Annotated in this window: 124 protein-coding genes, 1 tRNA gene and 1 pseudogene (1 of these 126 cut by a window edge); 67 read left to right on the top strand and 59 right to left on the bottom strand. The window is 68.9% G+C overall.

The annotated features are described in order from the left end of the window. The 3 genes from rplA to rplL form a co-directional block, all read left to right on the top strand. Positions 1-79, top strand: partial view of a 50S ribosomal protein L1 gene (gene rplA, locus H6G16_RS11080; RefSeq protein ID WP_190390373.1) — the 3' portion only. It extends 629 nt beyond the left edge of the window; only the last 79 of its 708 coding nucleotides appear in the window; its start codon lies beyond the left edge, outside the window; its stop codon occupies positions 77-79. A gap of 271 nt (positions 80-350) precedes the next feature. Then, on the top strand, positions 351-878 hold the full coding sequence (gene rplJ, locus H6G16_RS11075) for a 50S ribosomal protein L10 (RefSeq protein WP_190390372.1): 528 nt from the start codon (positions 351-353) through the stop codon (positions 876-878). Positions 879-947: 69 nt separating this feature from the next. Further along, positions 948-1,331: a 50S ribosomal protein L7/L12 gene (gene rplL / locus H6G16_RS11070; RefSeq protein ID WP_190390371.1), complete on the top strand. Its 384-nt coding sequence runs from the start codon at positions 948-950 to the stop codon at positions 1,329-1,331. Between the two features lie 274 nt (positions 1,332-1,605). Here the strand turns inward: rplL and H6G16_RS11065 are convergent, their stop codons facing one another. Then, entirely contained in the window at positions 1,606-2,298 is a 693-nt protein-coding gene (locus H6G16_RS11065; protein WP_190390370.1) for a DUF3747 domain-containing protein, read from the bottom strand. 58 nt (positions 2,299-2,356) lie between these two features. On the opposite strand from H6G16_RS11065, the gene H6G16_RS11060 reads away from it, so the two are divergent. The 6 genes from H6G16_RS11060 to H6G16_RS11035 all read left to right on the top strand — a co-directional run bounded on the left by H6G16_RS11060 (position 2,357) and on the right by H6G16_RS11035 (position 8,959). Continuing rightward, the gene (locus tag H6G16_RS11060; protein WP_190390369.1) at positions 2,357-3,133 is read left to right on the top strand and encodes a ribonuclease HI; all 777 of its coding nucleotides are present in this window, start codon (positions 2,357-2,359) and stop codon (positions 3,131-3,133) included. 10 nt (positions 3,134-3,143) lie between these two features. Next, the gene (locus H6G16_RS11055) at positions 3,144-4,316 is read left to right on the top strand and encodes a quinone-dependent dihydroorotate dehydrogenase (RefSeq protein ID WP_190390368.1); all 1,173 of its coding nucleotides are present in this window, start codon (positions 3,144-3,146) and stop codon (positions 4,314-4,316) included. A 161-nt stretch (positions 4,317-4,477) separates the two neighbouring features. Next, positions 4,478-5,257, top strand: a complete 780-nt coding sequence (locus tag H6G16_RS11050) for a hypothetical protein (RefSeq protein ID WP_190390367.1) — start codon at positions 4,478-4,480, stop codon at positions 5,255-5,257. Then, on the top strand, positions 5,254-5,979 hold the full coding sequence (locus tag H6G16_RS11045; protein ID WP_190390366.1) for a PilN domain-containing protein: 726 nt from the start codon (positions 5,254-5,256) through the stop codon (positions 5,977-5,979). Before H6G16_RS11050 ends, H6G16_RS11045 begins: the two co-directional genes overlap by 4 nt. Continuing rightward, positions 5,976-6,692 (top strand): hypothetical protein, encoded by a 717-nt coding sequence (locus H6G16_RS11040; protein ID WP_190390365.1) that lies wholly within the window; start codon positions 5,976-5,978, stop codon positions 6,690-6,692. The genes H6G16_RS11045 and H6G16_RS11040 overlap by 4 nt, the downstream gene beginning before the upstream one ends. A gap of 254 nt (positions 6,693-6,946) precedes the next feature. Beyond that, positions 6,947-8,959, top strand: a complete 2,013-nt coding sequence (locus H6G16_RS11035; RefSeq protein WP_347238870.1) for a hypothetical protein — start codon at positions 6,947-6,949, stop codon at positions 8,957-8,959. Positions 8,960-9,051: 92 nt separating this feature from the next. On the opposite strand, the gene H6G16_RS11030 is transcribed toward H6G16_RS11035, so the two are convergent. Next, positions 9,052-9,282 carry a hypothetical protein gene (locus tag H6G16_RS11030; protein ID WP_190390364.1) on the bottom strand — a complete coding sequence of 77 codons (231 nt, stop codon included), beginning with the start codon at positions 9,280-9,282 and terminating at the stop codon, positions 9,052-9,054. 219 nt (positions 9,283-9,501) lie between these two features. Between H6G16_RS11030 and H6G16_RS11025 the strand changes: the two genes are divergently transcribed. Then, a complete protein-coding gene (locus tag H6G16_RS11025; protein WP_190390363.1) occupies positions 9,502-9,837 on the top strand; it encodes a RodZ domain-containing protein in 336 nt (111 codons plus the stop codon). 16 nt (positions 9,838-9,853) lie between these two features. Here H6G16_RS11025 and H6G16_RS11020 read toward each other — a convergent pair whose 3' ends face one another. Genes H6G16_RS11020 through H6G16_RS11005 form a run of 4 tightly spaced genes read right to left on the bottom strand, consistent with a single transcriptional unit; the run spans position 9,854 to position 14,328 of the window. Continuing rightward, on the bottom strand, positions 9,854-10,654 hold the full coding sequence (locus H6G16_RS11020; protein WP_190390362.1) for a pentapeptide repeat-containing protein: 801 nt from the start codon (positions 10,652-10,654) through the stop codon (positions 9,854-9,856). A gap of 35 nt (positions 10,655-10,689) precedes the next feature. Further along, on the bottom strand, positions 10,690-12,513 hold the full coding sequence (locus H6G16_RS11015) for a transglutaminaseTgpA domain-containing protein (RefSeq protein WP_190390361.1): 1,824 nt from the start codon (positions 12,511-12,513) through the stop codon (positions 10,690-10,692). Continuing rightward, positions 12,510-13,484, bottom strand: a complete 975-nt coding sequence (locus tag H6G16_RS11010; RefSeq protein ID WP_190390360.1) for a hypothetical protein — start codon at positions 13,482-13,484, stop codon at positions 12,510-12,512. Before H6G16_RS11010 ends, H6G16_RS11015 begins: the two co-directional genes overlap by 4 nt. Then, positions 13,444-14,328: a MoxR family ATPase gene (locus H6G16_RS11005; protein WP_347238869.1), complete on the bottom strand. Its 885-nt coding sequence runs from the start codon at positions 14,326-14,328 to the stop codon at positions 13,444-13,446. Before H6G16_RS11005 ends, H6G16_RS11010 begins: the two co-directional genes overlap by 41 nt. Before the next feature lie 69 nt (positions 14,329-14,397). Here H6G16_RS11005 and H6G16_RS11000 point away from each other — a divergent pair, with 69 nt between their 5' ends. After that, positions 14,398-15,531 (top strand): aminotransferase class I/II-fold pyridoxal phosphate-dependent enzyme, encoded by a 1,134-nt coding sequence (locus H6G16_RS11000; RefSeq protein WP_190390358.1) that lies wholly within the window; start codon positions 14,398-14,400, stop codon positions 15,529-15,531. Here the strand turns inward: H6G16_RS11000 and H6G16_RS10995 are convergent. Further along, entirely contained in the window at positions 15,505-16,596 is a 1,092-nt protein-coding gene (locus H6G16_RS10995) for a UDP-N-acetylglucosamine--N-acetylmuramyl-(pentapeptide) pyrophosphoryl-undecaprenol N-acetylglucosamine transferase (protein WP_190390357.1), read from the bottom strand. The genes H6G16_RS11000 and H6G16_RS10995 overlap by 27 nt on opposite strands. A gap of 63 nt (positions 16,597-16,659) precedes the next feature. Here H6G16_RS10995 and H6G16_RS10990 point away from each other — a divergent pair, with 63 nt between their 5' ends. Next, complete coding sequence (locus H6G16_RS10990; RefSeq protein ID WP_242036380.1) at positions 16,660-17,436, top strand: hypothetical protein; 777 nt, start codon at positions 16,660-16,662, stop codon at positions 17,434-17,436. A gap of 14 nt (positions 17,437-17,450) precedes the next feature. Next, the gene (locus H6G16_RS10985; protein WP_190390356.1) at positions 17,451-17,912 is read left to right on the top strand and encodes a hypothetical protein; all 462 of its coding nucleotides are present in this window, start codon (positions 17,451-17,453) and stop codon (positions 17,910-17,912) included. Positions 17,913-17,962: 50 nt separating this feature from the next. Here H6G16_RS10985 and H6G16_RS10980 read toward each other — a convergent pair whose 3' ends face one another. Then, positions 17,963-19,168, bottom strand: a complete 1,206-nt coding sequence (locus H6G16_RS10980; RefSeq protein WP_190390355.1) for a phosphoglycerate kinase — start codon at positions 19,166-19,168, stop codon at positions 17,963-17,965. Between the two features lie 164 nt (positions 19,169-19,332). Here H6G16_RS10980 and H6G16_RS10975 point away from each other — a divergent pair, with 164 nt between their 5' ends. The 3 genes from H6G16_RS10975 to H6G16_RS10965 are packed head-to-tail and all read left to right on the top strand — an operon-like array spanning position 19,333 to position 21,557. Continuing rightward, the gene (locus H6G16_RS10975; protein WP_190390354.1) at positions 19,333-19,707 is read left to right on the top strand and encodes a universal stress protein; all 375 of its coding nucleotides are present in this window, start codon (positions 19,333-19,335) and stop codon (positions 19,705-19,707) included. Further along, positions 19,708-20,613, top strand: a complete 906-nt coding sequence (gene ylqF, locus H6G16_RS10970; RefSeq protein ID WP_190390353.1) for a ribosome biogenesis GTPase YlqF — start codon at positions 19,708-19,710, stop codon at positions 20,611-20,613. Further along, positions 20,610-21,557, top strand: coding sequence for an RluA family pseudouridine synthase (locus tag H6G16_RS10965; RefSeq protein WP_190390352.1), 948 nt, complete (start codon positions 20,610-20,612; stop codon positions 21,555-21,557). The genes ylqF and H6G16_RS10965 overlap by 4 nt, the downstream gene beginning before the upstream one ends. Here the strand turns inward: H6G16_RS10965 and H6G16_RS10960 are convergent. Continuing rightward, the gene (locus tag H6G16_RS10960) at positions 21,540-23,141 is read right to left on the bottom strand and encodes an ABC transporter ATP-binding protein (RefSeq protein ID WP_190390351.1); all 1,602 of its coding nucleotides are present in this window, start codon (positions 23,139-23,141) and stop codon (positions 21,540-21,542) included. The two genes, H6G16_RS10965 and H6G16_RS10960, sit on opposite strands and share 18 nt — an antisense overlap. A 52-nt stretch (positions 23,142-23,193) precedes the next feature. On the opposite strand from H6G16_RS10960, the gene H6G16_RS10955 reads away from it, so the two are divergent. Then, complete coding sequence (locus tag H6G16_RS10955) at positions 23,194-25,527, top strand: bifunctional (p)ppGpp synthetase/guanosine-3',5'-bis(diphosphate) 3'-pyrophosphohydrolase (protein WP_190390350.1); 2,334 nt, start codon at positions 23,194-23,196, stop codon at positions 25,525-25,527. Here the strand turns inward: H6G16_RS10955 and H6G16_RS10950 are convergent. After that, a complete protein-coding gene (locus tag H6G16_RS10950) occupies positions 25,524-25,673 on the bottom strand; it encodes a hypothetical protein (RefSeq protein WP_190390349.1) in 150 nt (49 codons plus the stop codon). The two genes, H6G16_RS10955 and H6G16_RS10950, sit on opposite strands and share 4 nt — an antisense overlap. Before the next feature lie 148 nt (positions 25,674-25,821). Here H6G16_RS10950 and H6G16_RS10945 point away from each other — a divergent pair, with 148 nt between their 5' ends. Further along, on the top strand, positions 25,822-26,010 hold the full coding sequence (locus H6G16_RS10945; RefSeq protein WP_190390348.1) for a hypothetical protein: 189 nt from the start codon (positions 25,822-25,824) through the stop codon (positions 26,008-26,010). Here the strand turns inward: H6G16_RS10945 and H6G16_RS10940 are convergent, their stop codons facing one another. Continuing rightward, positions 26,011-26,484, bottom strand: coding sequence for a DUF2062 domain-containing protein (locus tag H6G16_RS10940; protein ID WP_190390347.1), 474 nt, complete (start codon positions 26,482-26,484; stop codon positions 26,011-26,013). It lies immediately after the preceding gene. Between H6G16_RS10940 and mnmE the strand changes: the two genes are divergently transcribed. After that, the gene (mnmE, locus tag H6G16_RS10935) at positions 26,483-27,877 is read left to right on the top strand and encodes a tRNA uridine-5-carboxymethylaminomethyl(34) synthesis GTPase MnmE (protein WP_190390346.1); all 1,395 of its coding nucleotides are present in this window, start codon (positions 26,483-26,485) and stop codon (positions 27,875-27,877) included. The two genes, H6G16_RS10940 and mnmE, sit on opposite strands and share 2 nt — an antisense overlap. Here mnmE and H6G16_RS10930 read toward each other — a convergent pair. Further along, on the bottom strand, positions 27,810-29,438 hold the full coding sequence (locus tag H6G16_RS10930) for an NCS2 family permease (protein ID WP_242036379.1): 1,629 nt from the start codon (positions 29,436-29,438) through the stop codon (positions 27,810-27,812). The two genes, mnmE and H6G16_RS10930, sit on opposite strands and share 68 nt — an antisense overlap. 118 nt (positions 29,439-29,556) lie before the next feature. Here H6G16_RS10930 and nadC point away from each other — a divergent pair, with 118 nt between their 5' ends. The 4 genes from nadC to H6G16_RS10910 all read left to right on the top strand — a co-directional run bounded on the left by nadC (position 29,557) and on the right by H6G16_RS10910 (position 34,122). Then, positions 29,557-30,414: a carboxylating nicotinate-nucleotide diphosphorylase gene (nadC, locus tag H6G16_RS10925; RefSeq protein ID WP_190390345.1), complete on the top strand. Its 858-nt coding sequence runs from the start codon at positions 29,557-29,559 to the stop codon at positions 30,412-30,414. A gap of 65 nt (positions 30,415-30,479) precedes the next feature. Beyond that, positions 30,480-32,285 carry an arginine--tRNA ligase gene (argS, locus tag H6G16_RS10920; protein WP_190390344.1) on the top strand — a complete coding sequence of 602 codons (1,806 nt, stop codon included), beginning with the start codon at positions 30,480-30,482 and terminating at the stop codon, positions 32,283-32,285. Then, positions 32,285-33,427 (top strand): histidinol-phosphate transaminase, encoded by a 1,143-nt coding sequence (locus H6G16_RS10915; RefSeq protein WP_190390343.1) that lies wholly within the window; start codon positions 32,285-32,287, stop codon positions 33,425-33,427. The genes argS and H6G16_RS10915 overlap by 1 nt, the downstream gene beginning before the upstream one ends. Then, positions 33,424-34,122, top strand: a complete 699-nt coding sequence (locus tag H6G16_RS10910; RefSeq protein ID WP_190390342.1) for a CatA-like O-acetyltransferase — start codon at positions 33,424-33,426, stop codon at positions 34,120-34,122. The genes H6G16_RS10915 and H6G16_RS10910 overlap by 4 nt, the downstream gene beginning before the upstream one ends. A 9-nt stretch (positions 34,123-34,131) precedes the next feature. Here the strand turns inward: H6G16_RS10910 and H6G16_RS10905 are convergent, their stop codons facing one another. The 6 genes from H6G16_RS10905 to prfB all read right to left on the bottom strand — a co-directional run bounded on the left by H6G16_RS10905 (position 34,132) and on the right by prfB (position 37,892). Beyond that, the gene (locus H6G16_RS10905) at positions 34,132-34,866 is read right to left on the bottom strand and encodes an MBL fold metallo-hydrolase (protein WP_190390341.1); all 735 of its coding nucleotides are present in this window, start codon (positions 34,864-34,866) and stop codon (positions 34,132-34,134) included. 24 nt (positions 34,867-34,890) lie between these two features. After that, complete coding sequence (locus H6G16_RS10900; protein WP_190390340.1) at positions 34,891-35,499, bottom strand: aminodeoxychorismate/anthranilate synthase component II; 609 nt, start codon at positions 35,497-35,499, stop codon at positions 34,891-34,893. 23 nt (positions 35,500-35,522) lie between these two features. After that, positions 35,523-35,936, bottom strand: a complete 414-nt coding sequence (locus tag H6G16_RS10895; protein ID WP_242036396.1) for a diacylglycerol kinase family protein — start codon at positions 35,934-35,936, stop codon at positions 35,523-35,525. A gap of 32 nt (positions 35,937-35,968) precedes the next feature. Continuing rightward, entirely contained in the window at positions 35,969-36,574 is a 606-nt protein-coding gene (gene ybeY / locus H6G16_RS10890) for an rRNA maturation RNase YbeY (RefSeq protein WP_190390338.1), read from the bottom strand. Between the two features lie 5 nt (positions 36,575-36,579). Then, positions 36,580-36,774 carry a DUF3285 domain-containing protein gene (locus H6G16_RS10885; protein ID WP_190390337.1) on the bottom strand — a complete coding sequence of 65 codons (195 nt, stop codon included), beginning with the start codon at positions 36,772-36,774 and terminating at the stop codon, positions 36,580-36,582. Then, positions 36,767-37,892 (bottom strand): peptide chain release factor 2 gene (gene prfB, locus H6G16_RS10880; RefSeq protein WP_347238879.1). Its coding sequence is split into 2 segments (ribosomal slippage): positions 36,767-37,816 and positions 37,818-37,892, totalling 1,125 coding nucleotides; the frame shifts between segments, so codons are not numbered across the junction. The genes H6G16_RS10885 and prfB overlap by 8 nt, the downstream gene beginning before the upstream one ends. Positions 37,893-37,990: 98 nt before the next feature. Here prfB and H6G16_RS10875 point away from each other — a divergent pair. The 4 genes from H6G16_RS10875 to gshB are packed head-to-tail and all read left to right on the top strand — an operon-like array spanning position 37,991 to position 40,082. After that, entirely contained in the window at positions 37,991-38,440 is a 450-nt protein-coding gene (locus H6G16_RS10875; protein ID WP_190390335.1) for a YeeE/YedE thiosulfate transporter family protein, read from the top strand. Next, a complete protein-coding gene (locus H6G16_RS10870) occupies positions 38,437-38,844 on the top strand; it encodes a DUF6691 family protein (RefSeq protein WP_190390334.1) in 408 nt (135 codons plus the stop codon). The genes H6G16_RS10875 and H6G16_RS10870 overlap by 4 nt, the downstream gene beginning before the upstream one ends. A 29-nt stretch (positions 38,845-38,873) precedes the next feature. Next, a complete protein-coding gene (grxC, locus tag H6G16_RS10865; protein ID WP_190390333.1) occupies positions 38,874-39,134 on the top strand; it encodes a glutaredoxin 3 in 261 nt (86 codons plus the stop codon). A 3-nt stretch (positions 39,135-39,137) separates the two neighbouring features. Beyond that, on the top strand, positions 39,138-40,082 hold the full coding sequence (gene gshB / locus H6G16_RS10860; RefSeq protein WP_190390519.1) for a glutathione synthase: 945 nt from the start codon (positions 39,138-39,140) through the stop codon (positions 40,080-40,082). Here gshB and H6G16_RS10855 read toward each other — a convergent pair. After that, on the bottom strand, positions 40,052-41,434 hold the full coding sequence (locus tag H6G16_RS10855; protein ID WP_242036395.1) for an isochorismate synthase: 1,383 nt from the start codon (positions 41,432-41,434) through the stop codon (positions 40,052-40,054). The genes gshB and H6G16_RS10855 overlap by 31 nt on opposite strands. A gap of 239 nt (positions 41,435-41,673) precedes the next feature. Here H6G16_RS10855 and menA point away from each other — a divergent pair, with 239 nt between their 5' ends. The 5 genes from menA to H6G16_RS10830 are packed head-to-tail and all read left to right on the top strand — an operon-like array spanning position 41,674 to position 45,183. Then, a complete protein-coding gene (gene menA, locus H6G16_RS10850) occupies positions 41,674-42,555 on the top strand; it encodes a 2-carboxy-1,4-naphthoquinone phytyltransferase (protein ID WP_242036394.1) in 882 nt (293 codons plus the stop codon). Beyond that, positions 42,543-43,511 (top strand): enolase C-terminal domain-like protein, encoded by a 969-nt coding sequence (locus H6G16_RS10845; protein ID WP_347238868.1) that lies wholly within the window; start codon positions 42,543-42,545, stop codon positions 43,509-43,511. Before menA ends, H6G16_RS10845 begins: the two co-directional genes overlap by 13 nt. Beyond that, positions 43,508-44,746, top strand: coding sequence for an AMP-binding protein (locus H6G16_RS10840; protein WP_190390332.1), 1,239 nt, complete (start codon positions 43,508-43,510; stop codon positions 44,744-44,746). The genes H6G16_RS10845 and H6G16_RS10840 overlap by 4 nt, the downstream gene beginning before the upstream one ends. After that, complete coding sequence (locus H6G16_RS10835; RefSeq protein ID WP_190390331.1) at positions 44,730-45,008, top strand: TM2 domain-containing protein; 279 nt, start codon at positions 44,730-44,732, stop codon at positions 45,006-45,008. The genes H6G16_RS10840 and H6G16_RS10835 overlap by 17 nt, the downstream gene beginning before the upstream one ends. Positions 45,009-45,015: 7 nt before the next feature. After that, entirely contained in the window at positions 45,016-45,183 is a 168-nt protein-coding gene (locus H6G16_RS10830; protein ID WP_190390330.1) for a hypothetical protein, read from the top strand. Here H6G16_RS10830 and H6G16_RS10825 read toward each other — a convergent pair. Continuing rightward, positions 45,180-45,635, bottom strand: coding sequence for a thioesterase family protein (locus H6G16_RS10825; RefSeq protein WP_190390329.1), 456 nt, complete (start codon positions 45,633-45,635; stop codon positions 45,180-45,182). The two genes, H6G16_RS10830 and H6G16_RS10825, sit on opposite strands and share 4 nt — an antisense overlap. Next, positions 45,625-46,809 carry an NAD(P)H-quinone oxidoreductase subunit H gene (locus H6G16_RS10820; RefSeq protein ID WP_190390328.1) on the bottom strand — a complete coding sequence of 395 codons (1,185 nt, stop codon included), beginning with the start codon at positions 46,807-46,809 and terminating at the stop codon, positions 45,625-45,627. Before H6G16_RS10820 ends, H6G16_RS10825 begins: the two co-directional genes overlap by 11 nt. An 89-nt stretch (positions 46,810-46,898) precedes the next feature. On the opposite strand from H6G16_RS10820, the gene H6G16_RS10815 reads away from it, so the two are divergent. Together H6G16_RS10815 and rsmH are read left to right on the top strand one after the other, a co-directional pair. Further along, positions 46,899-47,498: a TerB family tellurite resistance protein gene (locus H6G16_RS10815; protein WP_190390327.1), complete on the top strand. Its 600-nt coding sequence runs from the start codon at positions 46,899-46,901 to the stop codon at positions 47,496-47,498. Between the two features lie 8 nt (positions 47,499-47,506). Then, positions 47,507-48,403 carry a 16S rRNA (cytosine(1402)-N(4))-methyltransferase RsmH gene (gene rsmH / locus H6G16_RS10810; protein WP_190390326.1) on the top strand — a complete coding sequence of 299 codons (897 nt, stop codon included), beginning with the start codon at positions 47,507-47,509 and terminating at the stop codon, positions 48,401-48,403. Between the two features lie 18 nt (positions 48,404-48,421). Here the strand turns inward: rsmH and H6G16_RS10805 are convergent, their stop codons facing one another. Continuing rightward, the gene (locus H6G16_RS10805; RefSeq protein WP_190390325.1) at positions 48,422-49,195 is read right to left on the bottom strand and encodes a hypothetical protein; all 774 of its coding nucleotides are present in this window, start codon (positions 49,193-49,195) and stop codon (positions 48,422-48,424) included. A gap of 68 nt (positions 49,196-49,263) precedes the next feature. On the opposite strand from H6G16_RS10805, the gene H6G16_RS10800 reads away from it, so the two are divergent. Beyond that, positions 49,264-49,773: a DUF456 family protein gene (locus tag H6G16_RS10800; protein WP_190390324.1), complete on the top strand. Its 510-nt coding sequence runs from the start codon at positions 49,264-49,266 to the stop codon at positions 49,771-49,773. Here H6G16_RS10800 and H6G16_RS10795 read toward each other — a convergent pair. Continuing rightward, positions 49,763-50,920 (bottom strand): cysteine desulfurase family protein, encoded by a 1,158-nt coding sequence (locus H6G16_RS10795; protein ID WP_190390323.1) that lies wholly within the window; start codon positions 50,918-50,920, stop codon positions 49,763-49,765. The genes H6G16_RS10800 and H6G16_RS10795 overlap by 11 nt on opposite strands. A gap of 23 nt (positions 50,921-50,943) precedes the next feature. Here H6G16_RS10795 and H6G16_RS10790 point away from each other — a divergent pair, with 23 nt between their 5' ends. The 4 genes from H6G16_RS10790 to H6G16_RS10775 are packed head-to-tail and all read left to right on the top strand — an operon-like array spanning position 50,944 to position 53,852. Then, a complete protein-coding gene (locus H6G16_RS10790) occupies positions 50,944-51,459 on the top strand; it encodes a hypothetical protein (RefSeq protein WP_242036377.1) in 516 nt (171 codons plus the stop codon). A 20-nt stretch (positions 51,460-51,479) separates the two neighbouring features. After that, positions 51,480-52,199: a response regulator transcription factor gene (locus tag H6G16_RS10785; protein ID WP_190390321.1), complete on the top strand. Its 720-nt coding sequence runs from the start codon at positions 51,480-51,482 to the stop codon at positions 52,197-52,199. 23 nt (positions 52,200-52,222) lie between these two features. Beyond that, positions 52,223-53,209 (top strand): pseudouridine synthase, encoded by a 987-nt coding sequence (locus H6G16_RS10780; protein WP_242036376.1) that lies wholly within the window; start codon positions 52,223-52,225, stop codon positions 53,207-53,209. Next, entirely contained in the window at positions 53,202-53,852 is a 651-nt protein-coding gene (locus H6G16_RS10775; RefSeq protein WP_190390320.1) for an alpha-ketoglutarate-dependent dioxygenase AlkB, read from the top strand. The genes H6G16_RS10780 and H6G16_RS10775 overlap by 8 nt, the downstream gene beginning before the upstream one ends. A gap of 32 nt (positions 53,853-53,884) precedes the next feature. On the opposite strand, the gene bchM is transcribed toward H6G16_RS10775, so the two are convergent. Further along, entirely contained in the window at positions 53,885-54,604 is a 720-nt protein-coding gene (bchM, locus tag H6G16_RS10770) for a magnesium protoporphyrin IX methyltransferase (RefSeq protein WP_190390319.1), read from the bottom strand. Positions 54,605-54,629: 25 nt separating this feature from the next. Then, complete coding sequence (locus H6G16_RS10765; RefSeq protein ID WP_190390516.1) at positions 54,630-55,799, bottom strand: N-acetylglucosamine-6-phosphate deacetylase; 1,170 nt, start codon at positions 55,797-55,799, stop codon at positions 54,630-54,632. Between the two features lie 101 nt (positions 55,800-55,900). Here H6G16_RS10765 and purE point away from each other — a divergent pair, with 101 nt between their 5' ends. Both purE and H6G16_RS10755 read left to right on the top strand, forming a co-directional pair. Next, positions 55,901-56,407, top strand: a complete 507-nt coding sequence (purE, locus tag H6G16_RS10760) for a 5-(carboxyamino)imidazole ribonucleotide mutase (protein WP_347238878.1) — start codon at positions 55,901-55,903, stop codon at positions 56,405-56,407. Further along, positions 56,407-57,519: an AI-2E family transporter gene (locus H6G16_RS10755; RefSeq protein WP_190390318.1), complete on the top strand. Its 1,113-nt coding sequence runs from the start codon at positions 56,407-56,409 to the stop codon at positions 57,517-57,519. The genes purE and H6G16_RS10755 overlap by 1 nt, the downstream gene beginning before the upstream one ends. On the opposite strand, the gene cysC is transcribed toward H6G16_RS10755, so the two are convergent. The 3 genes from cysC to H6G16_RS10740 are packed head-to-tail and all read right to left on the bottom strand — an operon-like array spanning position 57,476 to position 58,893. Then, positions 57,476-58,126 (bottom strand): adenylyl-sulfate kinase, encoded by a 651-nt coding sequence (cysC, locus tag H6G16_RS10750; RefSeq protein WP_190390317.1) that lies wholly within the window; start codon positions 58,124-58,126, stop codon positions 57,476-57,478. The two genes, H6G16_RS10755 and cysC, sit on opposite strands and share 44 nt — an antisense overlap. 55 nt (positions 58,127-58,181) lie before the next feature. Beyond that, the gene (locus H6G16_RS10745) at positions 58,182-58,556 is read right to left on the bottom strand and encodes a diacylglycerol kinase (RefSeq protein ID WP_190390316.1); all 375 of its coding nucleotides are present in this window, start codon (positions 58,554-58,556) and stop codon (positions 58,182-58,184) included. 4 nt (positions 58,557-58,560) lie between these two features. Continuing rightward, positions 58,561-58,893, bottom strand: coding sequence for a translation initiation factor (locus H6G16_RS10740; RefSeq protein ID WP_190390315.1), 333 nt, complete (start codon positions 58,891-58,893; stop codon positions 58,561-58,563). A gap of 174 nt (positions 58,894-59,067) precedes the next feature. Here H6G16_RS10740 and H6G16_RS10735 point away from each other — a divergent pair, with 174 nt between their 5' ends. Continuing rightward, a complete protein-coding gene (locus H6G16_RS10735; RefSeq protein ID WP_190390314.1) occupies positions 59,068-59,235 on the top strand; it encodes a hypothetical protein in 168 nt (55 codons plus the stop codon). Here H6G16_RS10735 and H6G16_RS10730 read toward each other — a convergent pair. From H6G16_RS10730 to H6G16_RS13145, 3 genes are read right to left on the bottom strand one after another with little or no spacing between them, the layout of a single operon-like run. Next, on the bottom strand, positions 59,207-59,665 hold the full coding sequence (locus tag H6G16_RS10730) for a TA system VapC family ribonuclease toxin (RefSeq protein WP_190390313.1): 459 nt from the start codon (positions 59,663-59,665) through the stop codon (positions 59,207-59,209). The two genes, H6G16_RS10735 and H6G16_RS10730, sit on opposite strands and share 29 nt — an antisense overlap. Beyond that, positions 59,662-59,946, bottom strand: coding sequence for a CopG family transcriptional regulator (locus tag H6G16_RS10725; protein ID WP_190390312.1), 285 nt, complete (start codon positions 59,944-59,946; stop codon positions 59,662-59,664). Before H6G16_RS10725 ends, H6G16_RS10730 begins: the two co-directional genes overlap by 4 nt. Positions 59,947-59,956: 10 nt before the next feature. Then, positions 59,957-60,310, bottom strand: coding sequence for a translation initiation factor (locus tag H6G16_RS13145; RefSeq protein ID WP_242036374.1), 354 nt, complete (start codon positions 60,308-60,310; stop codon positions 59,957-59,959). A 128-nt stretch (positions 60,311-60,438) separates the two neighbouring features. Between H6G16_RS13145 and trpB the strand changes: the two genes are divergently transcribed. Next, positions 60,439-61,710 carry a tryptophan synthase subunit beta gene (gene trpB / locus H6G16_RS10715; RefSeq protein ID WP_190390311.1) on the top strand — a complete coding sequence of 424 codons (1,272 nt, stop codon included), beginning with the start codon at positions 60,439-60,441 and terminating at the stop codon, positions 61,708-61,710. 28 nt (positions 61,711-61,738) lie between these two features. On the opposite strand, the gene H6G16_RS10710 is transcribed toward trpB, so the two are convergent. Further along, entirely contained in the window at positions 61,739-62,353 is a 615-nt protein-coding gene (locus tag H6G16_RS10710) for an isochorismatase family cysteine hydrolase (RefSeq protein ID WP_242036373.1), read from the bottom strand. Between the two features lie 66 nt (positions 62,354-62,419). Here H6G16_RS10710 and H6G16_RS10705 point away from each other — a divergent pair, with 66 nt between their 5' ends. After that, positions 62,420-63,778, top strand: coding sequence for a glutamine synthetase (locus H6G16_RS10705; protein ID WP_347238867.1), 1,359 nt, complete (start codon positions 62,420-62,422; stop codon positions 63,776-63,778). Then, positions 63,778-64,320, top strand: a complete 543-nt coding sequence (locus H6G16_RS10700) for a peptide deformylase (RefSeq protein ID WP_190390310.1) — start codon at positions 63,778-63,780, stop codon at positions 64,318-64,320. The genes H6G16_RS10705 and H6G16_RS10700 overlap by 1 nt, the downstream gene beginning before the upstream one ends. Here H6G16_RS10700 and H6G16_RS10695 read toward each other — a convergent pair. From H6G16_RS10695 to H6G16_RS10680, 4 genes are all read right to left on the bottom strand, one after another. Continuing rightward, positions 64,317-65,141, bottom strand: coding sequence for a methyltransferase domain-containing protein (locus H6G16_RS10695; protein WP_190390309.1), 825 nt, complete (start codon positions 65,139-65,141; stop codon positions 64,317-64,319). The two genes, H6G16_RS10700 and H6G16_RS10695, sit on opposite strands and share 4 nt — an antisense overlap. Beyond that, positions 65,138-65,587: a TerB family tellurite resistance protein gene (locus H6G16_RS10690; protein WP_190390308.1), complete on the bottom strand. Its 450-nt coding sequence runs from the start codon at positions 65,585-65,587 to the stop codon at positions 65,138-65,140. The genes H6G16_RS10695 and H6G16_RS10690 overlap by 4 nt, the downstream gene beginning before the upstream one ends. 59 nt (positions 65,588-65,646) lie before the next feature. Beyond that, on the bottom strand, positions 65,647-66,555 hold the full coding sequence (locus tag H6G16_RS10685) for an HrcA family transcriptional regulator (protein ID WP_190390512.1): 909 nt from the start codon (positions 66,553-66,555) through the stop codon (positions 65,647-65,649). 127 nt (positions 66,556-66,682) lie between these two features. After that, complete coding sequence (locus tag H6G16_RS10680) at positions 66,683-67,021, bottom strand: rhodanese-like domain-containing protein (RefSeq protein WP_190390307.1); 339 nt, start codon at positions 67,019-67,021, stop codon at positions 66,683-66,685. A 96-nt stretch (positions 67,022-67,117) separates the two neighbouring features. Between H6G16_RS10680 and H6G16_RS10675 the strand changes: the two genes are divergently transcribed. The 10 genes from H6G16_RS10675 (at position 67,118) to H6G16_RS10630 (ending at position 75,049) form a co-directional block, all read left to right on the top strand. Continuing rightward, positions 67,118-68,731, top strand: coding sequence for a DUF3352 domain-containing protein (locus tag H6G16_RS10675; RefSeq protein WP_190390306.1), 1,614 nt, complete (start codon positions 67,118-67,120; stop codon positions 68,729-68,731). After that, the gene (locus H6G16_RS10670; RefSeq protein WP_190390305.1) at positions 68,703-69,230 is read left to right on the top strand and encodes a histidine phosphatase family protein; all 528 of its coding nucleotides are present in this window, start codon (positions 68,703-68,705) and stop codon (positions 69,228-69,230) included. Before H6G16_RS10675 ends, H6G16_RS10670 begins: the two co-directional genes overlap by 29 nt. Positions 69,231-69,275: 45 nt before the next feature. After that, on the top strand, positions 69,276-70,430 hold the full coding sequence (locus tag H6G16_RS10665; RefSeq protein WP_190390304.1) for a citrate synthase: 1,155 nt from the start codon (positions 69,276-69,278) through the stop codon (positions 70,428-70,430). A gap of 24 nt (positions 70,431-70,454) precedes the next feature. After that, positions 70,455-71,585, top strand: a complete 1,131-nt coding sequence (nuoH, locus tag H6G16_RS10660) for an NADH-quinone oxidoreductase subunit NuoH (RefSeq protein WP_190390303.1) — start codon at positions 70,455-70,457, stop codon at positions 71,583-71,585. 80 nt (positions 71,586-71,665) lie between these two features. Further along, positions 71,666-72,286, top strand: a complete 621-nt coding sequence (ndhI, locus tag H6G16_RS10655) for an NAD(P)H-quinone oxidoreductase subunit I (RefSeq protein ID WP_190390302.1) — start codon at positions 71,666-71,668, stop codon at positions 72,284-72,286. Beyond that, the gene (locus tag H6G16_RS10650; RefSeq protein ID WP_190390301.1) at positions 72,286-72,888 is read left to right on the top strand and encodes an NADH-quinone oxidoreductase subunit J; all 603 of its coding nucleotides are present in this window, start codon (positions 72,286-72,288) and stop codon (positions 72,886-72,888) included. The genes ndhI and H6G16_RS10650 overlap by 1 nt, the downstream gene beginning before the upstream one ends. A 72-nt stretch (positions 72,889-72,960) precedes the next feature. Continuing rightward, positions 72,961-73,290 (top strand): NADH-quinone oxidoreductase subunit NuoK, encoded by a 330-nt coding sequence (gene nuoK, locus H6G16_RS10645; protein ID WP_190390300.1) that lies wholly within the window; start codon positions 72,961-72,963, stop codon positions 73,288-73,290. 15 nt (positions 73,291-73,305) lie between these two features. After that, complete coding sequence (locus H6G16_RS10640) at positions 73,306-74,241, top strand: NAD(+) kinase (protein ID WP_190390299.1); 936 nt, start codon at positions 73,306-73,308, stop codon at positions 74,239-74,241. Between the two features lie 41 nt (positions 74,242-74,282). After that, complete coding sequence (locus H6G16_RS10635) at positions 74,283-74,852, top strand: CYTH domain-containing protein (RefSeq protein ID WP_190390298.1); 570 nt, start codon at positions 74,283-74,285, stop codon at positions 74,850-74,852. Positions 74,853-74,881: 29 nt separating this feature from the next. After that, positions 74,882-75,049: a hypothetical protein gene (locus H6G16_RS10630; RefSeq protein ID WP_190390297.1), complete on the top strand. Its 168-nt coding sequence runs from the start codon at positions 74,882-74,884 to the stop codon at positions 75,047-75,049. On the opposite strand, the gene H6G16_RS10625 is transcribed toward H6G16_RS10630, so the two are convergent. Beyond that, positions 75,046-75,354, bottom strand: a complete 309-nt coding sequence (locus H6G16_RS10625) for a response regulator transcription factor (protein WP_242036372.1) — start codon at positions 75,352-75,354, stop codon at positions 75,046-75,048. The two genes, H6G16_RS10630 and H6G16_RS10625, sit on opposite strands and share 4 nt — an antisense overlap. Before the next feature lie 75 nt (positions 75,355-75,429). On the opposite strand from H6G16_RS10625, the gene H6G16_RS10620 reads away from it, so the two are divergent. Continuing rightward, complete coding sequence (locus H6G16_RS10620; protein WP_190390296.1) at positions 75,430-76,323, top strand: methylenetetrahydrofolate reductase; 894 nt, start codon at positions 75,430-75,432, stop codon at positions 76,321-76,323. Here H6G16_RS10620 and H6G16_RS10615 read toward each other — a convergent pair. The 6 genes from H6G16_RS10615 to H6G16_RS10590 all read right to left on the bottom strand — a co-directional run bounded on the left by H6G16_RS10615 (position 76,320) and on the right by H6G16_RS10590 (position 83,735). Beyond that, complete coding sequence (locus H6G16_RS10615) at positions 76,320-77,501, bottom strand: NDP-sugar synthase (protein WP_190390295.1); 1,182 nt, start codon at positions 77,499-77,501, stop codon at positions 76,320-76,322. The genes H6G16_RS10620 and H6G16_RS10615 overlap by 4 nt on opposite strands. A 46-nt stretch (positions 77,502-77,547) precedes the next feature. Then, positions 77,548-78,438 (bottom strand): segregation/condensation protein A, encoded by an 891-nt coding sequence (locus H6G16_RS10610; RefSeq protein WP_190390294.1) that lies wholly within the window; start codon positions 78,436-78,438, stop codon positions 77,548-77,550. A 99-nt stretch (positions 78,439-78,537) separates the two neighbouring features. Then, complete coding sequence (locus H6G16_RS10605) at positions 78,538-78,909, bottom strand: lipopolysaccharide assembly protein LapA domain-containing protein (RefSeq protein ID WP_190390293.1); 372 nt, start codon at positions 78,907-78,909, stop codon at positions 78,538-78,540. A gap of 128 nt (positions 78,910-79,037) precedes the next feature. Then, the gene (locus H6G16_RS10600) at positions 79,038-80,618 is read right to left on the bottom strand and encodes an NAD(P)H-quinone oxidoreductase subunit 4 (RefSeq protein ID WP_190390292.1); all 1,581 of its coding nucleotides are present in this window, start codon (positions 80,616-80,618) and stop codon (positions 79,038-79,040) included. Between the two features lie 297 nt (positions 80,619-80,915). Beyond that, positions 80,916-82,928, bottom strand: coding sequence for an NAD(P)H-quinone oxidoreductase subunit 5 (locus H6G16_RS10595; RefSeq protein ID WP_190390291.1), 2,013 nt, complete (start codon positions 82,926-82,928; stop codon positions 80,916-80,918). 105 nt (positions 82,929-83,033) lie between these two features. Beyond that, on the bottom strand, positions 83,034-83,735 hold the full coding sequence (locus tag H6G16_RS10590; RefSeq protein ID WP_190390510.1) for an NnrU family protein: 702 nt from the start codon (positions 83,733-83,735) through the stop codon (positions 83,034-83,036). Positions 83,736-83,875: 140 nt separating this feature from the next. Here H6G16_RS10590 and H6G16_RS10585 point away from each other — a divergent pair, with 140 nt between their 5' ends. After that, positions 83,876-84,856 carry a LysR family transcriptional regulator gene (locus H6G16_RS10585; RefSeq protein WP_190390290.1) on the top strand — a complete coding sequence of 327 codons (981 nt, stop codon included), beginning with the start codon at positions 83,876-83,878 and terminating at the stop codon, positions 84,854-84,856. Between the two features lie 31 nt (positions 84,857-84,887). On the opposite strand, the gene H6G16_RS10580 is transcribed toward H6G16_RS10585, so the two are convergent. Beyond that, positions 84,888-85,526 carry a DUF3172 domain-containing protein gene (locus H6G16_RS10580; protein WP_190390289.1) on the bottom strand — a complete coding sequence of 213 codons (639 nt, stop codon included), beginning with the start codon at positions 85,524-85,526 and terminating at the stop codon, positions 84,888-84,890. Then, on the bottom strand, positions 85,523-85,900 hold the full coding sequence (locus H6G16_RS10575) for an NAD(P)H-quinone oxidoreductase subunit M (protein ID WP_190390288.1): 378 nt from the start codon (positions 85,898-85,900) through the stop codon (positions 85,523-85,525). The genes H6G16_RS10580 and H6G16_RS10575 overlap by 4 nt, the downstream gene beginning before the upstream one ends. Positions 85,901-86,004: 104 nt before the next feature. On the opposite strand from H6G16_RS10575, the gene pds reads away from it, so the two are divergent. Both pds and H6G16_RS10565 read left to right on the top strand, forming a co-directional pair. Beyond that, positions 86,005-87,414 carry a 15-cis-phytoene desaturase gene (pds, locus tag H6G16_RS10570; RefSeq protein WP_190390287.1) on the top strand — a complete coding sequence of 470 codons (1,410 nt, stop codon included), beginning with the start codon at positions 86,005-86,007 and terminating at the stop codon, positions 87,412-87,414. A 5-nt stretch (positions 87,415-87,419) separates the two neighbouring features. Then, complete coding sequence (locus H6G16_RS10565) at positions 87,420-88,328, top strand: squalene/phytoene synthase family protein (RefSeq protein ID WP_190390286.1); 909 nt, start codon at positions 87,420-87,422, stop codon at positions 88,326-88,328. Here H6G16_RS10565 and H6G16_RS10560 read toward each other — a convergent pair. The 3 genes from H6G16_RS10560 to H6G16_RS13245 all read right to left on the bottom strand — a co-directional run bounded on the left by H6G16_RS10560 (position 88,270) and on the right by H6G16_RS13245 (position 91,080). After that, complete coding sequence (locus H6G16_RS10560) at positions 88,270-89,277, bottom strand: alpha/beta fold hydrolase (RefSeq protein ID WP_242036371.1); 1,008 nt, start codon at positions 89,275-89,277, stop codon at positions 88,270-88,272. The two genes, H6G16_RS10565 and H6G16_RS10560, sit on opposite strands and share 59 nt — an antisense overlap. Before the next feature lie 8 nt (positions 89,278-89,285). Beyond that, a complete protein-coding gene (locus H6G16_RS10555; protein WP_190390285.1) occupies positions 89,286-89,711 on the bottom strand; it encodes an RNA-binding protein in 426 nt (141 codons plus the stop codon). 67 nt (positions 89,712-89,778) lie between these two features. Further along, on the bottom strand, positions 89,779-91,080 hold the full coding sequence (locus H6G16_RS13245) for a CCA tRNA nucleotidyltransferase (RefSeq protein ID WP_190390284.1): 1,302 nt from the start codon (positions 91,078-91,080) through the stop codon (positions 89,779-89,781). On the opposite strand from H6G16_RS13245, the gene H6G16_RS10545 reads away from it, so the two are divergent. The 3 genes from H6G16_RS10545 to H6G16_RS10535 all read left to right on the top strand — a co-directional run bounded on the left by H6G16_RS10545 (position 91,079) and on the right by H6G16_RS10535 (position 92,614). Beyond that, positions 91,079-91,330, top strand: a complete 252-nt coding sequence (locus H6G16_RS10545; protein WP_190390283.1) for a Ycf34 family protein — start codon at positions 91,079-91,081, stop codon at positions 91,328-91,330. The two genes, H6G16_RS13245 and H6G16_RS10545, sit on opposite strands and share 2 nt — an antisense overlap. Positions 91,331-91,346: 16 nt before the next feature. Next, positions 91,347-91,961 carry a tRNA (adenosine(37)-N6)-threonylcarbamoyltransferase complex dimerization subunit type 1 TsaB gene (gene tsaB / locus H6G16_RS10540; protein WP_190390508.1) on the top strand — a complete coding sequence of 205 codons (615 nt, stop codon included), beginning with the start codon at positions 91,347-91,349 and terminating at the stop codon, positions 91,959-91,961. A 167-nt stretch (positions 91,962-92,128) separates the two neighbouring features. Then, complete coding sequence (locus tag H6G16_RS10535) at positions 92,129-92,614, top strand: YdcF family protein (RefSeq protein WP_242036389.1); 486 nt, start codon at positions 92,129-92,131, stop codon at positions 92,612-92,614. Here the strand turns inward: H6G16_RS10535 and H6G16_RS10530 are convergent. From H6G16_RS10530 to rpaB, 5 genes are all read right to left on the bottom strand, one after another. Continuing rightward, complete coding sequence (locus tag H6G16_RS10530; protein ID WP_347238866.1) at positions 92,556-93,287, bottom strand: lysophospholipid acyltransferase family protein; 732 nt, start codon at positions 93,285-93,287, stop codon at positions 92,556-92,558. The genes H6G16_RS10535 and H6G16_RS10530 overlap by 59 nt on opposite strands. Next, positions 93,284-94,198 carry an ACP S-malonyltransferase gene (fabD, locus tag H6G16_RS10525; RefSeq protein WP_190390281.1) on the bottom strand — a complete coding sequence of 305 codons (915 nt, stop codon included), beginning with the start codon at positions 94,196-94,198 and terminating at the stop codon, positions 93,284-93,286. Before fabD ends, H6G16_RS10530 begins: the two co-directional genes overlap by 4 nt. A gap of 36 nt (positions 94,199-94,234) precedes the next feature. After that, positions 94,235-95,230, bottom strand: coding sequence for a beta-ketoacyl-ACP synthase III (locus H6G16_RS10520; RefSeq protein ID WP_190390506.1), 996 nt, complete (start codon positions 95,228-95,230; stop codon positions 94,235-94,237). Between the two features lie 63 nt (positions 95,231-95,293). Beyond that, positions 95,294-96,604 (bottom strand): phosphate acyltransferase PlsX, encoded by a 1,311-nt coding sequence (plsX, locus tag H6G16_RS10515; protein WP_190390505.1) that lies wholly within the window; start codon positions 96,602-96,604, stop codon positions 95,294-95,296. Next, complete coding sequence (rpaB, locus tag H6G16_RS10510; RefSeq protein WP_190390280.1) at positions 96,585-97,355, bottom strand: response regulator transcription factor RpaB; 771 nt, start codon at positions 97,353-97,355, stop codon at positions 96,585-96,587. Before rpaB ends, plsX begins: the two co-directional genes overlap by 20 nt. Positions 97,356-97,478: 123 nt before the next feature. Between rpaB and radA the strand changes: the two genes are divergently transcribed. After that, positions 97,479-98,918 carry a DNA repair protein RadA gene (radA, locus tag H6G16_RS10505; RefSeq protein ID WP_190390279.1) on the top strand — a complete coding sequence of 480 codons (1,440 nt, stop codon included), beginning with the start codon at positions 97,479-97,481 and terminating at the stop codon, positions 98,916-98,918. Between the two features lie 17 nt (positions 98,919-98,935). Here radA and H6G16_RS10500 read toward each other — a convergent pair whose 3' ends face one another. Both H6G16_RS10500 and H6G16_RS10495 read right to left on the bottom strand, forming a co-directional pair. Next, on the bottom strand, positions 98,936-99,433 hold the full coding sequence (locus tag H6G16_RS10500) for a hypothetical protein (RefSeq protein ID WP_190390278.1): 498 nt from the start codon (positions 99,431-99,433) through the stop codon (positions 98,936-98,938). Between the two features lie 21 nt (positions 99,434-99,454). Beyond that, positions 99,455-99,976 carry a photosystem I assembly protein Ycf3 gene (locus H6G16_RS10495; RefSeq protein ID WP_190390504.1) on the bottom strand — a complete coding sequence of 174 codons (522 nt, stop codon included), beginning with the start codon at positions 99,974-99,976 and terminating at the stop codon, positions 99,455-99,457. Positions 99,977-100,051: 75 nt separating this feature from the next. On the opposite strand from H6G16_RS10495, the gene H6G16_RS10490 reads away from it, so the two are divergent. The 3 genes from H6G16_RS10490 to H6G16_RS10480 are packed head-to-tail and all read left to right on the top strand — an operon-like array spanning position 100,052 to position 103,966. Then, positions 100,052-102,355, top strand: coding sequence for a heavy metal translocating P-type ATPase (locus H6G16_RS10490; RefSeq protein WP_277874997.1), 2,304 nt, complete (start codon positions 100,052-100,054; stop codon positions 102,353-102,355). Positions 102,356-102,377: 22 nt separating this feature from the next. After that, positions 102,378-103,019, top strand: coding sequence for a dTMP kinase (gene tmk, locus H6G16_RS10485; protein ID WP_190390502.1), 642 nt, complete (start codon positions 102,378-102,380; stop codon positions 103,017-103,019). Further along, positions 103,016-103,966, top strand: coding sequence for a DNA polymerase III subunit delta' (locus H6G16_RS10480; protein ID WP_190390277.1), 951 nt, complete (start codon positions 103,016-103,018; stop codon positions 103,964-103,966). Before tmk ends, H6G16_RS10480 begins: the two co-directional genes overlap by 4 nt. A 9-nt stretch (positions 103,967-103,975) precedes the next feature. Here H6G16_RS10480 and H6G16_RS10475 read toward each other — a convergent pair whose 3' ends face one another. The 4 genes from H6G16_RS10475 to H6G16_RS10460 all read right to left on the bottom strand — a co-directional run bounded on the left by H6G16_RS10475 (position 103,976) and on the right by H6G16_RS10460 (position 106,193). Then, positions 103,976-104,740, bottom strand: a complete 765-nt coding sequence (locus tag H6G16_RS10475; protein ID WP_190390276.1) for a response regulator transcription factor — start codon at positions 104,738-104,740, stop codon at positions 103,976-103,978. Between the two features lie 360 nt (positions 104,741-105,100). After that, positions 105,101-105,172 (bottom strand) — tRNA-Asn (locus tag H6G16_RS10470). Positions 105,173-105,201: 29 nt separating this feature from the next. Further along, positions 105,202-105,885 (bottom strand): ABC transporter ATP-binding protein, encoded by a 684-nt coding sequence (locus tag H6G16_RS10465; protein WP_190390275.1) that lies wholly within the window; start codon positions 105,883-105,885, stop codon positions 105,202-105,204. Between the two features lie 44 nt (positions 105,886-105,929). Beyond that, positions 105,930-106,193, bottom strand: a complete 264-nt coding sequence (locus H6G16_RS10460) for a hypothetical protein (protein WP_190390274.1) — start codon at positions 106,191-106,193, stop codon at positions 105,930-105,932. 145 nt (positions 106,194-106,338) lie between these two features. Between H6G16_RS10460 and H6G16_RS10455 the strand changes: the two are divergent. Continuing rightward, positions 106,339-106,450 (top strand): annotated as a pseudogene (locus H6G16_RS10455) (photosystem II D2 protein (photosystem q(a) protein)); the annotation flags it as partial.

The raw sequence follows: 106,450 nt of genomic DNA, 5'->3' as shown, positions 1-106,450 counted from the left end.
CCTGTACGTGACCTCCACGATGGGCCCTTCGGTGGAAGTCGACTTTTCCGCCCTGCAGGACATCAAGCAGGAGGGCTGAGCCGGCGCTTCAAGATGTAAGGTATTGGACTGGCTTTTGCCAGAAGGGCACGCGCCCAACCCCAGACAGCAGGTTGCCTGTGTGGTCCGGTTCTCCGGCCCACCTTGTGTAAGTCCTGCCGAGGTGATCGCGACAGGTTTGGCTCCAGATCGGATTCGTCCGGACGGGTGACAGAACAGGCAGCGGCCTCGAGCTGACGTTTTCCCATCCGGGAAAGCCTCGGCGTCCCGGGCCGCGTTCCCCGCTTGTTCCCCTGATCCGTTCCTTCCCTATGGGCCGCACTCTGGAGAACAAGCAACAGATCGTCGAAGAGCTCAAGGGGCTCCTCGGCGAGGCCGAAATGGCGCTGGTCCTCGATTTCAAGGGCCTGACCATCAAGGAGATGTCTGATCTGCGGACCCGTCTGCAGGCCAGCAACGGTGTGTGCAAGGTGACCAAAAACACCTTGATGCGCCGAGCCATTGATGGCGATAGCGCCTGGTCGAATCTCGATTCCCTGCTCACCGGCACCAACGCCTTCGTGCTCGTCAAGGGCGACGTGGGTGGTGCGGTGAAGGCCGTGCAGTCCTTCCAGAAGGACACGAAGAAGTCGGAAGTGAAAGGAGGCCTTTTCGAAGGTCAGCTCCTCTCCCAATCCGACATCAAGGCCATCGGGGATCTGCCCTCCAAGGAGGTGCTCATGGCCCAGATCGCCGGTGCGATCAATGCCGTGGCCACCAAGCTGGCTGTGGGCATCAACGAGGTTCCATCCGGTCTTGCCCGGGCGCTCAACCAGCACGCCGAATCTGGCGAAGGCTGATCGCATTCCGCGCGTTCGAGCTCCCTCGATCCGACTGTTCACAAACAGATCTGTTGCTGATTCCCAACCATGTCCGCTACTACCGACAAGATTCTCGAATCGCTGAAAACCCTTTCGCTGCTTGAGGCTTCCGAGCTCGTCAAGCAGATCGAAGAGGCTTTCGGCGTGTCCGCCGCCGCTTCCGCCGGCGTGGTGATGGCCGCCGCTCCCGCAGCTGCTGCCGAAGCCGTTGAAGAGAAGACCGAATTCGACGTCATGCTCGACAGCTTTGACGCCGCCGCCAAGATCAAGGTGCTGAAGGCCGTCCGCGAGGCCACCGGCCTCGGCCTGGGTGAAGCCAAGGCCCTGGTGGAAGGCGCTCCCTGCGCCATCAAGGAAGGCATCGCCAAAGGCGAAGCCGAAACCATCAAGAAGGCTGTGGAAGAAGCCGGCGGCAAGGTCACCATCAAGTGATCCCTGGGCCCCTTGGGCCCTTGCTTGTCCAAAACTCAGCCGGCCCTTTGGGGCCGGCTTTTTGCTGCCCCCCCGCGCCAATAAAAAAGCCCCGCCGAAGGCAGGGCTCTGAGTTGGAACGATTCCGGGAGTCTGTCCTCGTTTCGACCCTGGAAGAGCGTTCCCACTCCTCACACGCTGAGACCATAACGGCCTGGGTTGGGGAGGGGGAGGTGGGATCGGCCTGTCTGGCAACTGTCCCCACCCCTGGCGCGTGATTGAGTCGCTGAATGATTCAGTCGCTGAAGGGGATCACCGGCAGTCGGATCGGCCCGCGGGCCACCAGGCTGCTGCCACTGGTCCGGGTTGGGCCCGGCAGGCTGGGCGGGGCCACCGGTGGCCGCAGGGCCAGGGGGGCGCCGCTTGCCTTGGCCAGCAGCTGGGGCAGGGGGCTGGGATTGGCGAAGTAGATGTGGCTGAGGGTCTGGCTGTTGAACACCCGCCGCTGCAGGTCCCAGCCCGGCTCGAGGGTCAAGGCCACAAAGCCGTCCCGGTCGCGCAGGGGCACGTGCGCCCTGCCCACCACCAGCACGGTGGGATTGCTGGTGGTGCTGGCCTCCAGTCGCAGCTCGGTGCCGCTCTGGCGCAGTTGCAGCCGGTAGCGGCTGGCCAGGTCCTGGCCGCCGATCCGCAGGGAATAGCCGTTGCTGTCGAGATAGCGGCTGCAGATGCCGGTGAAGTTGAAGCGATTGAGGGCCGGGTCCACCAAGCCGTCAGGCCGTTGTTGCCAGCAGAGGGGCTGGGCCTGGATCTGCTCCAGCACCAGCAGGTTCCAGTCGCTGGGGCCCACCGGCCGCGCCAGCACCGCAAAGCGACTGCTGTCCATGGGCCTGCTGTCGAACAGGCTGGCGGCGCCGGCCCAGGGGGTGAGCAGGGCCAGCCCGGCGCCCGCTAGAGCCAGGTAGGTTCGACGTACGGCCTGGTCCATGGCTCGGGCAAGCGCAACGGGCAGGTGTGTTCTCTAGCGAGCTTTGGGGAGTTGTCCAGTGGCGGCTGAGCCGGTGAGAGTGGTGGCTGCGGCCTGTGATGGTGCCTGCAGTGGCAATCCGGGGCCTGGGGGCTGGGGGGCGTTGCTGCGCTTCGAAGATGGCTCGGTCCATGAACTGGGTGGGGCCGATCGCGCCACCACCAACAACCGCATGGAGCTGACGGCGGCCCTGGCCCTGTTGGAGGCCCTCAGGGACTTGCCCCACGCCCCCGGGCTCGCGATCCGCACGGACAGCCGCTACTTGATCGACGGCTTCAGCAAGTGGATCCAGGGCTGGAAGCGCAAGGGCTGGCGCACGGCCTCGGGTGGGGCGGTGCTCAACCGGGATCTGTGGGAGCAGTTGGATCGGGCCCGCCTGCCGGGGGTGGAGTTGGTGCATGTGAAGGGCCACAGCGGCGATCCCGACAACGACCGTTGCGATGCGATCGCCGTGGCCTTCTCCCGGGGGCAGATGCCGGCGATGGCGGTCGGCGAGGTGGTGGCCACCGCCCGGATCGAGGCCGATGTGCCGCCCTTGGAGCCCGTTGAGTCGGCGCCGGATCAAGCCCCGGCTCCGTTGCAGCACCTGCTGAGCCGTCTTGAGCTGGCCGACCGGTTTGCCGTTCAGGGCTATGGCCTCAGCCTGGTGGAATTGGCCCAACTGGTGGAGCAGCCCTTGCAGCAGCTGGAGCGTCGCCGTGAACCCTGGCGCTGGCGCGACTGGCAGGTGCTGCCCCTGGAGGGGGGGCGCTGGCGTTTGGAACGGGACGCGGGAGGATTGGAGGATCGGGAGTGAGCGGCGGTTAATGGCGGAGACGGGCTCGGCAACCAGCACCGAGGCGCTCTACGGGCGGCTGGTGGGTCCGCTGCTGGGGCGGGACGACGGTGCCGATGCCGAGCAGCTCAGCCAGCTCACCCTCACGGCCCTGGCCCAGGCGTCGCTGCGCCGCCGCTGGCCCCTGGTGAGTGGGGCCCTGGCCGGCCTGGCGGCCGAGTTGCAGCGTCCCGATCCCCGGCTGGAGCAGACCCTGTTTGGCTGCCGCTTCCCCAATCCGGTGGGCCTGGCGGCTGGCTTCGACAAGAACGGTGTGGCGGCGGGAATCTGGCATTTGTTTGGCTTTGGCTTTGCCGAGCTCGGCACGGTCACCTGGCACGGCCAGCCGGGCAATCCCAAGCCGCGCCTGTTCCGCCTGGCGGCGGAGCGGGCGGCCCTCAACCGGATGGGTTTCAACAACGACGGAGCCCAGGCCCTGCGCCGCACCCTCGAGCGCCAGCAGCTGCCGGCTCCTGGCCGGCGCCCCGCCGTGCTTGGCATCAATCTCGGCAAATCGAAGATCACCTCCCTGGAGCTGGCCCCCGACGACTACGCCTCGTCCCTGGAGCTGCTGGCCCCCCTGGCCGACTACGCCGTGATCAACGTGAGCTCACCGAACACGCCCGGCCTGCGGGAGCTGCAGGAGGAAACCCTGCTGCGGCGCCTGGTGGAGCGGCTGCGGCGGTTGCCCGCCTGTCCGCCCTTGCTGGTGAAGATCGCCCCCGACCTGGAAGACGACGCGATCGATGCCATCGCCCGCATGGCCTACGAGGAGGGCCTGGCTGGGGTGATCGCTGTGAACACCAGCCTCAACCGTTTCGGCCTGGAGCAGCGACGCCTGAGTCAGACCGGCCGCACCTTGGGCGAGGAGGCCGGTGGCCTCAGTGGCGCCCCCCTGCGCTCTCGGGCCCTCGAGGTGTTGCGGCGGCTGCGGGCCACGGCCGGCCCCGCCTTGCCCCTGGTTGGGGTGGGCGGCGTCGACTCGGCGGAGAGTGCCTGGGAGCGGATCGCCGCTGGAGCCTCGCTGGTGCAGCTGTACACCGGCTGGATCTATGGAGGACCGGCCCTGGTGCCCCGCATTCTCGAGGGCCTGGGCAGCCAACTCGACCGCCATGGATTAGTCCACCTTGGTGAAGCTGTTGGTTCGGGACTGGCTTGGCGCTGAAATTTCGGTAAGTTTGCCTAAAGCAATGGATCAGACCTTTGGTACTGGCGGGAATCCAGGACAAATGGCGGCCCCTCCGTGCCCAGCTCTTCCCCACGGTGGTGATGATCGATCTGTCTGATCACCAAGTGATTGGACAGTCGGTGAAGAGGGGTAAGCCCGTGGAGCCGACGCTGCGTTACCCACGTCCGATCTGGACCGCCCCCATCCCGGCCCGGACGTGCCGCGATGGCACGCCGTACCTCCGGGATGCGGTGGGAGATTTTCTGGGCGATCTGCTGCTCGAACATGGGGGCATCGACGCCCAACTGGTGGTGTCCTTGCCGAGCTCGGCCTCCCATTGGCGTGTGGTGGATTGGCCCGACAGCCAGCAGCCAGTCGATTCGGTTGAAGAACTGCGGGATCTGAATCCGGATCTGGGCTGGCCCTTCTCCTTGGAGGCGGCCTATTTGAATATCCAGCCCCTGCCTGGCCGGCCCTCGAGTTCAATGGTGGTGGCGGCCGAGCGCTCGGTTGTTGAGGCCTGGGTGGAAGTGTTCGCCATTGCCGGTGGCACCTTGCAGCACCTGCTCCCGAACCAGGTGTGCCAAATGTTGGGGATCCAGGAGCAGTTGGAGGCCACTCCTGCCCACACCGTGGTGGCGTTGCTCCAACCCCTGGATCAGCGAACCAATCTGATTATCTGGAGGCAGGGCGTGCCTGAATTCGAGCGGATGTTGCCCGGCAACATGGCGGAGCTGATCCCCGCGTTGCAGCGGTGTCTGGAGTTTTATCGCAGTCAACTGGCGCCCCAGGCTTCCCTGCGGTTGTTGTTGGCCGAACCGCTTCAGGATCTTGAGTTGCTGGAGCAGGCCCTCGGCCTGGAAGCCGAGCTGATCGATCGGGATGGATTCGGTTCCCTCGCCCTGCAGGGGCTCTCGACCTTGGAGCTGGCCCAATGACCTCCACGCCGACCACGACTCCGTTCGACCTCCTGCGTGAAAAGCGCCAGGAGCTCAACCTTCCCGATCCCGTTGCGGTCTCCGTTCAAGGGCGCCAGCGGCTCGTTCAGGGTGTGGCGATCGGTGCCGCGTTGATCGGGGTCTCCCTTGGCGTTACCGCCTTGGTGTTCCTGCGCTCCATGATGGTGAACGCTGCGATCGAGCGTCTCAGCACGGTGGAGGCGGAGGTGCAGCTGTTTGAAACCCAGCTCACGGCAGCCAAAACCAAACTCCAGGGGATCGACAAGGCCAATGGAGACTTGGTGAAGGGCCTGATTGCGGTGCGCTCCGGTTCGGCGGTGTTGCGTGATCTCCAGACCCGTGTGCCGGAGGGGATTCAGCTCACCGCGGCCACCGAGGAGGGATCGGGCTATCGCCTCAAGGGCTCCTCTCGCGATCCCCAGGCCTTTGCCCGGATCAATGCCTTCCAGCTCCAGCTGAAGCGCTCACCCCTCGTTGATCCCAACGGAGTGACGATGGTCAAAGCGTCCCGCGGGGCCGATGTGGCCAGTTCGGGTCCGGCAACACAGGGACCGGTCGTGGGACCGGTTGATTTTGAAATCGTTGTGAATTTCCGCCCCCCGATCAGCCCTGCGGCTGAGAAACAAATTCTCAGTCAGCTCGGGGCTGAGGGCCTTGTTCGCCGCTTGGATCTCTTGCAGAAGGAGGGACTGCTCCAATGACCAATCTTCAGGACGCTGCGAACCCAAAGGCATCCCGACTGCAGCAGCGCTTGCTGTTCGGCGTTCCCATTGGCATTGGCGTTGTGGTGACGGGTTTGATTGTCGGTTTTGCCGCCGTTCCCCAGTGGATGCGGCTCCAAGCCGCTAGCGAACGGCTGGCCCAGTTGGAGGAACTTCAGGCCCGCATTCCCATGCTCCGGGCCCAAATCGCCAAGACTGCTCAAGCCCAGAGCAAGGCTGAACGCAATCAGGCCCAGCTCCTGCAAATGATTCAGGGCAGTGGCGAGCTGGCCACCTTCCTGGCCCAACTCGATCGGGAGGCCTCCCGTCTGGGCGTCCAGTTGGACCTGTATGAGCCGGTGGTGGCCCCGCCGCCGACGCCCGATGCGGCCAAGAAAGGGGAGGATGCCCCTCCTCCCCCTCCCAAAACTCCCCTGGAAGCAGCCGGTCTCCAGGCCCAGAAGGTGCTGATCACGGCCAAGGGCCCCTATCCCAATCTGCTGGCGTTCCTGCGGGCGACCGAGAAGCTCACGGTTTTGGTGACCCAGAGCAACTTGGCCCTTGCGGCAGTTGCCCTGCCCAGCGCCCCCCAGCCTGCGGCTGGTCAGCCTGCAGTGGCGCCGGCCGTCGCCAAGACGGAGTTGAAGTTGCAGTTCACTTACTATCGATCTGCTGCGGGTGTGACAGCTCCTCCATCGGCACCGAAGAACTAACAAACTCCAGACCAGCTCTGGCCTTGGAGAAACTCTTTCGGTAAGATCCGCCCAAAGTTGTGGCATTGACGTTGGGCAGGCATCTTTGGCAGCGATTTGCTACAGCCGCGGTGGCCACGGCCCTTCCGGCGTTTGCTCTGCTTGAGGCATCCAGCCAGGCGGCACCGCGTCAACCGGCTGCGGGCTCAGCTCCTGTCTCCAGCTCAACTGCGGGCTCGCCGTCCGTGGCAACCACTGGGCCCCTGCAGCTCCAGGTGCGCCGCCTCGGCAATGCTGTGGAGCTAGTGGTGGAAGGGGCCGGCCCGGCACCGGAGTTGCAGCAGTCCTCCAGGGCCAATGGTTGGCAGGGCCAACTCACCACGGCGAGGCCTTCAGGGCTGCGCTCTGGTCCCCAGCGGCTTTCCCTGCCGGAGCTCGGCTTCCAGTCCGTCAGCCTGGATGGTTCCGGGAGCACCTACAACCTGTCGGTGACCCCGATGCCAGGTGTGTCCATGGCTCGCCCGGTGGTGAGTGCCGACGGGGTGAATCTGATCCTCACCTTCCCCTCCTCTCCCCAGGCTTCGCTGCAGACCAACCGCTTGAATCTCAGCCAACCCGGAGCTGTTCCCCTGCCCACCTACGCCCCGCCACTCCAGGCCCGGGCGGTGGCCCCGCCGCTGGGGGACATGGCGGTGGGCACCATGACGCTGCGGAATCCTGGTTACGTCAACGTGAGTGGCCCGCCGGTCACCATGACCCTTAAGAATGCGCCGGCCAAAGATGCCCTGATGGCCCTAGCCCAGCTGGGCGGTTATGGATTTGTGTTTGTCGATGATGGAAACGCGACTGGCCAGGGGGCCGTTTCTTCTGCCCGAACTGTTTCGATTTCTTTTCGTGGAGAAACCTATTCACGAGCATTAAATTCCACCTTGCTGGCTGCAGGTTTGCAGGGCAAAAAAGAAGGCAATATGATTATTGCTGGTCCCAATGCTCTAACCAAGAGTTTTGGCGCTCAAATGTCAAAGGTTTATCGACTTAACCAGGTTGGGCCTAATGCAGCCGCTGACTATCTTGCCAACCTGGGCGCATCAGTTACGAAGACTAATACGATTACTACTTCAGTGACCCAAGGGGTATCCCAGGGTGAGGCTGTATCTTCTGGCGCCAACTCTCAAACGACCCAATCGCAAACTCAAACTACAGTTGAGGCCTATGGCGCATCAACTGGCCCTTTGGTAGGGCTCAGGGCGACTACAGATACTCGGCTGGGAACGATCACCTTGGTGGGTGACCCGGGAATTGTTCTTGTCGCAGAAGGGTACCTTAGGCAGCTTGATTTACGACAGCGCCAAGTGGCCCTTTCGGTCAAAATCCTGGATGTGAATCTAGATAATGATTCCACTATGGAAAATAGTTTTGCGATCCGTTGGGGCAATAACTTCATCGTCAATGATGGTGGCGAGTTGCTTGGTGCATTTGGTAATAACTTGCCACCAACATATAATCCTCTGACCGGCTTTTCCGCACAGTCGCCCAATCCTGGATTGGCCTATCCCAAAGATCAATTTTATGATTTTTTGAGGGCTCAGATTGTATCGCAAAGTACAAAATTGTTGGCGAGTCCTACTTTGATTCTCCAGGAAAACCCTGCAGAGCTGCGTTCCGAGGGTGGAGGTGGTAGTGGCGGTTCATCCACGGGAGCTCTTGATGATTACAGCATTGACTCGCCGATTGGTCGCAGGCGTGCCAATGAAGGCGTGGTCAGGGTTGGCACGAATGTTATCACCCAATATCAAGTTAATAATGCAGCCAATGCTTCTGGGGCAAGTAATATTATTACATGCGAGCCTACGCTTTCGACAGCAGGACTTGTGTTGGGAGCTCGAGTTGAAAAAATTGACGACAATGGTTTTGTGACATTTGCTTTGTCGCCTAGTGTTTCCGCTGTCACTGATCGAGAGCCAGTGCCTGGTTGTGGAAATATTGATATCTTAAGTATTCGCCGTCTTGATACTGGTGCTCTCCGCGTGCGTGACGGTCAAACCTTGATCATGACTGGTGTAATTTCTGATTTCGACCGAGCCGAGGTGAGTAAGTGGCCCATTCTTGGCGATATTCCTTTGATTGGTTCGCTGTTCCGCTCCAGCGGTAACCGTCGTGAAAAGCGTGAGCTGGTCATCATGGTGACCCCGAAGATTATCAATGATGTTGAAGGTGGTGTTTATGGCTATGGATACCAACCTTCGACTCCCCAAGCCCGAGAATTCATGGGTTCAGCTTCCTATTAATGCTGCTTGAGTGTCATTCTGCTTGACTGGAGTGCGCTTAGTTCTCCAATGAATACTTAGGCCCCGGTGCTTTCATGGCCGATCCAGAATCTTCATTGCCCGCAGAGGATTTTCTGCAGAGCCAACAGGCGATAGAGGATCTTGAGCGTCAAGTGGCGGAAGCTCAAGCTGAGCTGGAGCAATACCAAGGCCTGCTCAACGAACTGCCTGGCATTTACGAAGACAAATTTCGCCAGAAGGTCCGCAGTGTTGCTGAGGACATCCGCCATCTGCTCGATGAGCGCAAGGCCCTGCAAGAGCAGGTCTCCCGCGCCCTGGCGCAACCCAGGGTGCCTGAGGCCTTGCCTCCCGCCGCTGCAGTGCCCCCCGCTCCGGCCCCCAGAAGTTGGGCGGATGTGCGTTTGCCCCGCTTCCAGTCCCCTCCCAGCGACTCTCCGTCCCGTCGCCGCTCGCCCCGGTCAGGGATTGTGTTTCGGTTCCGATCCCTCAAGGCTCGCCAGAGGTCCGTTGCTCTTGGCGCCGGTTTGGTTCTGGTCTTGATAGTGCTGGGCCTGCCCCCACTGCTGAGTCGTCGCTCCCTGCCTGTGGTCGACCGCTCTCCCGTACCCACCGTTGGCCAGCGTCCGTCGCGGGCCATTCCTGCCACGCTTCGGCTGGAGGCCCGGGGTGGACAGAGCTGGGTGCGGGTGGAGCGGCTTGAGGGGGAAAAGGTGCTCGACACCATTCTGGAACCGGGACAAAGTAGGGAACTGGCCCTGGGTTCGGGGCTGAAGATTCGCTCTGGTCGGCCTGATTTGCTCTACGTGGCTGTGGGTACGAGTCGGCCCCAACCTCTCGGTGGCGTCAGTGACCTCGATTGGTATGAGTTTCGGCCGTAACCGTTGCCGGGGGGCTTCATAACCCCAGCGGGATCAGCCCTTTCATGGCGAGGGGTGCCAGGAACTGGAAAGCAGACAGCAGGCCTTCGAGAGCTTTGCTGCCGGCCCCATTGCCGCCCTCGCCGTTGGAGTCGGCACCCTTGGCCAGTTTTTCGGCGGCCTGTTTCAGTTGCTCGGCCTGGGCCACTTCACCCCCCTGGCTGTAGAGGCTGGCGGCGTAGGTGAAGTCGCTGGCGGCCAGTTGGGTTTTGCCCTGTTCGCTGCGGCAGATCCCCCTGGCCACCCAGCTGATCGCGGCGTTCGGGTCCTTGCGGATCGCATCCCCAAAGAGTTGTTCGGCTTCCGGATAGCGCCCCTGCTGGGCGGCCTCGGCCCCCGCGTTGTGCAGCTCGGCGTAGGTCAGCTGCATGGCGGCGATGCCGGTGGCCCGTTGCCAGTGGCTGCGCGAGAGGGCCCCAGGGTCCAGTAGGGCCCCGCTCAGATCCGCCTGGCGCAGATCGGTCCCGTCGAGGCGGGCGCCGCGTAGGTCGGCGCCCCGCAGCGAGGCGCCCGTGAGACTGGTGAAGCTCAGGTTGGCGCCGGAGAGCTGGGCCCCATCCAGGCGGGCCTGGGCCAAATTGGCGCGCTGCAGTTGGGCCTGGCGCAGATCCGCATCGCGTAGATCGGCATGCACAAGGTCGGCGTCCTGCAGCTTGCAGCCGCGGCAGTTGCGGGTGTCCAGCAGTTGGATCAGGTCGTTGGAACCGGCCCAGGTTGCCGGCATCGGCAGGCCAAGCCCCAGGGCCAGCAGGACGGCAGGCAGGACGCGCGTGGGCATGGCACTCTCCCTGAATTCACGGCTTATAGCGCGCTTTAGGGGCTGTGTTGCAGGGTGCGCAGGGCTGTTCGCCAGGCGGCCCAGTGCCGCGCTCGCGCCGTTGGGTTGAGGCGGGCAAAGCGCAGCAGCCCGTGGCATCGGCTCAGCTCCTGCAGGGCTTCCCTGCGCCCCGGCAGGCGTTCGCGCGCACGCAGGCACAGCTGCCCAAAGGTCTCCCCCGGAGCCGGCTCGATCCCCCAGCGCCGCAGGAGGCGGAGCACGGCGTGGAGATCCCGTTCCAGCCGGTCCCCCCGCTCCGGTGTCTGGAGCCACTGCAGCCAGCCGAGGCCTAGGGCCAGCAGGCCCCCCGCGCCCCCCAACAGCACCAGACCCAGGCCCTGGCGTTGATCACCAAACAACCGTCGCAGCAGGGCTTCCTGGCTGGCTTGGTCGAACCCCAGCCACCAGCGGTTCCAGGCCAGATCCAAGCCCCACCACTGCCATTGCAGCCATTGCATGCCCAGCCGCCAGCCCTCCAGCTTTGAGGAGCCTGCTGCTGCGCTACCGACCACCCCGACGGGGTTGGATGCGCTGGAGCCCACCCAGGCGCTGGGGTCGACCCGCTGCCAGCCCCGGTTGGGAAGCCACACCTCGCTCCAGGCATGGGCGTCGCTCTGGCGCAGGTCGAGGTAGGGCGTGCCTCCCAGCGGCTGCACCCAGCGGCCGCCCAGGTAGCCGCTCACCACCCGGGCCGGTACCCCCGCCGACCGCATCAGGGCCGTGAAGGCGCTGGCGTAGTGGCCGCAGAAGCCCTCCCGCCGTTCAAACAGGAACACGTCCAGGCCTCGGCGGGCTGGCAGGGCGCCGGGGGTGCGGCTGTAGCGAAAGGTGTGGCTTGTGAACCAGGCCTGGGCGGCGGCGAGTCGTTGCTCCGGCTGGGGCAGGGTGCGCCAGCTCTCCCCCAGGCTTTCCAGTTGCGGGTTGCTGCCTGCCGGCAGGCTCAGGTCCACCAGGGTGGGTGGCCGTTGCTGCCAGGCCTGGGGCCGGTCGACATCGCGCAGCAGGTAGGCCAGCCGTTCCCTGCCGGGCAGCTGACGCCGCAGTTCCCCGTTCCGGCTCACCCGCAGTTGGCTGGAACTGCCCTGGCCAGTGCCCGCCCAGGGCAGGGCATGGACGGGGCTGGGTTCCACCAGCCACACCTGACTGGGGCCGGCTTGATCAGCGGCGCTGCTGGGGGCGTTGGCGGGGGGAACAGTGGCCTTCGCCGGCTCGTCAAGGCGACTCCAGCGTCGGCCGTCGAAGCGCTCGTGCACGATCACCCGCCAATAGCGCCCTTGTGGGTCTGGGGGCGTGGCGCTGCTGAAGCTCACCCGGGCTGCCGGAGCCTCGTCGTTGGCCAGGCTGGCGATGCTGCCTGGGTCGAGGTCGGCGCTTAGGCCGGTGACGGCGGCGCCGGGGCCCCGCAGGCTGGGTGCTGTCCACAGCGGATCCAGCCGGGGCACGAGCAGGAACAGCAGCAGGGCCATCGGCAGGGCGGCCAGCAGCACCGCCAGGCTGCGGCGCAGCACGGCCCGCCAGCTCAGGCCCTCACCCACCTCGAGGGCCAGCAGGCCCGCCAGGGCCAGTCCGGTGCCCAGCAGCTGCAGAACGCTGGGCAGCAGCTCGGGCTGCTGGGCCCCCTGGACCCCGCAGCCGATCAGGGTGAGCAGGCTCACCAGTCGCCGTTCCTGCACGCTGCGGGCTTCGGCCAGCTTTAGGGCTGCCAGCAGCAGCAGTCCGGCCGAGAGCCAGCCCAGGGGGGAGCCGTAATCCAGGCCGGGCAGGCCTGCGGCCAGCACCGCCAAACCCAGGATCTGCAGCCAGCGGGCGGAGCGGCTCATGGGGTGCCGTGGGTGGCCAGGGCCAGCAGGCAGCGATCCCGGTGGTCCGGCCCGGTGGCTGGTGCCAGGTGGGTGGCGCCCAGGTCCAGGCCGAAGGCTTCGCCGGCCTGGCTGCGGCGCCAGATCTCGGCACTGAGATGCTCCAGCGCCCGCTCCAGCGGCACCCCGGGCGCGGGGCTGAGTCGGGCCGCCGGAGGGCTGTCATTGGCGAACACTTTGGTCTGTTTCCCCCGGCCCTGGGCCAGGACGGTCCAGGCCATCCGGCCCAGGCCGTCCTCCGGGCGGTGCGGCCGCAGATCGTGCCAGGACGCACTGCCCTGTTGGTGGGGAGTGGCGGCCACTTGGCTGTCCTCGCTGCCCGACGGCCCGGGGGCTGCGGCCACGGGGCCCGGCCGTCGAGCCGGGTAGACGGGCTGGGGAAGGGGGGGCTCCCACAGGCCCCAGCAGCGGAACAGCCCCAGCGGTGCCGTGGTTTGGATCCGCAGCGGTCCCGGGGTCTGCAGGCCCCGACGCGGGCTGTGCCAGGTGACGGTCAACACCGCTTCGCCTCCGTTCAGGCGTTGCGGTGGTGGGGGCGGTTGCCGCTGCTGCCCCAGCTGCACGGCGTCGCGGCTGCCGCGGCTCTGCACCAGCAGCCGATAGGCGAGGGGCTCGCCGGCGAATCCCCCCGCGGGGGGCAGGGCCTGGAGGGTGAGCCCCTGCAGGTTGAAGTGGGTGAGGTGCAGGGCCAGCAGCCACAGGCCCAACATCAGGAAGCTCAGCAGTAGGGGGCCGTTGCGCTGGCTCTGGATCGCCACCAGTTGCAGCAGGCCACTGCCCGCCAGCCAGAGCCAGCCGAAGCGGGTGGGGAGGATGTAGAGGTTGCGCAGCCCAAGCCGCAGCCGCTCGCCCCGCTGGGGTTTAACCCACCGCTCCAGCTCCAGCTGCAGGTCAGCGAAGCCCATCCACTCCGGCCAGCAGGGCAGCGGCATCCCGCTGCAGGCGATGGTCGGCCACGGCCGGCAGCACGGCCTGCACGTCGGCCGGGGTGACATGGTCCCGTCCCTCCAGCAGCGACCAGGCCCGCGCCGCGGCCACCAACCCCTGACAGGCCCGCGGCGACAGGCCCGGACCTGGCTGGTCGGCCCGGCGGCTGAAGGCGGCCAGGTCGAGCACGTAGTCGAGTAGGGCAGTGGAGCAATGCTGGGTGGCGGCCTGCCGCTGCAGCTCCAGCAGGCCGGTGGCGTCGCAGAAGGGCTCCAGGCTGGCGGGGGGGAGGGCTGCGCCGCCTAGGAGCGCGCGCTCGGCCTCCCGGTTGGGGAAGCCCAGGCTGAGCCGCATCAGGAAGCGATCCAGCTGGGATTCCGGCAGGGGCGCCGTGCCCACCTGGTCGATGCCGTTCTGGGTGGCGATCACCAGGAAGGGCTGGGGCAGGGGGTGGCTCACCCCGTCCACGCTCACCCGCCCCGCCGCCATCGCCTCCAGCAGGGCGCTCTGGGTGCGGGGGCTGGCCCGGTTGATCTCATCGGCCAGCAGCACCTGGCTGAACAGGGGGCCGGGTTGGAAGTGGAACCGGGTGTTGGCGGCGTCGAACACATTGATGCCGGTGAGATCCGCCGGCAGCAGGTCGCTGGTGAAGCTCACCCGCTTGAAGCTGAGCCCGAATCCCCGGGCCAGGGCTTCAGCCAGGGTGGTTTTGCCCATGCCGGGCAGATCTTCGATCAGCAGGTGGCCCCGGGCCAGCAGGCAGGCCAGGGCCAGCTGCACGGCCTGCTCCTTGCCCAGCAGCACCCGGCCGATGGCGGTGATCAGCGGTTGCAGCGGTCGGCTGGCCACGGGGCCCGATCGGGGAAGCCTGATTGTGGCGGGCTCGCCCCCTGGTGTGCCGGCTCCTAGGTTGCGGCCATGACGACGGGCCCGTTCGAGCGCCATGGCGGCAACCTGGCTGCCACCGCGGCACGGCTGGGTTGTCGGCCCTCCCAGCTGCTGGATGCCAGCGCGTCCCTGGTGCCCTTCGGACCGCCCTGGGCCGTGCGCAGGGCGCTGCTGGGGGCGGCCCTGGGCGGGGCCGCCGGGTCGTTGCGGGCCTACCCCGATCGGGAGTACCGCGCCCTGCGCATGGCCCTGGCCCAGGGCCATCCGTGTGAGGGTCTGGGGCCCGACTGGTTGCTGCCGGGCAACGGGGCGGCGGAGTTGTTCACCTGGGCGGCCCGGGATGGGGCCGCGGCCGGATTGAGCGTGCTGCCCCAGCCGGGCTTTGCCGACTATCCCCGGGCCCTGGCCTGCTGGGGCGGGGCCTGGCGGCCCCAGCGCCTCCCGCTCCAGGCCGGTGGGACACCCCAGGCCTTCCCCGATCCCCCTGCCGGGGCCGTGCTCTGGCTCACCAACCCCCACAACCCCACAGGCGCCCTATGGAGCCGGGCCTCCCTGGAGCCGCTGCTGGAGCGCTTTGCCCTGGTGATCGCCGATGAGGCCTTCCTGCCGCTGGTGCCCGGTGGAGAGCGGCAGTCGTTGATCCCCCTGGTTCCCCACCACCCCAACCTGGTGGTGATCCGCAGCCTCACCAAGTTGTGGTCGATTGCCGGGCTCCGGCTGGGGTACGCCCTGGGCCATCCCGAGCGACTGGAGCGCTGGGCCCGTTGGCGGGATCCCTGGCCTGTCAATGGCCTGGCGGTGGCGGTGGCCGAGGCCCTGCTGGCCGACCCCGCCTGTTCGCGGCGCTGGACAGCCCGGGTGCAGGGCTGGGTGGCGCGGGAGGGGCCCTGGCTCACCGCCCAGTTGGCGGCCCTGCCGGGGCTCACGCCCCTGCCGTCGGCGGCCAATTACCTGTTGGTGCGTGGTGAGGCGTCCCTGCAGCCGCTGCGGGAGCGCCTGGAGCGCCGCCACCGGATCCTGCTGCGAGACTGCCGCTCCTTCGACGGGCTGGGGGAGCCCTGGCTGCGTATCGGCTACCAGGGCCGCGCTGGCAACCGGCGTCTCCTCAGGGCCCTGGGCCAGGAGTTGGCCCAGGGCTTACCCCGCTTCGGGAGCGAGGCTTGAGCCGCTGAGCAGGGCCGCCACCCGCCGATCGGCCTCCCGTACCGCCAGCGCTTCCATGGCGGCGGCCATCGCCACCAGGGGATCCCGGACCGCCCGCGCACCCCGCAGCCGCGGCCCCAGCAGGCGCCAGAGGGCCTGCTCCAGCGCCGGCTCGCCGGGCAGGTGTTGCCACACGATCACGGCGGCCCCCAGTTCCGCGGCGGCGGCGGCGTTGGCATCCTGGTGGCGGTCGGCGGCGGCCGGGTAGGGCACCAGGATGGCGGGGGTGCGGCACACGGCCAGCTCGCTGAGGGCGCCGGCACCGCTGCGGCTGATGGCCAGATCGGCGTGCTGCAGCAGGCTCGGGATCTCGTCGCTGAACGGCCGCTCCACCACCCCTTCCGGCAGGGTCTGGCCGCTCTCGGGGTCGTTGCTGCCGGTGAGGTGCACCACCCGCACGCCCGCCGCCGAGAGCCGAGCCAGCAGGGGGCGCACCATCCGGTTGAGCCCCACGGCCCCCTGGCTGCCGCCCATCACCAGCAGCAGCGGTCCCGGCCCCGCCGGCACCCAGGTGGGCAGGGGGGCAGGCCGTAGGAACGCCTGCCGCACCGGTGTGCCCGTGACCACCGGCCGGCAGCGGGGCAGGCGGGCAGCGGCCTGGGGGAGCCCCACCGCCACCCGGGTGCAGCAGCGGCCGAGCAGGCGGGTGACCTTGCCTGGCACGGCATTGCTCTCGTGCAGCACCACCGGCACGCCCGACCAGCGGGCCGCCAGGATCGCGGGAGCGGCGATGTAGCCGCCGCTGGTGAAGACGGCGTGGATCTGTTCGCGGCGGATCAGCCGCCGCACCGAGCGGGTGGCCTGCAGCAGCTGCAGCAGGTTGAGCAGCTGGCGCAGGCCCCGCCCCTGCAGGCCTCCGGCCCGCACGGTGTGGAGGGGATAGCGACTGGGCACCAGTTGGGTTTCCAGGCGGTCGGGCACCCCCAGCCACTGCACGCTCCAGCCGGAGGGCATGGCATCGGCCACAGCCAAGGCGGGGAACAGGTGGCCGCCGGTGCCGCTGGCAGCGATCAGGAGCCTGGGCATGGGCGAGGGGTTCGGCCGGATGGCTGGAGCGCGCCTAACTTAAAAGCGGTTTCCGCCGCTGCGATGCCGCGCCTTCAGCCCTTGCGTCGGGTCCTGCCCGGCTGCCGTGATCGAATCCTGGAGGTGGCGGCGGGTTTCGCCCTAGCGGCGGTTGGCTTGCCAGCGCTGGCGGCAGCCCCCACAGCAGTTCAGCTCCAGGCCCTGGAGGCAGCCCTCAACGGCACTGGTGCGCTGGCGGGGGTGTTGGAGAACGGTCCGGGCCTCGACGTCACCCTGGTGGAACTGCGCCGCCGCAGTTTGTTGCGCCAATTCCCCGATGCCCGTTGGCAGATCAGCCCCGGAGCGCCCCTGCGGGATGGCCGCAGCACGGTGCAGTTGCAGGTGAGCGGCACCCGGGACGATGGCCCCACCCGCTACCGGCTTGAGGCCCAGCAGCAACTGGTGCTCACGAGTAGTGGTGGCCTGATCAATGGCCAGACCGTGGTGCGCGAGCAGTCCTTGCTGCGCAGTGGCGAAGCCGATCTACCGGTGAGCCTGCTGATTCCGGATGCGGTGCTCACGGGCCAGCGCTACGACGTCGACGTGCTGTTCGATGAGCCCCTCGAGGGGGCCGTGGCGGCCGGGGGCCTGGTGGCTCTCACCGGCCAGCAGGTCAACGCCCTGGAGAGTCCCGATCTGCAGCTGGGCGCCCTGGGCGGGGGGGGGCTGTTCAAGTCGGTGCAGGCCCCTTACACCCCCGGGACCCAGACCTGGGCCGTGTTGCTTGTGCATCCCAAGGGCATCGTCAGTGCCACCAAGCGGGTGCTGGTGGTGGCCGATAAGGCCCAGCTCAATCCCTGATCCCCCCTCTCGCCATGGTCCCCAGTTTTTGGAGCCGTTGTCTCCCATCCAGCTCTGGTCTTCTGGCCGGTGCTCTGGTGTTGCTCTGCGGTGGGCCGCTGCTGGCCCAGACCCAGCCCCTGCAGCAGAAGCCGCTCCAGCAGCAGTGGCGCAACCCGGAGCGTCGCGAGGTGATGCAGCGCCAGCAGGCTGAAGCGATGAGTCGCCTCAGTGCCAGCCAGCGCAAACAGTATTTCGCGGCCCGCCGCGACCTGGAGCAGCGCAGCGCCCGTGAGCGGCTGGAGCAGCTCAGCCAGGCCGAACGCTGCATCGTGCCGGCCCGGGACCTGGCCGCCGTGGAGCGCTGCCAACGCACCCAGCTGCAACAGACCATGCAGCAGCGCCGTCAGCAGATGGCGGATCTGGTGGAGCTGCAGCGCCGCTTTGGCCTGCCGGGCGGGACCATGGGGCCCCGCCTGCCCCACCAGGGGGTCTGAGCCCCCTGGTGGCTCTGATCAGAGCAGGCTCCGATCAGGCTTGACCCCAATCAGGCTTCATCCAGGGCGGCCACGCCGGGCAGCACCTTGCCTTCCAGCAGCTCCAGGCTGGCGCCGCCGCCGGTGGAGATGTGGGACATCTGGTCGGCCACGCCCACCTTCTCCACGGCTGCCACGGAGTCGCCGCCGCCGATGATTGTGATGGTGCCCTTGGCGCTGAGGGCGGCCAGGGTGTGGGCGATGCCGTTGGTGCCGGCCGCAAACTTGTCGAACTCGAACACGCCCATGGGGCCGTTCCAGATCACGGTCTGACAGTCGGCCAGGGCCTCCTGGAACACCTTCAGGGAATCGGGGCCGATGTCCAGGCCCATCCAGCCGTCGGGAATGGCCTCAATCTTGGCGATCTGGCTGTTGGCGTCGGGGGCGAAGTTGTCGGCCAGCACCACGTCGGTGGGCAGCAGGAACTGCACACCTTTGGCGGCTGCCTTGGCCTCGAGTTCCTTGGCCAGCTCCAGCTTGTCCTCTTCCACCAGGCTCTTGCCCACCGAGAGGCCGCGGGCCTTGTAGAAGGTGAAGATCATGCCGCCGCCGATCAGGATCTTGTCGCACTTGTCGATCAGGGCCTCGAGCACGCCGATCTTGGAGCTCACCTTGGAGCCGCCCACGATCGCCGCCAGCGGACGCTTGGGGGCATCGATGGCGCCCTGCAGGTAGGCCAGCTCCTTCTCCATCAGGTGGCCCGCCACATTGGGGCTGAGGAACTTGGTGACCCCCTCGGTGGAGGCGTGGGCGCGGTGGGCCGCCCCAAAGGCGTCGTTCACGTACACCTCGGCCAGGGCGGCGAGCTGCTTGGCGAACTCGGCTTCGTTCTTCTCTTCTTCGGCGAAGAAACGCACGTTTTCGAGCAGCACCACACCGCCGTCTTCCAGGGCGGCCACCTTGGCCTCGGCATCGGGGCCGATGCAGCTGTCGGTCTTGGTCACGGGCACACCCAGCAGGTCGCTGAGGCGGGCGGCCACCTGGGTGAGGCGCATGCCCTCGTTCACCTGGCCCTTGGGACGACCGAAGTGGGCTGCCAGGATCACCCGGGCGCCGTTGTCGCGCAGGTGGGCGATGGTGGGCAGGGCGGCCCGGATGCGGGTGTCATCGGTGATGGCACCGGCATCGTCGAGCGGTACGTTGAAGTCAACCCGCACCAACACACGCTTGCCGCGCAGTTCGGCACTGCCGAGGCTGGCCAGGGATCGCTTCGCCATGGGAGGTATGGGAGATACGGAAATGCGGGGGGAGATTAGCCCCCGCGGCTCCGGCTGCCCCCCACCTTCGGATTTCCCCCAATCCGTCCTGCTGGCCGGATCCCGGATGGACCCCCAGACTGAACTTCCAGCCCCCCCTCGGCCCTGCCTGCGGTCCTTGCTCCATGTTTGACACCGTTCTCTTCCCCATTGACCGGAGCCGCCAGGCGATGGACACGGCGGCGGTGGCGTTGAAACTGGCCCAGCAGCACGCCAGCAGGCTGGTGCTGCTGTCAGTGGTGGAGCCCGGTGAGGACGATCCCACCGCCGTGGCGGAGCTGCTGCAGCAGGCCCGAACCCGCTTTGAAGAGGCTGGTGTGAGCTGTCAGGTGATCGAGCGGGAGGGCAAGCCCGCCTTTGTGATCGGCGATGTGGCTGACGAGATCAATGCCGATGTGATCGTGATGGGCACCCGCGGCATCGCCATCGAGAGCGACCAGCAGAGCACCGCCGCCCGCGTGATCCAGCTGGCGCCCTGTCCGGTGCTGGTGGTGCCCTAGGTGACCCAGCTCAGCGTCAATGCCCCGGCGATTCAGTGGTACCCCGGCCACATCGCCAAGGCGGAGAAGGCCCTCAACGCCAACCTGGCCAAGGTGGATCTGGTGATTGAGGTGCGGGATGCCCGCATTCCCCTGGCCACCTCCCACCCCCGCTTGCAGCGCTGGATCAGCGGTAAGCAGCACCTGCTCGTGCTCAACCGGGTGGACATGATTCCGCCGCCGGTGCGGCAGGCCTGGACGGCCTGGTTCCGGGCCCAGGAGCAGACCTGCTGGTGGTGCGATGCCAAGGCGGGCACCGGTGTGAAACAGCTGCAGCAGGCGGCCATCCGGGCCGGGGAAGCCCTCAACGCCCGGCGGGCCGGGCGGGGCATGAAGCCGCGGCCGGTGCGGGCCCTGATGCTCGGGTTTCCCAACGTGGGCAAATCCGCCCTGATCAACCGGCTGGTGCGCCAGAAGGTGGTGGACAGTGCCCGCCGTGCCGGCGTCACCCGCAGCCTGCGCTGGGTGCGCTTGGGCCAGGACCTCGACCTGCTCGACGCTCCCGGCGTGCTGCCGCCGCGCCTGGACGACCAGCAGTCCGCCCTGCGGCTGGCCCTCTGCGATGACATCGGCCAGGCGGCCTACGACAACGAGGCCGCGGCCCTGGCCTTCCTGCAGCTGCTCAGCCTGCTGGAGGCCCAGCCCGCCGCCGGGGTGGCACCCGGGCTGCTGGAGAAGCGCTACGGCATTCCCCTCGGCGCCCTGGGTGGCGGCGGCCCTGACGTGGAGGGCTGGTTGGCGGCGGCCGCCGATCGCCACACCAGCGGCGACAGCCTGCGCATGGCCACCAAGGTGCTCGACGATTTTCGCTGCGCCCGCCTGGGGGCCATTGCCCTGGAATTGCCTGCCCTCGCGCTGCCCTCATGAGTGGCTTCGGAGCAGGTGAGGGGGAGCTGCTGACGCTCACCTACCCCAAGCCGTTGCCGATGCGGCTGGACCGTTGGCTGGTGAGCCAGCGACCGGAGCAGAGCCGCGCCCGCATCCAGAAGTTCATTGATGCCGGCTACGTGCGGGTGAATGGGGCCACCGGCCGGGCCAAGACGCCCCTGCGATCGGGCGATGTGGTGGAGCTGTGGATGCCGCCGCCGGAGCCGCTGCCCTACCTGGTGGCCCAGCCGATGCCGCTGGATGTGCTCTTCGAAGACGCCCACCTGATCGTGCTCAACAAGCCGGCTGGCCTCACCGTGCATCCGGCTCCGGGCAACAGGGACGGCACCCTGGTGAATGGCCTGTTGCACCATTGCCCCGACCTGCCCGGCATCGGCGGCGAGCTGCGGCCGGGGATTGTGCACCGGCTCGACAAGGACACGACGGGGTGCATCGTCGTGGCTAAGAGCCAGGAGGCCCTGGTGAAGCTGCAGGTGCAGATTCAGAAGCGGATCGCCTCGCGCCAGTATCTGGCGGTGGTGCACGGCCAGCCGGCGGCCGACTCCGGCACGATCGTGGGCGCGATCGGTCGCCACCCGGCTGACCGCAAGAAATACGCCGTGGTGCAGGACGACAGCGGCCGCCACGCCTGCACCCACTGGCGCCTGATCGAGCGGTTGGGGGACTACGCCCTGCTGCGCTTCAAGCTCGACACCGGCCGCACCCACCAGATCCGGGTGCACTGCGCCCACATGGGCCATCCGATCGTGGGCGACCCGGTGTATTCCCGCTGCCGCAAGCTGCCGATCGAGCTGCCTGGCCAGGCCCTACATGCGGTGCAGCTGGGCCTCGATCACCCAATCAGCCGTGAGCGCCTGGTGTGCGAGGCCCCCCTGCCGGAGGTGTTTGAGCGGTTGCTGGAGGTGTTACGCCGGCGCCGGTAGCCGCGGGCAGGCCTCCACCAGCTTGCGGGTGATCGCGGCCTGGGGATCGCGCAGCAGCCGGGCGCCGGGGCCCTCCTCCACGATCGTTCCGCCCTCCAGCACGATCACCCGGTGGCAGAAGCCACTGGCCACCGAGAGGTCGTGGGTGACGAACAGGATGCCCAGCCCCAGCCGCTCCTGCAGCTGGCGCAACAGGGCCAGCACGTCGGCCTGCACCTCCGCATCCAGCATGCTGACGCTCTCGTCGCAGAGCAGCACCCTGGGCTCGAGCACCAGGGCCCGGGCGATGGCCACCCGTTGCTGCTGGCCGCCCGAGAGCTGGCGGGGCCGGCGGTTTTCGAAGGCCTCCGGGGGGGTCAGTCCCACGGCGGTTAGAAGCTCCCGCGCCCGCTGGCGGGCCTGGGGGCGGCTGGCCAGGCCGTGGACCAGCAGGGGATCGGCAATCGCTTCCCCCACGACCATCTGGGGGTTGAGGCAGGCCAGGGGGTCTTGAAACACCATCTGGATGCCGCGTCGGGCCTGCCGCAATGCCCGGCCGCGCAGGCTGAGCAGGTTGCGGCCCTCCAGGCGCACGCTGCCGCCCCGCACCGGTGCCAGGCCCATCAGGGCCCGGCAGAGGGTGCTTTTGCCGCAGCCCGAGGCCCCCACCAGGCCAATGGTTTCGCCCTGCTGAAGCCGCAGGCTGACGCCGTCCACGGCCTTCAGCCAGCGGGACTGCCAGGGCAGGGACGGCAGGGGGTGCCAGCTGCGCAGGCCCTCCAGTTCCAGCAGGGCTGGGGCCGGGGCCGGTGCGGGGCTTTCGGCTCCCTCCCGCTCCCGCGCCTTGGCCACCAGCCGCTGGGCCAGGGGGGAGGCCGGGGCGGTGAGCAGCTGTTGGGCAGGGGCCTGTTCAATCAGGTGGCCCTGGTCGAGGACGGCGATCTGGTCACACCAACGGCCCGCCATGGCCAGGTCGTGGCTGATCAGCAGCAGGGCGCTGCCCGCTTCGCGGCAGAGGTCGGTGAGTTCCGCCATCACCTGACCGGCTACCGCCACATCCAGGCTGGTGGTGGGTTCGTCGGCGATCACCAAGGGCGGCCTGAGGGCCATGGCCAAAGCGATGGCCAGGCGTTGGCGCATGCCACCGCTGAATTCGTGGGGGTAGCTGCCATAGCGCTTCGGGTTGATCCCCACCCGCTCCAGCAGCTCCGAGGCGCGCTGGCGCACCTGGCGTCGCTGCCACTGGGGCCGGTGGGCCGCCAGGGTGTCGCCCAGGTGATCGCCGATGGTGAGCAGGGGATTCAGCCGGGTCATGGGGTCCTGGAACACCAGGCCCACCGCTTCGCCGCGCAGCTGGCGCAGGGCCGACCGCCCCAGCCGGCTGGGGTCCTGCCCGGCCAGCAGCAGCCCTCCGCTGCACTGGCTGCCGGGGGGCAGCAGCTGCAGCACGGCCCGGGCCACGGTGCTCTTGCCGCAGCCGGAGGGACCCACCAGGGCCAGCCGTTCGCCCGGACTGAGCTGGACGCTCAACCCCTCCAGGGTGGGGCGCTCCGCACCGGGATAGCGCACCATCAGGTTGGTGATCGAAAGCACAGGGCTGGTCATGGCCCCCAGCTTGGCGGCTGCTGCATACGATGGAGCAACTCCGCAGGGTGGAATGCTCAGGGCGGTTCCCGATCTGGATGCAACCGCCGGGGCTGTTTCAGTCGCGGAGCCTCCAGCTGCCCCCCAGCGTCGGCCGATTCGCACCCCCGCCGATTACGGCGTGCCCCTGCCCGAGTGGCTGCAGCGCTGCATCGAGCACGTGCCACCGGGGGACGGGGAGAGTTGCCCCACCGATTCCGAGGCCCTACTGGCCTCAGCCTTCGATTTCGCCTACCAGCTCCACGAGGGCCAGTTCCGGGCCAGCGGTGAGCCTTACATCATCCATCCGGTTGCCGTCGCCGACCTGCTGCGCGACATCGGCGCCAGCGCCGGCGTGATTGCGGCCGGCTTCCTCCACGACGTGGTGGAGGACACCGAGGTCACCGCGGAGGAGATCGAGCAGCACTTCGGCGCCGAGGTGCGGGCCCTGGTGGAGGGGGTGACCAAGCTCGGCGGCATCCACTTCACCAACCACACCGAGGCCCAGGCCGAAAACCTGCGCCGCATGTTCCTGGCCATGGCCAGCGACATCCGCGTCGTGTTGGTGAAGCTGGCGGACCGCCTGCACAACATGCGCACCCTCGGCGCCCTCAAGCCCGAAAAGCAGCTGCGCATTGCCCGGGAAACCCGGGAGATCTACGCCCCCCTGGCCAACCGCCTCGGCATTGGCCGGCTCAAGTGGGAGCTGGAGGATCTGGCCTTCAAGATCCTCGAGCCCGAGGCCTACCGGGATGTGCAGCAGCAGGTGGCCACCAAGCGCAGCGAGCGTGAGGAGCGGCTGGGGGTCACGGTGCAGCTGCTGCGCGACCGGCTGGCGGCGGTGGGGCTGGACAACTGCGAGGTGAGCGGCCGGCCCAAGCACCTCTATGGCATCTGGAGCAAGATGCAGCGCCAGCAGAAGGCCTTCCACGAGATCTTCGACGTGGCCGCCCTGCGGATCCTCTGCCCCAACCTCGAGAGCTGCTACCGGGCCCTGGCGGTGGTGCACGACACCTTCCGGCCGATCCCCGGCCGCTTCAAGGACTACATCGGTCTGCCCAAGCCCAACGGCTACCAGTCGCTGCACACCGCCGTGATTGGCCGCCACAGGCCGATTGAGGTGCAGATCCGCACCACCGACATGCACCAGGTGGCGGAGTACGGCATCGCCGCCCACTGGAAGTACAAGGAGGGTGGTTCACCGGCCGCGTCCGGTGCCGATGCGGAGCGCTTCAACTGGCTGCGGCAGCTGGTCGACTGGCAGAAGGACGACGGCGGCACCGACAGCAGCGATTTCCTGCGTTCGATCAAGGAGGACCTCTTCGACGAGGAGGTGTTCGTCTTCACGCCCAACGGCGATGTGGTGGGGCTGCGCAAGGGCTCCACGGCCGTGGACTTCGCCTATCGGATCCACTCGGAGGTGGGCAACCACTGCCAGGGCGTGCGCATCAACGATCGCCTCTGTCCCCTGGCCACCCCCCTGCAGAACGGCGACTTCGTGCAGGTGATCACCGCCAAGACGGCCCACCCGAGCCTCGACTGGCTCAACTTCGTGGCCACCCCCACGGCCCGCAACCGCATCCGCCATTGGTACAAGACGAGCCACCGCGAGGAGAACATCCTGCGGGGCACCGAATTGCTGGAGCGGGAGCTGGGGCGCGATGGCTTTGATGCCCTGCTCAATGGCCAGGCCATGGCCAAGGTGGCCCGTCGCTGCAACCTCACCGGTACCGAAGACCTGCTGGCCTCCTTGGGCTTCGGCGGCGTCACCCTGCACCAGGTGCTCAACCGCCTACGGGAAGAGCTGCGCTTGGCCAGTGCGGCCGCGGCACCGGTGCTCAGCAACGAGCAGCTGGCCGCCAGTGTGTCGGCGACCCGCGGTGCCCAGGCGGAGACCCAGGCCGCTTCCGCGGCGGGGGGCAGTCCGATCCTGGGGCTCGAGGGGCTCGACTACCGGTTGGGGGGCTGTTGCAGCCCCCTGCCAGGGGAGCCGATCCTGGGGGCGGTGGCCCTGGGCAACCACGGCATCACGATCCACCGTCAGGACTGCACCAACGTGGCCCAGGTGCCGGCTGAGCGGCGCCTGCCGGTGCGCTGGAATCCGGCGGTGGAAGCCCGGCCGCGCCGCTACCCGGTGCAGCTGCGCATCGAGGTGCTGGACCGGGTGGGGGTGCTCAAGGACATCCTCACCCGCCTCTCGGATCACCGCATCAACGTCAGCGATGCCCGGGTGCGCACCAATCCCGGCAAGCCCGCCCGCATCGATCTGCGGGTGGAGCTCGAGAGTGCCGGCCAGCTCACCAGCACCATGAACCAGATCCGCTCCATGGCGGATGTGCTCGACATCGCCCGCACGGGTATTGGCTAAGGCAGGGTGAAGCCCGAGGTGTTGAGGTGCTTGAGGTCGAGCATCACCAGGGTGAGCCACACCAGCAGGGCCAAGCCGCCGATCGAGCCCAGCACCAGCAGCAGTCCGGACAGTGCCGACCGGGAGGAATCCTTGCCGTCAGCCACGGGGACCTGTTGATGGTGTCTGATCCTCTCACTCCTGGTCGCCGCTATTGCGTGAGGGTCTCACCACAGGCCCCTGCCACCGTGACGATGGCTACGGCGGCCGGCCCAGGGCCCACCTACAACCGGCCCATCTTCCGCGTGCCATGCCATGACCTCCGAGCAGGCGGCCCAGCTGGTCGATGAGACCCTCGACCTGGTCCATCAGCGCCTCCAGGCCCTCCAGGCCCAGTGCCTCCCCCGGGAGCAACATGCCCTGGCCGAGGAGTTCCGGGAGTGGCGACACCCGGAGGGCGGCCACATCGACCTGATGGTGTTCCCAGGCCTGGCGAATCCCTGATCAACCCTGGCGTTTGCCGCGCCGGTGTTCCCGCTCCAGCCAGTGCCAGTACAGCCAGCCTCCCAGCACGGCGCAGGCCACCCCCACCACGGTTGACCCCAGCAGCAGGCGGCTGACCAAGCCCCCGCCGCTGTGCCAGATGCGGCCAGCCTGCAGGTCGTCGAGGCCGGGCCAGCCCGCCCCAGGCCCGATCAGCCAGCAGCCCAGTTGGTAGTTGAACCAATACAGCGGCAGGGAAGTGAAGGGATTGCTCACCCAGGTGCCGGCCGCCGCCAGCAGGTGGTTGCCCCGCACCACCGACGCCAGGGCCACGCTGAGCAGCATCTGCAGGCCGAAGAAGGGATAGCAGCCACAGAACAGGCCGGCGGCCAGCCCCCGGGCCCGCTGGCCGTGGCTGCCCTCCTGGTGCCACAGCCAGCCCAGCAGGCGCCGCAGTCGGCGGCCCAGGGCGGTGTGGGGCTGAAATGGGGACATGCGTGTAGACGATTCCCAGACCACGGACACCATTGCGGCGATTGCCACGGCCGTGGCGCCGGGCGAAGGCAGTGTGGCGATCGTAAGGATCTCCGGCCCGGAGGCGGAGGGGATCGGCCGGCAGCTGTTTGCGGCGCCTGGCCAGCAGGTGTGGGAGACCCACCGGGTGCTCTACGGCCACGTGGTGGACCCCGCCTCTGGGGAACGGGTGGATGAGGCCCTGCTGCTGCTGATGCGGGCGCCGCGCAGCTTCACCCGCGAAACCGTGGTGGAGCTGCACTGCCACGGCGGACTGGTGGCGGTGCAGCGGGTGCTGGAGCTGGTGCTGGCGGCCGGGGCCCGCCGCGCCCTGCCGGGGGAATTCAGCCAGCGGGCCTTCCTCAACGGCCGGCTCGACCTCACCCGGGCCGAGGCGATCAGCGAGATGATCACGGCCCGCAGCCGCCGAGCGGCCCAGCTGGCCATGGCCGGCATCGACGGGGGCCTGCAGCAGCGCATCGGCACCCTGCGGGAGCGCCTGCTGGATCAGCTGGCGGAACTGGAGGCCCGGGTGGATTTCGAGGAGGATCTGCCAGCCCTCGATGCCGCGGCGGTGGTGGCGGAGCTGGACGCGGTGCGGGCGGCCCTGCAGCAGCTGGTGGCCGAGGCCCGGCAGGGGGAGCTGCTGCGCCATGGGCTGCGGGTGGCGATCGTGGGGCGCCCCAACGTGGGCAAATCAAGCCTGCTCAACCTGCTCAGCCAGCGGCAGAAGGCGATCGTGACCGACCTGCCCGGCACCACCCGCGACCTGCTCGAAAGTGAGCTGGTGCTCGATGGGGTGCCGCTCACCCTGCTGGATACGGCCGGCATCCGCCCCACCAGCGATCGGGTGGAGCAGCTGGGGATCGCCCGCTCCCGCGAGGCCCTGGCTGCGGCCGATGCGGTGCTGCTGCTGTTTGATCTCAGCGCGGGCTGGACTCCCGAGGACGCGGCCCTGCGCGCGTTGGCGCCGGAGGGTGCCGTGCTGCTGGTGGCGGGCAACAAGGCCGATGCCGCCGCGCTGCCCGTGGGCCTGGTGCCGCCCGACGATGGGGCGCGGGCGCCGGCGGATGTGAGCTTCAGCGCGGTCAGTGGCGCCGGCCGGGATGAGCTGGTGGCCGAGCTGCTGCGCCGCTGCGGCGCCGGCTCCCTGGAGGGCGTGCAGGTGGCCCTCAACGCCCGCCAGCGGGATCTGGCCGGTGCGGCGGCGGTGAGCCTGGAGGCATCGCTCGAGGCGGCGGCCCAGCAGCTGCCCTGGGATTTCTGGACGATCGACCTGCGGACCGCTGTGCGCTGTCTCGGCGAGATCACTGGCGCGGAGGTGAGCGAAGCGGTGCTGGATCGGGTGTTTTCGCGGTTTTGTATCGGCAAGTAGGCAGCTGGCCCCAGCGCGCGGCCAGGAACACCAGGGCCATCACGGCGTAGCCGAGGGCCCAGCTGCGGCCCACCCCCCAGCCCAGCTGCAGCACGGTGTCGGCACTGGTGAACTGCCAGGCGTGGATCACGCCAAACCAGGCCAGCACGGCCGCGATGCCGGCGCATGCCGCGGCCGCCAGCAAGCGGGCCTCGATCACGTACACGAGCATCCCGGCCAGCAGCATCGCCGTGATGATCTGGCCCTGTTCCAGGGCGAAGGCGCCGGCTGCCCATACATCCGCCTGGGCCAGGGGCGCCAGCAGCTGGGGGCCAAAGGGGTTGGCTGCGGTGCCGCTGCCACCAGCCCGCAGCCCTGCCTTGAGCATCAGGGCTCCCCAGCCGGCCAGCCCCGGCAGCAGGCCCAGGGCCACGGCCGGGGCATGGCGCGGGGGCGTGGCCTGGAAGGCCTGGGCGGCGATCACCAGGCCGATGTAAAGCACGATCGCCATGCCCGCTTCGATCGGCACCAGCTGGCCGATCACCCCGAACAGGCCCAGCAGGCATGCGGCGGCCATCACCACGCCGTTGAGCCAGGAGTAGCCGATGCGGGCGCCCATCGCCTTCCAGCCCGGATGGCCGATGTAGATCGTGGTGGGGAAGCAGGAGCCGAGGGTGGCGGCAGCCAGGGTGCCGATGCCATTGATCAGCATGGAGCTGCGCACCGGGTAGCGATCCCCCGCCGCCTCGGCGCTCTCCAGGTTCTGGAGGGAGCCGATCACGTTGAACAGCCCCATCGGCACGATCACCCCCAGCCAGGGCCCCAGTTGGCCCCGGGCCTGCCAGAGCTCCGCCAGCTGCAGCTGGGGCAGATGCAGCCCAATCAGGCCGGTGCTGCCCTGCCAGCTCCCCGGATCCAGGTCGATCAGGCCATTGGCCCAGGCCAGGGCCATGCCCAGCAGCACGGCCACCAGACCAGCGGGCACCGGCCAGCGCACCGGTGCGTAGTAGCCCACCAGAATCACGGCCAGCACCGCCAAACCCACCACCGGTTGGGCGTAGGTGCGCAGCAGGAACCCCAGGGCGATGTAGCCCAGGGCAATGCCCGCCAGGGTGGAGAGCAGGGCGGCCCGGGGCAGCCAGCGCTGCAAGGCGTTGCCGATGAAGGCACCGGAACACTCGATCAGGCCCGAGCCCAGGCAGGCGATCAGGCCGGCCTGCCAGGACAGGGTCACGGCCTCAGCCTCGCCCAGTCCCTGGCCCAGGGCGGTCAGCTTCACCGGCAGCATCACCAGGAACACGTAGGCGAACAGGCTCACCGTGTTGATGCCGTAGGGCAGGGCCGTGCGGTCGTCGCGCCCCTCCCGCAGGTCGAGTTGAAAGGCCTGGCGGGCATAGGCCAGGTTGCCCACCACCAGGCTGATGCCGGTGGCCGGCAGGATGGTGCCAAAGATCAGGCTGTCGGGGTAGCCGAGCACGCCCCGGCACAGGGCCACGATCAACAGGATCTGGATCAGGTTGTCGAGCCCCAGGCCGAGGAAGCCGTCGAGGTCACCGCTTGTCCACCAGCGGGGTTGGGTCATGCCGGTCGTCCGGATCAGCGGATGGCCTCAGGTTGCCACCCAAATCAGCCCGGTCGATCCCCTGTGCCACCCGAGTGGTGCTGCCTGCCCATCATGGGAAGGCCCGCACCGGAGGGTGATGCCCGCTGCCCACTTGCCCATCACGCCGGAGCTCGAGCCCCAGCTGCGCGCCTGGCTGGCGGAGGATCTCGGCCGCGGCGATCTCTCGGCGGTTGCCCTCGCCGGCTGCAGGGGCCGGGCCCACTGGCTGGCCAAGGCGCCGGGCCTGTTCTGCGGTGGCGTGTTGGTGGAGCCGTTGTTCCGGTTGCTGGATCCGGCCGTGCAGGTGCGGCTGTTGGTGGCCGATGGCGAGCCGGTGGGGGCGGGCCAGCGCCTGGTGGAGTTGGAGGGGCCTGCGGCTGCGCTGGTGGCGGGCGAGCGCACGGCCCTCAATCTGGCGATGCGGCTCTCCGGCATCGCCACGGCCACGGCGGCCCTGGTGGCCCAGCTGGAGGGAACGGGGGTGCGCCTGGCCGACACCCGCAAGACCACGCCGGGCCTGCGGCGGCTGGAGAAGTACGCCGTCCGCTGTGGCGGCGGCATCAACCACCGCCTGGGCCTCGACGATGCCGCCATGCTCAAGGAAAACCATCTGGCCTGGGCTGGCGGGGTGGCGGCCGCGCTGGCGGCGGTGCGGGCGGCGGCCCCCTGGCCGGCCGCGGTGATCGTGGAGGCTGAAACCGCCGCCGAGGCCATGGCGGCGGTGCAGGCGGGGGCCGATGGGGTGCTGCTCGATGAGATCCCGCCGGCGGAGCTGGCCGCCCTGGTGCCGCAGCTGCGGGGGCTCGCCCAGGGCCGGCGGCTGGTGCTGGAGGCCTCCGGCGTGCAGCCGGACCAGCTGCGGGCCTACGCCGCCACCGGCATCGATCTGATCTCCACCAGTGCGCCGATCACCCGCAGCGGCTGGCTCGATCTGAGCATGCGTTTTGACCCCTGACCGCTGCGGCCCCCCGGCCGATCGGGGGGGATGATCAGTCATCACCTTGCCCAGGCCCCGGCCCCATGCTCCGCATCGCCCAAACCCTGAACGGCCAGTTGCTGGCGGCCATGGAGCGGGCCTTCCCGGAGGCGGCTGAGGGGGCCCGAGCGGCGGGCCAGCCCCTCGATCCCCAACTGGCGCCGGCCACCAAGCCGGAGTTCGGGGATTTCCAGGCCAATGGGGCCCTGCCCCTGGCCAAGCCCCTGGGCCAGCCACCCCGGACCATCGCCACGGCGATCGTGGCGCAGCTGGCGGCCGATCCGGCCTTTGCCGAACTCTGCCTGGAGCCCCAGATCGCTGGCCCCGGCTTCATCAACCTCACCCTGCGCCCCGAGCGGCTGGCCGCCGAGGTGCAGCTGCGGCTGGGGGATGGGCGCCTGGGGGTGCCGAGTGTTGCGGACGACGGCGGCGCACCGGCTCCGGTGATCGTGGACTTTTCCAGCCCCAACATCGCCAAGGAGATGCACGTGGGGCACCTGCGCTCCACGATCATTGGCGACTCGTTGGCCCGGGTGCTGGAGTTTCGCGGCCATTCGGTGCTGCGGCTCAACCACGTGGGCGATTGGGGCACCCAGTTCGGGATGCTGATCACCCACCTCAAGCAGGTGGCACCCGAGGCCCTGATCACCGCCGATGCGGTGGACCTGGGCGATCTGGTGGCCTTCTACCGCCAGGCCAAGCAGCGCTTCGATGACGACGAAGCCTTCCAGACCACCTCTCGGGAGGAAGTGGTGAAGCTGCAGGGTGGCGATCCGATCAGTCGCCGGGCCTGGGGCTTGCTCTGTGATCAGAGTCGCCGGGAATTCCAGACGATCTACGACCGGCTCGACATTCGTCTGAGCGAGCGCGGCGAATCCTTCTACAACCCCTACCTGGAGGCAGTGGTGGCCGATCTGGACGCCGCTGGACTGCTGGTCACCGACGACGGGGCCCGCTGCGTGTTCCTCGAGGGGGTGAGCGGTAAGGACGGCAAGCCCCTGCCAGTGATCGTGCAGAAGAGCGATGGTGGTTTCAACTACGCCACCACCGATCTGGCGGCGATCCGCTACCGCTTTGCCCCCGCGCCGGGTGGCGATGGCGCCCGCCGGGTGATCTACGTGACCGATGCCGGCCAGGCCAACCACTTCGCCGGGGTGTTCCAGGTGGCCCGGCGCGCTGGCTGGATCCCCCCCCACGGCAGCGTGGAACACGTGCCCTTCGGCCTGGTGCAGGGGGAGGACGGCAAGAAGCTCAAAACCCGTGCCGGCGACACCGTGCGGCTGCGGGATCTGTTGGATGAGGCGGTGGAACGGGCCGAGGCCGACCTGCGCCGGCGCCTGGCGGAGGAGGAGCGCAGCGAAGACGAGGCCTTCATCCAGCACGTGGCCACCACCGTGGGCCTGGCGGCCGTGAAGTACGCCGATCTCAGCCAGAACCGCACCACCAACTACCAGTTCAGCTTTGACCGCATGCTGGCGTTGCAGGGGAATACGGCCCCCTATCTGCTCTACGCGGTGGTGCGCATTGCGGGCATCGCCCGCAAGGGCGGTGCTCTGGCGGCGGCCGCGGCGGAGCTCCACTTCACGGAACCCCAGGAGTGGGCCCTGGTGCGGGAGCTGCTCAAGCTCGATGGTGTGATCGCCGAGGTGGAGGAGGAATTGCTGCCCAATCGGCTCTGTACCTACCTGTTCGAGCTCAGCCAGGTGTTCAACCGCTTCTACGACCAGGTGCCGGTGCTCAAGGCCGAAGAGCCGGCCCGCGCCTCCCGCCTGGCCCTCTGCCGCCTCACCGCCGACACCCTCAAACTGGGGTTGGGTTTGCTGGGCATTCCCACCCTGGAGCGGATGTGATGGAGCCGCAGCAACCTGCCCCCTGGCCCTTGCCGCCAACGGCCCGTCCGGAGGTGGAAGGCCTCCAGGCCTACAGCGCTCCGCTGGAAGGCCGGCGGGGCCTGCTGCGGCTCGACTTCAACGAAAACACCGTGGGGCCGAGCCCGCGGGTGGTGGAGGCGATCCGGGCGATCCCCGCGGATCAGTACGCCGTCTATCCCGAGTACGACGGCCTGCGGGAGGCGGTGGTGGCCAACCTCATGGCCACTGGCGTGGGCCAGCCGCTCAGCCCCGAGCAGGTCGGCCTCTTCAACGGCGTCGACGCGGCGCTTCACGCCACATTTCATGCCTATGGCGACCGGGGCGAGACGTTGCTCACCACAGTGCCAACCTTCGGCTACTACACGCCCTGTGCCCAGATGCAGGGCATGGCGATCGAGGCGATTCCCTATCGCCTGCCGGATTACGGGTTCCCCTTGGAGGAGATCCGCGCTGCCCTGCAGGGCAGCGGGGGCGACGGCCAGCCCCATGGGCGCTCGCCGCGCATGTTGCTGATCTGCAACCCCAACAACCCCACCGGCACCCGCCTGGCGCCCCAGCCGATCCTGGAGCTGGCGGCGATGGCGCCCGGCACCCTGGTGGTGGTGGATGAGCTCTACGAGGCCTTCACCGGCGACAGCGTGCTTCCGGTCGCCGATTTCGCAGCGACGCCGAACCTGCTGGTGTTGCGCTCCATGGCCAAGACGGCGGGCTTGGCGGGCCTGCGCATCGGTTTTGCGATCGGTTCGGCGGCGGTGGTGGATCGGATCAGCCGGGTCACCGGGCCCTATGACATCAACAGTTTCGCCGTGACAGCGGCCCACGCGGCCCTCGCCGATCAGCCCTACGTGGACGGCTACGTGGCCGAGGTGCGGCGGGCCCGCGATTGGCTGGTGCAGCAGCTGCGGGGGGCCGGTGTGCGCCACCACGCTGAGGGAGGGAACTACCTGCTGATCTGGCCCGATCGGCCCCCCCAGGAGGTGGAGCAGCGGCTGCGCCAGAGGGGCATCCTGGTTCGCTCGATGGCCGGTAAGCCATTGATCGAGGGGTCCCTGCGGGTGAGCCTTGGCACCACCGAGCAGATGGGACGCTTCTGGGCGGCTTACAGGGCCATCACGCCATGAGCGGCGGGCTCGAGTCCTATGGCCTGCGGCCCCTGACCAGCGACGAGCGTCAGGGCTGGCTCGACTGGTCGCTGGATTTTTTCAGCGATGCCCTCACGCCCCAGAGCCCCTACCTGGACATCACCCTGGCCGTGGATGTCACCCAGGCCTGGCATCGCCACGACGCCCGTGGCCAGGAGGGTTCCTCGTTGTTTGCCTGGCTCACCTGGTCGCTGTTGCAGACCTTGGCCCGGCACCCCGGCTTTCGCATGCGCCAGCTGGATGGGGAGTGGTGGGTGGTTGAGAACCCTCCGCTGGTCGTCCCCGTGGCCGTGGGCGGTTCCCAGCGCTTTGTGGAGATGGTGCTGCCCGATGGAATCGGCAGCAGTTGGGAGAGCTATGCCAGCCGCTATGCCGAGCAGCTGGCCAGGCTGCGGTCCGGTGTCGTGCAGCGCGCCGCTTGGAATGAATTCAGCCTGGGCGTCTTGTTTGGCAACCTGCCCCATCTGGCCTTCACCGGCTTGACCCTCCATTCCCATGGGGGCGATGCGGCCGGTCGCTGCAGTTTCTACGCCGGCCAGCGCCACTGGCAGGGACATCGGCTGATCATGCCCCTTGCGGTGAAGCTCCACCATGCTTCGGCCGATCCTTGGTTGCTGGACCAGCTGTTGGCGGACTGGCGCCGTAGCTACCTCGATGCCTGGATCAACCCCTGAGGCCGCGCCCTAGCGCATCACCTCGATCACCATCCCTTCGCCCAGCTTGCCGGGCAGGCCGAGGGTGCGGCCGGTCCGCTTCACCGGGGTGCCGGCCATGGCGTCCAGGAAGGGCTGCACGCTGGTCTGGTCGCAGTCTTTCGGGGTTTTGCCGCTGACGTACTGCACCGGGATCACCCGGCGGGGCTTGAGCTCGCGCACCACCTCGGCCGCTTCGGCACCGGTGTACACCTTGGCGCCGCCGCCCACGCCGATGATCAGCACATCGGGGCGCCCCAGCATCACCTTGTCGGAGGGGCTGAGCTTGGCCGCGGTACCTCCCAGGTGGGCGATATCGAGGCCGCCCTGTTTCCAGCGCCACAGGGTCGACTGGCCGAAGCGGCGACCGCCGACGCGGTCGTGGGGGCCCGCAATGCCTTCGATCGCCAGGCCCCCCACCTTGTAGGAGCCCGGCTCCACCAGCATTTTGCCGCGGGCCACCGGTGCGCCCTCATCCAGCAGCCGGCTGCTGGCCAGCACCACGGTGGCGCCCACCCGAGGTTCCGCCAGGCCGGCGGCACAGGCCACGGCCTTGAACGGGTTGATCAGCACGCTGGCCCCGCCGCCACTGATCAGCAGGGCGCTGTGGCCGTAGCTGGTGATCGTGACGCCACCGCCGGCCAGGGCCGGGCCGGCGGCCAGCAGGGCGGTGCCCAGGCCAAGAGAGCTCAGGCTGAGAGCGCCGAGGGTGGGCAGCAGACGCATGGTGGGGCGGCAGTCGGCGTGACGCTAACCCAGCTGGGCGGGGCTGCTCGCCTGGCGCAGGAAGTTGGCCAGGAGGGCGTGACCTTCCTGGGTGAGCACGCTCTCCGGGTGGAACTGCACCCCCTGAATGTGGGGGAAGCTGCGGTGGCGCAGGCCCATGATCGTGCCGTCCTCGAGCCAGGCAGTGATCTCGAGGCAGGCGGGCAGGCTGTCGCGCTCGGCGATCAGGCTGTGGTAGCGGGTGGCGGTGAGCGGGTTGGGCAGGCCCTCGAACACGCCCTGGCCGCTGTGGTGCACCGGTGAGGTCTTGCCGTGCATCAGCTCCTTGGCCCGCACCACCTTGCCGCCGTACACCTGGGCGATCGACTGGTGGCCCAGGCACACCCCCAGGGTGGGGATGGTGGGGCTCAGTTCCCGCAGCACCTCCAGGCACACCCCCGACTGGTCGGGGTCGCCGGGGCCCGGTGAGATCAGGATGGCGGCTGGGGCCAGGGCGCGGATCTGCTCGAGGCTGAGGGCGTCGTTGCGCTCCACCCGCAGGTCGGCGGCAATGGGATGCTCCGCCGCCAGCTCCCCCAGGTACTGCACCAGGTTGAAGGTGAAGCTGTCGTAGTTGTCGAGAACGAGAAGCATCGCCGCGCCTGGCCTGCCCCCATTCAAAGGCCCAGCCGGCTCAGCAGGGGCGGCACGAGCAGCAGCAGGGCGATCATCAGCGAGGACAGGGCCGCCACCAGCACCGCCGCGGCGGCGCAGTCCTTGGCGATCCGGGCCAGGGGGTGGAACTGGCGGCCGATGGCCAGATCCACCACCGCTTCGGTGGCGGTGTTGAGCAACTCCAGCACCAGCACCGCCGCCACCGTGAGCACCAGCACCGCCAGCTGGGCCGTGGGCAGCTGCAGCCACAGCCCCAGGCCGAACACCAAAGCCCCGGTGAACACGTGGATGCGGAAGTTGCGCTGGCTGGCAAAGCCATAGGCCAGTCCCTGGGCTGCGTAGCGGAAGCTGGCGGGGAGGTCGCCGGCCACTTTCCAGGCGCCAGCCCGAAGACGCCGCCCCCGACGCTGGGACATGGGTTCGGGCTGGGGGATGGGAAGCGGGCTGGTCATGGCTCCGCAGGCACCTTAACCAGCCGTTCCTGGCGCGCCAGCATGGCCTCCAGGCTGGCGTCATCGGGGTGGTCCCAGCCCAGCAGGTGCAGCAGGCCGTGGCTGGCCAGAAACAGCAGCTCCTGCTCCAGGCTGTGGCCGTGCTCGGCGGCCTGGCGGGCCGCCGTGTCCACCGAGATCACGATGTCGCCGAGCTCCAGGGGTTCGCCCTCCCAGCTCTCTGCCTCCGAGCCGTCCTGCGGGAGCAGGGGAAATGCTGCGGCGCCGTCGAGATCGTCGTCCTGGGCGGCGAAGGCCAGCACATCAGTCGGGCCGCTCTTGCCGCGCCAGTCGGCGTTGAGGGCGGCGATCTCCGCATCGCCCACCAGGCTCAGCCCCAGGCTGTAGGCGGGGGATTGCAGCTCGCCCTGCAGCTCGGCCTGCAGGGCGCTGAGCCAGGCCGCCAGCAGCCCATGCCAGGGATCCGCCCCCTCCAGGGGATCGAGCCAGGTGCCGCCGGCTTGCTGCAGCCCCGGCTCCAGATCCGGGTCGGCTGAGAAGGCCAGGTCGAGGTCGACCGTGGCGGCCGGGCCCGGGGGCGTGGGGTTGGCGTCCGCCCTCATCCCGCTCAGCCCCCGGGAATCTGGGGCCGGCCCAGCCAGGCGATCAGCACCAGAAAACCGGTGAGGCCGAGGGCGGTGAGGCCGAAGTGAAACAGGCTCTGGCGGCCCTTGCGCACCATGTTGCGCATTGCCAGCTTCACGAAGCTGGGGTTTTCGCCGGAAGGCTCTGGAGCCGGCGGGGGACCTTGGGGATCAGTCATCGCTGCTGGCTCCCACCTCGACGCCGGCGTGCAGCAGGCTCTGGATGAAGGGGTCGAGGTCGCCGTCCATCACGCCCTGCACGTCCGTGGTTTCGTGCTGGGTGCGCAGGTCTTTGACCATCTGGTACGGGTGGAAGACGTAGTTGCGGATCTGGTTGCCCCAGGCCGCCTCCACGATGTCGCCGCGGATGTCGGCGATCTCGGCGGCGCGCTGCTCCTGGGCGATCACCAGCAGCTTGGCCATCAGCAGGGCCATCGCCTTCTCCTTGTTCTGCAGCTGGGAGCGCTCCTGGGTGCAGCGCACAAACAAACCCGTGGGGATGTGCAGGATGCGCACGGCCGTTTCCACCTTGTTGACGTTCTGGCCGCCGGCGCCGCCCGAGCGGGAGGTGGTGATCTCCAGATCCTTATCGGGGATGTCGAGCTTCACCTCCTCCTCAATCTTGGGCATCACCTCCACGCCGGCAAAGCTCGTCTGGCGCTTGTCGTTGGCGTTGAACGGCGAGATCCGCACCAGCCGGTGGGTGCCTTTCTCGTTGCGCAGGTAGCCGTAGGCGTAGCGGCCTTCGATCTCGATCGTGCAGCTCTTGATGCCCGCTTCCTCCCCCTCGCTGAGTTCGTCCACGCTCACCTTCATGCCGTGGTCTTCGGCCCAGCGCGTGTACATGCGCATCAGCATCAGGGCCCAGTCCTGGGCGTCGGTGCCGCCGGCGCCGGCGTTGATGCTGATCACGGCGCCCTCCTTGTCGTAGGGGCCGGAGAGCAGGCGCTCCAGCTCCCAGCGATCCAGATCGGCGCGCAGCTTCTGCAGGGCTGCGTTCGATTCGGCCAGCAGCTCCTCATCGGGCTCGAGGCCGTAGAGCTCCACGGTGGCCTCGGCATCGGCCACGGCCGTTTGCCACTGGGCTAATTGCTCGAGCTGGGCCTTCACCTCATCGAGCTGGCGCATCTTCGCCTGGGCCTGCTTCTGGTCATCCCAGAAATCGGGCTGGGAGGCCAGCTGCTCGAGGTCCTGTTGCCGGGCTTTCAGGGCAGGGACGTCAAAGACAGTCCTGGGCATGGCCCAGGCGGTCAGTGAGCTCGGAGAGGTCGCGTTTGAAGTCGGTGAGGTCGAGCACCGGTGTGGCGGCGGTCAAAGTTGGATCGGCTGGGCGGGGTTTGACCGTACTCAACGGCGTCGCCTCCATGACAATTGGGGTTGCCTCTGCGTCCTGCAATGGTGTCCCTGTTTCCCCATGGCATCGCCAGCTACCTCGGCGGTGGACTGGTGATGGGTGCGGGGCTGGCCCTGCTCTACCTCACCCTGGGGGTGAAAGCTGGTGCCAGCTCCTGCCTGAGCTCCACGCTCACCTACTTCACTCCCCTGACGGCCGAACGCAGCTCCCGCGACTGGCGCCTGGCCATGGCCCTGGGCACGGTGGCGGGCGCCTGGCTCTGGGCCCTGCTCCAGCAGGGCTTCTTCCACACCGCCGTGGCCCCCTGGCGGCTGGCCCTCGGCGGGGTGCTGGTGGGCTATGGCAGCCGGCTCTCCTCCGGCTGTACCTCCGGCCATGGCCTGATGGGCCTGGCCTCCGGCTCCCGGGCCTCGCTGCAGGCGGTGCTGGTGTTCATGGCGGTGGCCATCGCCACGGCCCAGGTGCTCTGGCACAGCGGGGTGCGGCCATGAACCGCCTGCTCTGGGCCGCCGTTGGCGGGGTGCTGTTTGGCTTCGGGCTGGCCTTCAGCGGCATGGCCCGCCCGGAGGTGGTGCTCAGCTTCCTGCAGCTGCGCGATCTGGGACTGCTGCTGGTGATGGCGGCGGCGCTGGCGGTGCTGGTGCCGGTGTTTCAGCTGGCGCCGCGCCTGCGGGCCCGCACCGTGCTGGGGGAACCCTTCTCCACCGAGGTGAAGCCCTTCCACCGGGGCCTGATTCCCGGGGCGGTGCTGTTTGGCCTGGGCTGGGGTCTGTCCGGGGTCTGTCCCGGGGCCGCCGTGGCCAGCCTGGGGCTCGGCAATGGGGCGATTCTGATTGCCTTGGCGGGGATGCTGCCGGGGGCCTGGCTCTTCGGTCGCCAGTCGCGCGCTGCCTAAGATCCGCCCACCTGAGGGAGAGGGCGCTGATGGCCGCCACTGTTGAGATCTACACCTGGCGAGCCTGTCCCTTCTGCATCCGTGCCAAATCCCTGCTGGACCGCAAGGGGGTGGCTTACACCGAGTTCGCCATCGATGGCGATGAGGCCGCCCGCGCTGAGATGGCCGCCAAGGCTGGCGGGCGCCGCAGCCTGCCCCAGACCTTCATCAACGGCCAGCCGGTGGGCGGTTGCGACGACCTGCACGCCCTCGAGCGCTCCGGCCAGCTCGACGTCCTGCTGGCGAGCTGAGTGGTGGCCTCCCAACTGTTCGTGATCGATCCGATCGCGCGGCTCAACCCCGCCAAGGATTCCAGCGTCGCCCTGATGCAGGCGGCCCAGCGGGCCGGGGAGCAGGTGTGGGTGTGCACCATGGCCGACCTCTCCGCGGCGGAGGCCCCTGGGGGCCACGGCGCCTGGGTGGTGGCCCAGCCCCTCGAGCTCCAGGCAGGCGATCCCTGGTATGCCCTGGGAGCCCCCCAGCGCTGCCCCCTCACCGCCTTTCCGCGGGTGTGGATGCGCAAGGATCCGCCGGTGGATGAGGCCTACCTCTACGCCACCCACCTGCTGGAGCTGGCCGAGCGCCAGGGGGTGCGGGTGCTGAATCGCCCCTCCGCCCTGCGGGCCTGGAACGAGAAGCTCAGTTCCCTGCGCTGGAGCCACCTGATGGCCCCCACCCTGGTGGCCAGCCGGGTGGAGGCGCTGGCCGCCTTCACGGCCGAGCACCGGGAGGTGGTGCTCAAACCCCTGGGCGGCCGGGCTGGCCAGGGGGTGGTGTTTGCCTCCGCAGCCACCCCCGGACTGCGGGCCCTGCTCGAGCTGGTGACCGCTCAGGAGCAACTGCCGGTGATGGTGCAGGCGTTCCTGCCGGGGGTGAGCGCCGGCGACAAGCGGATCCTGCTGGTGGACGGGGAGCCCCTGGGGGCGGTGAACCGCAAGCCCACCGGCGGAGAGTTCCGCAGCAACCTGGCGGTGGGTGGCTCTCCGGAGGCCACCGAGCTGAGTGGGGCCGAACGGGCCATCTGTGCCGAGCTGGCGCCGGCGCTGCGGGCCGAAGGCCTGTTCTTTGTGGGCATCGACGTGATCGATGGCCGGCTCAGTGAGATCAACGTCACCAGCCCCACCGGGGTGCGGGAGGTGGAGCGGTTGGCGGGGATTCCCCTGGCGGATCAGACGATGGAGCGGTTGCTGCGCAGCTGAGCCGGCAGGTTGAGCTGCTGCTGCAGTACCCCCAGCTTGAGGGCCACTTCCTGCAGCTCCCGCTCCACCGTGGAGCCCCGCACCAGGCCCGCCCCGGCCGTGAGTTCGAGCCGATCGCCCCGCAGGGTGCCGCTGCGGATGGCCACCCGCAGGTCGGCGTCGCCGGCGCTGTCGATCCAACCGATCGGCGCGGCGTAGTGGCCCCGTTCAAAGGGTTCGAGGCTGCGCAGCCAGGCCATGGCCTCGCGCCGCGGCAGCCCGGCGACGGCCGGGGTGGGATGGAGGGCCGCGGCGATGGTGAGGGGTTGCTGGGCGCCCAGGGCTGCCGTGATCGGCGTGTGCAGGTGTACCAGCTGGCCGTGGCGCGCCAGGCGCGGGTGGCGTGGCCGGCGGGGGCTGAGGCCTGCCTGGCTCAGCACCGCCGTGATGGTGTCCACCACCAACTCGTGTTCGTGGCGGTCCTTGCTGGAGTGCAGCAGGGCCGTGGCCTGGTCGCCGGCGGGGGCCGTGCCGGCCAGGGCATCGCTGCGCAGCTGGCCCTGCCGCACGGTGAGCAGCCGTTCGGGCGAGGCTCCGATCAGGGCGGCTCCCTGGCGCTGCTGCCACAGGAAGCGGCAGCTGCCGCTCTGATGGCGTCGCAGGGGGGCCAGCAGCTCCAGGGGGTCGGGGGCGGCGTCGAGGCGGAGCTCCTGGCGCACGGCCAGCACCACTTTTTCCAGTTCGCCCCGCTCGACCCGGGCCAGGGCCTCCTCCACGGCGGAGCGGTAGCGCTCCTGCCAGCTGGAGCTCCAGCGCAGGCCCACCCCCCCGGGGGCGTCCCGATCGGGCCTGCTCGGATCAGCCACCAGCCGCTCCAGGCTGCGGGCCTGTTCCCAGAGCTCCTCGGCCAGCTGCCGGGGTGTCACCCCGCCGCCGATGGGGCGCTGCAGCCGCAGCCAGCAATGCTGGCCCTGGCGGCTGAGTTGCCAGCGGGGCAGCACGGCCTGCACGCCCGGCACCCCATCCGGTTCGCTCTGCAGGGGCGCATCGAAAAAGGCGAAGGCCAGCAGCACCCGGGGGCGGGCCAGGGGCGGCCCCAGGGGGGCGGCGGCCAGGCGGCTGAGGCTGGCACTGGCAAAGCGTTGGGCCAGCTCGAAGCGTCGGGGGCCGCTCAGCTCCAGGCTGTTGGTGCGGCCGGCGGCGGCGATGCAGAGCCCCGGCGCTCCATCCCAGAGAAAGCGGAAGCCGTCGCCGGCGGTGGGTTCGAGCTGGGGCAGCAGCAGCATCGGGTCGCCGCCGGCCAGGGGCAGCGCCAGGCTCAGCACGCCGTCCTCCTCCAACTGGCGCGCCTGGGCGTTGGCGAGGGCCAGCAGGTGGGTGAACGAATCACCCGAGGGTTCGGTGAAGGAATGGGAGGCCTGCACCAGAAGGGGGCGGGGCCGCGACGAAGAGCTGCTCAAATGTATGGGCCCAGCAGTGGCTGCCGTCTGCGGCCCCCATCCCTGTGCCCAAGGTCGTCGCAAGCCGTTACGCCAGCCATCCGGATGCCCCCCCCGATGGGGCCCCTCCCTCCGACCGCCGCCGGCTGTGGAAGGCGGCGATCAAATGGCCCATGTACGCGGTGGCGGTGATGCCCGTGCTGCTCGCCGCCGGCTGGCGTTTTGGCCGGGCCGAGCCCGTGCGGGTCGAGCAGCTGCTGCTGTTTCTGTTGGCGGCGGTGCTGCTGCTGGCCTGGGAAAACCTGGCCAATGATGTGTTTGACGCCGACACCGGCGTCGACACCCACGGCAAGCCCCATTCGCTGGTGAACCTCACCGGCCGCCGCGACCGGGTGGCCTGGTGGGCCAATGGCTGTCTGCTGGTGGGCCTGGCGCTGATGGCCCTGGTGGCCTGGCGCAGCGCGCCGGTGGTGCTGGCCCTGGTGCTGGGCTGCTGCGGCCTGGGCTACCTCTACCAGGGCCCCCCGTTCCGCCTGGGCTACCAGGGCCTGGGGGAACCCCTGTGCTGGCTGGCCTTCGGCCCCCTGGCCACCGCCGCCGGTCTGCTGGCCCTGGCCCCTGCGGCGGCTGGGGCCGCGGTGCCCTGGCGCACCGCCCTGATGCTGGGCAGCGGCCCCGCCCTCGCCACCACCCTGGTGCTGTTCTGTTCCCATTTCCACCAGGTGGAGGAGGACGCCGCCAACGGCAAGCGATCGCCGGTGGTGCACCTGGGGACGGGCCCGGCGGCGGCGCTGGTCCCCTGGTTTGTGGCCGGCACCCTGGCCTTGCAGTGGGCGCCCGTGCTGGTGGGGCCGGTGGCCCAGCGTTGGCCTTTGACGGCCCTGTTGGGGATCGCCGGCCTGCCCCCGGCCCGCCGGCTGATCCGGTTGCTGCGTGAGCACCACCACGAGGCCGGGCGGATCAGCAGCAGCAAGTTTCTGGCCCTGCGCTTTCAGGCCCTCAATGGGTTGGGGTTGGCGTTGGGACTGGCCCTGGGGCGCTGGTGGCCGGCCTGATCCGCCTGGAGTGGCGGCCCTTTGGCTTTGCCCTGCCCCAGCCCCTGGCCACGGCGGCGGGCACGGTGCGCCAGCGGCGTGGCTGGCTGCTGCGGGCCCAGGGGCCCCAGGGGGAGCTGGGCTGGGGCGAGGCGGCCCCTCTGGATGGGCCGCTGGACCCGCTGGCTGCGGCGATCGCTGCTCTCGGCTCCGCCCAGCCCCGTGAGGGTCTGGAGGCCGCCCTGGCGACCGGCGGCCTGCCACCGGCCCTGGCCTTCGCCTTGGGGGGCGCCCTGGCCGAGCTGGCTGGCCTGCCGCGGCGCCGCTGGCTGGCGGCACCGGCTTCGGCCCGGTTGCTGCCGGCCGGGCCGGCGGCTCTGGAGGCCCTCGATCGCAGCGGGCCGGCAGCCGTGGTCAAGTGGAAGGTGGCTGTGGTGGCCGATTCCCTGGAGCGTGCGGTGCTCGAGCAGCTGCTGCAGCGCCTGCCGGCGGCGGCGCAGCTGCGCCTCGATGCCAATGGCGGCTGGTCCCGGGCGACGGCGACGGCCTGGGCCGAGCGGCTGGCGGATGAGCCCCGGCTGCAGTGGCTGGAGCAGCCCCTCGATCCCGCCGATCAGGCCGGGCTGGCGGCCCTGGCTGAGCGCGTGCCGGTGGCCCTCGATGAATCGCTGCAGCGGCAGCCCGCCCTGCGCCAGAGCTGGCCAGGGTGGCAGGTGCGCCGGCCCAGCCAGGAAGGGGACCCCCGGCCGCTGCTGGCGGCCCTGGAGCAGGGCGCTCCGCGGTTGATGGTCAGCACGGCCTTTGAAACCGGCATTGCCCGGCGTTGGCTGGACCATCTGGCCGCCCTGCAGGCCGAGGGCCCCACGCCCGTGGCGCCCGGCCTGGCACCCGGCTGGCAGGCGCCCGGGGGCCTGGCCAGCCGGGATCCTGAAGTGGTTTGGTCCGCCGCGCCAATCACCGGAGCCCAGGCCCCATGACGCCCGAGCAGCTCCAACAGCTCTGGGCCTCCGGCCAGATCGTGGCGCTGGCCGGCCCGGCCCGCCGCGATCAGGAGGCGCTGGCGGCGGCGGTGGGCCCTGGGGGCCTCGGTCCCCTGCTCCGGCAGTGGGGCCCCGGGGTGGTGTTGGGCAGCGGCGGCAGCAGCGGGGAGCGCCGTTGGTGCCTCCAGCCCCTGGCCCATCTGCAGGCGGCGGCGGTGGCCAGCGGCCACTGGCTGGAGGCCCGGGGGCTCGAGCCCGGGGCCTGCCTGCATCTCAACCCCTTGCCGCTGCACCACGTCAGCGGCCTGCTGCCCTGGGTGCGGGCCCAGCAGTGGGGCGCCGGCCACCGGCGCCTCGACCCGGCCTGGATGCGGGATCCCACCCAGGTCGCGGCCGCCGTGCCGTTGGATCCCGGCCGTCCGGCCCTGCTGTCGTTGGTGCCCACCCAGCTGCAGCGGTTGATGGCGGCTCCGGAGGGGGTGGCCTGGTTGCAGCAGCTGGCGGTGGTTTGGGTGGGTGGGGCGCCGTTGCCCCCCCAGCTGGCCGCGCAGGCGCGCCAGGCCGGGCTGCGGCTGGCCCCTTGCTACGGCGCCACGGAAACGGCCGCCATGGTGTGCGCCCTTCCTCCCGAGCGGTTTCTGGCGGGGGTGGCGGGCTGCGGTGCGCCCCTTGCTGATGTGGAGTTGCGGCTGGCCGCATCAGGGGCCGTGGAGGTGACCTGCGGGCGTCTCAGTCCGGGCTGGCTGGAGCACGGCACCTTGCGCCCCCTGCCCCGGACGGCGGAGGGCTGGTGGCGCAGCGGCGATGCCGGCCGGCTGGGACCGGCGGGGCTGGAGCTGTTGGGACGCCTCGACAGCGCCATTCACAGCGGCGGGGAAACCGTGTTTCCCGAGCCGTTGGAAGCCCGGTTGCGGGCGGCTGCTCAGGCAGTAGAGCTGCCCGTGGAGGCGTTGCTGCTGCTGGCGGTGGACGATCTCGACTGGGGCCAGCGGCTGGTGGCCCTGGTGCGGCCATCTCCTGGTGCGCTCCCCTGGCCGGAGCTGCACACTGCCCTGGAGGCCCTGTGTGCGAGCTGGGCCCCGGCGGAGCGTCCCTGGCGCTGGCTCCTGTGCCCGGAGCTGGCTCCGACAGCGCTGGGTAAATGGCAACGCACCCGTTGGCGGGCCTGGGTTGGCGAGCTAGAAGCGGTGCAGACCCCAACATCCGCAGCGGCCGATGTCGACCCTCTCTGACACCGAAATCAGCAACAAGAAGCTGGCGGCGGGTCTCACCGGCATCTTTTTGGGTGCCTTCGGGGTGCACAAGTTTGTGTTGGGCTACAACAAACCCGCCATCATCATGCTGGTGGTGTCGCTCGCGGGTGGTGTGGTCACCTGTGGCCTCGCCAGTTTCGTGATGGGGGTGATTGGCTTGATCGAGGGAATCATCTACCTCACCAAAACGGACGCGGAATTCCAGGCCCAGTACCTGGATGGTCAGAAAGAGTGGTTCTGAGCCAGCCATGGCCAGGGCGCGACTGACCAATCTGGTGCCCCTGCTGGCGGCGGCCGTGCTGAGCGTTCTGGCGGCAGCGGCCATGCCCCAGGAGGGCCTGCATCCCTTGGCCCTGCTGGCAGCCCTGCTGCCGCTGCAATTGGCGGCGCTGCTGTACGTGTTCCGCCGGCCCTAGAGGGGCTGAACCCCCTGGCCCAGGCTCGAGGCTTCCAGCCAGCGTTGGATGGCTGCCGGCAGGGGGCAGCGCTGGCGGGTGTCGGCGCCGATGGCCAGATGGCGGGTCAACCCCCGGGCCACCTGTTTGTCGCCACTGCGGAAGCCGTAGTGCACCTCGAAGGATCCGGGGTCGAGGCGGCGGGGTTCCAGTTGGATCGCCAGGGGATCGCCGCAGGCCAGAGGCGCCAGGAAATCGGCACTGCAATGCACGATCGGCAGCGCCACCGCCAGCCTCTCGCCCGGTCGCGGGAAGACGTCGCCAGCAGCTAGGCCGAAGCGCTCCAGGCTCTCCTCGTAGGCCTCATGGCACCAGCGCAAGAGCTGGTGAAAGTGCATCACTCCGGCCGCATCGGTGTCGCCGAAGCGCACCGTGCGGCAGAGCAACAACCAGGCGCTGGAATCAGCGGTCAACCGACCCCATGATCACGTCGATGGAGCCGAGGATGGCCATGATGTCGGCCACCTTGGCCCCCTTGAGGATGTGGGGCAGGATCTGCAGGTTGTTGGAGTCGGCGGCGCGGATCTTGAAGCGCCAGGGGGTGACGTCGTCGTTCCCCTGGATGTAGACGCCGATTTCGCCCTTGCCCGATTCCAGCCGGGTGTAGAGCTCACCGCTGGGGATTTTGAAGGTGGGCGCCACCTTCTTGGCCACGTACTGGAAGTCGAAGGCCGATGACGGGCCGCCCTTGCCCTCGGCCATGCGCTGGGCTTCGAGGTTTTCGGTGGGACCGCCGGGGATCATGGCGCAGGCCTGGCGCAGGATTTTGAGGGATTCGCGCATCTCCTGCACCCGCACCCGGTAGCGGGCGTAGCAGTCCCCTTCCTGTTCGCAGGCCACGGTCCAGTCGAAGTCGTCGTAGCACTCGTAGTGATCCACCTTGCGCAGGTCCCAGGGCACCCCGGAGGCCCGCAGCATTGGGCCGGAGAGGCTCCAGTTGATCGCCATCTCTTTGGTGATCACACCCAGGCCTTCGATGCGGCGGCGGAAGATCGGGTTGTTGGTGATCAGTTTTTCGTATTCGTCGATCTTGGGGCCAAACCAATCGCAGAAGTCGAGGCACTTCTCCAGCCAGCCGTAGGGCAGGTCGGCGGCCACGCCGCCGATGCGAAAGTAGTTGTTGTTGATCAGCCGCTGGCCCGTGGCCGCTTCCCACAGGTCGTAGATCATCTCCCGCTCGCGGAAGATATAGAAAAACGGCGTCTGGGCACCCACATCGGCCAGGAAGGGGCCCAGCCAGAGCAGGTGGTTGGCGATGCGGTTCAGCTCCAGCATCAGCACGCGGATGTAGCTGGCGCGCTTCGGCACCGGCACATCGGCCAGCCGCTCGGGGGCGTTCACCACGATCGCCTCGTAGAACATGCCGGCCGCATAGTCCATGCGGCTCACGTAGGGCACGAACATCACGTTCGTGCGGTTCTCGGCGATCTTCTCCATGCCGCGGTGCAGGTAGCCGATCACCGGCTCGCAATCCACCACGTCCTCGCCGTCGAGGGTCACCACCAGCCGCAGCACCCCGTGCATCGAGGGGTGGTGGGGGCCGAAGTTGACCACCATCGGCTCCGTGCGCGTCTCCAGCTGCGTCATGGGGCCGTGGCCTGCAAAGCTTCGACGGGATCTTAGGAAAGAGTTCCGGCTCCTAGGCTGGCTTGACGCTCTGAGCCGCGGCTGGATCCATGGGCAGGCCCCGGCTATCCCTGTTGCAACGGCTGCTGGGTCGTCCTGCCGGCGCCCTGGCCCACTGGCTGTTGGCCTCCCGTCGCCAGCGGGCCGCCCGGGTTCGCGAGCAGCTGGTGGACAGCCTGGTGGCCGCCATGCCCTCCTCCCTGGAGGACAGTGCGCTGGGCCTGGCGATCCTGGAGGGAGCGCTGGCCGTCAGCCTCGCCGATGGCCGCTTCGACCAGGAGGAATGGGAGCTCTACGCCAGTTGCCTGGCCCGGTTGAATCTCTCCGACCAGCAACGCCAGGGCATCAGTCTTCAGGGCACTCCCGATCTGGGCCGGATTGCCACCCGCCTCGCTGCCTTGGAGAATCCCGCCCAGCGGCTGGAGATTGGCCGCTGTTTCTGCCTGTTTGCGGCGGCGGATGGGGAAGGATCCGGGCAGGAGTTGGGTGCCCTCCAGACCCTCCTGCAGGCCCTGGACCATCCCGAGCTGGAACGGGACCTGCCGGATCTGTGCCGCCGCTTCCGGCGCTCCGAAACCTGGTGGCAGCGCCAGTGCGGTGCCCTGGGGGAGAGGCTGGCCCGCTGGGCTTCTCCCCATCGCCGGCGTTAGGGCGACCCATGGCCGATCTCCCTGGCTTTGACCATGTGCCGGTGTTGGCGGAGCCGGTGGTGGCTGGTTTCGCCGGGCTGGCCCCCCTGCTGGCGGCCCAGGGTGGGGGGGTGTTGGTGGATTGCACCCTCGGTGGTGGCGGCCACAGTGCCCTGCTGCTGGAGGCCCATCCCCAGCTGCACCTGGTGGGCCTGGACCAGGACCCCCTGGCCCGGGCCGCCGCCGCCGCGCGCCTCGCCCCCTTTGGACAGCGGGTCACCATCGTGGCCAGCAATTTCGCTGCGTACACGCCCCCAGGACCGGTGCTGGCGGTGCTGGCCGATCTGGGGGTGAGCAGTCCCCAGTTGGACGGGGCGGAGCGGGGCTTCAGTTTCCGCAGCGATGGCCCCCTCGACATGCGCATGAACCCCGAGGCGGGCGAGACTGCCGCCGCGTTGCTCGCCCGCCTGGAGGAGGGCGAGCTGGCCGATCTGATCTATGCCTATGGGGAGGAGCGGCTGTCCCGCCGCATTGCCCGCCGGATCAAGGACCATCTGGCCAGCGAAGGGCCCTTTCCGGGCACCGCCGCCCTGGCCTATGCGGTGGCCGGGTGCTATCCGCCAGCAGCACGGCGGGGCCGCATCCACCCGGCCACCCGCACCTTCCAGGCCCTACGCATCGCCGTGAACGATGAGCTGGCGGCGCTGGACACCCTGCTGGATCAGGCGCCGGATTGGCTGGCCCGCGGCGGCCTATTTGGGGTGATCAGTTTCCACTCCCTGGAGGATCGGCGGGTGAAAACCGCCTTCCTCGGCGATGAACGGCTGGAGCGGGTGACCCGCAAACCCCTGATCGCCTCTGCGGAGGAGCAGGAGCGCAATCCGCGTAGCCGCTCTGCCAAGTTCCGGCTGGCCCGGCGCCGCTAGGGCCCATCGCCCTGGGCCTCAGCCCTGGCCGATCAGGCCGGTGCGGTCTTCAGCGCCGAACAGCTGGCGGAAGGCCGCCGTGGAGATGCACAGCACCAGGGGCACCACCACCAGCAGGCCGCCGTAGCTGAACAGGGCGCCGATGCTGTGGATGATGCCCTCGACGATGCCGAGCCAGAGCACCATCCACCAGCTGGGGTTCACCACATTCACGCCTGAGCCGATCGTCTGGGTGGCGCGGGAGGTGCCCAGCAGCGCCACCTGGATCAGGAACTTCTGGGTCACCAGCAACCAGATGAAGAAGACGGCCACCACGATCATCGGAATCACGGCGAGGGCCTGGTTGACCATCCCCAGCCCAGCGCCGATCAGGGCCGCGATGGCACCGGCCACCGCCACCAGGATCGCCAGCAGGATCAGGGAGCCCAGCAGGCGGGCACTGGCGGGCCGATCCCAGCGGGTGAAGTCGGCGAAGCAGGGCTTGCGGCCCTCCAGGCTCAGCCAGGCGCCGCGGGTGAGCCCCACCACGGTCCAGAGGGCCACGATCACGTAGCCGATCACGCCCACAAGGAGGGCAACCCAGGCGCCGGCGGGGTGCACGGCCATCAGTTCATCCACCTCCGCCAGGCGGGCGCCGCCCACGGCGGCCAGGGCGGCAAAGGGCAGCAGGATCAGGCCGGCCAGTGCCTGGAACAGCAGGAAGGTCCAGGGGGCGCGGCAGAAGGCACCCCAGCCATCTTCCACGGCCTGGAGAACGCGCAGGCGACTGTCGCCGGAAGGGGTGAGGGCCATGATCATGGGCAGATGGACCGGACGGTAGCGATGGAGACAGCAGGGCGCATCCCGCCTGTAGGGGTTTGATGGAACCGGCTTCGCTGCTCTGGTGGCTGGCCCTCGCCATCCAACTGCTGGCGATTCCCGGCGCCCTGCTGCCGGTGTTGCCGGGTCTGGCCCTCTTGCCCCTCGGAGCCCTGGTGTGGATTGGTGCTGTGGGCTGGAGCGCTGGCTGGCCGCCGCTGCTGCTGGCGGGGGTGCTGCTGGTGCTCGGCTGGGGCACCGAGGCCCTGGCCCTGGTGCTTGGCCCTGCCCGGCTCCAGGCCAGCCGCTGGGCCGCTCTTGGGGCGGGCCTGGGTCTGGTGGTGGGGGTGCTCGGTCTGTTGCCGGCCCTGCCGGTGGGTGGGCCCTTGCTGGGGGTGCTGCTGGGCCCGTTCCTGGGGGCGAGCCTGGCCCAGGGACTGGCGGCCCGGGGCGCTCCGGGCCGCGCGCTGCTGGTGGGTTTTGCGGTGGTGGCCGGCATGTTGGTGAGCCGGCTGGCCCAGGCCCTGCTGGCGCTGGTGGGGGTGGTGGGCTTCCTCTGGCTTACGCGCTGAGACGCAGCTCTCGCACCGCCGCCGCCACCGCCGTGATCGCCAGGTCGATGTCCTCGGCGGTGGTGCTCCGTCCCAGCCCGAAGCGGATTGAGGCGGCGGCCTCGGTGCGGCTGCGGCCCAGGGCCGTCAGCACGGGCGAGGGGGATCCCTGGCTGCAGGCCGAACCGCTGCTCACGGCCAGCTGGCGGCGCAGCCGCCGGTGCAGTTGGGTGCCGTCCACGCCCTGCACGGTCACGTTCAGGTTGTGGGCCAGCCGCGGGGCCCCGGCGCCGTCGGGGGCCACCCCGTTGACCTCCACGCCGCCCAGGTCGCGCAGGCCCGTCCAGAGCTGGTCGCGCAGGGCCCCGAGCCGGGCGCTGCGCGCCTCCCGGTCGGCCTCGGCCCGCACCAGCGCCTCGCCCAACCCCACCACCAGGGGCACCGGCAGGGTGCCGGCCCGGCGCCCCTCCTGCTGGCCGCCGCCGTGGAGCTGGGGGGCCAGCCGCAGCTCCGGCCGCACCAGCAGGGCCCCCACCCCTTTGGGCCCGTAGCACTTGTGGCCGCTGAGGCTGAGCAGGTCGATGCCCAGGGCGTCCATGGCCAGGGGGATGTGACCGGCGGCCTGGGCGGCGTCCACGTGCAGCAGCACCCCCCGGTTCCGGCACAGGGCCGCGATGGCGGCGAGGGGTTGGAGCACGCCGATCTCGTTGTTGGCGGCCATCACGCTCAGCAGCAGGGTGTCGTCCCCCAGGGCCGCCTCCAGTTGGTGCAGGTCCACCAGGCCATCGGCCTGCACCGGCACCAGGCTCACCGGGAACCCATGGCGGCCCAGGTAGGCCAGGGGATCCAGCACGGCCCGGTGTTCGCTCACCAGGCTCACCAACCGCCGCCTGGGGCTGCCAGAGTCCAGGGCCGCCTCGCAGCAGCCCTTGAGGGCCAGGTTGTTGGCTTCGGTGGCGCCGCTGGTGACGATCACGGCCTCCGGGATGGTTCCCAGGGTCCGGGCGATCCGGCCCCGGGCTTGCTCCACGGCGGCGGCGGCCTCCAGGGCCGGGCGGTAGAGCCGGCTGTCCGGGTTGGCGCAGTGCTCGCTCCACCAGGGGGCCATCGCCGCCACCACCGCCGGATCGCAGGGCGTGGTGGCGTGGTGGTCGAGGTAGGCGAGCATGGACAGGCCTGCAGGACTCCATGTTGCCAACAGCCTTGCGTTGGGTGCTGCCGCTGGCCTGCGCGGCGGCCCTTGCTGCCGGAACCAATCCCGCGGCCTGGGCCGAGGGGGGCGGGGTGCGGCCCGAGGATGCCCGCCCGCCTGGCCTGATCCTGCTGGAGGAGCGCCCCGGCCTGGGGGGCAAGCAGGCCATTGGCGTGTACGGCGCCGTGGCCGATCGCGACACCCCCGGCCTGTGGCGGATCAAGTTTTGGGATGAGCAGCCCAACGACGTCAAGGTGCGCAGCGAAACGATCCGTTGCAGCCCGGCCGCGCCGATGCGGGTCACCAGCAATGGCGCCTACCTCTTCCTGCGCGAACTCAACCCCGGCGGCGCGATCACCCCCGCCAACCGCATCGACCACCTGGTGTGGTGGGCCACCTGCTTCCCCGAGCAGGCGGGCAAGGATCCGGCCGGGTTGGCGGCTCTGGCCCGCCAGCTGGGCTACAGCGGCACCCTGCGGGAATCCGAGCAGATCGTGCCTGGACGCCCCCGCTGAGAGCCTGCAGACTTGCGCCCATGACTGTTGAACCCGATCCCGCCCAGGCCACGCCCGTGCGTTTGCTGCTGGTCGACGACGAACCCGGCCTGCGTACGGCCGTGAAGGCCTACCTGGAGGATGAGGGCTTCGCTGTCACCACCGCCAACGACGGCGAAGAGGGCTGGGCCGTGGCCCAGGAGATGCTGCCGGACGTCATCCTCAGCGACGTGATGATGCCCCGCCTCGATGGCTACGGGCTGCTCCAGAAGTTGCGGGCCGATGAGCGCCTGGGCGGCACGCCGGTGATCTTCCTCACCGCCAAGGGCATGACGGCCGATCGGGTCACCGGCTTCCAGGCCGGCTGCGACGACTACATCCCCAAGCCCTTTGACCCGGATGAGTTGGTGGCGCGGGTGAACAACGTCGTCAAGCGCCAGCAGCGCCTGCTGGCGGAGGCGGCCCGCTTTGCCGACGCCGACATCGGCCAGCTGTCCAAGCAGATCACCGAAATCCGCTCCCTGCTCGCCACCGGCGGCACCAAGAAGCTCGCCACGGCGCCGGAGCACGTGTTCACGCCGCGGGAGGCCAGCGTGCTGCAGCTGGTGGCCGAGGGGATGATGAACAAGGAAATCGCCCGGCGCCTGGAAACCTCGATCCGCAACGTCGAGAAGTACGTCAGCCGCCTGTTCATCAAAACCGGCACCGCCAGCCGCACCGAGCTGGTGCGCTACGCCCTCGAGCACGGTCTTGTCGACTGATCTGTTGCGGGGACTGAACCGTCTTGTGGACTGAGCTCCCGGCGGCCTTGAACCGGGGCCATGCCTACCGCGACCGCGTGGCCCCGGCGGATGCCGGCCAGTGGGTCAGCGCCTTTTACGCCGCCCGCTATGGCCACTCCGGTGCCCAGGTGTGGCAACAACGGCTCGCCGCCGGGGAGATCGACAGGAACGGTCAGAGGCTCCAGGCCGATGTCGCCCTCGCAGCCGGGGATCAGCTGATCTGGCATCGGCCCCCCTGGCAGGAGCCCGCCGTGCCGGTGTTGCCCGGCCCCCTGTTCGACGACGGCGACCTGCTGGTGTTCGACAAGCCCAGTGGCCTGCCGGTGCTGCCGGCCGGGGGCTTCCTCGCGCACACCCTGCTGGCCCAGCTCCAGGCCCGCTGGCCCGAGGCCCGGCCCGTGCATCGCCTGGGGCGCTTCACCTCGGGCCTGCTGGTGTGCGCGCGCCGCTCCGGCAGCCGCGCCTGGCTCAGCGCCCAGCTACGCGACAGCACCGCCGCGGGCCGCGATCCAGTCGCCTCTGCCCGGCCCTGCAGCAAGACCTACCGGACCCTGATTGTGCCCCCGGCGCCCGCGTCCCCCCTGCTGGCCCTGGAGCCCGACCACCAGCTCAGCCTCACTACGCCGATTGGCCGCTGTCCCCATCGGCGCCTGGGCACCATCTGGGCCGCGGCTCCGACGGATCCCGCTGCCCTGCCGGCCTGCAGCACGCTGCGCCTGCTGGAACGGGCTGATCGCGCCTGGCTGGTGGAGGTCACGATCGCCACGGGGCGTCCCCACCAGATCCGCATCCACACCGCCGCCGCCGGGGCTCCGCTGCTGGGTGATCCGCTTTATGCCCCGGGCGGGTTGGCGCTCGATCAGGCTCTGCCGGGGGATGGTGGCTACCACCTGCATGCCCACCGGTTGCGGTTGGCCTGCCCCGATGGCGGCCTGCTGGAGCTGGAGGCGCCGTTGCCTGAGCTCCTGCGGGGTGCTGCCGATGGCTGAGCGCCTAATCGAGCGGCCCGGGCTGCGGCTGCGCCACTGGCCCGCCTGGCTGCCCCCGGCCCGGGCGGCCGAGCTCCTGGGGGCGCTGCGGGACGAGGTGCCCTGGAAGCAGGAGGCGATCACCCTCTACGGCCGCCGTCACCTGCTGCCGCGGCTCACCTGCTGGATGGCCGATCCCGGCTGCGGCTACCGCTACAGCGGCCTGGCCAACGTGATTGAGCCCTGGTCGCCGGCCGCCGCCGCGCTGCGCCAGGCGCTGCAGGAGCTCACGGGGTGGCGCTTCAATTCCCTGCTGCTCAACCGCTATCGCGATGGCCGCGACGCCATGGGTTGGCACGCCGATGACGAACCCGAGCTCGATGGCGCTGCGCCGATCGCCTCCCTCAGCCTGGGGGCCCCCCGCGACTTGCGCCTGCGGCCCCAGCCCAGCCCCCGCAGGCCTTCTGGACTGACCTCGCCGGTGGGCTACAGCATGGGCCTTGGCAGTGACGGCAGCGGCTGCACTCCGTTCAACCTCCCCTTGCGCAACGGCGATCTGCTGCTGATGGAGCCGCCCACCCAGCTGTGGTGGCAGCACGCCCTGCCCCGGCGGCTGCGGCTTCAGCAGGAGCGGCTCAACCTCACCTTTCGGGTGGTGGGTTGATCGGGGGGTGGGTTGAAGGCCCGCTCCCAGGCTCAGGCTCCCTTTCGCTCAAAGGCGATCAACCGGGAGAAGTAGAAGGGGGCCTTGTTGAGGCTGCGGCGCATCGGCTTAAAGCCCGCCTCCTCGGCCGCTTTGACGATGCCGGCCTCGCGCAGGGTGTAGGCGCGGGTGGTCTTGCTGGGGCCGGGGAACAGTTGGCCGATGCCCTTGAGCAGGGCCAGCAGCGGCGTGTAGGGGGCAAAGCTCACGATCAGATGCTGTTCCGCCATCGAGGCCAGGTGGCGCACCATCGCCTCGGCGGGCTGCTGGGGGTAGTGGATGAACACATCCAGGCAGATCACCGTGTCGTAGCGGCCGCTCAGGCTTTCGAGATCCGAGGCCAGAAAGCTGATCCGGCCCGGGGCGATGCCCGCTGCGCCAGCCCGGCGCTCCGCCTCCTGCACCATGGCGGCGGAGAGGTCGGAGGCGGCGATTGAGCCCGCCCCCAGCTGGGCCAGGGGCAGGGTCAGGCTGCCCACGCCGCAGCCGGCGTCACAGAAGCTGTGCTGCTCCAGGTTGCCCTGCTCTTCGAGCCAGGCCAGCACGTTGTCGACGGTTTTCTGGTGGCCAATGCGGATGTTGCGCTGCACCCGGTTGACGTCGTCGCTGTCGCTGTAGATGCGATTCCAGCGGTCGAAGCCGGTGGTTTCGAAGTAGCCCTTCACCTCGAGTTTCTCGGCCTGGTTGGCTTCCAGCAGTTGCTCGGGGGACATGGAACTTCCGGTCGTGGCGCGGATCCTAGGCAGTGGCCTCCAGGCCGGGTCGCCGCCAGATCAGGCCCTCTGATCCGTCGTGCCAGCGCAGGGTCTCGATCAGCGGTGTGCCCAGCAGCAGCTCGGGCAGGGTGCGGTCATCCCCCAGCACCCGCCGGGGCACCACGGTGGCGGCGGCGATGGCCCGGGCCGGATCGCCCGTCCACTGCGCCAGGCGCCGCGCCCCCTCCAGCAGGGGCAGGGTCACGCCCGCCAGGGTGCCATCCTCCAGCCGGCAGCTGCCGTCCTGCACGATCAGCAGCCGTTCATCCCAGCGGTGCTGGCCCTCCCCCAGGCCGTAGGGGGCCAGGGCATCGCTCACCAGCACCACCTGCTCCGGGGCCAGCCGCTGCAGCAGCACCGCCATGGTGGGCGCCACGTGCACGCCATCGGCGATCAGGCCGATCGCCACGTCCCCCCGCAGGGCGGCCGCCGCCACCGGTCCCGGTGCCCGCCGGTGCATGTCGGGCATGGCATTGAACGCGTGGGTGAGCATCGTCACCCCCGCCGTGAAGGCGGCGTGGGCCTGGGCTTCACTGGCGGCGCTGTGGCCCAGGCTCACCACGATGCCCCGTTCCGCCAGGGCGGCGATCACCGTGTCGGCGCCCTCGAGCTCGGGGGCGAGGGTCACCAGATCGATGTCGTCTTCGAAGCCGGTGATGCGCTCCAGCAGGGCCGCCAGGCTCGGGCTGGCCAGGTGCTGGGCGGGGTGGGCGCCGCGCCGCGTGGGCTCCAGAAACGGGCCCTCCAGATGGGCTCCCAGCAGCTGGCAGCGGCCCGGGCGGTGGGCCTCCCGGGCTGCTGCCAGCACGGCCAGGGCCTGGCGCAGCGGCCCCACAGCGCAGGTCACCAGGGTGGGGCAGATCGCCTCCACGCCATCGCGCCACAGCCGCTCCAGCAGCTCCCCCAGCCGCGGCAGGTCGGCCTCGCCGAGTTCGGGGAAGGCCAGCCCGAGGCCGCCGTTGATCTGCAGGTCCACCCCGGCTGGGCTGAGCCAGTCGCCGCCCCAGTCGTCGCCGGCGGCCCGGCTGCCGTCCGGCAGGGGCTCCACCACCGCGATCAGGTTGTCGTCGTTGAGGCCGATGCGCCAGCGCTGCTGGCCCCCGTGGCTGCAGCGCCGGGCCTGGGCCAGTCGAACGTTGCTGAGCCAGCGCATGGGCAGAAGGGCCGCCAGACGGGAGAATGCCATTCTCCGCCTGCGCCTGTGTGGTTGCCCTTCCCTCCCCAGGCTCTGCTGAACCCCACGCCATCGCCCGCGTGGCCGTGGTGATGGGCAGCGACTCCGACCTGCCCACGATGCAGCCGGCGGTGGCGCTCTTGCAGCGCTTCGGTGTGGCCGTGGAGGTGCGGGTGTTGTCGGCCCACCGCACGCCGCTGGAGATGGTGGATTTTGCCCAGCAGGCCGCCGGCCGAGGCCTGAAGGTGATCATTGCCGGCGCCGGCGGAGCGGCCCACCTGCCCGGGATGGTGGCCTCCCTCACCACCCTGCCGGTGATCGGCGTGCCGGTGCAGAGCCGGGCCCTCTCCGGCGTGGACTCGCTCCATTCGATCGTGCAGATGCCCGCCGGCATCCCCGTGGCCACCGTGGCCATCGGCAACGGCACCAACGCCGGGCTTCTGGCGGTGCAAATTCTGGCCACGGCCGATGCCCCCCTCGCCGAGGCCCTGACGGCCTACCGGAGCGAGCTGCACGCCCAGGTGACGGCCAAGGACGCCCGCCTCCAGGAGCTGGGTAGCCAGGCCTATCTCGCGCAGATGGGCTGATGCTCGAGCGGCTCGTCCTGCCCCCCTGGTTGAAGGCTGGCCTGGCCCTGCCCTTGCTGGTGCTCAATCTCTGGGTGCTGCGCCAGTTGCTGCAGCCCCTGGCCCCCTTCCCGGCCCTGTTTGTGGCGGCGGCCCTGATCGCCTTTCTGCTCGATCTGCCCAGCCGCTGGCTGATGGGCCGGGGTCTGCCGCGGGGCTTGGCCTACGCCCTGGTGGTGGGGGTGAGTGTGGGCCTGATCGGTCTGGCCGCCGTCTGGTTGGTGCCCCGGCTGATCGAGCAGCTGGGCGAGCTGATCACGGCCCTGCCCGCCTGGTTGGCCCAGGGGGAAACCCTGTTGCAGCAGCTGCAGGACTGGGCGGTGGCGCGGGGTCTGCCCACCGATTTCGGCGACCTCAGCAGCGAATTGCTCACCCGCACCAGCCAGCTCGCCCGCCAGTTCAGCCAGCAGCTGCTCAGCCTGTTGGGCACCACCGTGGGCCTCACGGTGAACACCGTGATCGTGCTGGTGCTGGCGGTGTTTCTGCTGCTCGGCGGTGAGGGGATCAGTGCCGGCCTGGCCCAGTGGCTGCCGCCGCGGGTGCGGGAGCTGGTGGTGGCCACCTTGAACCGCACCTTCCGCGGCTATTTCGCCGGCCAGGTGGTGCTGGCGTTGATTCTGAGCCTGGCCCAGATCGTGGTGTTCACCCTGCTGGGAATTCCCTATGGGGTGTTGTTTGCGGTGGCGATCGGTTTCACCACCCTGGTGCCCTACGCCAGTGCCCTCACGATCGTGGTGGTGAGTGTGCTGCTCGCCCTGGATGATCCCCGCACGGGCCTGGAAGTGCTGGCCGCGGCCATCAGCGTGGGCCAGGTGGTGGACCAGGTGATCCAGCCCCGGTTGATGGGGCGGATCGTGGGGCTGCAGCCGGCCTGGCTGTTGATCAGCCTGCCGGTGGGGGCCCGGTTGGGCAGCCTGCTGGGCCTGGGGGATCTGCTCGGCCTGGTGCTGGCGGTGCCGGTGGCCAGCTGTGCCAAGACCTTCCTCGATGCCTGGGGCGACCAGCTCCGCTCCGCTGAGGTGCCGGTGGTCAGCTCGCCTGCGGGATCACGCCCTGACCCGCCAGATAGCTGAGCACCACGGCCACCGAATCCTCCAGGCTCTGGGCGCCGGTGTCCACCCGCAGCTCGGGCTGCTCGGGGGCTTCATAGGGGCTGGAGATGCCGGTGAACTCCTTGATTTCGCCGGCCCGGGCCTTGGCATAGAGCCCCTTGGTGTCGCGCTGCTCGCACACCGCGAGATCGGCGGCGCAGTGGATTTCGATGAAGTCGCCGGCGTCCACCAGGGCGCGGGCCTTGTCGCGGTCGGCCTTGAACGGCGACACGAAGGCGGTGAGCACCACCACGCCCGCATCGAGGAACAATTTGCTCACCTCGCCGATGCGGCGGATGTTCTCCTCGCGGGCGGCGTCGGAGAAGCCCAGGTCCTTGCAGAGGCCGTGGCGGATGTTGTCGCCATCCAGCACGTAGCAGCTGAGTCCCCGCTCAAACAGGGCGGAGTTCACGGCGTTGGCTAGGGTGCTTTTGCCGGAGCCACTCAGGCCCGTGAACCAGAGGATGGCGCTGCGGTGGCCCTGCTGTTCGGCCCGGGCTGCCCGGTCCACCGTGGTGTGGTGCCAGGCGATGTTGGTGGAGGCTCCCTGGTTGGTGAGTTCGCCGTAGGGAACCGTGGGGGCGGACATCGGTTGAACTGCGCGCTGGTTGGCCCAGTATCCAACTCGGCAAAGGTTCGCTTGTTCAGCTGTGGCCTGAGATCAGCAGCCGCCAGGTCTCCAGCAGGATCACGCCCGCCCAGGCCAGCACGCACACCCCCACGCCTGCCGCGGCGATGTCCTTGGTGGCACCTATCTGTGGGGTGGCTTCGGGCTGCACATAGTCACAGAGCTCTTCGATCGCGGTGTTGATCAGTTCACTGGCTAGCACCAGCGCTGTGGCCACCAGCAGCAGCTCCAGATCGGCCCAGGCCCGCTGGGTGAAGGCAATCGCCAGAAGGATCAACGACACCACGAGGGTGTAGGCCACGCCCTTGTCGCGCAGAGCGAAGCGAAGCCCTTGCCAGGCCACCCGGCATTTGCGCAGCGGTTCATACGGCCTCGGGCTGGTGCTTGGCACTGGATCAGCCCCCCGCCTGCTTCGGCCTGTAGCCGGCCTTCTCCAGTGCCACCAAGGCGGGTGCCACCTGGTCGCCCTGCAGTTCAATCACCCCGTCTTTCACGGTGCCGCCAGTGCCGGCGGCGGCCTTGAGCTGTTTCAGCAGGGTCTTCAGCTCGCTTTCAGGCGCTTCCAGGCCGGTGATCGCCGTCACCATCTTTCCGCCCTTGCCCGCCTTGGTGCGCTGCACCCGCACCCGCTGCTGGGCCTTGGGGGTGGGCCCGCCAGGCGGGCCGCTGGCCGTGCCGCGCTCGAGGCTCTCCGGCCTGCTGAATTCCTGCCAGCCGCCTTTGGCCATGTCGAAATCTGGGTCTCTGCAGCGGAGTCTGATCTTGGACAGGCGGCCGACACGAGTAGGCATCACTAGCAAGGGCCAGGTCACGATCCCCCAGGCGATCCGTGAGCAGTGCGGGCTGTTGTCCCACGCCGAGGTGCGCTTCGAGCTGGAGGAGGGGCGGGTCCTGCACAGGAGATGGTCCAGGCTTTGAAGACCACGGTGGTTTCGCTGTTCGGTGTGGCTGTATGGCTGGTTGGCCACCAGCTCAGCCATCCCGATCGCCTGGGCCTGATGGAGGCGATCGATGAGCTGCCCGCCGACCTGCGAGCCCATGTCAGCCAGGTGGGGCGCCGGCTGGCCTGACGTCGTTGAGTGGATTGGTCCAGTGCAGGCCAGGAAAGCGACTGAAGTCGCTGTCGTTTGAGTGCACGGTGGCCTGGTTTTCGATGGCCAGGGCGGCGATGTGGGCATCGGTCATCAGGGCCGCAGTGAGCACGCCGGCTTCGCCAAAGCTCGTCAGGATGCCGAGGTGGCGCGGGCCTGGCTGGAGGAGCAGCACCGCCGGCTGATCCAGCCAGGAGCGCACATGGCCCAGGGCTGTTCCAACGCCCATGGGCCGCGGCAGCACAGCCCGGCTGGTCATGATCCGCAGAAAGCCCAGGGCCACAACCCATGGGATCGCCACGGGCTGGCGTCCGCGAACGCCCTGCTCCCACCACGTCTTGGCCTGCTGATGGTGGGGGGCGTCGGAGTTGTAGGCATACACCAGCAGATTGACATCGGGAATGATCACGATGAAGGCTGCCCCTGGGTCTTCTGGACAACTGAGAACTGCTCGACCTCGAGTTGATCCAGCAGTTGGTTGAGCCGCAACGGATCAATGCCCGGCAGCAACCCGCAGGACTGGGGCTGCACCACAAACGGCCGATCATCGGTTGCAGGGGGATGTTGCCCGGCCGACAGCCCTTGGCGGATCACCGCATTCACTACCTCTTTGAAGCTTCGCCCTGATAGGCGAGCTGTGCGATTGAGTTCTGCGGCGAGATCGTCGTCCAGGGTCAGCGTGGTGCGCACAAATCACCTTTCAGCCAGAGACATCATGATGCTTTGCAAAAGGCGCGTCAAGATGTGTGGTCTGTAAGGGCTTGGGTCTGCGTGCCCAGCCCCCCGCCTGCTTTGGCCTGTAGCCGGCCTGCTCCAAGGCTGAGATAGCCGGGGCCACCTGGTCGCCCTGCGGCTCGATCACGCCGTCTTTGACGGTGCCGCCTTTGCCAGCGACGCCATCGAGGCGGTGGATGCGCTTCTGCCGCAGCACCTCTATGCCTATCGGCCGATTCCCCGCGAGGCCTCCTTCCTCGCCGCTATGGCCCACGCTGACTACCGCCAGCGCGGTGGCCAGCGCACGATGATCCTTCCTGATTTTCTGATCGGGGCCCATGCTCTTCTGGAGTCCACGGGACTGCTCACCAGAGATGAGCGTTGCTATCGCCAGGCATTTCCCGGTCTACGGTTGATCCTTCCTTGAGAGCTGCCTCCCTAGGCTTGCCTCACTGCGCCTAGCCACCGGTGACAAGCACCGTCCCTCCCATCTCCGTAGCCAGCGGCGTCGATCCTGCCGCCCTGGAGTTGGCGGCTCGCCCCAACAGCCTCGGCCGCTACGGCCAGTTCGGAGGCCAGTACGTGCCGGAAACCCTGATCCCGGCCCTGGCGGAGCTGGAGCAGGCGGCCGCTGAGGCCTGGAAGGATCCGGCCTTCACCGACCGGCTCAACCACCTGCTGCGCACCTACGTGGGGCGCCCCAATCCGCTCTATGAAGCTGAGCGGCTCACGGAGCACTACCGCCGGCCTGAGGGCGGCCCGCGCATCTGGCTGAAGCGGGAAGACCTCAACCACACCGGTGCCCACAAGATCAACAACGCCCTCGGCCAGGCGCTGCTGGCCCTGCGCATGGGCAAGCAGCGGATCATTGCCGAAACCGGTGCCGGCCAGCACGGCGTGGCCACCGCCACCGTGTGTGCTCGCTTTGGCCTGGAGTGCGTGGTGTACATGGGCGCCGAGGACATGCGCCGCCAGGCCCTCAACGTGTTCCGCATGCGGCTGCTGGGGGCCACGGTGCAGCCCGTCACCGCCGGCACCGCCACCCTCAAAGACGCCACCAGCGAAGCCATCCGCGACTGGGTCACCAACGTGGAGACCACCCACTACATCCTGGGTTCGGTGGCCGGCCCCCATCCCTTCCCGATGCTGGTGCGCGACTTCCACGCCGTGATTGGGGAGGAAACCAAGCGCCAGTGCCACGAGGCCTTCGGCCGCAACCCCGATGTGCTGGTGGCCTGCGTGGGCGGTGGCTCCAATGCCATGGGCCTGTTCCACCCCTTCGTGCAGGACACCGCCGTGCGCCTGGTGGGGGTGGAGGCCGCTGGCGATGGTGTGGCCACCGGCCGCCATGCCGCCACCATCACCGAGGGCCGGGTGGGGGTGCTGCATGGCGCCATGAGTCTGCTGCTGCAGGACGAGGAGGGCCAGGTGCAGGAGGCCCATTCGATCAGTGCCGGTCTCGATTACCCCGGTGTGGGCCCCGAGCACAGCTACCTGAAAACCATCGGCCGGGCTGAATACGGCGCCGTGACCGATGCCGAGGCCCTGGAAGCCCTGCAGCTGCTGTGCCGCCTGGAGGGCATCATCCCCGCCTTGGAAACGGCCCACGCCTTCGCCTGGCTGGAGAAGCTCTGCCCCACCCTCGCCCCCGGCACCGAAGTGGTGCTCAACCTCTCGGGCCGCGGCGACAAGGACGTGAACACCGTGGCCGAGAAGCTCGGCGACCAGATGGGAGGCTGAGCCCCGATTGGCTCCAGGCAGGACGCCTTCAGCCAGCACGCTTCAGGAGTGCGGTGAAGGCGTCGACGCTCAGCAATGCGGCGTAGCCGCGAAAGCAATCCAGCGCCGCCCTATGCCGCTCCGGCGTCTCGGCCTGGCAGGCGTCGGTCAGGCACACCACCTGGTAGCCCCGGTCGGCGGCGTCTTTCACCGTGTGGTCGATGCACTGGTCGGTGAGCAGGCCCATCACCACCAGGGTGCGGATGCCGATGTTGCGCAGCAGGTAATCGAGCGTGGTGGAGCTGAACGGCGACGACGAGCTCTTGGCCAGCACCAGCTCATCGGCCCATGGCGCCAGTTCGGGGATCACCTGGGCGGCGCGGCTGCCGGGGGGGAAGCCCATGCCGCAGCGCTTGTAGTCAAGGCTGCGGTCACGGCCGTCGGCGGTGAGGTTGGCCATCACCGTGTGGATCACTTCCAACCCGCTCCGGCGCGCCGCCGCTAGGGCGCCTTGGGCGGCGGGCAGGGTGTGGGTGCGGAACTGGCCATCAAAGGCCGGCCGCGGCCGTGGCTGAGCATCGCCGCAGGTGCCCTGTTGTAGATCCACCAGCAGCAGGGCCATGGCGCCGGGCTGCCACCAGGTCGGCAGGGGATCCAGTTCCATGGGGGGCCTCCTCCATGCGGGCAACGCCGGCCGGGGCAATCATGGCCGCAGTGCCGCGGTTGGTCCGTGTCGAAGCCCCTGTCGCCGCCGGTTGCCGCCCTCGCCGATCAGGGCATCCGCTGGGTGGCGATCACCTGGGTCAACCATGCCGGTGCCCCCTTGGTGAAGGTGGTGCCCCTGGCCTGCTTCGATGCGGCTGCGGCCGTGGGGGTGGGCTTTTCGCCCGTCTCGGATGCCTTCCGCGCCGATGGCGCCATCGATCCGGTCCATCGCCTGGCCTGCCCCGATGGGGACCTGCGTCTGCGGGCCGATGCCGCGGCCCTGGCGTTGTTGGAGCCCGCCAGCGGCTGGGCCTGGGCGCCAGGGGAGCGCTTCGAGCGCTCCGGCGAGCCCTACGCAGGGGATCAACGGCACCGTTGTCGCCAGCAGCAGGAGCAGCTTCACCAGGCCGGCGTGGAGCTGCGGGCCGGCTTCGAACTGGAGTGGCTGGTGGCCAGCCATCGCCCCGATGCCGAGCCCCAACCGGCCTTCCCCGGTGGCCCCTACGGCGCCGATCGGCTGATGGAGGGTCTGGATTACGCCACGGCCCTGCTCGATGGGCTGGAGGCCGCCGGCATTCCCTGGCAGCAGTTCCACCCGGAATACGGGGCCGGGCAGTTCGAGCTCGCGCTCGCTCCGGGCACGCCCCTGGAGGCGGCCGACCGGCTGGTGCACGCCCGGCTCGTGATTCAGCGGGTGACGCGCCGCTTTGGCTGGCGCTGCAGTTTCAGTCCCAAGCCCAGCCTGGAGCGGGTGGGCAATGGGGGCCATCTGCACCTGAGCCTGCAGCGCGATGGCCTGCCGCTGCTGGAGGGGGGCGGCGGCCCCGGTGGGCTCAGCGATGCGGGTGGCGCCGTGCTGGCGGCCCTGCTGGAGGAGCTGCCGGCCCTGCTGGCCCTGGCCTGTCCCCTGGAGATCTCCTACCGGCGCCTGGCGCCAGGGTCGTGGTCGGCGCCCTTTCAGGTGTGGGGCATCGAGAACCGGGAGGCGGCCCTGCGCCTGATCCCCACCGCTGCCGATGGTGCCGCTGCCCACCTGGAGCTCAAGGTGGCGGATCTGGCGGCCAATCCCTACCTGCTGCTGGCGGCCGTGCAGGCCGTTGCAGGGGCGGGGCTGGATCAGGCCCGGCCCCTGCCGCCGCCGGTGAGCGGCGATCCGGCCCATTTGCCGGCTGGTGCGGCCGTGCGGTTGCCCGCGCGCTTGGCCGAGGCCTCAGCCGCCTTCGCCGCCAGTGCCGTGCTGCGCCAGGCCTTTGGGGAGGAGCTGCACGCCAGCCTGCTCGACAGCCAGGCCGCCGAGGTGCGCCGCTGCGCGGGCCTCAGCGATGCCGAGCTGGCGGCAGCCGATGGCTGGTGGCCGCTGGTGGGTGGCCTGGGCTGGGCCTGATGGCGGTACGCACCGTTCTGCGGCTGGGTGATCCCTGTCTGCGCCGATGCGCCCAGCCCGTGGTGGATGTGGCGGATCCAGCCCTACGGCAGCTGATGGTGGATCTGGAGGACACGATGGCGGCCTGCAGCGGCGCCGGCCTGGCCGCACCCCAGATCGGTGTGCCGCTGCGGGTGGTGCTGTTCGGTGGCGGAGGGCCCAATCCGCGCTACCCCGATGCCCCGGCGATCCCCCGCACCCTGTTGATCAACCCGGTGCTCACCCCCCTGGGTCCGGAGCGCGACGAGGGTTGGGAGGGCTGCCTGAGCGTGCCGGGGCTGCGGGGGCGGGTGTCCCGTTGGCGAGGGTTGCGTTACCAGGGGATCGATGCTGATGGTCAGCCCGTCGATCGTTGTGTGGAGGGCTTCCATGCCCGGGTGGTCCAGCACGAGTGCGACCATCTCGATGGCGTGCTGTTCCCCGACCGACTCAGCGATCCCACAGCCTTTGGATTCATCCCAGAGCTCGAGGCTGCCGGGCTGATTCCAGCGGTCCCCGGTTAGGGACGCCTGGCCTGGATCCACAGCTGCAGGGGGCCGACGGCATAACAGCCGGGCTGGTTCTGCGCCCGTTGCAGCGCGGCGCGGGCTGCCGTGAGGTCCTGCTCGGTCCAGATCCCTTGGCGCACCAGTTCCGGCCCCATCAGTGCGATCACGTCGGCCAGCCATTCGGTCACCGCCGCGTCCCCACCCAGTACCAGCGGTTCCAGCACTTCCAGTTGGAGCCCCGCCGCCGCCAGGAGCCCGGGCAGCCGCCTGGCCAGCACGGGATCGCCGCCGGAGGCGGCAATGGCCCGATCCACCCCGCGCCCGAAGCCAGCCACGGCAGTGGTGCCGGCATCGCTGCCATGCAGCGCCAGGGTTGTCCAGTCGATCGTTTCCAGAAAGAGCATCCGGCCGCCTTGCCCGAGCAAGGGCACGAGCCGCTCCACGAGTCGGGCGCCATCCTCGAGGTAGACGGCGACCCAGCGGCACCAGATCAGATCGAAGGGGCCAGCGGGAAGGGGGTCGCGCAGCAGATCGGCCTGCAGCACCTCGAGCTGGGCCAGGCCGCTGGCCCTGGCCCTGGTCTGGCCATGGGACACGAAGCGGCTGTTGCGCTCCACGGCCACCACCGAACCCGCCGGACCCACCAGGGCCGCCAGGTCCAGGGCCGCCGCGCCAGGCCCGGCACCCACGTCCAGGACCCGCAGCCCTGGTGCCACGCCTGCCTTCCGCCAGGCCTCCATGCAGGCTGGGCGGAACAGGGCGTGCTGGCGCAGCAGCCGTGCGAGCTCAGCCTCACTCGTGCCGACGACGTAGGACTCCTCAGCGGCGGGTTTCATCCCTGGCCTGGCCAGTCGAAACGATGCCCGAAGACGGAGTAGAGCACCTGCCAGAGATTGGGTTGCTTCTCCAGTGCTTGGGCCGCTTCGGCTTCGATGGCGCTGCGTTGCTCCGGGCTCAGTCCCAGGCCTTTAGCCAGGCGGTTCAAGATGGCGTTCTCCTCGTCGCAGATGAAGGCATCGTCCTGCGGCTGTCTGGATGCCGAAGCCACCATCACCGCGGTTTTCATGGCCAGTTCCCGTTGGTCCGGCTTCACCAGTACGGCCAGTTCCTCGATGGAGGATGGATCGGATACCTGATCTTCCCAGGTGACGAATTTGGCCTGCAGTTTGTATTGCTCACTCAGCGATTGCAGCAGATTTTCTTCTTCAAGGGAGACCCCTCCGTCGGCCAGCGCGACCAAATTGAGAAGTCTGAGGATCACGCCTGCCGATTGGAGATCCACGCGGGTGTTCCAATGGAATGGGCCATCAGGGTACTGATGGACGCTGGCTCAGGATCGGCTCAACCGAGCAGCCGCTCCAGCACCTGGGCCACCGAGCGCACGGCGGCCCGGGCGGTGGCATAGGCCATCCGCATCGGCCCCACCAGGGCCACCTGGCCGATGCCCCCATCGCCGCTGCGGTAGTTGGCCTGCACCACGGCGCACTGGTGCAGGGCCCGGTGGGGATGCTCGGCGCCGATCCAGATGCCTGGCTGGGGCAGGAGTTGTTGGGGCGCATCCTCCACCAGCTCCACCAGGGGGCGCAGGCTCAGGGTCTGGCTGAATTCCGGTTGGGCCAGCAGCCCCGCCAGGCCCGTGGTCACGGCGCCTTCCCCTTCCAGGTGGCGGGATTGCCCATGGCTGGCCAAGGCCTGGCGCAGCACCGCCCCACTGCTGCCCAGATGGGAGGGCAGGCAGCTCCAGTCGATTGCTCCCCCCTGGAGCTGGCCGCTCACCCACCGCTCCAGCGGCTCCAGTTCCGGTTCGGCCTGGGCGGGGAGTCGCAGGTTGAGGCTGCTGGCGGTGGCGCCGCCTTCCACCAAAAACACCAACAGCCGCTCGCCACTGGCCACCAGCCGCAGGGCCTGCAGCTGGGGTTGGTGGCGCTGGGGCCGGGTGATCAGGCTCAGTAGGCCGGTGAGATCGGCCAGGCGCCGGCTGAGGTGCAGCAACAGGTCGTCGAGGGCGGCCCACTGCAGGCTCAGGCCGGTGAGTTCCCGCTCCAGCTGCAGGGCCGCGGCCCCGGGGGGCGGCAGCAGCTGATCCACGTAGGTGCGATAGCCCTGCTGGCTGGGGATCCGGCCCGCCGAGGGGTGGGGCTGGGTGAGCAGGCCACGCTGCTCGAGGGCCCCCATCGCCGAGCGCACCGTCGCCGGGCTGGCCTGCAGGCCGAAGCGGCGCACCAGGGTCTGGCTGCCGACGGGCTCCATCGTGTCCACGTAGTGGCGCACCGCCAACTGCAGCACCTCCTGCTGCCTGGGGGGCAAGGGCCTGGTGGACACAGACTGCAAGCGAATGCTGCAGGGGTGGGGCGATCGTAGTCAGATCCAGCCCCTCTCAGTAGCGGGGCACGGCGGGATCCACCTCCACGCTCCAGGCGTCGATGCCCCCCTGGAGGTTCCAGACCGCGCCGTAGCCGTGCTCCTGGATGAGCCAGCAGCCCAGGTGCCAGCTGCGCACGCCGGCATGGCACACCACCGCCACGGGACGGTCGCGATCGAGCAGCTGGGGGAGGTTGGCGATCCAGTCGCTCGAGCGGCTCAGGGGCAGGTGCACCACGGGGTGCGGCAGCCGGGCCAGCTCCAGTTCGGCGTCTTCGCGCACATCCACCAGCTGGATGGCCTCGCCCCGCTCCAGCCGCGCCTGCAGGTCGCGGGCTTGGATGTTGGTTGGCATCCCCTGGCCTGGGGACTGCGGTTGGACGTCTGGGCTGCGCATCGCGGGCAGAGGGGGAGGGTTGGGGTCAAGATGGACCCATCCTGCGTGGGACGCATGAAGGCCCGCCCGTTTCTGGCGGTCGTGCTGGCGGCGGTGTTGCTGTTGCTGAGCCTGGCGGCCGGTGGCTGGTGGCTTGTGCTGCAGCGCTCCCCCCTGCAGTTGCAGCACCAGGCCCTGGTGTCGCCTCGGGCCGCCCGCTTTGTGCCCCGCCAGGCCGCCTTGAGCCTCTACTGGCTGAGTGATGGGGAGCAGCCGGTGGGCTATGCCCGGGCCGTGGCCCCCCCGCGCCAGCGGCGCCAGGCCGCCGAGGCGGTGGCCCGCCTGCGGGACGGAGGCTTTGCCGCGGCGGGTCTCGACTACCCCAGCGAGCTGGCCCCCTGGCTGGGTCGGGAACTGGGCCTGGCCCTGCTGGCGTCCGAGCCCGGGGCGGCCCCCGATGGCTGGTTGTTGGCCCTGCGCAGCCGGGATGCCGATGGGGCCCGTCGCTTCCTGCAGCGCTTCTGGCAAACCCGCAGCCTGGCCGGCACCGACCTGCAGATCAGCAGCTACCGGGGCATGGGACTGATCAGTGGCCGCGGCGCCCTGGTGGGCACCACGCCGGTGCCGATCGCCACGGCCCTGATCAACGATGACTTTGTGCTGATCGCTTCGGGCCGGGGTGTGCTGGAGCAGGCCCTCGATGTGTCCCAGATCGATGAGCTCAACCAGGCCGCCAGCCCCCGGTTTCAGCAGGCGGTGCAGCAGCTGGGTGAGGGGGCGGCGCTGCTGACGGCCCGCCCGGAGGCCCTCGGGCCCTGGCTGGGTCTGCCGGCTTCGCTCACCGCCCCTGGGGCCATCCAGGAGCTGGTGGCCAGCCTGCGTCCCGAGGGCCGCACCCTGGTGCTCGACGGCCTGCTTCAGCTCAGTCAGGAGGCTGGGGCCGCGGAGGCGTTGCCCGCCACGACGCCGGCCGCTGCCGCCACCGCTGCGGCCCTGCTGGAGAGCCTCCAGGGGCCGTCCGACAGCCTGGCCCTGGTGCAACGGCCTTCCGCCTGGCCCGCTCTCTGGCAGCCCCTGCTGGCGGCGGTGCTGCCGGCAGGAGACCAGTCTCTGCCCGCCCTGGTGGTGGCTGGGGACACCGGCCCGGTGCTCTGGAGCGAGGGCCGCCAGGGCTGGTTGCTCGGTACCGCCGTCGATCAACCGGACCCGGCCGAGCTCGATGGCCCCCTGGCCGCCCAGGGGCTGATTGCGGCTCCGCTGCCCGTGGAGGGCGATGCCAGCGTCCGCGTCTGGACCCGCCTCGAGGCTCCCCAGGCCGGCCGCCGGCCGGCCCGGACCGAACCGGCCCAGCTGCAGGCCAGCCTGGCCGGGGCCCGCTCCAGCCAGGGGCGTCTGGCCTGGTGGGGTCAAAACCTGGCGGTCCTCCAGGACCAGCGCGATGCCCGCCAGCCGCCCCGCCCGCGGCTGGAGCAGCTCGCGAGCCTGGATCTGGTTCAGGCTCCCCTTCAGTGGGCCATGGCAGACCAGCGGGCCCAGGCCCTGCTGCAGCGCTGGACCACCTGGCGACTGTTGTCCGGGCTGGCCGGCCAGCCGTTGGCTGGCGCGGTGCAGGGGCTGGGCCTGGGGGTTGAAGCTGGCCCTGATGCCGGCGCCACCGTGCATGTTCGGGCGCAACTGGGCTTTGGTTGAGCGCGAACTGCTGCTCTGGCGCCATGGCCTGGCGGAAGAGCGCCAGCCCGATGGGGGTGGCATCGGCTCCTTGGATTCGGAACGGGCCCTGACGGCCCGGGGGATCCGCCGCACGGCGGCGATGGCCGAGCAGCTGCATCGGCTCCAGCTGGACTGCGACCTCCTGCTCAGCAGTCCCCTGCGGCGGGCCCGGCAGACCGCCGAGCTTGGGGTTGCCGCCGGCCTGGCCACGGGTTTTGGGCTGGAGTCCAGCCTGGCTCCCGGGGGCGATCCGAGGCCCCTCTTGGGGGCAGGCCGCTGGCGGCGCTTGGGGCTGGTGGGCCATGAGCCCGATCTGGGCGAGCTGGCGGCCAGCCTGCTGGGGGCGCCCCCGGGCACCATCGTCCTGCGCAAGGCGGGGGCGGCCCTGATCCGCTTCGGCCCCGCTGGGGCCAGATTGGAGCTGTTGATCGGTCCCCGGTTGCTGCGGCTACGGCGCCGGTGTCCCCGGCAGCCGTAGGTTCGCCAAGATGACAGCGGCGGCTTCAACGTGACAGCGGCGGGCATGACAGCGAGTGGAGCCCAGGCTCCGAGCCCCTTTCGCCCGGGCCTGGAGGGCGTGCCGGCGACCCAGTCGTCGATCTGCGACATCGACGGCCAGCGGGGGGTGCTGACCTACCGCGGCTTCCGCGTGGATGAGCTGGCGGCCCAGAGCACCTTTCTGGAAACCGCCTACCTGCTGATCTGGGGCGAGCTGCCCACCGCTGAGGAGCTGCGGGAGTTTGAGCAGGAGGTGCAGATGCACCGGCGGGTGAGCTTCCGCATCCGCGACATGATGAAATGCTTTCCCTCCGGTGGTCATCCCATGGATGCCCTCCAGAGCAGTGCGGCGTCCTTGGGGCTCTTTTATTCCAGGCGCGCCCTGGACAACCCCGAATACATCGTGTCGGCAGTGGTGCGGCTGATCGCCAAGATCCCCACGATGGTGGCGGCGTTCCAGCTGATCCGCAAAGGCCAGGACCCGATCCAGCCCCGCGATGACCTGGCCTACGCCTCCAACTTTCTCTACATGCTGACGGAGCGGGAGCCGGATCCTTTGGCGGCCCGGATCTTTGACGCCTGTTTGATCCTGCACGCGGAGCACAGCCTCAACGCCAGCACCTTCAGCGCCCGGGTCACCGCCAGCACCCTCACGGACCCCTATGCCGTGGTGGCCTCGGCGGTGGGCACCCTGGCCGGCCCCTTGCACGGTGGCGCTAACGAAGACGTGCTGGAGATGCTGGAGAGCATCGGCAGCGAAGACCAGGTGGAGCCCTGGCTGGACCGGGCCATTGCCGAGAAGCGCAAGATCATGGGCTTCGGCCACCGGGAGTACAAGGTGAAGGACCCCCGGGCCGTAATTCTGCAGAAATTGGCCGAGCAGCTGTTCGATGCCTTCGGTCACGACCCCATGTACGACCTGGCCCGCAAGCTCGAGGCGGTGGCGGCCGAGCGGCTCGGACCCAAGGGGATCTACCCCAATGTCGACTTCTATTCCGGCTTGGTGTACCGCAAGCTCGGCATCCCGGAAGACCTGTTCACGCCGATCTTTGCCATCGCCCGTACCGCCGGCTGGCTGGCCCATTGGAAGGAACAGCTGGGTGCCAACCGCATCTACAGACCCTCCCAGATCTATACCGGTCCGGCAGGCCGCGACTGGCAGCCCATTGGGGCCCGCTAAGTTGCCCCCATCTGAGCTGCCGCCATGGTGACCAACACAGCTCCCGGTTTGGATCTAGAGGCCAGCTTTGAGCAGGCCCTCGAAGGCCTCGGCCTGAGTCCGGGGGCGGCCCACCTGCTCTGGCTGCCCCTGCCGATGGTGCTGGTGCTGGTGGCGGCGGTGGTGGGTGTGCTGGTGAACGTGTGGCTGGAGCGCAAGATCTCCGCCGCCGTGCAGCAGCGGATCGGTCCGGAATATGCCGGCGCCCTCGGAGTGCTCCAGCCCATAGCTGACGGCATGAAGCTGGTCTTCAAGGAGGACATCATTCCGGCCAAGGCCGATGGCCTGCTGTTCACCCTCGGCCCGGTGCTGGTGCTGATCCCGGTGATCCTCAGCTGGTTGGTGGTGCCCTTTGGCCAGCACCTGCTGATCAGCAACGTGGGGATCGGCATTTTTCTGTGGATCTCCCTCAGCAGCATCCAGCCGATCGGCCTGCTGATGAGCGGCTACGCCTCCAACAACAAGTACTCCCTGCTGGGTGGTCTGCGGGCGGCGGCCCAGTCGATCAGCTACGAGATTCCCCTGGCCCTGGCGGTGCTGGCGGTCGTGATGATGAGCAATTCGCTCAGCACGGTCGACATCGTCGACCAGCAGACCGGCGCCGGCATCCTCAGCTGGAACATCTGGCGCCAGCCGGTGGGCTTCGTGATCTTCTGGATCTGCGCCCTGGCTGAGTGCGAGCGCCTGCCCTTCGACCTGCCGGAGGCCGAGGAGGAGCTGGTGGCGGGCTACCAGACCGAATACTCCGGCATGAAGTTTGCCCTCTTCTATCTGGGTAGCTACATCAACCTGGTGCTCTCGGCCCTGTTGGTGTCGGTGCTCTACCTCGGCGGTTGGGGCTTCCCGATCCCGGTGGAGTGGCTGGCTGGCTGGTTGGGCCAGCCCATTGACGCCCCGCTCGTGCAGCTGATCACCGGATCGGTGGGCATCGTCATGACCGTGCTGAAGGCCTATCTCCTGGTCTTCCTGGCGATCCTGCTGCGTTGGACCACCCCCCGGGTGCGCATCGACCAGCTGCTGGATCTGGGTTGGAAATTCCTGCTTCCCATCGCCCTGGTCAACCTGCTGATCACGGCGGCCCTGAAGCTCGCCTTCCCGGTCGCCTTCGGCGGTTGACCCCGCCTTGACCCAGGCCCCCTCCAGACCAGCCATCATGGTCTGACCTGTCCAGCCCGCCTCCCCCCAGAGCCAGCTCCATGTTCGGGTTCCTCAAAAAAGTCGGCGACTACACCCGTGATGCGGTGGGTGCGGCCAATTACCTGACCCAGGGCCTGGCGGTCACCTTTGACCACCTGCGCCGTCGGCCGATCACGGTTCAGTACCCCTACGAGAAGCTGATCCCCTCGGAGCGCTACCGCGGCCGCATCCACTACGAGTTTGACAAGTGCATCGCCTGCGAGGTGTGCGTGCGGGTGTGCCCCATCAACCTGCCGGTGGTGGATTGGGTGATGAACAAGGCCACCAAGAAGAAGGAGCTGCGCAACTACTCGATCGATTTCGGGGTGTGCATCTTCTGCGGCAACTGCGTGGAGTACTGCCCCACCAACTGCCTCTCGATGACCGAGGAATACGAGCTGGCGGCCTTCGATCGCCACAGCCTCAACTACGACAACATCGCCCTGGGTCGCCTGCCCACCAGCGTCACCAGCGATCCTGCGGTGGTGCCCCTGCGGGAGCTGGCCTACCTGCCCAAAGGTGAAATGGACCCCCACGGCGTGCCCGACACCGCCCCCCGGGCCGGCAAACTGCCTGAGCAGGTGCTGGCCACCCTGCCCAAAAGCGAGCCCGCTTCGGCCCAACCCCAGGAGAAGGCCTGATGACCATCGCCTCCACCGCCCAGCTGATCTGTTTCGCGGCCCTCTCCGCCACCCTCGTGTTGGGTGCACTTGGGGTGGTCCTGCTGCCCAACATCGTCTACTCCGCCTTCCTGTTGGGTGGGGTTTTTCTCTCCGTAGCCGGCCTCTACCTGCTGCTCAATGCCAGTTTTGTGGCGGCCGCCCAGGTGCTCGTCTACGTGGGCGCCGTGAACGTGCTGATCCTCTTCGCGATCATGTTGGTCAACAAGAAGGAAACGCTTGCCGCAATCCCGGGGCTGCCCCTGCGGCGTCTGTTGTCCGGGGCCGTCTGCGGCGGGCTGTTCGTGCTGCTGATCCGGGTGGCCTTCACCACCGACTGGGCCCTGCCTGGTCCCTTGCCGGTGGGCGAGGAGGCCACGATTCGGATCGGTGAACACCTCTTCAGCGACTACCTGCTCCCCTTCGAGCTGGCCTCGGTGCTGTTGCTGATGTCGATGATCGGCGCCATCGTGCTGGCTCGCAGGGATGTGCTCAGCAGCGATGTGATCACCGGAGAGTCGGTTGATCAGGGGCTGATCGAGAAATCCCGATCCCCGTTGCTGCTCGACAAGGCACCCCGTTAGGGCCCTGCTCGCTTCGGAACGCCTCAGGTTTTTCCCACGTCACAGTTTTTCCCCGCTCCAACCCCCCGGCCCATGGACATCACCCTCCCCACCACCATCCCCCTTCAGGCCTATCTGGTGCTGGCGGCCGTGTTGTTCTGCACCGGGGTGTGGGGGTTGATCAACAGCCGCAATGCGGTGCGGGTGCTGATGAGCATTGAGCTGATGCTGAATGCGGTGAACATCAACCTGATGGCCTTCTCTGACTACCTCGATGGCCAGCTGATTCGCGGCCAGGTGTTCGCCATCTTTGTGATCACCGTGGCTGCTGCGGAGGCGGCGGTGGGCCTCGCCATCCTCTTGTCCCTCTACCGCAACCGGGAAACGGTCGATATGGAGCGCTTCAACCTGCTGCGCTGGTAGCCCGGCTGTTCTGCGATGCGGCTTGAGAGGGTCTGGCTGATTTCCAGGTCGGGCAGCCAGGCTGCCCATCGCCAGGCCAAGCGCTGTGCCGAAGACCTGGCGGCCCAGGGGGTGCATGTGGTGGTGGCCTCCAGTGGCTTGGCCCGCAACCCCTTTCCTGGCCTGTTGGCCACCGAGCCCCAGTTGCCGGATCTGGCCTTGGTGCTTGGTGGGGATGGCACCGTGCTCGGTGCTGCCCGCCACCTGGCCCCGTTGGATGTGCCGATCCTCAGCTTCAACGTGGGGGGGCATCTTGGCTTTCTCACCCACGACCGCCGGCTGCTCCGCCTCAGCGCCGAGGCCGACAAGGTGGAGGAGGAGAGCCTCTGGGATCGCCTGCGGCAGGATCGCTTTGCCCTGGAGCGCCGCATGATGCTCCAGGCCCACATCGACCGCGGCGATGGGGTGGACCAGGCCGATGGTCCCCACCTGGCCCTGAATGATTTCTATTTCCGTCCTTGCCTCGACGAGGTGTCCCCGACCTGCGTGCTCGAGCTGGAGATTGATGGTGAAGTGGTGGATCAATACCGCGGCGATGGCCTGATCATTGCCACCCCCACCGGCTCCACGGGCTATGCGATGGCGGCCGGCGGTCCGATCCTTCACCCCGGGATCGAGGCGATCGTGGTCAACCCGATCTGTCCGATGAGCCTCTCCAGTCGGGCGGTGGTGGTGCCCCCGCGGGCCCAGCTCTCGGTGTGGCCCCTGGGTGAAACCAGCCGCCGGGTGAAGCTCTGGAAGGACGGTGCCCACGCCACGGTGCTGGAGCCCGGCGATCGGGCGGTGGTGCAGCGCAGCCCCCACCCCGCCCTGCAGGTGCTGCTGGAGCAGAGTCCGTCGTACTACCGCACTCTCACCCACAAGCTTCATTGGGCGGGCAGCCTCACGGCCACCGAGCCCTCCCACAACTGACCCTCTCACAACTGATCCCGCTCCCAACTGACCCGCCCCCCATGGCCCTGGAAATCGAACGGCGTTTTCTGGTGCGAGGCAACGACTGGCGTCGCCACATCCTGTGGGAGGCCTGGCTGGAGCAGGGCTACCTCGTGGCCGCCGCCGATGGGCTCACGGTGCGGGTGCGCCGCGCCAGCGGCGCTGCGCCTGGGGCCTGGCTCACCCTCAAGGCGCGCGCCCCCCAGGCAGCAGGAGGTGCTGGGCCTGAAGGGCTGGTGCGGCAGGAATTCGAATATCCGATTCCGCCGGACGATGCGGGCGCCCTGCTGGCCCTGGCGCCCCAGCAGCTCCGTAAGTGGCGCTACGGCCTCGACCTGCCCGGGGGTGACTGGGTGCTGGATGTGTTTGAAGCAGAGAATGCCCCGCTCGTGGTGGCGGAGGTGGAGTTTGAGCCGGCCTCGCTCCAGCCTGGGGGGGTGCCTGGGGAGGGGCTGGCCCTGGAGCTGCCGCCCTGGTGCGTCCAGGAACTCACCGGGCGCCATGAGCTCAGCAATGCGGCCCTGGCCCGCTGCCCCCTGGCCCACTGGCCGGAGGCCCAACGCCAGGACCTGCTCAAGGCCCTAGGATAAAAACGAAAGAAATTCTGAAGAAGCTTGGCGTGACCGGTCTTTACGACAACCAGGGCATGCTCCGCTTCGCTGGCAGGGATCTGGCCGACTGCCTGGCCTACGCCGAGCTGTTCGGTCTCGGTGCCGAGGGTTACAGCCTCGCCTCCCTGGCCGAGGACACCAGCGTCCCCTTGGAGACCCAGCCGCTGGGCAGCTAGCTGCCAGGCCGTTTGTCGTCGGTAGCTTCGAGGGAGCAGCAGTTGAAGCCATCACGGCAGATCTTGCCGTGATCCATGGCCCAGTTGAGTAGGGCAACCCGGTTTTTGGCGCCCGTCTTGGTGAAGATGTTGCTCACGTGGTTGTCCACGGTTCGCTTGCTGATCGTGAGCGTTTCGGCGATCTCCTGGTTGGTGAGCCCCTGGGCCACCAGTTCAATGATCTCGATTTCCCGTTCCGAGAGGTCATGGCGCACCTGACCCAGGGAGCCTGCCTGTGAAACTCCCGTGGAGCGATCGGAATCCATTGGCCCAGGCCCCAGGCGTCCGCTCACTGTAGGCAGGGCGCTGTCCCATGATGGCCTTCAGAGGAATGGACTGGCTTGCTGCTGCAAAGGGCTCTGGCCAATGGAGAAGCAGCCCTCACCGCCGAGGTGATGCCCCCCCGGGGGGGCGATCCATCCCGCGCCCTGGAAGCCGCCGGGGCCCTGCGGGGCTGGGTCCATGCGGTGAATGTCACCGACGGCAGTCGGGCGGTGATGCGGATGAGCAGCCTGGCCCTGTGCCGGCTGCTCCTGGATGCGGGCATCGAGCCGGTATTGCAGCTGGCCTGCCGGGATCGCAATCGCATTGCGCTGCAGGCTGAGGTGCTAGGGGCCCATGCCCTGGGCCTGCGCAACCTGCTCTGCCTGACTGGCGATCCGGTGCGAGCCGGCGACCAGCCCGGGGCCCGGCCGGTGAATGAGCTGGAGGCCGTGCGGCTGCTGCAGCTGGTGCAGCAGTTCAATGCGGGCCAGGATCCGGTGGAGGGTTCCCTGCCCGATGGGCCGACGGCCCTGTTCGCCGGAGCGGCGGCCGATCCCCAGTCGCCCAGCTGGAGTGGCCTCAAGAGTCGCCTGGCCCGCAAGAAGGAGGCAGGCGCCCGTTTCGTCCAGACCCAGATGGTCAGTGATGCCGAGGCCTTGAAGCGCTTCGTGGGCGAGCTGGCCGGCCCCCTCGACCTGCCGGTGCTGGCGGGGGTGTTTCTGCTCAAGTCGGCCCGCAATGCGGCCTTCATCAACCGGGTGGTGCCGGGAGCCAACATTCCCCAGGCGGTGATCGACCGCTTGGCAGCGGCGGCCGACCCGGCGGCGGAGGGGGAGGCGATTGCGGCCGAACAGGTGGCCTCCTACCTGGAGATCGCCCAGGGGGTGCACCTGATGGCGATCAAGGCCGAGGAACGGATTCCGGCCATCCTGCAGCGGGCAGGCCTGGCACCCCTCAAGCCAGCGGCCTAGCTGGCGTTGCTGAGGGCCAGGTCGGTGCCGAGCAGTTCGGCCATCGCTTTCTGCTGCGGCGACGGGGAGACCACGTCCTGGCGGCGCACATCGGTGATCAGCCAGTCGAGAGCTGCCTCCTGCAGGTCGAAGTGGTCGCCGTTGCGGTCGACGCAATAGCGGCCGAACACCAGCTTTTCCACCAGCCGGACCCCGGCACCGATGCGGGAGTAGTCAAAGATGATCGAGTTGTCGATCGTGGCGCCTTCGCAGATGTGGCAGTTGGGTCCGATCATGGCTGGGCCGATGATCGTGGCTCCGTTCTCAATCCGGGTCATGCCGCCCACATAAATCGGGCCGGTCACCTTGATCTGGTCCCAGTCGGCCGCCACATTCAGGCCGGCGAAGACCCCAGGACGCACCTCCTTGCCGGGGATCTGCACCTGACGCACCTGACCCTGCAGCACGCTGCGAATGGCCTGCCAGTAGTCCGGCACCTTGCCGATGTCCACCCACTCGAATTCCATCGGCAGGGCGTAGAAGGCGGCCCCGGCTTCCACCAGCTTGGGGAACAGGTCGGAACCGATATCGAAGGGCTGGTCACTCGGCACGAAGTCGAGCACCTCCGGCTCGAAGATGTAGATGCCGGTGTTGATCATGTCGCTGGCCGCCTCGTCGACCGCCGGCTTCTCCTGGAAGGAGCGCACCCGGCCGTCGTCATCGGTGACCACCACCCCGTAGCTGCTCACCTGATCCTTGGGCACCCGTTTGGTGATCAGGCTGGCCATGGCTCCCTTGGCCTTGTGGCGGCGTACCGCCTCGCTCAGGTCGAGGTCGATCAGGGCATCGCCGCACAGCACCACGAAGGTGTCGTCGAAGAAGCGCTGGAAGTTCTGGATTTTTTTGAGGCCGCCGGCCGAGCCCAGGGCGTCCCCGATCAGTTCGCCATCCTCAATGCGGCCCTCGAAGCTGTAAGCGATCTCCACGCCGAAACGCTGGCCGTCGCGGAAGTAGTTCTCGATCTCCTCGGCTAGGTGGGAGACATTCACCATGATTTCGGTGAAGCCGTGCTCCCGCAGCAGCTCCAGCAGAAACTCCATCACGGGTTTCTGCAGGATGGGGATCATCGGCTTGGGAATCGTGTGCGTGATGGGCCGCACCCGGGTTCCTTTGCCGGCCGCCAGGATCATCGCCTTCATCGGCGTTTGCTCACGTCGGTCGGAGCCGCCAGCCTAATCGCCCTGATCAGGCGGCCAGCGGCTGGGGCGCCGCCCCGCGGGCTGGCACGAGGGGCAGCTGGCGGGTTTCACCGTCATGGAGCAGGCGCCGCAGCTGCAATGGCCCGAACAGCCCCCCCTGTTGGTCGAGTTCCACCTTGCCCTGGTGGCAGAGGAACAGCAGCGCCCAGAAGACCCCCACCCGGTCGCGGTCCAGGTCGGCGGCGGCGCCTCGGGCCTCCACGTCGGTGGCCCAGGCCTGCACCAGCTCGTTGAAGCCCGCCCAGTCATGGGCGGGATCCCAGCTGAGCAGGAACTGGCTGAGGGCGGCGGTGGTTTCCGGCAGTTTCTCGCGGTGGGCCAGGGCGGCCACCTGTTCGATCGCGGCCCGTTCGCTGTAGCGCTTGGGGCGGTGGCGTGGCCGGGTGCGGCCCTCGTCCGCCTCCAGCCGTTCGGCGATGTCTTCCAGCTGGCGAATCAGCTCGCCCAGGGTGACGGGCCGCTGTAGGGGCGGGGGAGCCACGGGGCGGCGCCAGAGGTGCCGCTCGGGGCGCTGGGGGAGTTCCAAGGCCGGATTCACCAGCCAGCCTTGCCCATCGGCGTCGAAGTCAAAGCCGAAATCCTGGTCGTCGAGGGGTTCCGGCGGGAAGGTGGCCGCCTCCAGCACCTCAGCCTTGAGGCTGACCAGCACCGAGGCCGCCAGGAAGGCCTCACTGGTCTCGGCGAGGTCCTGCTCGTAGCTGCCGCCCCGGCCTGGTCCCGTGGCGGCCACAAGGCGGGGCACCTCAATCCGCTGGCGCAGCTGGTCGAGGAAGCCATCGATCACCGCGATCACGTCCACGTCCCACGGGTCGAGATCACCGCGCTCGGCTGCGTCCTGCAGCAGGCGGATGGCCAGCCTGGCGCCCCCTTCAGCCAATCCCGTTCCGCGCCCCGCTGGATTCCTCTGGCACGCTACCGGTATTGGTCCGCCCGCACCACCTGGCCTGGGGGGGCGCTAGGGATGGGGGGTGGATGGTCAGCTCACCGAAACGGTCATCGCCTCGTCCGCCGAGGTCTGGCCGGCGGCTGGCAGCAGGCCCAGCTGGGCATCCACCGTGGCCCGGTAACGCTGCAGGTCGTTTTCCAATTCCTGGATCCGTACCTGCTGGGCGGCCACCTCGCTCTGGCTCTGCAGGGCTTCCACCTTGCGCACGACCCCGGTCCACACGGCAAACACCCAGGCGGCGGTGGCGCCGATGCCGCCCACCAGGAGCAGCAGGGCCGCCAGGGGCAGGGTGCCGCTCAGGCCTGGCAGGAAATGGACCGTTGTGGGGGCTGTGTTCTCCAGGGTGAACATCACCGTGGCCAGGCCGAAACTGAAGATCAGCAGAAAGTTCAGCTGTTTCATCGCGGGGTCATCCGGGGTCGGGGAGGGGCGGGTGCCGCGGGGCTCCAGAGCGAATCAGGAGCGTACGGAGGGCAGCCCGAGGCCAACCATCCCGCCGGGGATCTGAACAGTTTTGTTACCGCACCTGATCAGACCGGCAGGGCCGGCGCTGAGAGCAGGGGCTGGCGGATCAGGTCGCCGGGCGGCGGTTGGATCACCTTGGCCAGGGCGGTGGTTTCCCGCTGCACCAGGGCCTCGATCGAGGCCCGGTAGGTGTCGGTCATGATCCGGGGATAGAGGCCGATGCCCACGATCGGCACCAGCAGGCAGCTCACCACGTAGATCTCCCGCGGTTCGGCATCCACCAGGTGGGTGTGGGAGGCCAGTTCGGCGTTCTCCTTGCCAAAGAAGATCTCCCGCAGCATCGAGAGCAGGTAGATCGGCGTGAGGATCACGCCCACGGCCGCCAGGGCCGCCATCACGATGCGGAAGCTGAGCGAATAGGCCTCGCTGGTGACGAAGCCGGTGAACACCATCAGTTCGCTCACGAAGCCGCTCATGCCCGGCAGGGCCAGGGAGGCGAGGGAGCAGATGGTCCAGAGGGCGAACATCTTGCGCATCGTCTGCCCCACCCCGCCCATTTCATCGAGCTGCAGGGTGTGGGTGCGGTCGTAGGTGGCCCCCACCAGGAAGAACAGGCTGGCGCCGATCAGGCCATGGCTGACCATCTGCAGCATGGCCCCGCTGGTGCCGAGGGCACTGAAGCTGCCGATGCCGATCAACACGAAGCCCATGTGGCTGATCGAGCTGTAGGCGATCTTGCGCTTGAGGTTGCGCTGGGCAAACGAGGTGAGCGCGGCGTAGATGATGTTCACCACGCCCAGCACCACCAGCAGCGGCGCAAACTGGGCGTGTCCCTCGGGCAGCAGCTGCACGTTGAAGCGCAGCAGGGCGTAGCCGCCCATTTTCAGCAGGATGCCGGCCAGCAGCATGTGCACCGGGGCCGTGGCTTCGCCGTGGGCATCGGGCAACCAGGTGTGCAGCGGCACGATCGGCAGCTTCACCCCAAAGGCAATCAGCAGGCCGGCGTAGGCGAAGAGCTGGAACTTCGTTGAGAAGTCCTTGGCCATCAGGGCCGTGTACTCAAAGGTGGGCGTGCCGCCGCCGTAGAAGGCCATGGCCAGGCCCACCACCAGGATGAACAGGGAGCTCCCAGCTGTGTAGAGGATGAATTTGGTGGCCGCGTACTGGCGCTTCTTGCCGCCCCAGATGGCCAGCAGCAGATACACCGGCAGCAGCTCGAGCTCCCAGGCGAGGAAGAACAGCAGCATGTCCTGCACCGCGAACACCGCGATCTGGCCGCCATCCATGGCCAGCAGCAGGAAGTAGAAGAGCTTCGGCTTGAAGGTCACGGGCCAGGCCGCCAGGGCTGCCAGGGCCGTGATGAAGCTGGTGAGCAGGATCAGCGGCATCGAGAGGCCGTCGGCGCCCACCGACCAGGCCAGCCCCAGGCTGGGCAGCCATTGCACCTGCTCCACCAGCTGCAGCCCTTCCACGGAGGGGTCGTAGCCGTTGAGGTACCCCCCCACCGTCAGCAGGAAGGTGGTCAAGGTGATCCCCAGCGCGTACCAGCGCACCCGCTTGCCGTCGCCGGCATCGGGAATGAAGGGAATGAGTAGGGCGGCGGCGATCGGGAACAGGATCGACGCGCTCAACCAGGGGAAGGGCACGAACCAGGCCTCACCGTTTGGCCGGAGTGTAGAAATTCAGTCCGGCCAGGCACTCTGCTGGTGGGGGATGTCACACAGACCGTTGGGTTCTGGGGGTCTTGCCCTGCGCTGGAGGCCCGCTAGCCGCTCACGCCTCCAGCGCAGGGCAAGACCCCCAGAGCGGGGTGAGGGTTTTGAGGGTTGGGGCCGGGCTTTTGGAAGCTTCAGCTCCGGCTCCCCCCCCTCGCGGGGTGAGGCTCCCTGGACTGAGCGTGCGAGGCCGTGTTGGACGCGTAGCGTCCGCTACGGCCGAACCGCTCAGCCCAGGGAGCCGAACAGGACGACCAGGGCGATCACGCCGCCAAACACAATCAGGGCATAGAACTGGGCCCGGCCGGTTTCGAAGTACTTGAGGCCCTCGCCGCTGCCCAGGGTCACCAGGCCGGTGAGGTTGACCACGCCATCCACCACCTTCGAGTCGACCTCCAGCACCTGGCGGGCCAGCTTGCGGCTGCCCTGCACGAACAGCTTGTCGTTGATGGCATCCAGATACCACTTGTTGGCCAGGAAGGCGTTGAAGGCGGGGAAGCGGGCCGCCACGGCGGTGCCCAGGTCGAGCTTGTGGAGGGCGTAGGCCAGCACGGCCACGCTGATGCCGGCCACGGAGATGGCGACAGAGGCTCCCGCGAGGGGCAGAAACTCACTCCAGCTGAAGTGCTCGGCCACCTCGGCGGCTTCCTGGGGATCCAGCAGGGTGCCGAAGCGGCTGTTCCAGGGGGTGCCCAGCAGGCCCACCAGCACCGAGGGCACCGCCAGCACCACCAGGGGCATGGCCATCTGCCAGCCGGATTCATGGGGATGACTGGCGTGACTGTGGCCGTGGTCGTCGCCGTGGTCATCCGCGGTCTTACCGGCGGCGGCCATCAACTGGGCGGCCATGGCTTTGTCGCCGCCGCGGAACTCCCCTTCAAAGGTGAGGAAGTAGAGCCGGAACATGTAGAAGGCGGTCATGCCGGCGGTGATGAAACCGGCCACCCACAGGATGGGGAACTGGCCGAACGCCACCCCCAGGATTTCGTCCTTGCTCCAGAAGCCCGCCAGGGGCGGGATGCCGCTGATGGCGATGCAGCCGATGAAGAAGGTGGCGCTGGTGATCGGCATGAACTTGCGCAGGCCACCCATCAAGCGCATGTCTTGGGCAAGCACGGGTTCATGGCCCACCACCTCTTCCATGGCGTGGATCACCGACCCCGACCCCAGGAAGAGCATGGCCTTGAAGAAGGCGTGGGTCACCAGGTGGAACATGCCGGCCACTGGGGCGCCGCAGCCCATGGCCAGCATCATGTAACCGAGCTGGCTCACCGTGCTGTAGGCCAGGCCCTTTTTGAGGTCCATCTGGGTGAGGGCAATCGAGGCCCCCAGCACAAGGGTGATGGTGCCCACCACGGCGATCGTGGCCTGCACCGCCGGGAAGGGTTCGTACACCGGCTGCAGCCGGGCCACCAGAAAGACACCCGCCGCCACCATCGTGGCCGCGTGGATCAAGGCGGAGATCGGGGTGGGGCCCTCCATGGCGTCGGGCAGCCACACGTGCAGGGGGAACTGGGCCGATTTGGCCATGGGGCCCATGAACACGAGCAGGCAGAGCAGGATCGCCGCGGCGTTGGAGACGCTGCCGCCGGCCACGGCCTCCTGCAGCCGGGTGCCGATCTCCTCAAAGCCGAAGCTGCCGGTGGCCCAGAACAGCCCCAGGATCCCCAGCAGCAGGCCGAAGTCGCCCACCCGGTTCACCACAAAGGCTTTCTGGGCGGCATTGGCGGCGCCGTCGCGGTCGTACCAGAAGCCCACAAGCAGGTAGGAGCACATGCCCACCAGCTCCCAGAAGACATAGATCTCGAGCAGGTTGGGGCTGATCACCAGGCCCAACATCGAGCTGCTGAACAGGGCCAGGTAGGTGAAAAAGCGCACATAGCCCTTGTCATGGGCCATATAGCCATCGGAATACACCATCACCAGCACGGCGATGGTGGTCACCAGGGACAGCATCACCGCCCCGAGGGCATCCACCCGGAAGCCCATCTGCAGGTTGAAGCTGCCGGCGCTCGCCCAGTTGAACAGCACCTCGGTGGGGCCCGCGCCGGCGAGCTGCTGGGCCAGCACGGCGTAACTGAGCACGGCTGCAGCCCCTACGCAGCTGATCAGCAGCCAGGCGACGGGTTTGCGCAACCGGTTGATGGTGCGGTTGAAGCTGATCAGCCCCAGCCCGGTGATACAGGCTCCGACCAGGGGCAGCACCGGGATCAACCAGGCGAGTTCGGCGGCGGAAGGCATCCGGCGGGGCTCCGTTGGGGCTGGTTGGGGCGAGTTTAGGCAGGGGGGGGAGGGGGATTCCGGCTCCTGTGGTTGAACCCTGGCCGCTCCGGCAGCCTGGGCTGCTCAGCCCAGCCAGTGGCCCAGGGCGGACCGGGAGAAGCTGGTGGCCCCCAGGCCGATGAAGCGGTGGGCCCACCAGAACACCCCCACGGCGATGGCGATGCCGAGTTGGGCGGGTCGTAGGAATTCGGCGAGCACCAGCTGTTGGCGTCCATCCAGCACGGCCCGGAAGGGCAGCACCGAGGTGGTGGCCCGCAGCTCCTCGAAGGCGGCGCCGAAGCGGCGGGCCAGGCGGCGGTCGCCGTTCCACACCGCAAACAGGTGATGGGCGATCAGGCCGATGCAGGTGGCCACCATGAAGCTGCTGCCGATCCAGAGCAGGTGGGTGGCGCACCAGAGCACCTGGCCCACGGCCTGGGGATGGCGGCTGATGCGGATGATCCCGGTGGCATACAGCCGCACCTGGGGTTTGAGCACCGCCGGAATCTCCAGCAGGTTGTAGGTGGCCGGGTAGAGGAACAGGAAGCTGATGGCGGTGCCTCCCCACACCAGCGGCACGATCCAAGGCTGGTCCTGGAGGTTCCAGAGACGAACGCCGTCGTAGCGGTGGGCCAGGAAGTAGCCGATCACCACCACGGCCGAGGGAATGCTGACGGCGGCAAATAGCAGCCGCCAGGCCCGCTCGCCGATCCGCTCCACGCCCCACACCCGCAGGGAGGCGCCGCCGCTGTGGACCACGGCGAAGGCCAGCAGCAGGGCGAGCATCACCCAGCTGCTGTGGTGGGGGGAGCTGGGGGGCAAGGGCCGGATGGGGAGTTGTGAAGCTGTCGATTCTCGCTGCCAGACTTCCCCCCTAGAGTTTTGCCCTCGCCAGCCGGCAGGCCCAGGCCCATCCAGGCAACCCGATGGCAGATCTGCCTTTCACCCTCGATCAGCTGCGCATCCTGCGGGCCATCGCCTCGGAGGGCAGCTTCAAGAAGGCCGCCGACAGCCTCTATGTCACCCAACCGGCGGTGAGCCTGCAGATCCAGAACCTGGAGAAGCAGCTCAGCGTCAGCCTGTTCGATCGGGGCGGGCGCAAGGCCCAGCTCACCGAGGCGGGCCACCTGCTGCTCAGCTACTGCGACCGGATCCTGAGCCAGTGTCAGGAGGCCTGCCGGGCCCTGGAAGACCTGCACAACCTGCGCGGCGGCTCCCTGATCGTGGGCGCCAGTCAGACCACCGGCACCTACCTGATGCCGCGGATGATCGGCCTGTTCCGCCAGAAGTATCCGGAGGTGGCGGTGCAGCTGCAGGTGCACAGCACCCGGCGCACCGGCTGGAGCGTGGCCAATGGCCAGGTGGATCTGGCGATCATCGGTGGGGAGCTGCCCACGGAACTCGGGGAGTTGCTGCAGGTGGTGCCCTACGCCAGCGATGAGCTGGCCCTGGTGCTGCCGGTGAAGCATCCCCTGGCCCGCCTGCCCGAGCTCACCAAGGACGACCTCTACCGGCTGGGCTTTGTCTGCCTGGATGCCCAGTCGACCACGCGCAAGATGGTGGACCAGCTGCTGGCCCGCTCCGGCCTGGATGTGGGCCGCCTCAAGATCGAGATGGAGCTCAACTCCTTTGAGGCGATCAAAAATGCCGTGCAGAGCGGCCTGGGTGCCGCCTTTCTGCCGGTGGTGTCGATCGAGCGGGAGCTCTCGGCCGGCACGTTGCATCGCCCCCAGGTGGCCGATCTGCTGGTGCGCCGCCAGCTGAAGCTGATCACCCACCCCGCCCGCTATTGCTCCCGGGCCGCCGATGCCTTCCGCAAGGAGGTGCTGCCGGTGTTCGCCAGCCCCGACAGCCCCCTGCGTCGGCCGCTCCAGCAGGACTCAGCGGTTGCCGCCACGTCGGGCTGACTCTCCGCCCGCTGCTCAGACGGGCCGGTGCTCAGAACTGGTCGGCTTCGGGGGTGATGCCCACGGTGTCGTCAGCCACGCCTTTGGTGAGGAACTTGTTCTGGCTGATGTCGGTCTGGTAGACGCAGCGCACGATCGGTTTGTCCTTCACCGAGCCGATGTAGGCGAAGGTGTTCATGCGCTGCTTGCACTGGCGCATCTGCTCGGCGGTCACGGCCCCTTCCTTCTGCAGCACGCTCCAGTTCTCCCGTCGGATCACGCAGCCGGCCTTGAGCTCGGGCTGGGTGACGAAGCTGGAGCTGGGGTTCATGGTGGTGTACAGCTCCACGTCCATCACGAAGGCGCTGGCGCCCCACTGGCGGCAGAATTCGGGATCGGGCACGGCCATGTCGAGCTGCTGGCTGCTGGCGATGTTGCCCTGGTCGCCCTGGGTGGTGCTGGAGAGGCCGGTGCCGATGCCGATGCCCACCACCAGCACCCCGGCCAGAATCGCCAGGGTGCCCACGTTGAACTGAAAGGGCCCGCTGCCGCCCGGTCCCGGTCCCCCAGGCCCGCCCTTGCTCCCGCCGGGCCCCGGCCGCGGTTCGGGGCGCCGCCCGCTGCGCCCGTAGGCCTCCTCGGCGTAGCGGTCGTCGCCGTACCGGTCGGGGTTGTAGCGGGAGCGGCTCACAGGCTTTCGGTGCTGCGGGGCAGGCCCATCGAGTAATTGAGCACCCGGGCATCCGGGTTGTAGCGAAGCTCGCCACCCTGGAGCAGCTGGCGGATCAGGCCTTCCAGCTCGGAGCCGATGTGGCGCAGGTTGTATTCGGTCAGGTCGGCCCCGGCGTGGGCAGCCACCAGCTCCCGAAAGCGGTCCTGAACCTTGGTGAGCACTGGGGCGTCCCAGAGGAACTCGTTGTCGGGATCCACATCCATGGTGAGCTGGCTGGGATCGGCCACCAGATCACCGTTCTCGATCCGGGCGGTAAAGATCCGCACGTGACGGGTGGTGGACTTCAGCAGGGTCGCTGCAGGGCGAGGGTCGACAGGGCGAGACTCAGCCATGGTCATGGAATTGGGGGCACCCGATGGCGCAACTCTAGAAACTCCCGGGGCCGCGGAGGTCCGGGGCCCCCTTTAGGGTTGCTTCTGGTTTTCAGATCTGAAGGATGCGGGTCGTCATCGCCGGGGCAGGGCTCGCCGGATTGTCGTGTGCCAAATATCTCTGTGATGCGGGCCACACCCCAGTGGTGGTGGAAGCCCGCGACGTGCTGGGCGGCAAGGTGGCGGCCTGGCAGGACGAAGACGGCGACTGGTACGAGACCGGCCTGCACATCTTCTTCGGCGCCTACCGCAACATGCGCCAGCTGTTCAAGGAGCTGGACATCGAAGACCGTCTGCAGTGGAAGAGCCACTCGATGATCTTCAACCAGAAGGAGACGCCGGGCACCTACAGCCGCTTCGACTTCCCCGATATCCCTGCTCCCTTCAACGGCGTGGCGGCCATTCTGGGCAACAACGACCTGCTCACCTGGCCGGAAAAAATCGCCTTTGGCATTGGTCTGGTGCCCGCCATGCTGCGGGGTCAGCAGTACGTGGAGGAGTGCGACCAATACTCCTGGACGGAATGGCTGCGCATCCACAACATCCCGGAACGGGTGAATGACGAGGTGTTCATCGCCATGGCCAAGGCGCTGAACTTCATCGATCCCGATGAGATCTCCAGCACGGTGGTGCTCACGGCCCTCAATCGCTTTCTGCAGGAGAGCGACGGCTCCAAGATGGCCTTCCTCGATGGCAACCCCCCCCAGCGGCTCTGCCAGCCGATGGTCGATTACATCGAGGCCAGGGGTGGTGAGGTCCACCTCAATGCCCCCCTCCGCCAGATCGAGCTCAACCCAGATGGCAGCGTGAAGGCCTTCCAGATCGGCGGCATCAAGGGCCAGGAGCCCCGCACCCTCACCGCGGATGCCTATGTGAGCGCCATGCCGGTGGATCCCTTCAAGCTGCTGATGCCCGAGCCCTGGAAGGAAATTCCTTACTTCAAGAAGCTCGATGGCCTCAATGGCGTGCCGGTGATCAACATCCACCTCTGGTTTGACCGCAAGCTCACCGAGATCGACCACCTGCTGTTCAGCCGCAGCCCCCTGCTGAGCGTGTATGCCGACATGAGCAACACCTGCAAGGAATACGAGGACCCCGAGCGCTCCATGCTCGAGCTGGTGTTTGCTCCGGCGAAAGACTGGATCGGCCGGCCGGATGAGGAGATCGTGGCGGCCACCATGGAGGAGCTCAAGCGCCTGTTCCCGATGCACTTCACCGGCGACGACCAGGCCAAGCTGCGCAAGTCGATCGTGGTGAAGACGCCCCTGTCGGTCTACAAGACCGTGCCCGGCTGCCAGCAGCTCCGGCCCGACCAGGCTTCGCCGATCCCCAACTTTTTCCTGGCCGGTTGCTACACGATGCAGCGCTACCTGGCCTCGATGGAAGGGGCGGTGCTCAGCGGCAAGCAGTGCGCCCAGGCGATCGCCACCTCCCCCCTGGCCAAGCCGGCTGCCGGGGTCGCGGTGGCGGTCTGAGCGTGGTGGTGTCCGCCGTTCCCAATCTGGAGGAGGCCTACGAAGCCTGCCGCCGTGAGACGGCGGAGTGGGCCAAAACCTTCTACCTGGGCACCTTGCTGATGCCGCCTGCCAAGCGGCGGGCGATCTGGGCGATTTACGTGTGGTGTCGCCGCACCGATGAGCTGATGGACAGCCCGGAGGCGATGGCTCGCCCGGTGGAGGAGCTGGCGGCCCGGTTGGACGCCTGGGAGCAGCGCACGCGCGAGCTCTTCAAGGGCCAGGTGCGTGACGGCCTCGATCGGGTGATGGTGGACACGCTTGAGCGCTACCCCCAGCCCATCCAGCCTTACCTCGACATGATCGAGGGCATGCGGATGGATCTCACCACCAGCCGCTACGCCACGTTTGAGCAGCTGCACCTGTATTGCTACCGGGTGGCCGGCACCGTCGGCCTGATGACCCAGGAGGTGATGGGGGTGGATCCCGCCTACACCTCGGCCCCCTGGAGCGCCCGGCCTGACACCAGTGAGGCTGCCGTGGCCCTCGGGATCGCCAACCAGCTCACCAACATCCTGCGCGACGTGGGCGAGGACCGGGGCCGCGGCCGCATCTATCTGCCCCAGGAGGATCTGGTGCGCTTCGGCTACAGCGAGGCCGAGCTGATGGCCGGCACCCTCAACGACAGCTGGCGGGAGCTGATGCGGTTCCAGCTGGCCCGCGCCCGGGATTGGTTCGCCCGTTCCGAGGCCGGCGTGCGTTGGCTGGCACCCGATGCCCGCTGGCCGGTGTGGGCGTCGCTGCGCCTGTATCGCGGCATCCTCGATGTGATCGAGGAGCTCGACTACGACGTGTTCAACCACCGGGCCTATGTGCCTACGTCCGGCAAGTTTCTGGATCTTCCCCGCTCGTTTGTGATCGCCCAGGCGCGGTGAGCCCGATCCACTGCACCAGGATCGGATTCACCTGCTCTGGGGCCTCATCGTGGGGGCAATGCCCCAGCCCTGGCAGCACCTGCAGCTCCTGGATGCAGGGGTAGAGCTCGGCCCAGCGGCGAGCTTCGGCCGGATCTTCCCAGGGGTCGGCTTCGCCCCAGAGCATCCGCACCGGCACGGGAGGCTGGGCGGCACTGAGGTCGGTGAGCAGCTCTGGGGCGAGGTGGTCGTTGAACAGGTTGACGAAGCCCCGGAAACTTTCGGTGGCACCGGGGTCGGTGCTGGGGCGATGCAACAGCGCCACAAGTTCTGCATCCACGTTGGCGCCGCTGGGGTAGGCCCGGGCCAGCACGCTGCGGATGAAGGCCGGTTGGGCCAGCAGGCGAAACAGGGGTGCGATCACCCACCGCTGGCGCACCAGGGCTTTCACCAGGGGCCGGCTCGCGCGCTCCCAGCCCGGCAGTTCGGCCGCCCGTTTGTCGTCGAGGGTGCGCTGGGCGCAATCGATCAGGATCACCTGGGCGGGTGGGTGCCCTTCGGCTAGCAGCAGCCTGGCGGCGGTGAGGGCCACCATGGCGCCGATCGAGTTGCCCACCAGGTGCAGGCGTGGCGCGCGCCCCCGTGCGGACGGAAGCAGCCGCTCCCGCACCAGATCGGCCACCTGCTGGGCCCACAGGTCGAAGCCGTACGGCACGGCGCCCGGCTGCTCGGGCTCATCGGCCAGCCGGGAGCGCGGTTTGTCGCTGGCGCCGAAGCCCAGCAGATCCACCGCCAGCACATGGGCGTGGAGGCTGAGCGGCGGCAGGTTATGGCGCCAGTGGCCCACCGAGGCGCCGAACCCATGGATCAGCAGCACCTTGGTGGGGTTGGTGGGATCGCCTGCCTCCAGCAGGTGGATCCGTTGCCCCTGCCAGTCCCAATGGCTGGAGATCGGATCCGTTGTCGGCAAGGGTGGCCTCAGACCGCGGCCGTCTGGTTGGCAAGCAGCGACTTGAGCTTGGCCAGTTCGCCGGCCCAGCGGGGATCGGGGGCTTCGCTGTCGACGTTGTCGGCATGCACCACCTTGTTCACGGCCTTGCGGGCGGGGGTGGGGGCGCTGCCATTGCGGCGCTCGGCCGGAGCGGCGGAGCGGCTCTCCTTGCGCTCCGAGATCTCGATCCGCAGGGCGTTGCCGCCGAAGTCCTTGCCGTTGAGCTGCTCGATCACCGTGTCGGCCAGCTTCTGGTCGTCCACGTTGGCGAAGCCGAAACCGCGGCAGGCACCGGTGTCGCGGTCGTTGACGGCCTTGAAGCGCACCCCTTCGCCCACCGCGCTGAACAGAGCCTCAAGCTCCTTGGCATCAAAGGTCTGCGGCAGGTTGCCGACGTAGAGGCGAATGCTCATGGGGAAGGGGAGAAAAAACTTTCTGCAGGCGAGGAGAAGCCTCTCGATGCGCCTTTGCATCAGAAAGTTAATCACGTCGCCCGCCTGTTCCCCCCTCACCCTTTTGCAGCCACCAGCGTTCTGCGGCGGCCAGGGCCAGGGCATCCGCCTGCGGGCCCCCATCGGCGGGCAGGCGGCCGAAGGCCCTCTCCAGGGTGAGGTGGTCGAGCAGCTGGCCCAGGTCGGGGCCGGCGGGGATGGCCAGGTGCTGTTGCAGGCGGCGCCCATCCAGGGGCGGGCGGGGATGCAGCAGGGGGTCGTCGGGGTTGCGCCAGCGCGCCAGCAGGGGCAAGGCCGGCTTCGGCGTCAGCAGCAGCAGGGCCGGCAGATCGGCCTCCAGCTCCCGGTGCAGGGCCAGGCTGGCGGCCTCCCCCAGGCCGCCCCAGCCCCCCGCGTGCTCGAGCTGGCCTTGCCAGTGCCGCAGGGCCCGGCAGCGCTGCTGCAGGCGCCGGCTGCTGCGCAGATCGGCCAGGGCCTGGGGGGGCAGCAGGGCACTCAGCCGGGCCAGGGGCAGGGCCCAGGCGGTTTCGGTGGCGTCCAGACCCCGTTGCCGGGCCCGATCGAGCCGGAGGTCGGCCAGCAGGGCCCCCGCGCTGGGATCGACTCCCCAGCCCCGCAGCAGTCCGCAGGCCAGGGCCAGCGCCAGGCCCCGTTCGCCGTTGGGGGCTGTGGCCAGTTTCTCCAGCTCGGCCAGCACCCGCTCCCCTGCCACCTGGGTGAGCAGGTCGCCATGGCGCTCGATCCAGCCCCGGCTGGTGGGCTCCAGGGTGAAGTCGAGGCTGCAGGCCAGGCGAATGCCGCGCAGCAGCCGCAGCGGATCGGCCAGCAGGTTGGCCTCGCTCACCGCCACCAGCTCCCGGCGCTCCAGGTGGGTGAGGCCACCGGTGGGATCCACCAGGAGCCCCGGGTTCTGGCCGTCGCTGGGCAGTGGCAGGGCGATGGCATTGACCGTGTAATCGCGCCGGCCCAGGTCGGCCTCCAGGCTGTCGCCATCGCGGCGGGCCAGGTCGATGGACCAGCCCCCCAGCACCAGTCGGGCGATGCCGTGGTCGGCATCGAGCACCACGGCGCTGCCACCATGGCTGCGGGCCAGTTGGCGGGTCAGGCCGATGGCATCCCCGGCCACCACCAGATCGAGGTCGGGCTGGGGCTCGAGCCGGCCCAGTAGTCCATCGCGCACGGCCCCGCCCACCAGGGCCGTGCCCGGCGGCAGGGCCTCCAGCGGCAGGGGCCAGGGCTCCGCCAGCAGCCGTTGCCACAGGGCCTGGGCCACCTCGCCGGCGGGGCGGTCGCCCGTCAGAATGGGCTCCTGGCTCGGCCTGGGCAGCATGTGCATCTGCGTGGATTGCCACTGGGTCGACCGCTGCCAGGCCTACCACGCGGTGGAGCGCCAGCACGGTGTGCCCCACCTCTCCGCCCAACCCGACATGACCCCCCAGGATCCGCGCATCCACGTGCAGGTGCTGGACCTTCCCGGCGGGGGCGTGGGGGTGGAATGGGATGTGCGGGCCTGTGGCAGTTTTCAACGGGATCGGGGGCGCTGGCAGCGGCTCTGCCCCGGTCTTGCCCTGCCCCGATGAGCCCCGGGAGGTGGTGATGGGAGCCGTCTTGGCCCTGCATAGCTCCAGCGAGGTGCTCGGGGTGGGGGTGCGTTGGCTCCCCGGCTCGGGCCCGGTGGACGCCCCCCCTGCCCTGCGGGCGTTCCCGCTGGGTCGGGGCCTCTCCAACCAGTTGCTCAGCTGCATCGAGGAGCTGCTGCCGGCCGACCAGTGGCCCCAGATCAGCCGCCTGGCGGTGGCCACCGGGCCCGGGGGCTTCACCGGCACCCGGCTCACCGTGGTGCTGGCCCGCACCCTGGCCCAGCAGCTTCAGGTGCCCCTTGATGGCGTGTCCAGCTTTCTGCTGGCGGCCCGGCGCCTTGGCATCCACCAGCCCACCTGGCTGGTGCAGGAGTTGCCCCGTCGCGGGGTGGTGGCCGGTCTCTATGGCCCCGGCGGTGCCGATGGCGCCCTCACGGAGTTGGAGCAGCCCCGGTTGTTTGGCCCGGGTACGACCCTCCCCCCGGGCGTTCAGGTGCCGGCCACGGCCCTGCTCCCCGATGACGTGGACCAGTTGCTGGACCTCAGCCTGCGGGCCCATGCCCAGGGCCTGACGGCCCCCTGGCAGCCCGTGTTGCCCCTCTATCCCACCTCGCCGGTGGCCGGGCTCTGATGGCGGTATCACCCGGACGGCGGCCCAGCCGGCGTCGCCGCCGCAGGATTCGTCGGCCGTTGCTCAGACCCCGGGGGCTGGCTGCGCTGCTGCTGAGCGGGGCCTTTGGCTTGGGGCTGCTCTGGTTGTCGCGCGGCTGGTGGTGGCCCCTGCCCCCCCCGCCCCAGATGATCCTGGTGCTGGGGGGCGATGTGGCCCGAGAGCAGCGGGCTGCCGACCTGGCGGCCCGTCAAGGTCTGCCGGTGGTGGTGAGCGGCGGCAGCAATCCGGAGTACGCCCACTGGCTGTTTGAGCAGCGCCAGGGGCTGCCGTCCCACCAGGTGCAGCTCGATTACCGCGCCCGCGACACCCTCTCCAACTTCACCTCCCTGGTGGATGATCTGCGCCGGGCGCGGATCCGCCATGCCCTGCTGGTGACCAGCAGCGATCACATGGACCGGGCGCTGCTGGTGGGCCGGATCGTGGCGGGCAGCCGCGGCATCCACCTCACGCCGGTGGCGGTGCCCTGTGCCGCTCGCTGCCAGCCCGAGGGGCGACGCAAGATCTGGGGGGATGGGGCCCGGGCTGCCCTCTGGGTGGTGAGTGGCCGGGATCTCAGGGGCTGGGCGGCAGCACACCTGCCTCCCTGGCTGGCCCCAGCTGGCGACGGCTGATCAGGCCCTGATCCAGCAGGGCATTGATCTGGGCCTGGCAGGCGGCGGTGGCGGCGTCCAGGTCGGGTCGGCGCCGGGAGGCGGGCGGTGGAATCGGTGTGCCGATGCGGATGTGGATCGGCACTAACCGGGCACCCGCCTGGCCCGGGCCCAGGGCTCGGTGGCTGTTGATGATCGCCACCGGCAGCAGGGGCACGCCGGCCCGGGCCGCCAGCAGGGCGGCACCGGCCTGGGGATCGTTCACCCGCCCGTTGCTCTGGCGGGTGCCGTCGATGAACACCCCCGTGGCCCAGCCCTCCAGCAGCCGGTCGGTGGCGGTGCGGATGGCTTCGCGGTCGCTGGCCCCGCGGGACACCGGATAGGCCCCGCAGGCGCGGATGATCGGGCCCAGGATCGGCACCCGGAACAGTTCTGCCTTGGCCATGAAGGCCACGGGCCGGCCCAGGGCATGGCCCAGCAGGGGCGGATCGAGGTGGGAGCCATGGTTGGCTACCACCACCAGGGCCCCCTCCATCGGCACGTTGGCATTGCCAGCGGTGCGGCCCCGAAACAGCAGCCGGAACACTGGGAATACCAGCAGGTAGCTGATCAGCCGGTAGGTGAGGCTGGGCCGGGGCGTGCGGATCAGGGCGGGAGGGTCGGCCGGTTTGCGGCGGCGGAGCAGTCCCTTCACGCGCCCGCTCCCAGTCCGCCGTCCACGCCGAGGTCGGCGGCGCTGCCGATCTGGGCGGTGGTGATGCCCTCACAGCTGCGCTTGATCAGGCCGCTGAGCACGGCCCCGGGGCCGATTTCCACGGCGGTGGTGATGCCCAGGGCCCCGAAGGTGTCCATGCTTTCCCTCCAGCGCACGCCGGTGGTCATCTGGTGGATCAGGCGGGCCTTGAGGGCTGCTCCGTTGGTTTCGGGCGTGGGGTCCGTGTTGCTCAGCACGGGGATCGCCGCATCGGCGAAGGGCACCGCCTCCAGTTCGGCCGCAAAGGCTTCGGCCGCCGCCGCCATGAAGGGCGAGTGGAAGGCGCCACTCACCGCCAGGGGAATGGCCCGTTTGCAGGTGAGTTGGGCGCTGACCGCCGCCACCGCTTCCGGGCTGCCGGAGAGCACCACCTGGGCGCTGCTGTTGTCGTTGGCGATCACCACCCCGTCGTTGGCGGCCACCAGGGCCTCCAGCTCGCCGCGGTCGAAGCCCATCACGGCGGTCATGGCGCCGCCACCGGCGGCCGCCATCAGGGTGCTGCGGGAGTGCATCAGGGCCAGGCCCGTGGTGACGTCGAACACCCCGGCCACGTGCAGGGCCACCAGCTCCCCAAGGCTGTGGCCGGCCACCACCTGGGCCGTGCGGCCCTGGGCCTGGAGCGCTTCGGCCAGCAGGCTTTCGATCACAAACAACGCCGGCTGGGTGTTGCGGGTGTCATTCAGATCGGCCAGCTCGCCTGTGGCGCTGCCGGCACAGATGGCCAGCAGATCCCGCCCCAGCAGCTCCGAGGCCTGGGCAAAGCGCTGCCGGGCTCCGGGAAGCTCCAACACGGCCTCGGCCATGCCCACTTTCTGTGAGCCCTGGCCAGGAAACACCCAGGCAATGCCCATGCTGCCGCCTCTTTGGAAGTGGCAGGAGATTAGGCCTCAGCCTCCGTTGGGCCCGCCCCAGCGCAGCAGGGCAGCCCCCCAGCTCAGACCGGCGCCAAAGCCACTGCTGGCCAGCAGATGGCCGGGCTGCACCCGGCCGTCTTTCACAGCCTCATCCAGCATCAGCGGGATCGTGGCAGCCGAGGTGTTGCCGTACTGGGCCAGGTTGCTGAGCACCTGGTCGTGGGGCATGGCGAAGCGATCGGCCACGGCATCGAGGATGCGCTGGTTGGCCTGGTGCAGCAGCAGCCAGTCGAGCTGCTCAGGGGCGGTGCCGGTGGCCTCCAGCAGCTCGCCCAGGATCGCCGGCACCTCCCGCACCGCAAATTTGTAGACCTCCTGGCCGTTCATCTGGATGGGCGCGAAGCCGCCCTGTTGGGCCGTCAGCTCCCCCAGCAAGGGGTTGTGGCGGTCCACCTGGGCCAGGGTGAGGCAGCCGTTGCGGCTGCCGTCGGAGCGCATGCGGAAGCCCAGCAGGCCGGTGGCATCCGCCGCGCAGGCCTCCACGGCCACGGCCCCCGCCCCATCGCCGAACAACACGCAGGTGCTGCGGTCGTCCCAGTCGACCCAGCGGCTGAGCTGGTCGGCCCCGATCACCAGGGCCCGCTTCATGGCGCCGCTGCCCAGGTATTGGCCGGCCGTGATCAGGGCAAACAGAAAGCCGCTGCAGGCGGCCGTGAGATCGAAGGCCACGGCGCGGCTGGCGCCAAGGGCGCCCTGCACCCGCGGCGCCGTGCCGAACAGGTCGTCGGGGCTGGAGGTGGCCAGCAGGATCAGATCCAGGTCTTCCGCCTTCCAGCCGGCATGGTCAAGGGCAGCCTGGGCGGCCCGGCTGGCCAGGCAGGTGAGGGATTCCTCCGGCCCAGCCACCCGGCGGGCGCCAATGCCGGTGCGGGTGCGAATCCAGTCGTCGTTGGTGTCAACCCGCTCGCTGAGTTGCTGGTTGGTGATGCTGGCCGCCGGCACGGCACTGCCGCAACCCACCAGGGCCATGCCCCCCAGCACCGCTGGTGTGTTGACGCCGCCGAGTGGCACCGGATTCAGCCCACAGTGGGGTCAGTCAACCACAGTTGTCGTGAGGGCATGGAGGTTGGCCATCACCCCATGGCTGGCGGCGGAGTGGGCCAGCCGCAGGGCGCTGAGCACCGAGAGGGCCTTGCTGCTGCCGTGGCCGATCACGCACACCCCGTCGACGCCCAGCAGCAGGGCCCCGCCGTGTTCGGCGTGGTCGAGCCGCTTTTTGATGCGGCGCAGGTTGTTGATCAGGAAGGCGGAACCCACCTTGCCGCGGCGGCCCCGGGGCAGCTCCTCCTTGATCACATCCAGCAGCACGCTGCCCACCGATTCCAGGAATTTCAGCAGCACGTTGCCGGTGAAGCCATCGCACACCACCACGTCGAATTCACCCGAGAGGATGTCGCGCCCCTCGCAGTTGCCGGCGAACACAAAACGCTTCTCCTCGGCCAGCAGGGGGTAGGTGCGCAGGCAGAGCTCGTTGCCCTTGCACTCCTCCTCGCCGATGTTCACCAGGCCGATGCGGGGATGGGCCACCTGCAGCACATCGCGGCTGTAGATGTGGCCGAGCAGGGCCCACTGGTGCAGGTAGGCGGGCTTGCAGTCCATGTTGGCGCCCACATCCAGCACCAGCACCTGCTGCTCGGTGTCCTTGGTGGGAAACAGGGCGCCGATGGCGGGGCGATCGATGCTCTTGAGCCGGCCCAGCCGGAAGATCGCCGAGGCCATCACCGCTCCGGAGTTGCCGGCGGAATACACGGCGGTCGCCTGTCCCTGTTTGACCAGGTCCATGGCCATGTTGATGCTGGCGTCCCGCTTCTTGCGCACCACCGTGGCCTCTTCGTCCATGCCCACCGAGGGTCCACTGGGCACCAGCTGAATCAGCCCCCGGGCCACGGCCTCGTCGAGCTGCTCCTGCAGGCCCATCTCGGCCATCGCGGCCTGGAGCGGGGCCTGTTCTGCCACGAACCGCACCCGCAGGGGCAGGAGCTCGACCGCCCTCAGGCAGCCCTCCAGGATCGGGCCCGGGGCGTAGTCGCCGCCCATGCCATCCACGGCCACCCAGAGGCGGTCGGCGTCGTTGATCGGCTTGTCTTCATCGGGGCCGCCCAGGCCCCGCTGCAGGCGGCGTAGGGGATCGAAGACCAACGGCTGCAGCACCGTGTTGGCCATGGTGCCGGCCGCGCTGGTGGCCGCTCCGGCCGCTCCAGCCACGTTGCCGGCCACGGATCCAGCGGTGCTGGTGGCGCTGTCCACCAGGCTGGTCACCGCAGCGTTGCGGCGATACCAGATCACCAGCCGGCGAATGGCCCGGCTGGGCTTGGCGCGCTTGTCAGGACCCTTCGGAGGCAACGGCGTCAACGATGCGTTGGAACAGATATCCGGTGCCGCGAGCCGTGAGGATCAGCTCGGGATTGGCCGGATCGTCCTCCAGTTTGGAGCGCAGCCGGGAAATATGGACATCCACCACCCGGGTGTCCACGTGGCGCTCCGGGGTGTAGCCCCACACGTCCTTGAGGATCTCGCCGCGGCTGAAGGGTTCGCCGCTGCGGCTCACCAGCAGCTCCAGCAGGCTGAACTCCATGCCGGTGAGCCGGATGCGCTCATCGCCCCGATACACCTGGCGCTTGTTGGTGTCGATGCGCAGGTCGCCCACGGTGATTACCCCGGAGTTGGGGATGCCGGCCACCGCTTCCTTTTCCACCCGGCGCAGCACGCAGCGGATGCGGGCCTCCAATTCCTTGGGGCTGAAGGGTTTGACGACGTAGTCGTCGGCGCCCAGCTCCAGGCCGGTGATGCGGTCGGCCACATCGCCCAGGGCCGTGAGCATCACGATCGGCACGTCCGATTCCTTGCGCAGCTCCTGGCAGACGCCGTAGCCATCCAGCTTCGGCATCATCACGTCGAGCACCACCAGGTCGGGCTGGCTGGTTTTGAACAGCTCCAGGGCCTCGACGCCATCGCAGGCGGTGACCACCTGATAGCCGATCATCGACAGGCGCGTTTCCAGGATCCGGCGGATGCTGGCCTCGTCATCCACGACCAGGATCGTCTCTTTGCCGTGGTTGGTCCCGTGGATGGTGGTGGGGGCGGAAACCGTCATCGCCGCAGCCGAGCTGCTACATCAGATAGCCCCTACTGAAAAGGCCTGAGGGGCGAACGTTGCATTCAACGCCACCTTTCTTCATACAGCTCTTCACAAAGCTCCCTTTCGTCAGCCCTGCCCGTGGCCAAGCCCAGCACCGTTTTCGTCTGCACCAGCTGTGGGTCCCAGACGCGTCAGTTCTTTGGGCGCTGTTCCGGTTGCGGCAGCTGGAACACCCTGGTGGAGCAGAAGGCCGCCCCGGCGGCCGACAACCGGCGGCGGCGACCCGTGGTGGAGGCGGCGGAGGCGGCCGGCCAGCCGCGGCGGTCGGAGCCGATCCAGGCGGTGGGGGAGCGGGCGCTCCAGCGGCTCAGCAGCGGCTATGGCGAATTGGACCGGGTGCTCGGTGGCGGGCTGGTGCCGGGATCCCTGGTGTTGGTGGGCGGTGACCCCGGCATCGGTAAGAGCACCCTGCTGTTGCAGAGCGCCTGTTCGATGGCGGGGCGGGCCAGCGTGCTCTACGTCAGTGCTGAGGAGTCGGCCCAGCAGGTGAAGCTGCGCTGGCGCCGGCTGGCCCAGAGCAGCGTGGGTGATCCCGCTGGTGATCCTGGGGCTGGAGCCGATTTCCAGTTGCTGGCCGAAACCGACCTGGAGCTGGTGTTGCAGGAGCTCGAGGCCCTGCGGCCGGCGGTGGCCATCATCGACAGCATCCAGGCGTTGCATGATGCCGAGCTGGGCAGCGCGCCGGGTTCGGTGGCCCAGGTGCGCGACTGTGCCGCGGCCCTGGCCCGCATCGCCAAGCGCCAGGACACGGCCCTGCTGCTGGTGGGTCATGTGACCAAGGAGGGCGCCCTGGCTGGGCCCAAGGTGCTGGAGCACCTGGTGGATGCGGTGCTCACCTTCGAGGGTGACCGCTTCGCCAGCCACCGGTTGCTGCGGGCGGTGAAAAACCGCTTTGGCGCCACCCACGAGCTGGGGGTGTTCGAGATGCGCGACCGGGGCCTGGCCGAGGTGACCAACCCCAGCGAGTTGTTTCTGGGCGGCGATGAACCCAGTGCCGGCACGGCCACGATCGTGGCCTGCGAAGGCACCCGGCCTCTGGTGGTGGAGCTCCAGGCGCTGGTGAGCACCACCAGCTACGCCAGCCCGCGCCGCAGTGCCACCGGCATCGCCGCCAACCGTCTGCACCAGATCCTGGCGGTGCTCGAAAAACACCTCGGCCTGCCGCTGTCGCGTTTCGACTGCTATCTGGCCGTGGCCGGCGGCCTGGAGGTGGAGGAGCCGGCGGCGGATCTGGGGGTGGCCGCGGCGGTGGTGGCCAGTTACCGCGACCTCACCCTGCCTCCCGGCACGGTGCTGGTGGGCGAGCTGGGCCTGGGCGGCCAGCTGCGGCCCGTGGGTCAGCTGGAGCTGCGGCTGCAGGAGGCGGCTCGGCTCGGCTTCACCCGGGCGGTGGTGCCGAAGGGATCAGGCCTGGCCAAGGCCGCTGCCGGGCTGGGCCTGCAGCTGCTGGAGGCCGGCGGGGTGGCTGAGGCGCTGGTGGCCGCTTTGGGGGTGAATCCGGCGGATGACCGGGCCTAGGCCGGCAGCGGCGTTGTTCAGTTTGGCTTTGGATGCGGGGATGGGGATGGTTGAAGGATTGGGGTCTTGGCCAGGAGCCAAGCGCTGAGCAGAACAAGCAGTTGCCCGGCCAGCTCGAAAATTTCTTCAAGGAGCATTTGACCTTGTTTTTCGAACAAGGATCCAATGGCCATCAAGGCAATGGCAGCAAGCCAGGTGACTATCAGCCTGGCATCCAAAAACCGTCGCATTTGCTGTCTTTGCAGGGCAAATGCAGCGGCTAGAAGGCCGACTGAACAGCCAATGGCGAATCTATAAAGAACTTTTCTGCCGAATTGATTGGCCCAGAAATAGGTTTCTGTTCGGAGTAGCTCGGGGTCAAGCTCCCTGAGCATTGCGGCAAAGCAGGCCATGGCAATCGTGCAAGTCCACAACGCGGACGAGCGCGGTTGCTGGGCCGCTACGAACAGGAAAGCCAGGCCGCTAATCCCAAGAACGACGGCCTGAAAAAGCTCAATTTTTAGAATTAAATCCAAAAATCGGAGTTATATAGTTCTTTAAAAATACACGTCGACGCTACCGCGGCCACTGGTCTTGAGCCAGTTCTGGGCTTCGATGTAGTTGTTCGGAGCCAGGCGGATCGCCTTGCCCCAGAAGTCGGCGGCCTGGTCGAAGCAGCGGTCGGCCTCGTCGGCATCACCGCGCTCTTCGGCGATCGAGCCCAGGTGGTGGTGGATCACCGCCATGTTGTTGAGGGCCTGGGGCATCTTGCTGTTGAGATCCAGGGCCTGGCCGTAGAAGTCGAGGGCCTTGGCATGTTCGCCGTTGCTGGCGAACACCAGGGCCATGTTGTAGAGGATGAAGGCCTTGTCGTTGGGGTCGTCCTCGAGTTTGAGGGCCTCCTCGTAGTTCTCCAGGGCCTCGGCGTATTCCCCGTCGGCCTGGGCGCTCATGCCGTCGCGGTAGTAGGCAAAAGCCTCCTTGGCGCGCCGGTTGGTGGGCAGCACCTTGAGGATCAGGTCGGCCATCACCGTGAAGCTCTTGTCGATGAAGTTGTCGTTGCGTTGGCTGCGGGGCACGGTGACGTCGGTGGGCTGCGTGGCGCCCATCCTGCCGGATCTCCCTAGCCTGAGCCGATCTGCTCCCCGCCGGCCTTGCCCACGCTTCAGGAGCCCCTTGTGCAGGAGCCCCTCCCGCTGGAGCCCCTCCTGCTGGACATTGAGGGCATGAAGTGCGGCGGTTGCGTGCGGGCCGTCGAGCAGCGCCTGCTCGACCAGCCCGGCGTCCGCCAGGCCAGCGTCAACCTGCTCACCCGCACCGCCTGGGTCGACGTCGTGTCGCCGGAGGCCAGCCAGGGGGACCTGCTCCAGTCCCTGGAGGGTTTGGGTTTCCACGCCAGGCTGCGGTCCAGCGATGGCGAGTTGCCCTCCCGGCGGGAGCGGCTCCAGACGCGCACCTGGTGGCAGAACTGGCGCCAGTTGGTGGTGGCCCTGGCCCTGTTGCTGGTGTCGGTGCTGGGCCACCTCGCCCTGGCCGGGCTCGGGGCGATCTGGATCCATGCCCTGGTGGCCACCGTGGCCCTGGCTGGTCCTGGCCGCCCGATCCTGGTGCGGGGCGTCCAGACGGCCCTGGCCGGCCTGCCCAGCATGGACACCCTGGTGGGCCTCGGCGTGGTGAGTGCCTACCTGGCCAGCCTGGTGGCCTTGCTGTGGCCCCAGCGCGGCTGGCCCTGTTTTTTCAACGAGCCCGTGATGCTGCTGGGCTTCGTGTTGCTGGGTCGCTTCCTGGAAGACCGCGCCCGTTTCCGCACAGGTCGGGCCCTGGAGGAGTTGGCCGAGCTCCAGCCTGACACCGCCCTGCTGCTGCTGGGCGAGGGTCCACCCCGCCCCGTGCGGGTGGGTGGGTTGAGGCCCGGTGACCGCGTTCAGTTGCTCCCCGGCGATCGGGTGCCGGTGGATGGGGTGGTGCTGGAGGGTGCATCTGCGGTGGATGTGTCCGGCCTCACGGGGGAGCCCCTGCCCCTTCAGGCCGTCCCCCGCAGCGAGCTGGCCGCGGGCAGCCTCAACCTGGAAGCGCCCCTGGTGCTGGAGGTGCGCCGCCGCGGCGCCGACAGCGCCATTGCCCGGATCATCCATCTGGTGGAGCGGGCCCAGGCCCGCAAGGCGCCGATCCAGGGCCTGGCCGACCGGATCGCCGGCCGTTTCACCCTGGTGGTGCTCGCTTTGGCGGTGGCCACCCTGCTGTTCTGGTGGCTGCTCGGTGCCCACCTCTGGCCCCAGGTGCTCAGCGGTCACAGTGCCGGCCACGGCGGGATGGGAATTGCCGCTGAAACCCCCTTTGCCCTGGCCCTCCAGCTGGCCATTGCGGTGTTGGTGGTGGCCTGCCCCTGTGCCCTGGGCCTGGCGACCCCCACGGCCATCACCGTGGGTACGGGCCGGGCCGCCCGGGAGGGCCTGCTGTTCCGGGGCGGCGATGCGATCGAAACCGCCGCGGGGCTCCAGGCCATGCTGTTTGACAAGACCGGCACCCTCACCCGCGGCCGGCCCCTGGTGGCGGCGGTGCAGCCCCAGGCAGAGGTCGGGGCCGATCGGCTGGTGCAGCTGGCGGCGAGCCTCGAGACGGGCAGCCGCCATCCCCTGGGTTTTGCCCTGCTGCAGGAGGCCCAGCGCCGAGGGCTGGAGCTGCTGCCTGTGAGCGAAGCGCACACCAGCGCCGGGCAAGGTGTGGTGGGCTGCATTGAAGGCCAGCGGCTGCGGGTGGGGCGGCTGGGCTGGGTTCAGGAGGCGCCCGCGCCGGAATGGCTCGCCCTCCAGGCCCAGCTGGAGTGCCGTGGGGCCAGTGTGCTGGCCGTGGCCGGGGAGCAGGGCTTGCTGGGGCTGGTGGCGGTGGAGGACCAGCCCCGCCCCGATGCCGCTGCGGTGCTTGCCGAGTTGCGGGCTCTGGGACTGGAGCTCGGCCTGCTCAGTGGCGATCGGCAGGAGCCGGTGCAGCAGCTGGGGGCTCGGCTGGGGTTGCGGGAGTCGGAGCTGGCCTGGGACCTGCGGCCAGAGCAGAAGCTCGAGCGCATCCTGCAGACACCGGCCCGGGGTGCCCTGGCCATGGTGGGGGATGGCATCAACGATGCCCCGGCCCTGGCTGCGGCGGATCTGGGCATCGCCGTGGGGACCGGCACCCAGATCGCCCAGGACACGGCGGATCTGGTGGTGATGGGTGACCAGCTGCAGGGCATCGTGCGCGCCGTGGTGCTGGCCCGCCAGACCATGGCCAAGGTGCGTCAGAACCTGGCCTGGGCCTTTGGGTACAACCTGATCGTGCTGCCCCTGGCCGCCGGCGTGCTGCTGCCGGGCTTCGGCGTGTTGCTCACCCCCCCCCTGGCGGCCCTGTTGATGGCGATGAGCTCGATCACGGTGGTGGTCAACGCGCTGCTGCTGCAGGATGGGGCCCACCCTTCCCGCTGATTTCCAGGTGGCAGAACCGGCCATGGGCCCCCGCGGCCGGTTCGTGGTGCTGGAAGGCATCGATGGCTGTGGCAAGAGCACCCAGCTCGACGCCCTGCGCACCTGGTTGCCCGGCAGCGGCCTGCTGGCCCCCGGTGCCGAGCTGATCGTGACCCGGGAGCCCGGCGGCACGGCCCTGGGCGCCGCCCTGCGCCAGCTGCTGTTGCATCCCCCGGGGGAGGCGGCCCCGGAACCGATGGCCGAGTTTCTGCTCTATGCCGCCGATCGGGCCCAGCATGTGGAGCAGCTGATTCGGCCGGCCCTGGCGGCGGGCCACTGGGTGCTGAGTGATCGCTTCAGCGGCTCCACCGCCGCCTACCAGGGCCATGGCCGCGGCCTTGACCTTGGCCGGATCGCCCAGCTGGAGCAGCTGGCCACCGGCGGCCTGGCCCCCGATCTCACCCTCTGGCTGGCGTTGCCCCTGGCGGAATCCCTGCGCCGCCGCGGCGATCGTGCCGCCGACCGCATCGAGGCCAGCGGCGAAGCCTTTCTGCAGCGGGTGGTGACCGGCTTCGAGCGGCTGGCCCGGGAGCGCGGTTGGCTGCGCGTGGATGCCACCCAGCCGCCGGAGCGGGTGGCCGAGGCCTGCCGTGCCGCGCTGGCCCAGCTGGCGGCCCGCCCGTGACGGCCCTGTTCGACGACCTGCTCGGCCAGCCCAGGGCCGTGGCCCTGTTGGAGGCCTGCCTGGCCCAGGGGCGGCTTGCTCCGGCCTATCTCTTTGCCGGCCCGGACGGGGTGGGCCGGCGCTTGGCGGCCCTGCGCTTCCTGGAGGGGGTGTTGGCGGGCCCGGGCGGTGCTGCCGCCATCCGTCGGCGGCTGCAGGAGGGCAACCATCCCGACCTCCTCTGGGTGGAGCCCACCTATCAGGACAAGGGCCAGTTGGTACCCGCCTCCAAGGCGGAGGAGCTGGGCTTGGCCCGGCGGGCGGCGCCCCAGCTGCGCCTGGAGCAAATCCGCGAGGTGTCGCGGTTCCTGTCGCGCCGGGCGGTGGAGGCCAAGGGCTGCCTGGTGGTGCTCGAGGGGGCCGAGGCCATGGCCGAGGGCGCGGCCAATGCCCTGCTCAAAACCCTGGAAGAGCCCGGCGATGGCCTCCTGATCCTGATCGCGGCTGCACCGGATCAGCTGCTCACCACGATTCGCTCCCGCTGCCAGCAGATCCCCTTCACCCGGCTGAACCCCAGCCAGCTGGCCGCGGTGCTGGAGCGCTGCGGCGAGGCGGGGATTGCCGATGACCCGCCGGTCCTGGTGGAGCTTGCCGCGGGCTCGCCGGGGGCATTGCTGCGCTGCCGGCAGGCCTGGGCCGCCTTGCCCGAGGGGCTGACCGACCGTCTGCTGGCGTTGGCCGCTTCGGCCGATCCATTGCAGGCCCTCGCCCTGGCCAGGGATCTGGTTGAGGCCCTCGACGCCGAGCAGCAGCTGTGGCTGCTGGGCTGGTGGCAGTTGGCCCTCTGGCGTCGCCAGGCTCCGCTGGCCCAGTTGCAGCGCCTCGAACGGCTGCGCAGCCAGTTGCGCTCCTATGTGCAGCCGCGGCTGGCCTGGGAGGTGGCCCTGCTGGAGTTGGCCGGCCTCTGAGGCTGGCGATTAGCTGGCCTGGGCCTGGCGGGCTTCGTGGATCAGGGGTACCAGATCGGCCAGCTGGTCGTCGCTGGGCAGCTCCAGGCAGTAGCCCGCGCCGTAAACGGTTTTGATGAACCGGGGTTTGCGCGGATCGGGTTCGAGTTTGGTGCGCAGGTGCCGCACGTGCACGCGGATCGTTTCGATGTCGTCGTCCGGTTCATAGCCCCACACCTCCTTGAGGATCAGCGAGGGGGCCACGGTCTGGCCGTGGCGCTGCAGCAGGCAGTGGAGCAGCTCGAACTCCAGGTGGGTCAGGCGCACCGGGGCATCGAACCAGATGGCTTCAAACCGCTCGGGCACCAGGGTGAGGCAGCCGTAGCTGAGGATTTCGTTGTGTTTGGCCGAGAGGGGGGCATGGTCGCTGCGGCGCAGCAGGGCCTTCACCCGCACCATCAGCTCTTCGAGATCGAAGGGTTTGGCGAGGTAGTCGTCGGCTCCGGAGTTGAAGCCACTCACCTTGTCCTTGATGCTGCCGAGGGCCGTGAGCATCAGGATCGGAATCTTGGCGGTGCGCTCATCCCGCCGCAGGCGCTGGCAGAGGGTGAGGCCATCCACCTTGGGCAGCATCAGATCCAGCAGGATCAGATCCGGGCTGTATTGGAGGGCCAGGGCCTGGCCCTTGATGCCGTCATCGGCCCGTTGCACGTCGAACCCCCCGTGCTCGAGGTGGCCCGCCACCAGCTCGCGCATGTCGCTGTCGTCTTCGATCAGCAGGATGCAGGGCTTCATGGCAACAGGCGGAGAGCGTTAGCGGTGGACGTCGAGCAGTGCACGGGAGCAGGTGCACGGGAGGCAGTGCACGTAAGGCAGTGAATCAATCGCTACCGCTGCAGCGAATTTGACTGCATTTTCTCCGTTTTTGTCCTGACGGCGAGGGTCTGCTGAAGCGCCGGGGGCGCTCCGCAGCCCCGTTTGGGGGCTGCGGGCTTCGCCCTGGGCCTTGGCAGGGCGCTGAAATCCAGTGCTCACCTGCAGGGAGGCGGATGGTCTGGGCCGGGGATCTTCAGGATTTTTTAGGAGTTCAATGTTGCACCCCGTTTGGCGGCCATAAAAAAACCGCAACCCGAAGGCTGCGGTTGATCCAAAAAGCTCCCCGGGCGGGATTCGAACCTGCGACCAATCGATTAACAGTCGATCGCTCTACCGCTGAGCTACCGAGGACCACACCGGAAGAATCCGGTCCGAAGACCTTACCCCTCAGGCCCGCCGCCCTGCAAGGGGGCCAGCCGGGTCGCCAGGGACGGCCCGTTTTGCCATGGGCCGACGGCGCCGTGCTCCATCAGGGCCGCGCCATCACAGCGCTCCAGCTCCTCGAGGCGGTGGGTGATCCACAGGGCCGTGAGGGGGGTTTCCGGGCGATGGGTGAGCTGCCAGAGCAGCTCCAGCACGTCACGCTGGCTGTCCGGATCGAGCAGGGCCGTGGGTTCATCGAGCAGCACCAGCTCCGCTTCGCTGGCCAGGGCTCCGGCAATGGCCAGGCGTTGTTTCTGGCCACCACTGAGGGTGTGGATTGGCCGCTCGCCCAGCTCCGCCAATCCCACCTGCTCCAGGGCCAGGGCCACCCGGTGGCGGCGTTCGTCCTCGCTGAGGTCGGCGGCCAGACCGAGCTGGAGATCGCTGGCGCAGCTGGGCAGCAGCAGCTGGTGATCCGGGTTCTGGAACACCAGGGCCGCCTTGCCGGCCACTTGGATGCGGCCGTTGCGGGGCTCCAGCAGGCCGGCCACCAACCGCAGCAGGGTGCTCTTACCGCTGCCGTTGCTGCCCACCAGCATCCACAGGCCCGGGTGGGGAATCTGCAGGGTGCAGTGGCGGAGCGCGGGGCGGCCGTTCGGCCAGGCAAAGCTGAGCCGCTCCACGGTGAGGGGGGGGATCATGGCTGGGATGGATCCAGGGAGCTCAGGGGAGGCTCAGCGTCCGCTCAGCCCTCAAAGCTGAACCCGGGTCGCTTGCCGCCGCTGCCCGCCGCCGACTTTTCATAGAGCTGAACGGCCACCACCTCACTGCTCAGCAGGCTGATCCGCTTCTCCTCTTCCTTCTCGCAGCTGAGCTCCAGCACCCGCGGGCCCTCCCCCTCGAGGGCCTGGCGCACCTGGCCATACACCGCCTGGGCGTCGGCCAGCTCCTTGCGCTGCACGGCAACAGGCATGGGGCTGAGCTTGAGGGAGAGCTCGACGACGTACATGGAAGGGGAAAGGGGCTCGCCCCACTGTGGCGAATTCGCTCCCGGATGGGGCCTTAGGTAAATGTGCTCACTCTTGGGCCGGGCTTGCGCACTTGACGGCTGCGCCCCGTAGAGTTCCGTTGTAACGCTTCATGAAGCCGCTCTCATGACGATCGCTGTAGGGCGCGCGCCGCAGCGGGGATGGTTCGACGTCCTCGATGACTGGCTCAAGCGCGACCGCTTCGTATTTGTGGGTTGGTCGGGTCTGCTCCTGTTCC

The sequence above is a fragment of the Cyanobium sp. FACHB-13342 genome (assembly GCF_014697415.1).
In the GTDB taxonomy this organism is placed as follows: Bacteria; Cyanobacteriota; Cyanobacteriia; order PCC-6307; family Cyanobiaceae; genus Cyanobium_A.
Note: the sequence above shows the minus strand (reverse complement) of the source record. Positions and strands in the feature narration are given on the sequence as shown.

Bases quoted from the DNA above. Each gene is read 5' to 3' on its own strand.
- rplJ (WP_190390372.1), top strand. From the start codon at position 351: ATGGGCCGCACTCTGGAGAACAAGCAACAGATCGTCGAAGAGCTCAAG.
- rplL (WP_190390371.1), top strand. From the start codon at position 948: ATGTCCGCTACTACCGACAAGATTCTCGAATCGCTGAAAACCCTTTCG.
- H6G16_RS11065 (WP_190390370.1), bottom strand. From the start codon at position 2,298: ATGGACCAGGCCGTACGTCGAACCTACCTGGCTCTAGCGGGCGCCGGG.
- H6G16_RS11055 (WP_190390368.1), top strand. From the start codon at position 3,144: ATGGCGGAGACGGGCTCGGCAACCAGCACCGAGGCGCTCTACGGGCGG.
- H6G16_RS11045 (WP_190390366.1), top strand. From the start codon at position 5,254: ATGACCTCCACGCCGACCACGACTCCGTTCGACCTCCTGCGTGAAAAG.
- H6G16_RS11040 (WP_190390365.1), top strand. From the start codon at position 5,976: ATGACCAATCTTCAGGACGCTGCGAACCCAAAGGCATCCCGACTGCAG.
- H6G16_RS11020 (WP_190390362.1), bottom strand. From the start codon at position 10,654: ATGCCCACGCGCGTCCTGCCTGCCGTCCTGCTGGCCCTGGGGCTTGGC.
- H6G16_RS11015 (WP_190390361.1), bottom strand. From the start codon at position 12,513: ATGAGCCGCTCCGCCCGCTGGCTGCAGATCCTGGGTTTGGCGGTGCTG.
- H6G16_RS11010 (WP_190390360.1), bottom strand. From the start codon at position 13,484: ATGCCGCTGCCCTGCTGGCCGGAGTGGATGGGCTTCGCTGACCTGCAG.
- H6G16_RS11000 (WP_190390358.1), top strand. From the start codon at position 14,398: ATGACGACGGGCCCGTTCGAGCGCCATGGCGGCAACCTGGCTGCCACC.
- H6G16_RS10995 (WP_190390357.1), bottom strand. From the start codon at position 16,596: ATGCCCAGGCTCCTGATCGCTGCCAGCGGCACCGGCGGCCACCTGTTC.
- H6G16_RS10990 (WP_242036380.1), top strand. From the start codon at position 16,660: ATGCCGCGCCTTCAGCCCTTGCGTCGGGTCCTGCCCGGCTGCCGTGAT.
- H6G16_RS10985 (WP_190390356.1), top strand. From the start codon at position 17,451: ATGGTCCCCAGTTTTTGGAGCCGTTGTCTCCCATCCAGCTCTGGTCTT.
- H6G16_RS10980 (WP_190390355.1), bottom strand. From the start codon at position 19,168: ATGGCGAAGCGATCCCTGGCCAGCCTCGGCAGTGCCGAACTGCGCGGC.
- H6G16_RS10975 (WP_190390354.1), top strand. From the start codon at position 19,333: ATGTTTGACACCGTTCTCTTCCCCATTGACCGGAGCCGCCAGGCGATG.
- H6G16_RS10965 (WP_190390352.1), top strand. From the start codon at position 20,610: ATGAGTGGCTTCGGAGCAGGTGAGGGGGAGCTGCTGACGCTCACCTAC.
- H6G16_RS10960 (WP_190390351.1), bottom strand. From the start codon at position 23,141: ATGACCAGCCCTGTGCTTTCGATCACCAACCTGATGGTGCGCTATCCC.
- H6G16_RS10955 (WP_190390350.1), top strand. From the start codon at position 23,194: ATGCTCAGGGCGGTTCCCGATCTGGATGCAACCGCCGGGGCTGTTTCA.
- H6G16_RS10945 (WP_190390348.1), top strand. From the start codon at position 25,822: ATGACCTCCGAGCAGGCGGCCCAGCTGGTCGATGAGACCCTCGACCTG.
- mnmE (WP_190390346.1), top strand. From the start codon at position 26,483: ATGCGTGTAGACGATTCCCAGACCACGGACACCATTGCGGCGATTGCC.
- H6G16_RS10940 (WP_190390347.1), bottom strand. From the start codon at position 26,484: ATGTCCCCATTTCAGCCCCACACCGCCCTGGGCCGCCGACTGCGGCGC.
- H6G16_RS10930 (WP_242036379.1), bottom strand. From the start codon at position 29,438: ATGACCCAACCCCGCTGGTGGACAAGCGGTGACCTCGACGGCTTCCTC.
- nadC (WP_190390345.1), top strand. From the start codon at position 29,557: ATGCCCGCTGCCCACTTGCCCATCACGCCGGAGCTCGAGCCCCAGCTG.
- argS (WP_190390344.1), top strand. From the start codon at position 30,480: ATGCTCCGCATCGCCCAAACCCTGAACGGCCAGTTGCTGGCGGCCATG.
- H6G16_RS10915 (WP_190390343.1), top strand. From the start codon at position 32,285: ATGGAGCCGCAGCAACCTGCCCCCTGGCCCTTGCCGCCAACGGCCCGT.
- H6G16_RS10910 (WP_190390342.1), top strand. From the start codon at position 33,424: ATGAGCGGCGGGCTCGAGTCCTATGGCCTGCGGCCCCTGACCAGCGAC.
- H6G16_RS10905 (WP_190390341.1), bottom strand. From the start codon at position 34,866: ATGCGTCTGCTGCCCACCCTCGGCGCTCTCAGCCTGAGCTCTCTTGGC.
- H6G16_RS10900 (WP_190390340.1), bottom strand. From the start codon at position 35,499: ATGCTTCTCGTTCTCGACAACTACGACAGCTTCACCTTCAACCTGGTG.
- H6G16_RS10895 (WP_242036396.1), bottom strand. From the start codon at position 35,936: ATGTCCCAGCGTCGGGGGCGGCGTCTTCGGGCTGGCGCCTGGAAAGTG.
- ybeY (WP_190390338.1), bottom strand. From the start codon at position 36,574: ATGAGGGCGGACGCCAACCCCACGCCCCCGGGCCCGGCCGCCACGGTC.
- H6G16_RS10885 (WP_190390337.1), bottom strand. From the start codon at position 36,774: ATGACTGATCCCCAAGGTCCCCCGCCGGCTCCAGAGCCTTCCGGCGAA.
- H6G16_RS10875 (WP_190390335.1), top strand. From the start codon at position 37,991: ATGGTGTCCCTGTTTCCCCATGGCATCGCCAGCTACCTCGGCGGTGGA.
- H6G16_RS10870 (WP_190390334.1), top strand. From the start codon at position 38,437: ATGAACCGCCTGCTCTGGGCCGCCGTTGGCGGGGTGCTGTTTGGCTTC.
- grxC (WP_190390333.1), top strand. From the start codon at position 38,874: ATGGCCGCCACTGTTGAGATCTACACCTGGCGAGCCTGTCCCTTCTGC.
- menA (WP_242036394.1), top strand. From the start codon at position 41,674: ATGTACGCGGTGGCGGTGATGCCCGTGCTGCTCGCCGCCGGCTGGCGT.
- H6G16_RS10840 (WP_190390332.1), top strand. From the start codon at position 43,508: ATGACGCCCGAGCAGCTCCAACAGCTCTGGGCCTCCGGCCAGATCGTG.
- H6G16_RS10835 (WP_190390331.1), top strand. From the start codon at position 44,730: ATGTCGACCCTCTCTGACACCGAAATCAGCAACAAGAAGCTGGCGGCG.
- H6G16_RS10830 (WP_190390330.1), top strand. From the start codon at position 45,016: ATGGCCAGGGCGCGACTGACCAATCTGGTGCCCCTGCTGGCGGCGGCC.
- H6G16_RS10820 (WP_190390328.1), bottom strand. From the start codon at position 46,809: ATGACGCAGCTGGAGACGCGCACGGAGCCGATGGTGGTCAACTTCGGC.
- H6G16_RS10815 (WP_190390327.1), top strand. From the start codon at position 46,899: ATGGGCAGGCCCCGGCTATCCCTGTTGCAACGGCTGCTGGGTCGTCCT.
- rsmH (WP_190390326.1), top strand. From the start codon at position 47,507: ATGGCCGATCTCCCTGGCTTTGACCATGTGCCGGTGTTGGCGGAGCCG.
- H6G16_RS10805 (WP_190390325.1), bottom strand. From the start codon at position 49,195: ATGGCCCTCACCCCTTCCGGCGACAGTCGCCTGCGCGTTCTCCAGGCC.
- H6G16_RS10800 (WP_190390324.1), top strand. From the start codon at position 49,264: ATGGAACCGGCTTCGCTGCTCTGGTGGCTGGCCCTCGCCATCCAACTG.
- H6G16_RS10795 (WP_190390323.1), bottom strand. From the start codon at position 50,920: ATGCTCGCCTACCTCGACCACCACGCCACCACGCCCTGCGATCCGGCG.
- H6G16_RS10785 (WP_190390321.1), top strand. From the start codon at position 51,480: ATGACTGTTGAACCCGATCCCGCCCAGGCCACGCCCGTGCGTTTGCTG.
- H6G16_RS10775 (WP_190390320.1), top strand. From the start codon at position 53,202: ATGGCTGAGCGCCTAATCGAGCGGCCCGGGCTGCGGCTGCGCCACTGG.
- bchM (WP_190390319.1), bottom strand. From the start codon at position 54,604: ATGTCCCCCGAGCAACTGCTGGAAGCCAACCAGGCCGAGAAACTCGAG.
- H6G16_RS10765 (WP_190390516.1), bottom strand. From the start codon at position 55,799: ATGCGCTGGCTCAGCAACGTTCGACTGGCCCAGGCCCGGCGCTGCAGC.
- H6G16_RS10755 (WP_190390318.1), top strand. From the start codon at position 56,407: ATGCTCGAGCGGCTCGTCCTGCCCCCCTGGTTGAAGGCTGGCCTGGCC.
- cysC (WP_190390317.1), bottom strand. From the start codon at position 58,126: ATGTCCGCCCCCACGGTTCCCTACGGCGAACTCACCAACCAGGGAGCC.
- H6G16_RS10740 (WP_190390315.1), bottom strand. From the start codon at position 58,893: ATGGCCAAAGGCGGCTGGCAGGAATTCAGCAGGCCGGAGAGCCTCGAG.
- H6G16_RS10735 (WP_190390314.1), top strand. From the start codon at position 59,068: ATGGTCCAGGCTTTGAAGACCACGGTGGTTTCGCTGTTCGGTGTGGCT.
- H6G16_RS13145 (WP_242036374.1), bottom strand. From the start codon at position 60,310: ATGGGCCCCGATCAGAAAATCAGGAAGGATCATCGTGCGCTGGCCACC.
- H6G16_RS10710 (WP_242036373.1), bottom strand. From the start codon at position 62,353: ATGGAACTGGATCCCCTGCCGACCTGGTGGCAGCCCGGCGCCATGGCC.
- H6G16_RS10700 (WP_190390310.1), top strand. From the start codon at position 63,778: ATGGCGGTACGCACCGTTCTGCGGCTGGGTGATCCCTGTCTGCGCCGA.
- H6G16_RS10695 (WP_190390309.1), bottom strand. From the start codon at position 65,141: ATGAAACCCGCCGCTGAGGAGTCCTACGTCGTCGGCACGAGTGAGGCT.
- H6G16_RS10685 (WP_190390512.1), bottom strand. From the start codon at position 66,555: ATGGAGCCCGTCGGCAGCCAGACCCTGGTGCGCCGCTTCGGCCTGCAG.
- H6G16_RS10680 (WP_190390307.1), bottom strand. From the start codon at position 67,021: ATGCCAACCAACATCCAAGCCCGCGACCTGCAGGCGCGGCTGGAGCGG.
- H6G16_RS10675 (WP_190390306.1), top strand. From the start codon at position 67,118: ATGAAGGCCCGCCCGTTTCTGGCGGTCGTGCTGGCGGCGGTGTTGCTG.
- H6G16_RS10670 (WP_190390305.1), top strand. From the start codon at position 68,703: ATGTTCGGGCGCAACTGGGCTTTGGTTGAGCGCGAACTGCTGCTCTGG.
- H6G16_RS10665 (WP_190390304.1), top strand. From the start codon at position 69,276: ATGACAGCGAGTGGAGCCCAGGCTCCGAGCCCCTTTCGCCCGGGCCTG.
- nuoH (WP_190390303.1), top strand. From the start codon at position 70,455: ATGGTGACCAACACAGCTCCCGGTTTGGATCTAGAGGCCAGCTTTGAG.
- ndhI (WP_190390302.1), top strand. From the start codon at position 71,666: ATGTTCGGGTTCCTCAAAAAAGTCGGCGACTACACCCGTGATGCGGTG.
- H6G16_RS10650 (WP_190390301.1), top strand. From the start codon at position 72,286: ATGACCATCGCCTCCACCGCCCAGCTGATCTGTTTCGCGGCCCTCTCC.
- nuoK (WP_190390300.1), top strand. From the start codon at position 72,961: ATGGACATCACCCTCCCCACCACCATCCCCCTTCAGGCCTATCTGGTG.
- H6G16_RS10640 (WP_190390299.1), top strand. From the start codon at position 73,306: ATGCGGCTTGAGAGGGTCTGGCTGATTTCCAGGTCGGGCAGCCAGGCT.
- H6G16_RS10635 (WP_190390298.1), top strand. From the start codon at position 74,283: ATGGCCCTGGAAATCGAACGGCGTTTTCTGGTGCGAGGCAACGACTGG.
- H6G16_RS10625 (WP_242036372.1), bottom strand. From the start codon at position 75,354: ATGGATTCCGATCGCTCCACGGGAGTTTCACAGGCAGGCTCCCTGGGT.
- H6G16_RS10615 (WP_190390295.1), bottom strand. From the start codon at position 77,501: ATGAAGGCGATGATCCTGGCGGCCGGCAAAGGAACCCGGGTGCGGCCC.
- H6G16_RS10605 (WP_190390293.1), bottom strand. From the start codon at position 78,909: ATGAAACAGCTGAACTTTCTGCTGATCTTCAGTTTCGGCCTGGCCACG.
- H6G16_RS10595 (WP_190390291.1), bottom strand. From the start codon at position 82,928: ATGCCTTCCGCCGCCGAACTCGCCTGGTTGATCCCGGTGCTGCCCCTG.
- H6G16_RS10590 (WP_190390510.1), bottom strand. From the start codon at position 83,735: ATGCTCGCCCTGCTGCTGGCCTTCGCCGTGGTCCACAGCGGCGGCGCC.
- H6G16_RS10585 (WP_190390290.1), top strand. From the start codon at position 83,876: ATGGCAGATCTGCCTTTCACCCTCGATCAGCTGCGCATCCTGCGGGCC.
- H6G16_RS10575 (WP_190390288.1), bottom strand. From the start codon at position 85,900: ATGGCTGAGTCTCGCCCTGTCGACCCTCGCCCTGCAGCGACCCTGCTG.
- pds (WP_190390287.1), top strand. From the start codon at position 86,005: ATGCGGGTCGTCATCGCCGGGGCAGGGCTCGCCGGATTGTCGTGTGCC.
- H6G16_RS10555 (WP_190390285.1), bottom strand. From the start codon at position 89,711: ATGAGCATTCGCCTCTACGTCGGCAACCTGCCGCAGACCTTTGATGCC.
- H6G16_RS10545 (WP_190390283.1), top strand. From the start codon at position 91,079: ATGTGCATCTGCGTGGATTGCCACTGGGTCGACCGCTGCCAGGCCTAC.
- H6G16_RS13245 (WP_190390284.1), bottom strand. From the start codon at position 91,080: ATGCTGCCCAGGCCGAGCCAGGAGCCCATTCTGACGGGCGACCGCCCC.
- tsaB (WP_190390508.1), top strand. From the start codon at position 91,347: ATGGGAGCCGTCTTGGCCCTGCATAGCTCCAGCGAGGTGCTCGGGGTG.
- H6G16_RS10535 (WP_242036389.1), top strand. From the start codon at position 92,129: ATGATCCTGGTGCTGGGGGGCGATGTGGCCCGAGAGCAGCGGGCTGCC.
- fabD (WP_190390281.1), bottom strand. From the start codon at position 94,198: ATGGGCATTGCCTGGGTGTTTCCTGGCCAGGGCTCACAGAAAGTGGGC.
- H6G16_RS10520 (WP_190390506.1), bottom strand. From the start codon at position 95,230: ATGGCCCTGGTGGGTTGCGGCAGTGCCGTGCCGGCGGCCAGCATCACC.
- rpaB (WP_190390280.1), bottom strand. From the start codon at position 97,355: ATGACGGTTTCCGCCCCCACCACCATCCACGGGACCAACCACGGCAAA.
- tmk (WP_190390502.1), top strand. From the start codon at position 102,378: ATGGGCCCCCGCGGCCGGTTCGTGGTGCTGGAAGGCATCGATGGCTGT.
- H6G16_RS10475 (WP_190390276.1), bottom strand. From the start codon at position 104,740: ATGAAGCCCTGCATCCTGCTGATCGAAGACGACAGCGACATGCGCGAG.
- H6G16_RS10465 (WP_190390275.1), bottom strand. From the start codon at position 105,885: ATGATCCCCCCCCTCACCGTGGAGCGGCTCAGCTTTGCCTGGCCGAAC.
- H6G16_RS10460 (WP_190390274.1), bottom strand. From the start codon at position 106,193: ATGTACGTCGTCGAGCTCTCCCTCAAGCTCAGCCCCATGCCTGTTGCC.